General features: G+C 59.2%; 101 protein-coding genes and 1 pseudogene (1 of these 102 cut by a window edge). 45 read left to right on the forward strand and 57 right to left on the reverse strand.

Annotated elements, in window-relative coordinates; genetic code table 11:
• Nucleotides 1-362 (reverse strand): hypothetical protein (locus GSQ82_RS24690; protein ID WP_216847021.1); only part of this gene is annotated, 362 nt, incomplete at its 3' end.
• A 193-nt stretch (nt 363-555) separates the two neighbouring features.
• Here GSQ82_RS24690 and GSQ82_RS05335 point away from each other — a divergent pair.
• Nucleotides 556-2,265, forward strand: a complete 1,710-nt coding sequence (locus GSQ82_RS05335; protein WP_158790960.1) for a hypothetical protein — start codon at nt 556-558, stop codon at nt 2,263-2,265.
• Between the two features lie 71 nt (nt 2,266-2,336).
• Here GSQ82_RS05335 and GSQ82_RS05340 read toward each other — a convergent pair whose 3' ends face one another.
• On the reverse strand, nt 2,337-2,948 hold the full coding sequence (locus tag GSQ82_RS05340; RefSeq protein WP_158790961.1) for a superoxide dismutase: 612 nt from the start codon (nt 2,946-2,948) through the stop codon (nt 2,337-2,339).
• Between the two features lie 199 nt (nt 2,949-3,147).
• Here GSQ82_RS05340 and GSQ82_RS05345 point away from each other — a divergent pair, with 199 nt between their 5' ends.
• From GSQ82_RS05345 to GSQ82_RS05410, 14 genes are all read left to right on the forward strand, one after another.
• The gene (locus tag GSQ82_RS05345; RefSeq protein ID WP_158790962.1) at nt 3,148-5,604 is read left to right on the forward strand and encodes a glycoside hydrolase family 15 protein; all 2,457 of its coding nucleotides are present in this window, start codon (nt 3,148-3,150) and stop codon (nt 5,602-5,604) included.
• A gap of 117 nt (nt 5,605-5,721) precedes the next feature.
• Entirely contained in the window at nt 5,722-7,719 is a 1,998-nt protein-coding gene (tkt, locus tag GSQ82_RS05350; protein WP_158790963.1) for a transketolase, read from the forward strand.
• Nucleotides 7,720-7,833: 114 nt separating this feature from the next.
• A complete protein-coding gene (locus GSQ82_RS05355; RefSeq protein WP_158790964.1) occupies nt 7,834-8,316 on the forward strand; it encodes an RpiB/LacA/LacB family sugar-phosphate isomerase in 483 nt (160 codons plus the stop codon).
• Between the two features lie 45 nt (nt 8,317-8,361).
• Nucleotides 8,362-9,213, forward strand: a complete 852-nt coding sequence (locus GSQ82_RS05360) for an oxidoreductase (RefSeq protein ID WP_158790965.1) — start codon at nt 8,362-8,364, stop codon at nt 9,211-9,213.
• Nucleotides 9,210-9,836: an HAD family phosphatase gene (locus GSQ82_RS05365; RefSeq protein WP_254061439.1), complete on the forward strand. Its 627-nt coding sequence runs from the start codon at nt 9,210-9,212 to the stop codon at nt 9,834-9,836. Before GSQ82_RS05360 ends, GSQ82_RS05365 begins: the two co-directional genes overlap by 4 nt.
• A gap of 12 nt (nt 9,837-9,848) precedes the next feature.
• Complete coding sequence (gnd, locus tag GSQ82_RS05370; protein WP_158790966.1) at nt 9,849-10,754, forward strand: phosphogluconate dehydrogenase (NAD(+)-dependent, decarboxylating); 906 nt, start codon at nt 9,849-9,851, stop codon at nt 10,752-10,754.
• A gap of 114 nt (nt 10,755-10,868) precedes the next feature.
• Complete coding sequence (zwf, locus tag GSQ82_RS05375) at nt 10,869-12,410, forward strand: glucose-6-phosphate dehydrogenase (protein ID WP_158790967.1); 1,542 nt, start codon at nt 10,869-10,871, stop codon at nt 12,408-12,410.
• A 160-nt stretch (nt 12,411-12,570) separates the two neighbouring features.
• Nucleotides 12,571-13,368, forward strand: coding sequence for a 6-phosphogluconolactonase (pgl, locus tag GSQ82_RS05380; protein ID WP_158790968.1), 798 nt, complete (start codon nt 12,571-12,573; stop codon nt 13,366-13,368).
• Nucleotides 13,369-14,406, forward strand: a complete 1,038-nt coding sequence (gene glk / locus GSQ82_RS05385; RefSeq protein ID WP_158790969.1) for a glucokinase — start codon at nt 13,369-13,371, stop codon at nt 14,404-14,406.
• A 192-nt stretch (nt 14,407-14,598) separates the two neighbouring features.
• Nucleotides 14,599-15,273, forward strand: a complete 675-nt coding sequence (locus GSQ82_RS05390; protein ID WP_254061461.1) for a methyltransferase domain-containing protein — start codon at nt 14,599-14,601, stop codon at nt 15,271-15,273.
• A gap of 58 nt (nt 15,274-15,331) precedes the next feature.
• The gene (locus GSQ82_RS05395; protein ID WP_158790970.1) at nt 15,332-18,007 is read left to right on the forward strand and encodes a M1 family metallopeptidase; all 2,676 of its coding nucleotides are present in this window, start codon (nt 15,332-15,334) and stop codon (nt 18,005-18,007) included.
• Nucleotides 18,008-18,225: 218 nt separating this feature from the next.
• Nucleotides 18,226-18,420 carry a PExPT-CTERM protein gene (locus tag GSQ82_RS05400; protein WP_158790971.1) on the forward strand — a complete coding sequence of 65 codons (195 nt, stop codon included), beginning with the start codon at nt 18,226-18,228 and terminating at the stop codon, nt 18,418-18,420.
• A gap of 41 nt (nt 18,421-18,461) precedes the next feature.
• Nucleotides 18,462-20,120, forward strand: coding sequence for an exosortase J (gene xrtJ, locus GSQ82_RS05405; protein WP_254061440.1), 1,659 nt, complete (start codon nt 18,462-18,464; stop codon nt 20,118-20,120).
• A gap of 142 nt (nt 20,121-20,262) precedes the next feature.
• Complete coding sequence (locus GSQ82_RS05410) at nt 20,263-22,050, forward strand: NHL repeat-containing protein (RefSeq protein WP_158790972.1); 1,788 nt, start codon at nt 20,263-20,265, stop codon at nt 22,048-22,050.
• 25 nt (nt 22,051-22,075) lie between these two features.
• Here GSQ82_RS05410 and GSQ82_RS05415 read toward each other — a convergent pair whose 3' ends face one another.
• The 12 genes from GSQ82_RS05415 to GSQ82_RS05470 form a co-directional block, all read right to left on the reverse strand.
• A complete protein-coding gene (locus GSQ82_RS05415; RefSeq protein WP_158790973.1) occupies nt 22,076-23,266 on the reverse strand; it encodes a glycoside hydrolase family 27 protein in 1,191 nt (396 codons plus the stop codon).
• A gap of 111 nt (nt 23,267-23,377) precedes the next feature.
• Nucleotides 23,378-23,887, reverse strand: coding sequence for a GNAT family N-acetyltransferase (locus GSQ82_RS05420; protein ID WP_158790974.1), 510 nt, complete (start codon nt 23,885-23,887; stop codon nt 23,378-23,380).
• A gap of 75 nt (nt 23,888-23,962) precedes the next feature.
• Nucleotides 23,963-24,238, reverse strand: coding sequence for a hypothetical protein (locus GSQ82_RS05425; protein WP_158790975.1), 276 nt, complete (start codon nt 24,236-24,238; stop codon nt 23,963-23,965).
• Between the two features lie 26 nt (nt 24,239-24,264).
• Nucleotides 24,265-27,024 (reverse strand): ComEC/Rec2 family competence protein, encoded by a 2,760-nt coding sequence (locus tag GSQ82_RS05430; protein WP_158790976.1) that lies wholly within the window; start codon nt 27,022-27,024, stop codon nt 24,265-24,267.
• Between the two features lie 104 nt (nt 27,025-27,128).
• A complete protein-coding gene (gene rlmD, locus GSQ82_RS05435) occupies nt 27,129-28,433 on the reverse strand; it encodes a 23S rRNA (uracil(1939)-C(5))-methyltransferase RlmD (RefSeq protein ID WP_158790977.1) in 1,305 nt (434 codons plus the stop codon).
• Nucleotides 28,430-29,146: a hypothetical protein gene (locus GSQ82_RS05440; protein ID WP_158790978.1), complete on the reverse strand. Its 717-nt coding sequence runs from the start codon at nt 29,144-29,146 to the stop codon at nt 28,430-28,432. The genes rlmD and GSQ82_RS05440 overlap by 4 nt, the downstream gene beginning before the upstream one ends.
• 39 nt (nt 29,147-29,185) lie before the next feature.
• Nucleotides 29,186-30,001: a type III pantothenate kinase gene (locus GSQ82_RS05445; protein WP_158790979.1), complete on the reverse strand. Its 816-nt coding sequence runs from the start codon at nt 29,999-30,001 to the stop codon at nt 29,186-29,188.
• A 24-nt stretch (nt 30,002-30,025) separates the two neighbouring features.
• The gene (locus GSQ82_RS05450) at nt 30,026-30,844 is read right to left on the reverse strand and encodes a biotin--[acetyl-CoA-carboxylase] ligase (RefSeq protein WP_158790980.1); all 819 of its coding nucleotides are present in this window, start codon (nt 30,842-30,844) and stop codon (nt 30,026-30,028) included.
• Nucleotides 30,845-30,853: 9 nt separating this feature from the next.
• Nucleotides 30,854-31,738, reverse strand: a complete 885-nt coding sequence (nadC, locus tag GSQ82_RS05455; RefSeq protein ID WP_158790981.1) for a carboxylating nicotinate-nucleotide diphosphorylase — start codon at nt 31,736-31,738, stop codon at nt 30,854-30,856.
• Nucleotides 31,739-32,122: 384 nt separating this feature from the next.
• On the reverse strand, nt 32,123-33,337 hold the full coding sequence (locus GSQ82_RS05460; protein WP_158790982.1) for a DUF2252 family protein: 1,215 nt from the start codon (nt 33,335-33,337) through the stop codon (nt 32,123-32,125).
• Nucleotides 33,338-33,397: 60 nt separating this feature from the next.
• Nucleotides 33,398-34,024, reverse strand: coding sequence for a DUF998 domain-containing protein (locus GSQ82_RS05465; RefSeq protein ID WP_158790983.1), 627 nt, complete (start codon nt 34,022-34,024; stop codon nt 33,398-33,400).
• A gap of 172 nt (nt 34,025-34,196) precedes the next feature.
• A complete protein-coding gene (locus GSQ82_RS05470) occupies nt 34,197-34,709 on the reverse strand; it encodes a cupin domain-containing protein (RefSeq protein ID WP_158790984.1) in 513 nt (170 codons plus the stop codon).
• Nucleotides 34,710-34,822: 113 nt separating this feature from the next.
• Between GSQ82_RS05470 and GSQ82_RS05475 the strand changes: the two genes are divergently transcribed.
• Nucleotides 34,823-35,536, forward strand: coding sequence for a rhodanese-related sulfurtransferase (locus GSQ82_RS05475; RefSeq protein ID WP_158790985.1), 714 nt, complete (start codon nt 34,823-34,825; stop codon nt 35,534-35,536).
• A 54-nt stretch (nt 35,537-35,590) separates the two neighbouring features.
• Here the strand turns inward: GSQ82_RS05475 and GSQ82_RS05480 are convergent, their stop codons facing one another.
• Nucleotides 35,591-38,410 carry a valine--tRNA ligase gene (locus tag GSQ82_RS05480; protein ID WP_158790986.1) on the reverse strand — a complete coding sequence of 940 codons (2,820 nt, stop codon included), beginning with the start codon at nt 38,408-38,410 and terminating at the stop codon, nt 35,591-35,593.
• Between the two features lie 152 nt (nt 38,411-38,562).
• On the opposite strand from GSQ82_RS05480, the gene GSQ82_RS05485 reads away from it, so the two are divergent.
• The 3 genes from GSQ82_RS05485 to GSQ82_RS05495 all read left to right on the forward strand — a co-directional run bounded on the left by GSQ82_RS05485 (nt 38,563) and on the right by GSQ82_RS05495 (nt 40,215).
• Nucleotides 38,563-39,003: an energy transducer TonB gene (locus GSQ82_RS05485; protein WP_254061441.1), complete on the forward strand. Its 441-nt coding sequence runs from the start codon at nt 38,563-38,565 to the stop codon at nt 39,001-39,003.
• 16 nt (nt 39,004-39,019) lie between these two features.
• A complete protein-coding gene (locus GSQ82_RS05490; protein ID WP_158790988.1) occupies nt 39,020-39,514 on the forward strand; it encodes a hypothetical protein in 495 nt (164 codons plus the stop codon).
• A 203-nt stretch (nt 39,515-39,717) separates the two neighbouring features.
• Nucleotides 39,718-40,215, forward strand: a complete 498-nt coding sequence (locus tag GSQ82_RS05495; RefSeq protein ID WP_158790989.1) for a hypothetical protein — start codon at nt 39,718-39,720, stop codon at nt 40,213-40,215.
• 101 nt (nt 40,216-40,316) lie between these two features.
• Here GSQ82_RS05495 and GSQ82_RS05500 read toward each other — a convergent pair whose 3' ends face one another.
• The 8 genes from GSQ82_RS05500 to GSQ82_RS05535 form a co-directional block, all read right to left on the reverse strand.
• Nucleotides 40,317-42,137, reverse strand: a complete 1,821-nt coding sequence (locus GSQ82_RS05500) for an outer membrane protein assembly factor BamD (RefSeq protein WP_158790990.1) — start codon at nt 42,135-42,137, stop codon at nt 40,317-40,319.
• A 70-nt stretch (nt 42,138-42,207) separates the two neighbouring features.
• Nucleotides 42,208-42,882 carry a ribulose-phosphate 3-epimerase gene (gene rpe / locus GSQ82_RS05505; protein ID WP_158790991.1) on the reverse strand — a complete coding sequence of 225 codons (675 nt, stop codon included), beginning with the start codon at nt 42,880-42,882 and terminating at the stop codon, nt 42,208-42,210.
• 101 nt (nt 42,883-42,983) lie between these two features.
• Nucleotides 42,984-44,381: an excinuclease ABC subunit C gene (locus GSQ82_RS05510; RefSeq protein ID WP_158790992.1), complete on the reverse strand. Its 1,398-nt coding sequence runs from the start codon at nt 44,379-44,381 to the stop codon at nt 42,984-42,986.
• A 391-nt stretch (nt 44,382-44,772) separates the two neighbouring features.
• Nucleotides 44,773-46,203 (reverse strand): TldD/PmbA family protein, encoded by a 1,431-nt coding sequence (locus GSQ82_RS05515; protein WP_158790993.1) that lies wholly within the window; start codon nt 46,201-46,203, stop codon nt 44,773-44,775.
• Between the two features lie 30 nt (nt 46,204-46,233).
• The gene (locus GSQ82_RS05520) at nt 46,234-46,542 is read right to left on the reverse strand and encodes a hypothetical protein (RefSeq protein ID WP_158790994.1); all 309 of its coding nucleotides are present in this window, start codon (nt 46,540-46,542) and stop codon (nt 46,234-46,236) included.
• A 99-nt stretch (nt 46,543-46,641) separates the two neighbouring features.
• Nucleotides 46,642-46,950, reverse strand: a complete 309-nt coding sequence (locus GSQ82_RS05525) for a hypothetical protein (protein WP_158790995.1) — start codon at nt 46,948-46,950, stop codon at nt 46,642-46,644.
• A complete protein-coding gene (gene tldD, locus GSQ82_RS05530; protein WP_158790996.1) occupies nt 46,950-48,416 on the reverse strand; it encodes a metalloprotease TldD in 1,467 nt (488 codons plus the stop codon). Before tldD ends, GSQ82_RS05525 begins: the two co-directional genes overlap by 1 nt.
• 112 nt (nt 48,417-48,528) lie before the next feature.
• Nucleotides 48,529-49,404, reverse strand: coding sequence for a glycoside hydrolase domain-containing protein (locus GSQ82_RS05535; protein WP_254061442.1), 876 nt, complete (start codon nt 49,402-49,404; stop codon nt 48,529-48,531).
• A 65-nt stretch (nt 49,405-49,469) separates the two neighbouring features.
• Between GSQ82_RS05535 and GSQ82_RS05540 the strand changes: the two genes are divergently transcribed.
• The 4 genes from GSQ82_RS05540 (at nt 49,470) to GSQ82_RS05555 (ending at nt 52,898) form a co-directional block, all read left to right on the forward strand.
• Nucleotides 49,470-50,003 carry a YfiT family bacillithiol transferase gene (locus tag GSQ82_RS05540; RefSeq protein WP_158790997.1) on the forward strand — a complete coding sequence of 178 codons (534 nt, stop codon included), beginning with the start codon at nt 49,470-49,472 and terminating at the stop codon, nt 50,001-50,003.
• A gap of 11 nt (nt 50,004-50,014) precedes the next feature.
• Nucleotides 50,015-50,437, forward strand: coding sequence for a GNAT family N-acetyltransferase (locus GSQ82_RS05545; RefSeq protein WP_158790999.1), 423 nt, complete (start codon nt 50,015-50,017; stop codon nt 50,435-50,437).
• A gap of 66 nt (nt 50,438-50,503) precedes the next feature.
• The gene (locus GSQ82_RS05550; RefSeq protein ID WP_158791001.1) at nt 50,504-52,096 is read left to right on the forward strand and encodes a hypothetical protein; all 1,593 of its coding nucleotides are present in this window, start codon (nt 50,504-50,506) and stop codon (nt 52,094-52,096) included.
• Between the two features lie 22 nt (nt 52,097-52,118).
• Complete coding sequence (locus GSQ82_RS05555) at nt 52,119-52,898, forward strand: copper resistance protein NlpE (protein ID WP_158791003.1); 780 nt, start codon at nt 52,119-52,121, stop codon at nt 52,896-52,898.
• Nucleotides 52,899-53,043: 145 nt separating this feature from the next.
• On the opposite strand, the gene GSQ82_RS05560 is transcribed toward GSQ82_RS05555, so the two are convergent.
• Together GSQ82_RS05560 and rpmE are read right to left on the reverse strand one after the other, a co-directional pair.
• Nucleotides 53,044-54,390 carry a tRNA-dihydrouridine synthase gene (locus GSQ82_RS05560; protein ID WP_158791005.1) on the reverse strand — a complete coding sequence of 449 codons (1,347 nt, stop codon included), beginning with the start codon at nt 54,388-54,390 and terminating at the stop codon, nt 53,044-53,046.
• 69 nt (nt 54,391-54,459) lie between these two features.
• Nucleotides 54,460-54,699, reverse strand: a complete 240-nt coding sequence (gene rpmE, locus GSQ82_RS05565; RefSeq protein WP_158791007.1) for a 50S ribosomal protein L31 — start codon at nt 54,697-54,699, stop codon at nt 54,460-54,462.
• 281 nt (nt 54,700-54,980) lie between these two features.
• On the opposite strand from rpmE, the gene GSQ82_RS05570 reads away from it, so the two are divergent.
• Complete coding sequence (locus tag GSQ82_RS05570; protein ID WP_158791009.1) at nt 54,981-55,736, forward strand: ATP-binding protein; 756 nt, start codon at nt 54,981-54,983, stop codon at nt 55,734-55,736.
• A gap of 31 nt (nt 55,737-55,767) precedes the next feature.
• On the opposite strand, the gene GSQ82_RS05575 is transcribed toward GSQ82_RS05570, so the two are convergent.
• Complete coding sequence (locus tag GSQ82_RS05575) at nt 55,768-55,956, reverse strand: hypothetical protein (RefSeq protein ID WP_158791011.1); 189 nt, start codon at nt 55,954-55,956, stop codon at nt 55,768-55,770.
• A gap of 214 nt (nt 55,957-56,170) precedes the next feature.
• On the opposite strand from GSQ82_RS05575, the gene GSQ82_RS05580 reads away from it, so the two are divergent.
• Both GSQ82_RS05580 and GSQ82_RS05585 read left to right on the forward strand, forming a co-directional pair.
• A complete protein-coding gene (locus tag GSQ82_RS05580) occupies nt 56,171-56,731 on the forward strand; it encodes a DUF2393 family protein (protein WP_158791013.1) in 561 nt (186 codons plus the stop codon).
• Between the two features lie 242 nt (nt 56,732-56,973).
• Complete coding sequence (locus GSQ82_RS05585) at nt 56,974-57,888, forward strand: OmpA family protein (RefSeq protein WP_158791015.1); 915 nt, start codon at nt 56,974-56,976, stop codon at nt 57,886-57,888.
• Nucleotides 57,889-58,268: 380 nt separating this feature from the next.
• Here GSQ82_RS05585 and kdsA read toward each other — a convergent pair whose 3' ends face one another.
• The 5 genes from kdsA to GSQ82_RS05610 form a co-directional block, all read right to left on the reverse strand.
• The gene (gene kdsA, locus GSQ82_RS05590; RefSeq protein WP_158791017.1) at nt 58,269-59,108 is read right to left on the reverse strand and encodes a 3-deoxy-8-phosphooctulonate synthase; all 840 of its coding nucleotides are present in this window, start codon (nt 59,106-59,108) and stop codon (nt 58,269-58,271) included.
• Nucleotides 59,109-59,178: 70 nt separating this feature from the next.
• Nucleotides 59,179-59,637, reverse strand: a complete 459-nt coding sequence (locus tag GSQ82_RS05595) for a DUF1641 domain-containing protein (protein ID WP_158791019.1) — start codon at nt 59,635-59,637, stop codon at nt 59,179-59,181.
• Between the two features lie 24 nt (nt 59,638-59,661).
• On the reverse strand, nt 59,662-62,688 hold the full coding sequence (fdhF, locus tag GSQ82_RS05600; RefSeq protein WP_158791021.1) for a formate dehydrogenase subunit alpha: 3,027 nt from the start codon (nt 62,686-62,688) through the stop codon (nt 59,662-59,664).
• 210 nt (nt 62,689-62,898) lie between these two features.
• A complete protein-coding gene (locus tag GSQ82_RS05605; protein ID WP_158791023.1) occupies nt 62,899-63,231 on the reverse strand; it encodes an FAD-dependent oxidoreductase in 333 nt (110 codons plus the stop codon).
• Nucleotides 63,195-64,202 carry an NAD(P)/FAD-dependent oxidoreductase gene (locus tag GSQ82_RS05610; RefSeq protein WP_158791025.1) on the reverse strand — a complete coding sequence of 336 codons (1,008 nt, stop codon included), beginning with the start codon at nt 64,200-64,202 and terminating at the stop codon, nt 63,195-63,197. Before GSQ82_RS05610 ends, GSQ82_RS05605 begins: the two co-directional genes overlap by 37 nt.
• A 43-nt stretch (nt 64,203-64,245) precedes the next feature.
• On the opposite strand from GSQ82_RS05610, the gene GSQ82_RS05615 reads away from it, so the two are divergent.
• Nucleotides 64,246-65,196: a DUF4397 domain-containing protein gene (locus GSQ82_RS05615; protein ID WP_254061443.1), complete on the forward strand. Its 951-nt coding sequence runs from the start codon at nt 64,246-64,248 to the stop codon at nt 65,194-65,196.
• Between the two features lie 110 nt (nt 65,197-65,306).
• On the opposite strand, the gene ahcY is transcribed toward GSQ82_RS05615, so the two are convergent.
• The 4 genes from ahcY to GSQ82_RS25435 form a co-directional block, all read right to left on the reverse strand.
• Entirely contained in the window at nt 65,307-66,755 is a 1,449-nt protein-coding gene (gene ahcY / locus GSQ82_RS05620; protein WP_158791027.1) for an adenosylhomocysteinase, read from the reverse strand.
• Between the two features lie 160 nt (nt 66,756-66,915).
• Complete coding sequence (locus tag GSQ82_RS05625; protein ID WP_158791029.1) at nt 66,916-68,229, reverse strand: MFS transporter; 1,314 nt, start codon at nt 68,227-68,229, stop codon at nt 66,916-66,918.
• 31 nt (nt 68,230-68,260) lie between these two features.
• The gene (locus GSQ82_RS05630) at nt 68,261-68,563 is read right to left on the reverse strand and encodes a hypothetical protein (RefSeq protein WP_158791031.1); all 303 of its coding nucleotides are present in this window, start codon (nt 68,561-68,563) and stop codon (nt 68,261-68,263) included.
• Between the two features lie 16 nt (nt 68,564-68,579).
• Complete coding sequence (locus tag GSQ82_RS25435; protein ID WP_158791032.1) at nt 68,580-69,719, reverse strand: bifunctional transcriptional activator/DNA repair enzyme AdaA; 1,140 nt, start codon at nt 69,717-69,719, stop codon at nt 68,580-68,582.
• 88 nt (nt 69,720-69,807) lie between these two features.
• On the opposite strand from GSQ82_RS25435, the gene GSQ82_RS05640 reads away from it, so the two are divergent.
• Nucleotides 69,808-70,317 (forward strand): DUF3455 domain-containing protein, encoded by a 510-nt coding sequence (locus tag GSQ82_RS05640; RefSeq protein ID WP_158791034.1) that lies wholly within the window; start codon nt 69,808-69,810, stop codon nt 70,315-70,317.
• On the opposite strand, the gene GSQ82_RS05645 is transcribed toward GSQ82_RS05640, so the two are convergent.
• The 4 genes from GSQ82_RS05645 to GSQ82_RS05660 form a co-directional block, all read right to left on the reverse strand.
• Nucleotides 70,299-71,231, reverse strand: a complete 933-nt coding sequence (locus tag GSQ82_RS05645) for a transglutaminase family protein (protein ID WP_174243036.1) — start codon at nt 71,229-71,231, stop codon at nt 70,299-70,301. The two genes, GSQ82_RS05640 and GSQ82_RS05645, sit on opposite strands and share 19 nt — an antisense overlap.
• 149 nt (nt 71,232-71,380) lie before the next feature.
• On the reverse strand, nt 71,381-72,553 hold the full coding sequence (gene metK / locus GSQ82_RS05650; protein ID WP_158791036.1) for a methionine adenosyltransferase: 1,173 nt from the start codon (nt 72,551-72,553) through the stop codon (nt 71,381-71,383).
• A 204-nt stretch (nt 72,554-72,757) separates the two neighbouring features.
• Complete coding sequence (locus tag GSQ82_RS05655) at nt 72,758-73,183, reverse strand: RodZ family helix-turn-helix domain-containing protein (RefSeq protein WP_158791038.1); 426 nt, start codon at nt 73,181-73,183, stop codon at nt 72,758-72,760.
• A 412-nt stretch (nt 73,184-73,595) separates the two neighbouring features.
• A complete protein-coding gene (locus GSQ82_RS05660; RefSeq protein WP_158791040.1) occupies nt 73,596-74,630 on the reverse strand; it encodes an acyltransferase in 1,035 nt (344 codons plus the stop codon).
• 311 nt (nt 74,631-74,941) lie between these two features.
• On the opposite strand from GSQ82_RS05660, the gene GSQ82_RS05665 reads away from it, so the two are divergent.
• From GSQ82_RS05665 to GSQ82_RS05680, 4 genes are all read left to right on the forward strand, one after another.
• The gene (locus tag GSQ82_RS05665) at nt 74,942-76,450 is read left to right on the forward strand and encodes a hypothetical protein (RefSeq protein ID WP_158791042.1); all 1,509 of its coding nucleotides are present in this window, start codon (nt 74,942-74,944) and stop codon (nt 76,448-76,450) included.
• A 51-nt stretch (nt 76,451-76,501) separates the two neighbouring features.
• Nucleotides 76,502-77,593 carry an ABC transporter permease gene (locus GSQ82_RS05670; RefSeq protein ID WP_174243037.1) on the forward strand — a complete coding sequence of 364 codons (1,092 nt, stop codon included), beginning with the start codon at nt 76,502-76,504 and terminating at the stop codon, nt 77,591-77,593.
• A gap of 44 nt (nt 77,594-77,637) precedes the next feature.
• Nucleotides 77,638-79,179, forward strand: coding sequence for a hypothetical protein (locus GSQ82_RS05675; protein ID WP_158791044.1), 1,542 nt, complete (start codon nt 77,638-77,640; stop codon nt 79,177-79,179).
• A 114-nt stretch (nt 79,180-79,293) separates the two neighbouring features.
• Nucleotides 79,294-80,964, forward strand: coding sequence for a hypothetical protein (locus GSQ82_RS05680; protein WP_158791046.1), 1,671 nt, complete (start codon nt 79,294-79,296; stop codon nt 80,962-80,964).
• A gap of 36 nt (nt 80,965-81,000) precedes the next feature.
• Here GSQ82_RS05680 and GSQ82_RS05685 read toward each other — a convergent pair whose 3' ends face one another.
• Nucleotides 81,001-82,572 (reverse strand): hypothetical protein, encoded by a 1,572-nt coding sequence (locus GSQ82_RS05685; protein WP_158791048.1) that lies wholly within the window; start codon nt 82,570-82,572, stop codon nt 81,001-81,003.
• 431 nt (nt 82,573-83,003) lie between these two features.
• Here GSQ82_RS05685 and rplM point away from each other — a divergent pair.
• The 6 genes and pseudogenes from rplM to GSQ82_RS05715 form a co-directional block, all read left to right on the forward strand.
• Nucleotides 83,004-83,414 (forward strand): annotated as a pseudogene (gene rplM, locus GSQ82_RS05690) (50S ribosomal protein L13); the annotation flags it as partial.
• A 180-nt stretch (nt 83,415-83,594) separates the two neighbouring features.
• Complete coding sequence (gene rpsI, locus GSQ82_RS05695) at nt 83,595-83,990, forward strand: 30S ribosomal protein S9 (protein ID WP_020712730.1); 396 nt, start codon at nt 83,595-83,597, stop codon at nt 83,988-83,990.
• Between the two features lie 237 nt (nt 83,991-84,227).
• A complete protein-coding gene (rpsB, locus tag GSQ82_RS05700) occupies nt 84,228-85,166 on the forward strand; it encodes a 30S ribosomal protein S2 (protein ID WP_158791052.1) in 939 nt (312 codons plus the stop codon).
• A gap of 132 nt (nt 85,167-85,298) precedes the next feature.
• A complete protein-coding gene (locus GSQ82_RS05705) occupies nt 85,299-85,958 on the forward strand; it encodes a translation elongation factor Ts (RefSeq protein WP_158791054.1) in 660 nt (219 codons plus the stop codon).
• Nucleotides 85,959-86,337: 379 nt separating this feature from the next.
• Nucleotides 86,338-87,042, forward strand: coding sequence for a UMP kinase (gene pyrH, locus GSQ82_RS05710; protein ID WP_158791056.1), 705 nt, complete (start codon nt 86,338-86,340; stop codon nt 87,040-87,042).
• 158 nt (nt 87,043-87,200) lie between these two features.
• Nucleotides 87,201-88,382: an acyltransferase gene (locus GSQ82_RS05715; RefSeq protein ID WP_158791058.1), complete on the forward strand. Its 1,182-nt coding sequence runs from the start codon at nt 87,201-87,203 to the stop codon at nt 88,380-88,382.
• 320 nt (nt 88,383-88,702) lie between these two features.
• Here GSQ82_RS05715 and GSQ82_RS05720 read toward each other — a convergent pair whose 3' ends face one another.
• From GSQ82_RS05720 to acpS, 4 genes are all read right to left on the reverse strand, one after another.
• On the reverse strand, nt 88,703-90,013 hold the full coding sequence (locus GSQ82_RS05720; RefSeq protein WP_158791060.1) for a beta-propeller fold lactonase family protein: 1,311 nt from the start codon (nt 90,011-90,013) through the stop codon (nt 88,703-88,705).
• 106 nt (nt 90,014-90,119) lie between these two features.
• Complete coding sequence (locus GSQ82_RS05725) at nt 90,120-91,361, reverse strand: beta-propeller fold lactonase family protein (protein WP_158791062.1); 1,242 nt, start codon at nt 91,359-91,361, stop codon at nt 90,120-90,122.
• Nucleotides 91,362-91,818: 457 nt separating this feature from the next.
• The gene (locus GSQ82_RS05730; protein WP_158791064.1) at nt 91,819-92,904 is read right to left on the reverse strand and encodes an MlaD family protein; all 1,086 of its coding nucleotides are present in this window, start codon (nt 92,902-92,904) and stop codon (nt 91,819-91,821) included.
• Between the two features lie 229 nt (nt 92,905-93,133).
• Nucleotides 93,134-93,514, reverse strand: a complete 381-nt coding sequence (acpS, locus tag GSQ82_RS05735) for a holo-ACP synthase (protein ID WP_158791335.1) — start codon at nt 93,512-93,514, stop codon at nt 93,134-93,136.
• A 217-nt stretch (nt 93,515-93,731) separates the two neighbouring features.
• On the opposite strand from acpS, the gene GSQ82_RS05740 reads away from it, so the two are divergent.
• A complete protein-coding gene (locus GSQ82_RS05740) occupies nt 93,732-94,097 on the forward strand; it encodes a hypothetical protein (protein WP_158791066.1) in 366 nt (121 codons plus the stop codon).
• Nucleotides 94,098-94,122: 25 nt separating this feature from the next.
• Here the strand turns inward: GSQ82_RS05740 and GSQ82_RS05745 are convergent, their stop codons facing one another.
• Nucleotides 94,123-94,716, reverse strand: coding sequence for a hypothetical protein (locus tag GSQ82_RS05745; RefSeq protein ID WP_158791068.1), 594 nt, complete (start codon nt 94,714-94,716; stop codon nt 94,123-94,125).
• Between the two features lie 35 nt (nt 94,717-94,751).
• Between GSQ82_RS05745 and GSQ82_RS05750 the strand changes: the two genes are divergently transcribed.
• Nucleotides 94,752-95,507, forward strand: a complete 756-nt coding sequence (locus tag GSQ82_RS05750; RefSeq protein ID WP_158791070.1) for an ABC transporter ATP-binding protein — start codon at nt 94,752-94,754, stop codon at nt 95,505-95,507.
• A 300-nt stretch (nt 95,508-95,807) separates the two neighbouring features.
• On the opposite strand, the gene GSQ82_RS05755 is transcribed toward GSQ82_RS05750, so the two are convergent.
• The 5 genes from GSQ82_RS05755 to GSQ82_RS05775 all read right to left on the reverse strand — a co-directional run bounded on the left by GSQ82_RS05755 (nt 95,808) and on the right by GSQ82_RS05775 (nt 100,696).
• The gene (locus GSQ82_RS05755; protein WP_158791072.1) at nt 95,808-96,233 is read right to left on the reverse strand and encodes an energy transducer TonB; all 426 of its coding nucleotides are present in this window, start codon (nt 96,231-96,233) and stop codon (nt 95,808-95,810) included.
• Between the two features lie 392 nt (nt 96,234-96,625).
• Complete coding sequence (locus GSQ82_RS05760; protein WP_158791073.1) at nt 96,626-97,522, reverse strand: alpha/beta fold hydrolase; 897 nt, start codon at nt 97,520-97,522, stop codon at nt 96,626-96,628.
• Nucleotides 97,523-97,748: 226 nt separating this feature from the next.
• Nucleotides 97,749-98,108, reverse strand: coding sequence for a hypothetical protein (locus tag GSQ82_RS05765; RefSeq protein WP_158791075.1), 360 nt, complete (start codon nt 98,106-98,108; stop codon nt 97,749-97,751).
• Nucleotides 98,105-98,458, reverse strand: a complete 354-nt coding sequence (locus tag GSQ82_RS05770) for a PadR family transcriptional regulator (RefSeq protein ID WP_158791077.1) — start codon at nt 98,456-98,458, stop codon at nt 98,105-98,107. The genes GSQ82_RS05765 and GSQ82_RS05770 overlap by 4 nt, the downstream gene beginning before the upstream one ends.
• Before the next feature lie 240 nt (nt 98,459-98,698).
• Nucleotides 98,699-100,696, reverse strand: a complete 1,998-nt coding sequence (locus GSQ82_RS05775; protein WP_158791079.1) for a M1 family metallopeptidase — start codon at nt 100,694-100,696, stop codon at nt 98,699-98,701.
• A gap of 119 nt (nt 100,697-100,815) precedes the next feature.
• Here GSQ82_RS05775 and GSQ82_RS05780 point away from each other — a divergent pair, with 119 nt between their 5' ends.
• From GSQ82_RS05780 to GSQ82_RS05790, 3 genes are all read left to right on the forward strand, one after another.
• Nucleotides 100,816-101,700 (forward strand): magnesium transporter CorA family protein, encoded by an 885-nt coding sequence (locus tag GSQ82_RS05780; protein ID WP_158791081.1) that lies wholly within the window; start codon nt 100,816-100,818, stop codon nt 101,698-101,700.
• Between the two features lie 82 nt (nt 101,701-101,782).
• On the forward strand, nt 101,783-102,127 hold the full coding sequence (locus tag GSQ82_RS05785; RefSeq protein ID WP_158791337.1) for a PadR family transcriptional regulator: 345 nt from the start codon (nt 101,783-101,785) through the stop codon (nt 102,125-102,127).
• The gene (locus GSQ82_RS05790) at nt 102,124-104,781 is read left to right on the forward strand and encodes an ABC transporter permease (RefSeq protein ID WP_158791083.1); all 2,658 of its coding nucleotides are present in this window, start codon (nt 102,124-102,126) and stop codon (nt 104,779-104,781) included. Before GSQ82_RS05785 ends, GSQ82_RS05790 begins: the two co-directional genes overlap by 4 nt.
• A 214-nt stretch (nt 104,782-104,995) precedes the next feature.
• On the opposite strand, the gene GSQ82_RS05795 is transcribed toward GSQ82_RS05790, so the two are convergent.
• The 4 genes from GSQ82_RS05795 to GSQ82_RS05810 all read right to left on the reverse strand — a co-directional run bounded on the left by GSQ82_RS05795 (nt 104,996) and on the right by GSQ82_RS05810 (nt 109,322).
• A complete protein-coding gene (locus GSQ82_RS05795) occupies nt 104,996-107,278 on the reverse strand; it encodes a TonB-dependent receptor (RefSeq protein WP_158791085.1) in 2,283 nt (760 codons plus the stop codon).
• Between the two features lie 123 nt (nt 107,279-107,401).
• A complete protein-coding gene (locus GSQ82_RS05800; RefSeq protein ID WP_158791087.1) occupies nt 107,402-107,782 on the reverse strand; it encodes a hypothetical protein in 381 nt (126 codons plus the stop codon).
• A gap of 145 nt (nt 107,783-107,927) precedes the next feature.
• A complete protein-coding gene (locus GSQ82_RS05805) occupies nt 107,928-108,608 on the reverse strand; it encodes a BON domain-containing protein (protein ID WP_158791089.1) in 681 nt (226 codons plus the stop codon).
• Between the two features lie 120 nt (nt 108,609-108,728).
• Nucleotides 108,729-109,322, reverse strand: coding sequence for a hypothetical protein (locus tag GSQ82_RS05810; protein WP_158791091.1), 594 nt, complete (start codon nt 109,320-109,322; stop codon nt 108,729-108,731).
• Nucleotides 109,323-109,765: 443 nt separating this feature from the next.
• Between GSQ82_RS05810 and GSQ82_RS05815 the strand changes: the two genes are divergently transcribed.
• Nucleotides 109,766-110,038 (forward strand): hypothetical protein, encoded by a 273-nt coding sequence (locus GSQ82_RS05815; protein ID WP_158791093.1) that lies wholly within the window; start codon nt 109,766-109,768, stop codon nt 110,036-110,038.
• An 18-nt stretch (nt 110,039-110,056) separates the two neighbouring features.
• Here the strand turns inward: GSQ82_RS05815 and GSQ82_RS05820 are convergent, their stop codons facing one another.
• Nucleotides 110,057-110,548: a hypothetical protein gene (locus GSQ82_RS05820; protein WP_158791095.1), complete on the reverse strand. Its 492-nt coding sequence runs from the start codon at nt 110,546-110,548 to the stop codon at nt 110,057-110,059.
• A 483-nt stretch (nt 110,549-111,031) separates the two neighbouring features.
• Between GSQ82_RS05820 and GSQ82_RS05825 the strand changes: the two genes are divergently transcribed.
• On the forward strand, nt 111,032-111,628 hold the full coding sequence (locus tag GSQ82_RS05825) for a PEP-CTERM sorting domain-containing protein (protein ID WP_158791097.1): 597 nt from the start codon (nt 111,032-111,034) through the stop codon (nt 111,626-111,628).
• A 148-nt stretch (nt 111,629-111,776) separates the two neighbouring features.
• Here the strand turns inward: GSQ82_RS05825 and GSQ82_RS05830 are convergent, their stop codons facing one another.
• Nucleotides 111,777-113,432 (reverse strand): M28 family peptidase, encoded by a 1,656-nt coding sequence (locus GSQ82_RS05830; RefSeq protein WP_254061444.1) that lies wholly within the window; start codon nt 113,430-113,432, stop codon nt 111,777-111,779.
• A 2-nt stretch (nt 113,433-113,434) separates the two neighbouring features.
• On the reverse strand, nt 113,435-115,343 hold the 3' portion of the coding sequence (locus tag GSQ82_RS05835; RefSeq protein WP_158791099.1) for a TonB-dependent receptor. Its footprint extends 1,340 nt past the window's final position; only the last 1,909 of its 3,249 coding nucleotides appear in the window; the start codon falls outside the window, past its right edge; the stop codon is at nt 113,435-113,437.

A 115,343-nucleotide genomic window follows, 5' to 3' on the forward strand; every position in this document is an offset into this window, starting at 1 on the left:
CTTCGGCAGAGTGGAGGCCGCTTCGCGGCGTGGTTTAGACGCGAGGCTGAAGCCTCGCTGTACCTAGCTGCAACGGCAAAGGCAAAGGCAACCGCAGATCGCTGTGGGTTGACAAACAAAGGGCGAGCAAGAGCAAGAGCAAGAGCAACGGCAACAGCAAAGGTAAAGGCAAAAGCAGATCCCTGCGGGATGACAAACAAAAGGACAATCAACTGCAACTGCAACTGCAACTGCAACTGCAACTGCAACTGCAACCGCAACCGCAACCGCAACCGCAACGACAACAGCAACGGCAACGGCAACGGCAATAGCAACGGCAATAGCAACGGCAATAGCAACGGCAATAGCAACAGTAATCGCAACTACGACGGTAACGGCACGACAACCGCATTGTCTGTGCGGGTTGGTAGATAAAGGTGGTGAGGGGGGCGACGGTGATTGCGATGTTAGATACTGTGGTGGTTACTAACTGGTAGCTGCGACTGCGGTTGCAACGGCGGCTCCGGGTTACCATAGCAGCATCGAGCGGTGCTGTTTTGAGGGTGCTACGCATATATGGAGATCTTTTCGTCGGCAGTTGTACGCAGAGCCTTGTTTGCAATGATGGCTGTCTGCGTGGTGATGGAGGGGATCTTTACTGGATACGAGATGACGGCGGATGGGATCTCGTATCTTGATCTGTCGGATTTGATTGCGCGGCATCAGTGGCATTGGGTGGTGAATGCTTACTGGCATCCGGGGTATCCGGCGCTGCTTCTGCTGGGACGTACGGTGCTGCGGTCGTCGCTGTGGAACGAGTTGACGGCGGTGCGTTGCGTGAACGTTGCGATCGCGGGAGGGCTGTTCCTGGCGGTGCGGTTTGCGTTGCGTGCGGCGGTGGAGTTGAGGGAGTCGTTTGGGTTCGATCGCGTGGAGGGTGCGCTGGTGCCTCTGCGGAGGGAGACGGTGGGCGTCTTCGCGGCGGGGATTACGCTGCTGAGCGTGACGCGCGAGTTGGGCGTTGGGGCGGTGCGGCCTGATGTTCTGCTGGCGATGCTGCTGGTCTTCGGTGCAGGATTTCTGATGCGCGTTGGGGCGAGGAAGAATCTGCTGTCCTATGCGGGGCTGGGGTTTTGTTTTGGGCTGGCTTTTCTGGTGAAGAGCGTGGCGTTTCCGACGTTCGCGATTGTGCTGCTTCTGCTGCCGTTTGTAGCGGGTTCGATGAAGAAGGCGGCGAAGGGATTTGCGGTTGCAGTGCTGATCTTCGCGGCGCTGGCGGGACCTTATATTGGGGCGCTCTCGAAACAGAAGGGACGGTTTTCGGCGGGTGATTCGGGTGGGTTGAACTATGCGTGGTATGTGGATGGGGCGGACAGGTTTGAGCAGCAGAAGAATGAGCCTTCGCGCTATGGGCTGGCGAAGGGCGAGCTGAAGCATACTTCGGTGCAGGTTCTGCAGGACCCGGCGATCTACTACTACGGTACGGTGATGCCGGGGAGCGAGGCGCAGTGGCTGGATCCGTCGTACTGGAATGACGGGTTGAAGCCTCGTTTCAATGTGAAGGCAGAGGCCAGGACGATGAGGTACGGGCTGACGATTGTGGTGCAGTACTTCGTGCTTCGTCTGCAGTATGTGCTGCTGGTGCTGGTGCTGCTGATGATGGGAGGGCGCTGGCGACGGGAGGAGTTTGGATGGCGCGGTGCGGGGCCGGTGCTGCTTCTGCTGGCGGCCGGGGTTGGCATGTACGTGGTGGTGTATACGGAGGCTCGTTACATTGCGAGTGCGGCGGTTCTTGCGCTGATTGTGCTGGTGGCGTTTGTCCGGATACCGAAGGGGTGGCAGGGAGCGGCGGCGATGGGCGCTTTTGTGTTTGCGGGGATGGTGGTGTGCAGCTCGTTTACGGAGTCGATGAGGGATATTAAACAGAATAAGAATGCGGAGGGACGGGCGGTGGGGGCTTATAACCGTGCGATCTTTACTGCGGGAGAGGGTTTGGGGAGCGCGGCGGGGATTCAGCCGGGCGATACGGTTGCTTGCCTGGGAGAGGCGGCTTGCAGGGATGATTTTTACTGGGCGCGGCTGGCGCAGGTGCATGTTCGGACGGAGATGTATGTGGAGTCGGAGCCGATCTCGGAGGTGTGGGAGAGGGCGGATAAGGAGAGGGTGATGGCAGCGCTGCGTTCGACCGGGGCGAAGGCGCTGGTGGCGAAGTTTGGGGCGAATGTTACTCCGCCGAGCGGATGGACGCGGCTGGGGGCGGGGGATTTTTTTGTGATTTACCTGTGATTGTGAGTTTGGTGGGTTCATGAAGATGGGGACTGCTTTTGAGCAGTCCCCATCTTTTTTGCTGGTACAGGTTATTTTTTGGCGGTGGCGAAGCGCTTGTTGATCTCGCTCCAGTTGACGGTGTTCCACCAGGCGGCGAGGTAGTCGGGGCGCTTGTTCTGATATTTGAGGTAGTAGGCGTGCTCCCAGACGTCGTTGCCGAGGATGGGGTAGTGACCCTGCGAGAGGGGGTTGTCCTGGTTGGCGGTGGTGACGATCTTGAGCTTGCCGCCCTCGAAGATGAGCCAGCCCCAGCCTGCGCCGAACTGCTTGGCGGTGGTCTCGTTGAAGGTCTTCTTGAAGGACTCGAAGTCGCCGAAGTCTGCCTTGATCTGGGCTGCGATCTCGCCGGTGGGTTCGCCGCCGCCCTTGGGCTGCATGATCTGCCAGAACATGGTGTGGTTGACGTGTCCGCCGCCGTTGTTCTGGACGACCTTGCGGACGTCCTCGGGAATGCTGGCGAGGTCCTTGATGAGCTCTTCGGGGGTCTTCTTGCCGAGGTCGGGGTGCTTCTCCACGGCGCCGTTGAGGTTGGTGACGTAGGTCTGGTGGTGCTTGTCGTGGTGCAGCTTCATGGTCGCTTCGTCGATGTGGGGCTCAAGCGCTGCGTAGTCGTAGGGCAAGGGGGGAAGTTCGTAGGCCACGGGTTATTCTCCTGTCGTACTTTGGTTGTGCCAGCCAGGAGTATCCTGACCGCCTGACTGGGTTCGATGCTTTGCCGGCGTTGCGCGATGCACCCGAAACGGGTTGCGCGGACTCCAAGATGATATCGCAATGCAGGATTCATGATTCTTTCGCAAAGCGATGTAACGGACACAGGCTTTTACGATCTAATAGACGACAATGAGCGATCTGACTGCGACGTACCGCTGGCTTGACGATGATGGACCGGCGTTTGGCGGCCCTGGAGTGGAACCACGCTGGACTTCGAGTGAGAAAGACGCGGTTTCGACGGCGTATGCGGCCTCCAGCCAGGTGTGGTTTACGGTCTCGCATGGGACGCTGAACGAGATTTATTATCCGACGATCGATCGTCCGCAGACTCGCGATATGGAGCTGCTGTTCAGCGACGGCGAGACTTTTTTTCATGAAGAGAAGCGGGACTTTCAGTATGACTTCCACTACATCGACAACCATGCGCCGGCGGTGCGGGTGGTGGGGAGCGATCTGGGTGGGCGATATACGGTGACCAAGGAGTTCATCAGCGATCCGCACCATCCGGTGGTGCTGATGAATGTGAAGATCAGCGGGGAAGAGGAGCTGCTGTCGCGGCTGAAGTGCTATGTGTTGCTGGCGCCGCACTTGAACGGCGGCGGGGCGGGGAACTCGGCGCGTTCGATCGACGTGGCGGGGCAGCGATGCCTGCTGGCGTGGAAGGGTGAGACTTCGCTGGCGCTGGGGACGAGCTGCGGATTTATCCGGTCTTCGTGCGGCTATGTGGGGACGAGCGACGGTTTTCAGAATTTGAGCAAGGACATGCGCATGAGCTGGCAGTTCGGGCAGGCGCTGGACGGCAATATTGCGTTGATGGGCGAGGTCGATATTACGACGCACCGCGAGTTTACGGTGGCGATCTCGTTTGGCGGTGGGCATCACGCGGCGATTGCGCACATGATGCAGACGCTGGCTTCTCCGTATGAGGATCTGGCGAAGCGGTTTCTGGTGCAGTGGGGACGATCTGCGACGCCGGAGCGGCTGGCCGGGCCGTCGAACGATGACGGACGGTTGATGCGGATCAGCCATAATGTGCTGCTGACGCATGAGGACAAGACGTACTCGGGCGCGTTTATCGCTTCGGCTTCGGTTCCGTGGGGGGCGTCGAAGGGGGATTCGGATCTGGGTGGATACCACCTGGTGTGGACGCGGGACATGGTGCAGACGGCGACGGCGCTACTGGCATGTAATCGAACGGACACGGCGCTGCGGGCGCTGGTGTACCTGGCGTGTACGCAGCGGTCGGATGGAAGCTTTGCGCAAAACTTCTGGATCGATGGGACGCCGTACTGGACGGGGATTCAGCTGGATGAGGTTGCGTTTCCGATCATGCTGGCGTGGCGGCTGTGGAAGCAGGATGGGCTGGGGAACTTCGACGTGTTTCCGTTTGTGGAGCGGGCGGCGGCGTTCCTGGTGAAGTACGCTCCGGTGACGCAGCAGGAGCGGTGGGAGGAGACGCCGGGGTACTCGCCCTCGACGCTTGCGGCGGTGATCTCGGGGCTGCTGTGTGCGGCGGATATTGCGCGGGACCGTGAGTCGATGGAGCTGGCGGGATATCTGGAGTCGTATGCGGACTGGATTGAAGCCCATCTGGATGAGTGGACGACGACGAGGGACGGGGTGCTGCATCCGGAGGTCAAGTATCACTACATGCGGATCAGTCCTCCTGCCAAGGGCGAGCCGTTCTACAACGACCAGCTTGCGCCGGGGATGATTCACATCAACAACCGGGAGCCGGGTGAGAAGACCGAGTTTGAAGCGCGGCAGGTGATCGACGCTGGGTTTCTGGAGCTGGTGCGGTACGGGATTCGGCGTGCGGACGATCCGCTGATTGTGGATTCGCTGAAGGTGGTGGATCATTGCCTGAAGATTGATACGCCGTTTGGCGACTGCTGGCGCCGCTACAACCACGATGGATATGGACAGAAGAAAGATGGCAGGGCGTACGACGGGTCGGGCCAGGGCAGGGCGTGGCCGATACTGACGGGCGAACGGGGCCACTACGAACTGGCGGCGGGGAACGACTACAAGCCGCATATTCAGGCCATTGAAAAGTTCAGTTCGGTGGGAGGGATGCTTCCGGAGCAGATATGGGACTACACCGATATGCCGGCGGAGGGAATGTTTCTGGGGCGGTCGGCGGGTTCGGCGCAGCCGCTGGTGTGGGCGCATGCGGAGTATCTGAAGCTGCTGCGTTCGGCGGCGGATGGGAGGGTGTTCGACCGGATCTCGATTGTCGAGGAGCGTTATGCGGTTGCAAAGGGTAAGCGAACCTTTACCAATCACCGGGAGATCTTCGAGCTTGGACGTCCGTTGTCGGCGATCTTTTCCGGGCATACGCTGCGCATCGTCGATCACGACTTCTTCCGGGTGGTCTATACGTTTGATAACTGGGTGACGACTCAGACGGCGGAGTCGCGTTCGGTGGGCTATTCCGGGTTTTTTGCGGATATTGTGACGGCCCAGGGGCAGACGGCGACGATCGTGTTCACGCTGGTGTGGCCGGGCGATGGAGAGCAAACGCAGTTGGACCGGTGGCTGGGCCGAAATATTGATGTGTCTGTCATACCGGAGACGGCATCCTAGCAGTGTGCGAGATGCGACAACCGGCGCTCCGCTTGTACACTGTTTGAGATAGACCAATTTATTCAGATTCGGCGTCGCCAAGTGCGGCGCGTCTCTTAAAAAGAGCAAAGGAAAAGAATGAGCGAACAGCAGGATTTGAAGCAGCAGGAACTAGACCAGCTCTCCATCAACGCCCTCCGCTTTCTGGCCGTCGACCAGGTTGAAAAGGCGAAGTCCGGCCATCCCGGGGCACCGCTGGGATGCTCTCCGATTGCCTATCTGCTGTATCACAAGATTATGAAGCACGATCCTTCGGACCCGAAGTGGATCGACCGCGACCGCTTCATCCTTTCGAACGGACATGCTTCGGCGCTGCTGTATGGTGCGCTGCATCTGTCCGGCTATGACCTGCCGATGTCGCAGCTTGAGCAGTTCCGGCAGTGGGGATCGCATACGCCCGGGCATCCGGAGTACGGCGAGGCGCCGGGTGTTGAGGTGACGACCGGGCCGCTGGGTCAGGGGCTGGGAATGGCGGTAGGTATCGCGACGGCGGAGAGGCATCTGGCTGCGGTTTATAACCGCGATACGTACAACATCGTCGACCACCATACGTACGTTCTGTGCGGCGATGGCGACCTGATGGAAGGCATCTCGCATGAGGTTAGTTCGCTGGCGGGTACGCTGGCGCTGGGCAAGTTGATCGTGCTGTATGACGACAACCTGATCTCGCTGGATGGGCCGACGGAGCTTTCGTTTACCGAAGATGTGACGAAGCGGTTCGAGGCGTACCACTGGCACGTGCAGCATGTGGCCGACGGCAACGATCTGGTTGCGATTGAAGACGCAATTATGAAGGCGAAGGCGGAGACGACGAAGCCCTCGCTGATTCGGGTGCGGACGGTGATCGGCTACGGCAGCCCGAAGGCCGGCACGAACAAGGTGCACGGCGAGGCTCTGGGGCCGGAAGCGACAAAAGAGACGAAGAAGAACCTGGGCTGGCCGGAGGATAAGAGCTTCTACGTTCCGGACGAGGCGCGCAAGAACTGGGATAAGGCGAAGCTGCGCGGCAAGGATGCGCATGCCGAGTGGGATGCGGAGTTTGCTGAGTACGCGAAGGCGTATCCGGAGCCTTCGGCTGAGTTTGTGCGTACGATCTCGGCGAAGCTGGCCGACGGGTGGGAGAAGAAGATTCCGACCTTCCCGACGGACAAGCCGATGGCCACGCGCAATGCAGGACAGGCTGTGATGCAGGCGATTGAGAAGGTTGTGCCGGAGTTGTTCGGCGGCGCTGCCGACCTGACGGCTTCGACGAAGACGATCTTCAAGGACTCGCCGAGCTTTCATGTAGATCCGGCTGGACGCAATGTGTTCTTCGGCGTGCGCGAGTTCGGCATGTGCGCGATGGTGAATGGCATGGCGGCGCACGGCGGGTTGATTCCGTTCGGCTCGACGTTCTTTACGTTCTCGGACTACTGCCGTTCGGCGTTGCGTATGGCTGCGCTGATGAGCGTTCACTCGCTGTTTATCTTCACGCATGATTCGGTTGGCCTGGGCGAAGATGGGCCGACGCACCAGCCGATCGAACATCTGATGAGCCTTCGTGCAATCCCGCAGCTTACGGACTTCAGGCCTGCGGATGCGAACGAGACGGCATCGTGCTGGCAGCTTGCGCTGGAGCGGAAGAGTCCGAGCTTTATGGCGTTGTCAAGGCAGGATCTGCCGACGATCGACGCCGGAGTTGCGCAGGCTGGAGCGCGCAAGGGTGCGTACGAGGTTTCGTCGAACGGCAAGGACATCATCCTGATCGCGACGGGATCTGAGGTGTCGTTGATTGTGAAGGCTGCGGAGGAGTTGAAGGCTGCGGGCATCAACGCGACCGTGGTTTCGATGCCGAGCTTCAAGATCTACGACGAGCAGGACGATGCGTATAAGGCGAAGCTGATGCCTGAGGGAACGCCGAAGCTGGCGGTTGAGGCGGGTGCGACGCTGGGCTGGTACAAGTATGTCGGCCATAACGGCGGCGTGATTGGGCTGGACCGTTTCGGCGCATCTGCTCCGGGGCCGATTGCGCTGGATAAGCTGGGCATCAACGTGGCGAACGTTGTGGCACATGCGAAGAAGCTGGTGAAGAAGTAAGACTACGGGCGGGGCATACATGCTCCGCCCGTAGTCTTCGGACTTATAGTCCGGTGTTGCGGGACGGGTCTGCGCCCAATCACACTCCGCGAGCATCCAACTCTGAGGTCTGCTATGAAGATTGCTATCGCCTCCGATCACGCCGGTTTTCCGCTGAAGGAAGAGGTGCGGGTGCATGTTGCGAAGCTCGGCCACGAGGTTGCGGATCTGGGCGCGTTCGACACGGAGCCGTCGGACTATGCTGACTTCGCCTTGCTGGTAGGGAAGGCGCTGATGACGGGCGAGGCGGAGCGGGGCATCCTGATCTGCGGGTCGGGCGTAGGTGTGTGCGTGGCAGCGAACAAGATGCCGGGAGTGCGCGCGGGAATGTGCCACGATACGTACTCTTCGCACCAGGGTGTGGAACACGATGAGATGAATGTGCTAGTGCTGGGCGCGCGGATCATTGGCGCGGCGGCTGCGTTCGAGTGCGTAGAGGCTTATCTGAAGGCGAGATTTATTGCGAGTGAACCGCGCTTTGTGCGGCGGTTGAATAAGGTGAAGGCAATTGAAAGGCAGTATATGCCGGCAGCGGTCGGAGCGGCCCTCAACTCGTAGCTGCGGACGGATGCGCAGAGACGACTTTACGGAGCATTGGAGATTATGACGCAATCTGCGCAGCGTGCCTGGTTTATTACGGGAGCATCGACGGGCTTTGGACGTCTGTTGGCCGAAGAAGTTCTGAAGACGGGTGGAAGGGTGATTGTCACGGCGCGGAAGCTGGATAAGGTTGCCGATCTGGAGAAGCAGTATCCGAAGACGGCGAAGGCGTTGGCGCTGGATGTGACGGATGCGGGCCAGGTGGACTCGGCGGTGACGCAGGCGTTTGCTACGTTTGGGCAGGTGGATGTGCTGGTGAATAACGCGGGGTATGGCGTGGCCGGTGCAATTGAAGAGGTGTCCTCGGCAGAGTTTATGCCGATGTTCGAGACGAATGTGTTTGGGTTGCTGAAGGTTACGCGGGCGTTTCTGCCGCATCTTCGTAAGCAGCGTAGCGGGCATATTCTGAATCTCTCGTCTATCGGCGGGCTGATTGGCGGACAGGGAATCGGGTTTTATAACGCGAGCAAATTTGCGGTGGAGGGGCTTTCAGAGGCTCTGGCTGCGGAGCTTGCCCCTTTGGGGATTCATGTGACGGTCATTGAGCCGGGGCCGTTCCGCACGGATTTTCTTGGACGCTCGGGTGTGATTGCGAAGACGCGCATCGCGGACTATGACAATACTGCGGGCAATATGCGGAAGTACTTCGCGGAGAACGACGGGAAGCAGAAGGGCGATCCGCTGCGTGCGGTGCAGGCGATGATGCAGGTGGTGGAGTCGCCAAATCCGCCGCTCCATTTGCTGCTGGGAGCGGCCGCGCTGCAACGGATGCGCGGCAAGCTGGATGGATGGCAGAAGGAGATCGCTGCGTGGGAGCAGGTTACGGTCGGCGCAGATTTTCCGGAGGGTGAGTGAGCTCTTCGCCGCATATCAGGACGATCTTCTGGGATATCGGAGGAGTTCTGCTTACGAATGGCTGGGATAAGAACCAGCGCAGCGAGGTGTTGACTCGGCTTGGCGTGGATCTTGCGGACTATGAGAGCCGCCACGAGGAAGCGAATTTCTTTTGGGAGCGCGGGCTTTCGACTGCGGAGCATTTTTTCAATGTAACGGTGCTGAACCAGAATCCTGCGATTACTTTCAGCGAGCTTTGGCCGCAGGTGTGCGCAGAGAGCAGGATTCTGTATCCGGAGAGTGTGGATATTCTGGGCGAGCTTGCGACCTCTGGACGGTACCGGCAGGCGACGTTGAATAATGAGAGTAGAGAGTTGAACGCGCACCGGCTGGATGGTTTTCGGCTGCGGCCGTTCTTTGATTTTTTTATCTGTTCGGGGTATGTACACGAGATGAAGCCGCATCCGGATATCTACCGGGCTGCGATTGAGATCTCGGGTCATCTGGCCGAGACTTCGCTGTTTATCGACGATAAGGTTGAGAACTGCGAGGCTGCGGCTGTCCTGGGCATGCAGACGATATGTTTTGAATCACCCGCACAGCTTAGAGATGAGCTTGCACAACTTGGCGTAAAGGCCGTTTAGAAAAGGAAACGAATGGAACTGGGAATTATCGGACTTGGCAAGATGGGCTTCAACATGGCGGAGCGGCTGCGCCTGGCTGGACACAAGGTTGTGGGATTTGATTTCAATAAAGACGCGACCGCGAAGCTGACGGCGAATGGTTCGGTTGGAGTGAACACGCTGGAAGATCTGGTGAAGAATCTTGCTGCGCCGCGCGCGGTGTGGATCATGGTGCCTGCGGGCGATCCGGTGGACCAGACGATCGCAAGGCTGCAGCCGCTGATGCAAAAGGGCGATACGTTTATCGATGGCGGCAACTCGAACTACAAGGACACGCAGAGACGACATGCGGAGCAGGCGAACAAGGGCTTCCACTATGTCGATTGCGGGACTTCGGGCGGCGTCTGGGGTCTGAAAGAGGGCTACAGCATGATGATCGGCGGAGACAAGGAGCCGGTTGAGCGACTGACGCCCATCTTCGAGGCGCTGGCTCCGGCGAAGAACGAGGGATGGGGGCACGTTGGGCCTTCGGGCGCGGGGCACTTCGTGAAGATGGTGCATAACGGGATCGAGTACGGCATGATGCAGGCGTATGCGGAGGGTTTTTCGATTATGAAGGCGAAGACTCCGCTGAATCTTGATCTGCCGCAGATTGCGAAGATCTGGCAGAAGGGTTCGGTGGTGCGTTCGTGGCTGCTGGATCTGACCTCGGATGCGCTGTCGAAGAATCCGACGCTGGAGGGACTGGAGGCGTTTGTTCCGGACTCGGGCGAAGGTCGCTGGACGGTGACCGAGGCGATTGATTTGAATGTCTCCGCTCCGGTGATTACCGAGTCGTTGATTCGGCGGATACGGTCGCGCGAAGAGAATAACTTTACCGATCGCATGATCTCGATCATGCGTGGGGCCTTTGGCGGCCACGACGTCAAGAAGTCTTAGTCTTATGTGAGGTGCGCGGCCGCTTGTTTGGCTCGCGCACGATTTTCGGATCTTCTAACCCGGACGGCTTCACAGGTTCGGCGCATTACGAATGGTTTTGTAAGGGAGCGGATTATGAGCACAGTACCAGTCGGCGTATCGGCAGCCGCGGTGGATGCCACCAAGAAGGGTGAGCGGATCCCGGAGCCTTGTATCGTTGTTATCTTCGGCGCGTCGGGCGATCTTACCAAGCGCAAGCTTCTGCCCGCGCTCTATCATCTTGAGCAATCGGGTCTGTTGCCGAAGGACTTTGCGGTCGTCGGTGTTGCGCGCCGGGACCTCAGCAAGACCTTTGTACCGGATATGCAGGATGGCATCTTGAAGGGCGGCGGTGTTGAGGAGAACGATCCCAAACTGAAGCCATTCATGGATCGCGTCTCCTACTTTGCAACGGAGTTCGACGACGATGAAGGATTTGAAAAGCTGAAGGCTCAGTTGGCAGAGCTGGATGGAAAGTTTAATACCAAGGGAAATCGCCTGTTCTATCTCGCGGTGGCGCCGGAGTTCTTTGCGGACATTACGCGCCGACTGGGCAAGCATGGCATGGCGAAGCCCGAGGCTGGGGACAAGCATTGGGTGCGGGTGATTATCGAGAAGCCGTTCGGTACGGATCTCGAGTCTGCGCGCAAGCTGAACGATGAGATTAATGACGTGCTGGCGGAGGATCAGATCTTCCGTATCGACCACTATTTGGGCAAGGAGACGGTGCAGAACATCCTGGTGTTTCGGTTTGGCAACGGCATCTTCGAGCCGGTGTGGAATCGGAACTACATCGATCACGTCGAGATTACGGCGGCTGAGTCGATCGGCATCGAAGGACGCGGGCCGTTCTACGAGAAGGCCGGCGCTGTGCGCGACGTGCTGCAGAACCATGTGATGGAGGTTCTTTCGTTCGTTGCGATGGAGCCACCGGATTCGTTCGAGGCTGAGGCCGTTCGCACCGAGAAGCTGAAGGTGTGGCGCGCGATTGAGGGAATCCCGGTGAAGAACGCGGTTCGCGGACAGTATGGGCCGGGTAAGGTCGATGGCAAAGATGTGGTCGGCTATCGGCAGGAGGAGCGGGTTTCGCCGACGTCGAGCACCGAGACCTTTGCTGCCATTCGGGTTGAGATTGAAAACTGGCGATGGGCTGGGGTTCCTTTTTATCTGCGGGCAGGAAAGCGGCTGGCTAAGCGCGTGACCGAGGTGACGATTGTGTTCAAGCAGCCGCCGCTTCACCTGTTCAAGTCCAACAGCAGCGGAGATAACATCGAGCCGAACGTGATTACGATGCGCATTCAGCCGGATGAGGGGATCTCGCTGCAGTTTGGCGCGAAGGTTCCTGGGCCGACGACGAATCTCGCACAGGTGAACATGGCGTTCAGCTACGCGGATGCGTTCGGCAAGTCTTCGGCGAATGGCTACGAGCGGTTGCTGCTGGATGCGATGCTGGGAGATGCGACGTTGTTCGCTCACCGCGATGGCGTTGAGGCGACCTGGGCGCTGTTCACGCCGATCATCGAAGAGTGGGCGAAGGTGAATGGTTCGAAGTTCCCCAACTATGCAGCTGGCTCCGAGGGGCCGGACTGCGCGGATGAGCTTTTGGGCAAAGAGGGCAGAAAGTGGCGCTCGCTTTAATGATGGAGTAACACGCCACGCTGTGAGATGAATGTGCTCACAGCGTGGCGGTTTCAATTCGCATCCAATGTTCTGTGGGCTCCGAGGTAGGTGCAAGTGCTTCGGAGTTCAGCTTTTGAGTGGTCTGAGTACGTCAATTTATTTTTGCGAGATCTAATCTATGCCGCGTCCCGTTACTGTTTCATATCGCATCTTGCCAACACCGGCGGCTACAGCTGAGGCCGCCGCGCAGCTTTTTACGGACACTGCGGTGAAGGCCGTGGAGGCGCGGGGGGCTGCGCGGATTGCGATCTCCGGAGGCACGACACCGAAGGCGATGTTCGGCTTGCTGGCTGATCCTGCGAGGCCGTTTCTGAAGCGGGTGCCGTGGGACAAGCTCGACCTGTACTGGGTGGATGAGCGCTGCGTGCCGCCTGACAATGCAGAGTCGAACTACAAGATGACGAAAGAGGCGATGTTGTCGAAGGTTCCTCTGGCGGCGGAGCGGGTACACCGGATGGAGGGCGAGCTGGAGCCGGAGGTGGCCGCTGCACGCTATGAGTCGACCATACGGAACTCGTTCAAGCTGGAGGGAGCGGAGACGCCGACCTTCGACTTGGTGCTGCTGGGGATGGGGGACGACGGGCATACGGCTTCGCTGTTTCCGCATACCGAGGCGCTGAACGAGATGAGTCATATTGTGGTGCCGAACCATGTTCCGCAGAAGGATACGTGGCGGATTACGCTGACCTGGCCAGTGATCAACCAGGGGCGGGAGGTCGCTTTTCTGATCGAAGGTGCGGCGAAGGCGCAGGTGCTGCACGACGTTTTTCTTGGCCCTTACCAGCCGGAGACGTATCCGTCCCAGATTATTCGTCCGGCGAGCGGAAAGCTTACCCTCTTGCTGGATACGGCTGCAGCGGCTAAGCTGCCACCACCGGGTGATTCTAATTCCACCGGCGTACTGGAGCTGAAATAGATGATTCTCGCTGGAGATGTTGGCGGAACTAAGGTTCATCTTGCGCTGTATCGTTTTGACGAGGGGCATCTGCAACAGATGTGCGACGAGAAGTTTCCGGCGCATCAGTTTGGCAGCCTCGATGATGTCGTGCATAAGTTTCTTGCCGACAATAAGTGTCAGAAGGAAGAGATTGTCGCGGCGTGTTTTGGCTGTCCGGGGCCGGTTCGCGATGGACGGTTGAAGCTGACGAACCTGCCGTGGGTGCTGGACGAGCGCGATCTGGTGAAGTCGCTTGGGATCCCACAGATCTATCTGATCAATGATCTGGAGGCGAACGGCTATGGCATTCCAGAGCTGACGCCGGACAAGATATTTACCTTGCATGCAGGGAATCCTGAGACGGGCGGGCACGCTGGGTTGATGGCGGCGGGTACTGGCCTGGGCGAGGCGCTGCTGATCTGGGAGGGGACGAAGCATCGGCCGATTCCTTCTGAAGGAGGTCATTGCGACTTCGCCGCGCGCAGTAACCGAGAGATTGCACTGCTCGAGTACCTGCGCCATACCCTGAAGGGCCGGGTGAGCTGGGAGCGCGTGGTGTCGGGTCTGGGGATCAAGAATATTTATTCGTTCCTAAAGGACGTGGAAAAGATTAATGAGCCGGGATGGCTTCATGATCGGATGCAGGCGGAGGATCCGAACGCGGTGATTGGGCAGTGCGCCGAAGATGGATCCAGCTCGCTGTGCTTCGAGACGATGAAGATCTTCGCCGGGGCGTATGGGGCCGAGGCCGGCAATATTGCGTTGAAGGTGCTGGCGACGGGGGGGATGTATCTTGGGGGCGGAATCGCTCCGAAGATCCTGAAGACGCTGCAGAATGGTGCTTTCGTTCAGGCGTTTCTGGACAAGGGCAGGTTGTCGCCGCTGTTAGAGTCGATTCCAGTTCGGATTATTTTGGATGACACCTGCGCGTTGCTGGGAGCTGCAGCCTATGCGGAGGCCCGTGCGTCGGAGACGTCTGGGCACTCAGAGCGCGCAGCTTCGATTCATGCCACGTAGTGATACGAACGGCGTGCTGTGATCGGGTATCCTATAACTATTGAATCGAGTTTGCCTCTGACTTCCATTCCGTCGCCTCCGCTTCCGCAATCCGATCTTCTCGAGACATATTCCGCCAATGGTGCAGCAGAAGCGTGTCTCTCTTCGGCCTCTCTTCCACTGGATTTTTCGAGACGTGCCCAGTTGGAAGAGATGATGGATCAGCCGTGCAGCTATGAAGAGCTGCGTGCTTGCCTGCATGATATCGCCCGGGTGAACCGGCTTACGTTTGCTCATCGGCCGACGCTCTCGTGGCTCCGCGAGGTGGTTGCGGCCAGGCCCGCGGGGGCTGCACCGCTGCGCGTGGTGGATGTTGGATGTGGCTACGGCGACACGTTGCGGATGGTGGACGCTTGGGCAGCGAAACAGGGAGTAACGGTCGAGCTGACCGGGATCGACCTGAATGAAGATGCGATTCGGGCTGCGCGAGAGGCGACACCGGCTACGCAGAGGATTGAGTGGGTGGTGGGCGATGCGCTGTCGCAGGATGGAATGGGCGACGCCGATGTGATTATGTGCACACTGCTTACACATCATCTCGACGATGCGCAGGTGGTGCGCTTTGTTCGCTGGATGGAAGAGACAGCGCAGTGCGGATGGTTTATCAACGATCTCCATCGCCAGGCGGTGCCGTATCACCTCTTCCGTCTGTTGGCGCGGTTTACGCGCTGGCACCGATTCGTGAAGCACGATGGGCCGGTCTCGATCCGGAGGAGCTTTGTTGCCGAGGAGTGGAAGAGCTTTTGTGCCTCTGCTGGGGTGGGTTCTGGCGCAGTCTCGATCAGGGAGTATCGTCCGGCTCGGCTTTGTGTCTGCCGCACAAAATAACACGATGCCTTTGGCCTTTTGTTGCGCAAGAGATCGTAGATCTTAGCTGAGGTTTTTTATGTACGTTCGCCGTACCGTCTCTGCCTTTGTTGTCCTTGTCCTTATGCTTGCCTTTACAGTACAGGCGCAGAGGCTGCCCACAGGAGTTCGTCCTGAGCACTACGCGCTCACGTTGACCCCCGATCTTCAGACGGCGACGTTTCGTGGGGAAGAGACGATCGACGTGATGCTCGATGCACCGAGCAAGAGCATTACGCTGAACGCTGCGGAGATCCGGTTCGACGAGGTGAAGGCGTATGTTCTGCCGGTGGCTGCCTATACGTATGGCAAGCTGGGCTCGCAGCCGGTTCCGCTTAGCGCGATGCAGTCCGACAAGCACCCACAGATTGCGAAGATCACTCTGGATGCGGCGAAGGAACAGGCTACATTTCGGTTTCCCGAGGAGCTGCCTGCGGGAAAGGTGACGCTCGAGATCCGTTATACGGGAGCGCTGAACGATAAACTGCGTGGTTTTTATCTTTCGAAGACGAAGACTCGCAACTATGCGGTCACACAGTTCGAGCCTACGGATGCACGTCGCGCGTATCCGAGCTTCGACGAGCCTGCGCTGAAGGCAACCTATGACATTACGCTGATCGTCGATAGCGGCGACACGGCGATCTCGAATGCGAACATCGTTTCAGATAAGGCTGGGCCGGTTGCAGGGAAGCATACGCTGCGTTTTGCGACGACGCCAAAGATGTCGACCTATCTTGTCGCGTTTCTGGTGGGGGACTTCAAGTGCAGCGAGGGGAAGTCGGATGGTGTGCCGATCCGCGTGTGTTCGACGCCGGACAAGGTGGAGCTGACGAAGTTTGCGCTGGAGTCGGCGAAGTATGTTCTGCACTACTACGACGCTTACTTCGGGATTAAGTATCCGATGCCCAAGCTCGATATGGTTGCACTGCCTGACTTCGAGGCGGGGGCGATGGAGAACTTCGGTTGCATTACATATCGTGAGACCGACTTGCTGGTGGATGCGAAGGCCGGGGATGTTCCGGAGAAGAAGCGTGTGGCCGAGGTGGTTGCGCATGAGATGGCGCACCAGTGGTTCGGCGATATGGTGACGATGCAGTGGTGGGATAACCTGTGGCTCAATGAGGGGTTCGCCACGTGGATGGAGACCAAGCCTGTGGCGGAGTGGCATCCGGAGTGGAAATTTCCGCAGGATGATGCGCAGAGCCTGGATGAGACGTTGAATCTGGATGCGCAGAAGACGACGCGCACGATCCGCGCTACGGCAGATACGCCGGATGAGATCAACGAGATGTTCGACGGCATCGCGTATGGCAAGGCCGGAGCAGTGATCGGCATGGTGGAGAGCTACCTCGGCAAGGAGGTCTTTCGGCAGGGTGTGCACAACTATCTGCAGGCTCATCTTTATGCGAATGCGACGGCTGAGGATTTTTGGAACGCGCAGACGGTCAACTCGCATCTGCCGGTGGACAAGATCATGTCGAGCTTTGTGACGCAGCCGGGCGTGCCTCTGCTGACGTTTTCGGAGAGACAGACGGGCAACGTGCCGGTGATGCAGAGCCGGTTTTTTCTGTCCTCTGCTGTAGGGAATAAAAAAGGGCAGGGATGGACGGTGCCGGTGTGCCTCAAGACGAACGGACAGCCGATCTGCCGTGTGCTGACACCGGAGGACGCATCGCTACCGCTGCCGATGGATGTGGGTGCGCCGGTCTTCTATGCCAATGCGGCTGGCAAGGGCTACTATCGGACGGCTTATACGCGGCTTCAGTTCAGCGCGATTTTGGCGAAGGCGGAGACAGCACTGACACCGCCGGAGCGGATTGGTCTGCTAGGTGATAGCTGGGCGCTGGCTGCGTCTGGACGGAGCAGCATAGGCGACTACCTGGATCTTGTGATGGAGTTGAAGCAAGACCCCAACGCCGCAGTTCTTGATACGGTCCAGAAGAAGATTGAGGTGATCGATTCGGACATTGCGACGAAGCAGGATCGTGCGGAACTCGCAGCGGTGTTGCGCCGGCAGTTTGAGCCTGTGTATGCGGCGCTTGGAACGCCAGCCAAGAAAGAATCGTTCGATCGTCAGCAGCTTCGGGGTATCTTGTTTCAATTGCTTGGCGATGCTGAAGACCCGGCAGTCCTGAGCCAGGCGCAGCAACTGACGGCGCGGGTCTTTGACGTGAACAACAAGAAAGATAAGACACTCGATGCGACACTCGCGGACGCGGCTGTGCTGGTGAGCGCGAACAACGGCGATCATGCCCTTTATGAGAAGGTGCTTGCCGTGAGCAAGAACTCAAGTGATCCGGGAGAGCAGACGGACGCGCTTCGTACGCTGGCGCGGTTTCGCGATCCTGCGCTGGTAAAACAGACACTCGATTATGTGGCTTCGGGTGCGGTGCGCAACCAAGACAGTTGGACGGTGCTGGTTGCACTGCTGAGGGACCGTGAGACGCGCGATCAAACGTGGACTTATATTCAGAAGAACTGGGACAAGGTCCATGCACAGTTAACCGTGTCTTCGGGGGCAGAGGTGGTCGGTGCGATGGGATCCTTCTGCACGGTGAGGCAGCGCGACGAGGTGGCAGGGTTCTTCGCAGACCACAAAGTGGATGCGGCAGAGCGGACTTTGGCGAAGGCGATCGACAGTATTAACGATTGCGTCCAGCTTCGCGATTCGCAGGAACTCAACCTCCATCAATGGTTAGCGTCTCAGCGAAGATAACGACCGCAAACAAATGCAGATTGGGATGCAAGGGAATCATTCTCGCGGCGTTTGATGGCGCTAGAAGTGCCTCGAAGCAGCTCGCTATCGACGGTAGGCGACGGACTCTCGCGCAGGCAAGCGATGATTATTTTCCCAACACAAAAGTGGTATGACGTAAAGGTTATTCGCGTTGACATTCACCTTTTGTGACGTTACCTTCCCAATTGAGGACACAAATGAAGAAAACTATTCTTTCCCTGGCCGCTGTCGCGCTATTTTTGTTCGTTGCCCTCCCTCTACACGCACAGGTTGATGGATGTACCGACTCTCCAGAGAATCCAACGGCAATCCTTGCCGTGGTCGGCTCCGCAGGTGCGTTTTTCGTATCAGCTCGTGCACGTATCAAGGCCCGTAGCAACTCTTCCAAGTAGTTCAACACCGACAATCTAACCGCTTTTGAATTGAAAATGGTATGACAACGATCTCGTCCGCCACTGAAGTCATACAGCCTCGTTCTTTTGTGGCAGGCAAGCTAAGCGCCCCCCAGGCCGCGGGAATTGCAGCTATTCTCGCGGTGCTGGGGCTCTCTACTGTCTGGTCCACAGTGAATGCGCTCTGGTTTCTGTGGATGACCGATGCGCTGAAGTCGATTGGGATGTTCGTCCCGCTGGTCAGCTTTGTACTGGTTCTTCGTGCGTGGCGTTCGCTTGGCTGGGAGATGGACGGGACTTGGTGGGGACTGGCGATCGTCGCAGTAACAGCTGCGGTGGTGCATGTGCGGGACCAGGCAATTATGGTCTTCGTCTTCTCGCCGCAGTGGTCGATTTATATTCCCCCGCATTCGCTGGTCGCTTTCGCGTACGGCTCCGGTGTCGTTTTGTTATTCGGCGGCAGGCGTTTGTTTCGTGCATCGCTGTTTCCTCTTGTGCTGCTCTGGTTCGTCAATCCGGTGCCGCACATCTTTAATGTGTTCGTCGATCTTCCACTGCAGCGCGCCTCCGCGCATGTGGCCCGCACATTTGCGATTGCGCTTGGCCAGCCGTTGAGTTCGGATCAACTTCGTTTGATGTTCACACCTAGCTTTGGCATGTTCATCGCTCCGGGTTGTAACGGTATTCGCGGCGCGGTGACGATGGGATTTATCGCATTGATCGCCGGGTACATCTATCGCTTTCGGTGGTATGTCCAGGCTGCGGTGGTTGTGGCTGCTGTGTTGCTGGGGTATGTGTTCAACTTTGCGCGCCTCTGTTTTCTGGTGCTGTACTATCTCGTGGCGCTGAAGCTTCCCTGGCTCCAGTCGAGGGCGGAGATGGGTGACTATGTGATCGGCGCATGCCTCTTTCTCTTCGCGACTTTTTTGCTCTTCTATGTGGTTCGCCGGTTGAGCGAATCTCCGGGACAACTTCAATCTCCGACAAATGACCTTGCTCCGATAGACCACGCTGTACGGTCTTCTTTCTACCCTAGGTTTGCAGGGATGCTAGTGGTAGTTCTGTTCAGCGGTTACGGCGTGGCTCGCGGTTTGATTCGCACGCACAGCGCCAGCTTTCTTGCACAGAGGAAGGCTGATGAGAGCGCGTTGGGACAATTTCCTGCACGCATGGGAGACTACAGCCTCGTCCGTTCGTGGAATGAGAATCTCTTCACGGGCCCGCTTATCTTCCACTGGGCCGAGTATGCTCCGGATCACGAGGGACCGCATATTTCGTTGGGGATTTCGCCGCTTCTCGGTTCACACGATACGTTGATCTGTCATTCTGCCCGCGGAGAGGATCCTATCTGGCGCGACCAGATCACGCTGCCGACGGCGGGAGGCGTGCCGGTTCGATTTTCGGGATCCTTCTTCAATAGCGGCGCTACGCAGTATCTTGAGGCAACGACGATCTGCAGCGGCGATTCGTGCGGGGAATATTCGAGTGACCGCAAACACTTCGGCCTGGTCTACAGCAAGCCGACTGCGGACGCGCTGTTGTCGCAGGATCCGCAGCGCCCCATTCCCATCCTGCTTAAGGCCGAGACGATCGACACCACTCTTTCGCCGGAGATAGCACGCCGTCAAATGGTGGGCGCCGTTGGCAACTTTCTCTCTTCGGTGAATCTGAGTGGTCTCACTCGGCCGTATCGTCGCTAAACGTCCACTGCATCCGGCTTCTGTTTTCTTTGGTCTCCTAGTGAAATTGATCTCGCGCAGCTTTCCTATACTTGCTCTCGTCATGATTGGCTGTGTCCTTTGCTGCTCTCTTTTCGGGTGCGGGGGAGACCAGTCCAAATTGGTGCCTCCGCCTATAACTCCACCGCCTCCACCGCCTCCGCCTCCACCCGGAAGCTACGCGGGTGTGAGCTTTGGAGGTAAGGTGATGGCTGGCAGTCTTCCGATCGTGGGAGCTTCTATTCAGTTATATGCGGCGGGCAGCGCGGGTAACGGCTCTGCCGCGACTTCGTTGCTTATGAATGTGCTTACGACCGATGCGACCGGAGCTTATACCGTGCCAGCAGGTTATTTTTGCCCGATGCCTTCTTCGCAACTGTATGTTATTGCCAGTGGAGGACAGGTTGGCGGTGCGGCCAGTAATGCGGCTATTATGCTGACGACGACGCTGGGGATGTGCAACCAGATTGCGGTGTCATCGCAGTTTGTCGTCAATGAGGTTACGACAGTCGCCAGTGTATGGGCGCTTGCTCAGTTTTTGAGCATTGGCGGGAATGTTGGAGCTGCCTCGACGAATGCACAGGGTCTTGCCAATGCGGTTGCTACTGTTGCGGGCCTCGTAAACCTGACGACTGGGACGGCTCCGGTCGCAGGTTTTTCTGCTGCTGGTAAGTCTCCGGCACCGAGGATCAACAGTCTTGCAAATCTGTTGCATGCCTGCACGATTTCGTCGACAGCATGTGGAACGCTTTTTCCCGCGACGACGACGAACGGTGGCACGGTGCCAAGCAACACACTGGATGCTGCGTTGGATTTAGCGTTGAATGCGGGAGACAACGTTACAGAGCTGTACACGCAGTCGACCGCGAATGCATTCTTTACGCCTGCGCTCACGTCTGCTCCGGCGGACTGGACGCTGTTTATCAACTACACGGGAGCGGGTATGAGTTCGCCCGACTCGGTTGCAATCGATGGAGTTGGGAACGTATGGGTATCGAGTTACTCGAGCGCCGTTTCGGAGTTTTCACCAACGGGAGTTCCTCTCTATCCAAATGGGCTCACGTCTGGCGGGTTGTTAGACTCGCGTGCGGTTGCGGTGGATGCTCAGAACAATGCGTGGATTGCGAACGAAGACAGCGTTGGCGTTAACAATAATTTGGGTAGCATAACGGTCCTCAACTCCTCGGGTCAGTTGATCTCTGGTGCTACGGGCTATGTCACCGGAGGTTTGTACTATCCGATCGCTATTGCAATCGACAGCAATGCGACTTCGTGGGTACTCAACTTTGGGAACTCCAGCCTTACGTTGCTCTCCAGTTCGGGACAGGCACTCTCGGGCGCTGCTGGATACACTTCACCTAAACTGGTCTTTCCGGTTGCCATCGCTCTCGACGCGAACCACAATGGCTGGGTGGCGAACAACAGCGGGGGCACGGTAACGAAGGTGGCGCCGGATGGAAGTCAGTTCACCGACTACGCGTGCTGCAACGGAGCTGCGGGGATCGCTATTGATCAGCGTGGGTATGTGTGGGTTGCTAACTATTATGGCGATAGCGTAAGCCAGCTTGCGAATGATGGCACAGTTGTATCAAGCGGCTATAACGACAATGGCGCGAGTATCCAGAATCCGCAGGGGATTGCGATCGATGGATCCGGCCATGTGTGGGTCGCCAACTTTCGCGGACCATCGTTGACCGAGCTGGCTGGTTCGGCCTCTACCTCGCCAGGCCAGATTTTGTCTCCCGCTGTTGGATACGCTTCAGACGCGGCGATGCTGGAGGCGTCTGCTGTCGCCATCGACGCCAGTGGAAACATCTGGGTTCCGGACTTCGGCAATGACACGCTGACGGAGATCATTGGATTGGCAACACCGGTGAAGACCCCGCAGCTCGGGCCTGTGCAGGTTCCCTAATTTTTTTGCTCGTCGTACATCGATGCTACGGCTTGATTGTTAACATGACGACGCCGTGGCTGGGGACCTCGGAAGAGTAGTGGCCCTGCTGTCTTCCAAGATCTTTTGCGGTCCACAGGTTTCGAACCGAAGCGGACAAGGTGTCGGGATAGCCGATGTCGGTCCACGATACCGAGATGGTGTCTGCAGACTGTCCGCGATTGAGCAGGGCAACGGCGCGGCTTCCGTCCTGAAGCTGCTTCGACCAGATCTCAAGGTCGCCCATCTTCTTCACTCTGCGCCCCTGCTGCCCGAGCGCATCTTGATCGATAGCGATGACCTCTTTATTCAGGAGGATTGCCTTGGTATCCGGCGTCATGTTGGAGATGTCGTTGCCCGCCAGGAGCGGTGCCGAAAACATGGCCCACATGCTGAAGTGTGCCCGGTACTCAGTAGTGGTCATGCCACCGTTGCCGACCTCGAGCATGTCGGGATCGTTCCAGTGCCCCGGGCCTGCGTAGCTTTCCAATCCGTTCATCAGGTCAAGAATCTGCGTTACGCCGCCGCCGCCCCAGCTTTTTTTGCAGTCCCAGCAGTCTTGAATATCGGGCGTGGCGCGCCAGAGATTTCCTATCGAGCCAGCCCATAGCCACGGTTTGGTCGATCCCCACTCGCAGATGCTGAAGACGATGGGCCGTCCCGAAGCGGCGAGCGCGTCACGCATTAGGGTGTAGGATGATTCGCTGTTCTGACCCGGAAGAGTGTTGCACCAATCCTCTTTCAGATAGTCCACGCCCCAGTTCGCATACTGCTTCGCGTCCTGATACTCGTGTCCGATGCTGCCAGGACGTTTGGCGCAGGTCATTGTTCCTACGTCTGTGTAGATGCCGAATTTCAGGCCCTTTGAGTGGATGTAGTCGGCTAGCGCTTTGATGCCGGAGGGGAAACGTCCTGTGTCTGCGACGATGTTGCCTGAGGCGTCGCGTCCCGTCTGCCAACAGTCGTCGAGGATGACGAATTGATATCCCGCGTCCTTCATGCCGTTGCTGACCATTGCATCTGCGGTCTCGCGAACGACCTTTTCGTTGAGCCCCTCGCATGCGAACTTGTTCCAGCTGTTCCAGCCCATTGGGGGTGTTTTGGCCAGTCCGTTGTCCAGAGCGTGGCTGAGAGTTGGGGTCGCGAGTGATAAGGCAATTGTTAGCAGTGTTCGGATGGAGAGAAAGCCTGAGCGCATCACATTCCTTTTTTGTAATCTGCAAGGTGCTTCATCGTTGGTCCCAACGAATTCTAACCTATGCGTTGAGCAAGCTATTGAGGAATAGATCCCTGACAAATGTGAGCGGGGTTAGTGCGGGGGTAGTCGTTTCTCGTAGCAGAGAAAACGCTGACCTGGCCTGATCGCCAAGCTGATCTCTCCAGCCAAACGATAGCCCAGCTTAGGGAAGAGCCTTTGCGTCGCCTCATTTTCGGTGTTGGTATCGACACGCAGGACGAATACTTTGCGCTCTTTCGCAACCTCCTCGGCCTGCTGCATCAGAGCGCGTCCAACACCGGATTGACGAAGTGCGGGATCGACGGCGAGCCGGTGAATGATCACAGCGTGCTCATCGATGTCTATGTCCGCCTGCGCGTACTCGGGCTCCTGATCCAGGGTGATTGCGGCAACACCGGCGACCTGACCGTCGATCTCAGCCACCCAAAGTTGTTGAAGATCGATATCGCGTTGAAAGACGCTCTCGTTCGGATAGTCTGAATTCCATTGCATATTTCCGGCGGCTCGCATTAGCGGGACTACGCGGCCTACGAGCGCCATCAGCGCCGGGAGATCTTCCCTGGTTGCGAGACGTATAAGCATGGTGCTTCCAGCCTATCAGGATCACCGCTGCAGAGTCCCATGTCACACGGCGGTAGACATAAGGAACTATTTTCGTTACATAATGCGAAAACGTTCTCGCATCAGGCGTTGAAAGCGAGGGCGCCAAATGAGGTCGTAGGCGAGCTCTTTGCCAGGGAACATGGCGAGGGCCGCCTTTCTGCTGTCGGCGATCATCTGCGCGGCATCGTCGACGGAGAGTGAGCTATCCTGCGCGATGCACTGCATGACCATGTTCATCATCATCTGCAGCCGGCGGATCAGCTTCTGCTCTTCGGCCCGCTCCTCCGGGGTAAGTTTAACGGCATCGACATTTGTCTGGTTCAACTCCATGCAGACCCTCCCGATTGAAAGACACACTATGGATTGGATGTTCCAACCACTTCGCGGATTCGCCCGTCCCTTCCCAACAGAAATGTCGTCAGGCCAAGCTCGTCCGTTCGATACAGCTTAGTTCGAGCCTGTGCGATTCGCTCTATAACTTCGAATCGGGGGTGCCCAAATGTATTCCCCTTGCCAACTGACATTACGGCGTCCTTTGGAGCTGCTGCGTCGAGAAACTCCTGTGTGGTCGAGGTGCGGCTGCCGTGGTGCCCGACCTTGAGAAGCGTGACGGCAGTTACCCTTCCATGGGCGAGCATCGCACGCTCGCTGGGGGCCTCCGCATCGCCTTCGAGTAGGACCGATGCATTGTCATATTGGATTCGCATGACGAGCGAGTCGTTGTTCACTGGTTCGCGAGGGTTGATGTAGCCGGTCTCCGGCGCGAGCATCGTCACCTGCACGCCTCCCCATGGGAGATGGGTTCCCGCATAAAAATGACGCACGACCACGCCAAGTTCCTTCGCCTCTGCCAGCAGAGCACGGTAGGCGGTGGAGTTGGGATCGATGCTAACCCATAACTCTCGTGGCCGGAAGTTTCGCATGATGGCGGGCATGCCGCCCATGTGGTCGCTGTGAGCATGGCTTAGGACTATTACGTCGAGGCGGCGGAACCTGCGTGACCAGAGATAGGGAGATACGATCTCTTCGCCTATGTCGAACCGGCTTGTGGCTTCTGCGGCTTCGGTGATTCCGCCTACGGGACCGCCGGCATCGATCAGCATGGTCGAACCGTCTGGTCCTGCGACAAAGATTGAATCGCCCTGCCCGACATCGATAGCCGTGATCTCCAGCATGCCTGGTGATACCGTGGCAGGCTCAGGCCATAGCACGAGCAGGGCGACGAGAGGCAAGGTGAAGGTCGCGATCCACGCCCAGCCGCGCGATCTTCGTACTGCCCAACAGCAGAAGGCCCATGCAGCGACTGCCAGTGCAGCGACCCACCATGCGGGAGCGGGAACGCGCTGGTCTGCCGCATGCAGCGAGCTTACGCGACCGATGACACTGGCGATGCCGTGTAGTAGAAGCGCGGTTGCCGCACCCGGCAGCATGGCTAACCAAGGGCTTACAAGGGAGGCGCAAAATGTTACGACAGCCGTCGGAGCCAGGACAGCAACCAGTGGCACGCTTAGCATGTTTGTGGGAACGGCAAACATGGTTGCGCGATGAAAGTAGACGGCCATCGGCAATACCATCACCAGCTCTGCCACTGCGCCGATCAGCGTAAGTTCGAGAGCCCAGAGAGTCCATCGCGCAAGGAGCGACGGGAGTGCGCGAATCCAACCTCCCAGCGCATCGGCGAGAGCCTCGCTGAACATGCGGAGCATCAGGCGGAACTGCGCGACCGGAGGCGGGAGACCTATATCGATCCACTTATCCCAGAGAGTTTCTGCGGCGCGTGCGTAGGGAAGGAAGCTGCGCTCGCCCAAAGGGATCGCGATGCCACCGATGGCGATGATTGCCAGGAAAGTCATCTGGAAGCTGGCTTCGAAGAGGGCTTGAGGAGATAGGACCAGCACAGCCAGAGCGGCCGCGCCGAGCGCGTTCAGTACGTTGCGGTCACGCGACAGCAGACGCGCGATGAGGAAGACGGCGGTCATAAAAAGAGCGCGTTGAACGGGGGCGGCGAAGCCGGTCAGGACGGCGTAGGCGAAGGTAAGAGCTAGGGTGAGCAGTGTGGCCAGCCAGTCGCGCAGCTTCATCCTTCGCGCTAGCCAGAAGACGAGGCCAGCCAACAGGCCTACGTGCATTCCCGAGACGACGAAGAGATGAAATGAGCCTGTCCGCTCGAAGCCGACACGCTGCGCTTTATTCAGTCCTGCACGATCTCCGAATAGCATCGCGTTCAGCATGCCGCCATCGTCGTCGTTCAAGCGGAGCAGTTTTGGCAGATCTCGGTTTGCTTTGGAGTGAACGTAGCCGAGAACACGACTCGACGCCCAGCTTTGTGCGGCAAAGACTTTGCACTGTAACAGCGCGGTGCGATCGGCAGGACCTACAAGCGTGGCTTCGAGCCCATGCGGCGAAGTAATCTGCGAGGCGCGTACGCTGGAGTGAGCGCCGATGCCTTGGGCGAGAAGATAGTCTGCGTACTGCCACGCTCCGGGGTCGCGGTAACGTTCGGCAAGCCTCAGTCGCATCGGAGCTTCGACGAGATCGCCGCATTGAAAGGTGGGAAGCGAAGCGGATGCGTCGGACGGAACGCTGCTATGGGATGGCGAACCGGCGATTACGTTCATGCGAACGCCGCCAGTAATCGGGACCATCTGCGAGATATCGGGAGTTACCTCTTCGATTGCGTCCACCTGAAGATCTACGGAGAGAGCGCCTACGGTTGCGGCTTCTTCGTCAGCCTCCTTTTCGGCCCACCAGCCGATCTCTTGATCGTGATCTGCATCTTGCTGTTGAGGAGGAAGTTCGCGGATACGCATGACACGACCGCGGACCTGGCGGCTCAGGCCGTCGGCGTAACCAGCAAGAATGTGTTGCGTTGGCGGCTGTGGCTGCACCTCGGCAGACCAGAGACCTGCCGCCATCCAGAGCGCTGCAAGTGGAACGACGGCGATGCGCAACGAGCGGCGTACGGCGATAAAGACGAGGAGGAAGAGAAGGAGAGTTGCTATGAGGAGAACGACTGCCGGCGCCTGATTGCGCGCCATCACTTCGCCCAGGGCAAACCAGCACACCGCAGCCAGTAGAGGAGATCTGCGAAGCTGGAGTGCAGGCACGCGTGCCATTGCCTTCGGCCAAAGATTAGGGTTTGGCCCGTTCGCACTCTCGGTCTTCCTAGCTCTACGCGCTGACCGCACCTGCAGTCCATTTCATCACAACACGGCCGGAATTACTTCCGCAAAACCACGACCGTCTCAAGATGAAACGTCTGAGGAAACATATCCACCATGTGCAGCTCTTCGAATGTGTAACCAACGTCGATCAGCATCTTGAGGTCGCGCGCCAGGGTGACCGGGTCGCAGGAGACGTAGACGATTCTTGGCGCCGCGATCCTGCCCAGCAGAACACATACCTCTGCTCCGATGCCTGCACGCGGGGGATCCATGACGATCAGATCCGGCCGTTCTCGCTGAATGACTGCGCTACGGAGAAAGTCGAGAGTTGTGGCCTCAACAGCGTGTCGGCCTGGACCCTTGAACGACCTTGCGAGATCTTCTCCAGCTACTTCGACCGCTACGACCAGCTTGAATCCACGCGTGAGTACTCGCGAAAACAAGCCGACGCCTGCGTATAGATCCCAGGCGAGCGTTCCCTGACGTTCTGAACTGACGATGTGGATGAGTTCATCCATCAGTGAGCGATTGACCTGGAAGAAGCCTCCTCGACTTATCCAATAACTCTCGTCAGCGGCGCGATAGCTCAAACCTTCGGCGCCCCAGGTCGAGAGACTTCGAGGCTTCTGGGCTCGTCGCTGCGTTCCTGATGATGGGAGCAGAAAGACGCCGGCTCCAATCAACTCCGGGATCAGATCTTTCATTCGGTCGCAAAATTCCTTGAACCCAGCCTGATCTTTTTTTAGGAACAGAGATGCCTGAAGTTTTTTTTCATCTTCGTTGATGAAGAACTCTACTTCGGTTACGCGTTGTGTCCAACGGCCTGCTAGTGAATCCTCCGAAGCGATCTGGGGGATGGCTGCTGCAGCGCGCCATAAGAGTGGAGCGGAGATTGGACACTCCTGGATTGGAAGAAACTCGTTCGAACTGCGCCGGTTATAGCCTACCCGGAAGACGCTATCAACAATGGCAACCCGCATGCGGACCCTGTTCCGATACTCCCATGGTTGTCCTGTGTGAATCTGGATCTCTGGAAGCTCGCTCAGGCCAGCACGCTCCAAGGTCTCCTGCAGGATGGCTGTCTTCATCTTTATCTGCGCTGAATAGTTCGCATGTTGATATTGGCAGCCGCCACACTCGCCGAAGTGGGTGCAGCGGGCCTGCACTCGGTCTTCGGAGGCGGTAAGAACCTGTTGCAAGGAGGCTTCTGCGAAACCGCTCTTCTCTCCCATCAGGTGGGCCTGGACGATCTCTCCTGGGAGCGTGAATGGAACAAACACAGCTTTGCCCGCTTCTGCGTCCTCGGACTGATGAGCAAGGCAAGAGCCGCCGTATACTGCTTTTTCAATTTGTAACTTCATCCGTGGCTCATATAAAAGAGGCTGAGGCGAGGTAGTTTACAAGCTTCAAGAATTCGCTTCTGAAGAAACTGCTGCTGTACTTGCTTGATCTGGACGGCCTGCATCTTGCCACGGTAGGGAGCAAGTTCTCGGGCTGCCTGTTCGCGCAATGCGACCAACTCTTCTTCCTGTGTGGAGGTTAGCAGTGCTGCGAACATCTTTTCTTCTAATACAGTGAGCGTGCGATCGAGCTCTTCAAGAGAGCCTGCGGGTTCAACGTGCAGGCTGAGAGCGAGGGATCGCAGACGGGATGCAACTTCGGCAGCCGTCGCATCCGCTGGAGGGTTGAGCTGGGCTGCTTCCATGGCAGAGGCATTTTCCTCGAGGTACTTTTCGATTCGTATGCTATCGAAGCCGCTGTCGGTTGCATCGTTTCCTGTAGCGGGCGCAGCTCCGATGGCCGCGTCCATGGCCTGCTCAACGGCCTCAAGGACACTCTGAGCACACCATGCAAGACCATTTACTTTGCGGGTCTTTCGGGATGCGCGCAAGGTCTTTGCGTCGTGCTTATCGAAGGCGTTGTCTATGCCGCGCAGGACGGCTTCAAGCGGCACTCCTGCCTCGCGCCAGGTCTCGATCAGCGCCCAGTCCAGCGTAGACAGCATCAGCAGGGAACCGCGTCTTTGCTGAAATCTTTCTTCGATCTCCGTGAAGTAATTAAAGTAGTTTTGCATGCTTTCTAAAAGAGCCTGGCTCGGAGTGCGCTAGGCAGGTCATGCCTCGCGCTTCTTGCTGCAGTCCAGATTGCGCTCATAGATGAGACGCAGTCCTGTCAGCGTCAGCATCTCGTCCACTGCCCGGATGTATTTGGAGCCGCCCGCAATGAGTGCGGCCAATCCGCCGGTAGCAACTGTCTTCGTCTCTGTACCCATCTCGGCGAGCATGCGCTCGAGGATGCCGTCGACGAGGCCGATATAGCCGTAGTAGAGACCGATCTGCATATTATCGATGGTTCCGGTCCCGATCACTTTTTCCGGTTTCTTTATCTCGATCCGTGGGAGTCGCGCGGCACGCAGGAACAGCGCTTCTGCCGATATGCCGAGGCCTGGGGCGATGGCGCCGCCGAGGAACTCTCCCTTCTTCGAGACCACGTCGAAGGTGGTTGCGGTGCCCATGTCAACGACGATGCACGGTCCCCCGAAACGCTCGAAGGCTGCTATGCAGTTGACGAGCCTGTCCGCGCCCAGGTCTGCGGGATTGTCGATGAGAATAGGCATACCAGTCTTTATGCCGGGTTCGACGAACAGCGGTTTTACATTGAAGTGGAGTTCGCATACGTGGCGCAGCATGGAATCGAGCGAAGGCACGACCGATGAGATCGCGATCCCATCGACGAGTCCGACCTGTAAACCTCTGAGAGCGAATAGATTGTGCAGCAGGACGCCGAACTCGTCGCTGGTCTGTTTGGTGGAGGGCGTGGTGATTCGCCAGTTTGCTGCCATCTCTGACGTCGCGGCACCCGTTTGGTTCGTCAGTTCGTAGAGTCCGAGGACTGTATTTGTGTTGCCTACGTCAATTGCCAGCAGCATGGCCGTCTCCCACCGTCATTGTTGTCATTGTGCGCGTACTCCGCCGGAGAGGACGGTGTGTGTTGTGCCATCGTCGCCGGTGACGAGGAGAAAACCGCGCTCATCAAGGCCATTCGTCACGCCAGTATAGCCGCCGGATTCGTCGACGCTGACGCGTCTGCCGCACACCCAGCTGGATGCGGCAGAGAAGCGTTCGAGTAGGGAAGAGCTGCTACGGATTCCGGTTAGTTCTTCTTCGAGGAGGGCAATTTGCTGATTTAGCAACCGAAGAAAAGCGGTTAGGATGGGCTCGCGCGGCCATATTTTGCCTGTCTCCTGGCGCAGGGAGGTGGCGAGAGAGGTGAGTTCGGGTGGAAAACTCTGGTGGTTCAGGTTTAGACCTACGCCGATGACGGCGTGGCGCAGCATGGCCGGAGTGGTCGATTGGGCGGGTGTGGTTGAGGTTTCGACGAGGATTCCGCCGACTTTTCTGTTGCCGATCAGAAGATCGTTGGGCCAGCGTATGTCTGGCCGGATGTTCGCCACCGTGGAGATGGCCTCCTGGGCGGCTAGGCCGGTGGCCAGGGAGAGCCAGAGGGCGTTGGCGATGGTCATCTGGGGGCGCAGCAGGACGCTGACGTAGAGACCGTCGCCGGGGGTGGAGAGCCAGGTGTGGCCGCCTCGGCCTCGTCCGGCGGTTTGCTCGTCGGCGATCCATACGGAGCCGTGGGGTGCACCGGCTTGTGCGGCTTCTAGGGCGAGCGCGTTGGTGGAGTCTACGGAGGCGAGGTGGTGCAGGTTGCCGGCGAACGGAGTGTTCGCGAGCGCGCCGGCAACCTCGGCCAAGTTGAACGATTCAGGCACGTTGCATCCTCAGTAGATGTCTGCGGTGATGCGCATGCTGAGGTCGGCGGCGGTGGCGGAGTGGGTGAGTGCGCCGACCGAGATGAAGTCCACGCCGGTCAGAGCGTACTTGCGGACGGTCTTCAAGTTCATGTTTCCAGAGGCTTCTATGGAGATCTTGGGGGCTGCTGCGCGGATCTGTTTGACCGCTTTCTTCACCTGGGATGGGGTCATGTTGTCGAGGAGGATGGACTCTGCGCCGCCGGCGATGGCTTGTTCGAGCTCGTTCTGGGTGCGGACTTCAACCTGGACGATCTGGCCGGTTTTGCGGCCTTTGAGGGCGTGTTCGAGTGCGGCGGGCAGGCCTCCGCCGAGGGATATGTGGTTATTTTTGATGAGGATACCGTCCTGCAGGTCGAGGCGGTGGTTGACGCCGCCGCCGCAGCTTACCGCGTATTTATCGAGGGCGCGGAGGCCGGGGATGGTCTTGCGGGTGTCTAACACCTTGGTTTTTGTGCCAGATACGGCTTTAACGAAGTCGTTGGTGAGGGTGGCGATGCCGCTCATGCGCTGCATGAGATTGAGGATGACGCGTTCGCAAGAGAGGATGGCGGCGGCGTTGTGGCGGATGACGGCGATGGTCTGGCCTTTTTTGACCTTGACGCCGTCGAAGATCTCGGGGTGGCTGATGACTTCGAAGCGACCGACGGGAGAGGTGGACATCTTGCCGAAGATGTCTAGAAACACGGGGATACAGCCGAGGCCGGAGATGATGCAGGGCTGCTTGGCGACGATGGTTCCGGAGGCGCGGAGGCCGGGATCGATGGTGAGGGCGGTGGTGACGTCGTGTGCGGCTTTGTCCTCGGCCAGGGCGGCTTCGAGGATGGTTCGGATGCGTTTGCTCTTCCAGTCCATCCTGTAATCCTAAACCTGTTATTTGGCAGAAAAAGTTACAGCGGTGGTGAGGGGGTAATTTTATTGGTTTTGTTGGGTTTTTGGAGGGGATGGGTGATTTTTGGTGTGGTTTTTTGCTGGTGAGTTTGTGGTGGATGGTGGTGAGTTGGTGGGGTTTCGCTGCAGGTTGGGTGGAGGGGGTTTGATACGACAGGTTTTTGGGGTTTATTTTGGCCTGACGGCCGGTCCCCCTGCGCGGGCGGCGATCACTTCGTGATTTGTATACCCCTTCGGGTGAGGCTCCCGTTGGTCGCTTTGATCTTTGTGCCGACCAACGGGAGGACCGGGCGACGCGGTATACACCCCACGAAGTGGGCGCTCGCCGCGTAGGCGCTTTGTACTTCCTTATGCCATCGCGTAGCGGCGGCAGTGTTCGAGGTAGGCGGTCTCGTGGCTGGCTACGAGTTCGACCACGCTGCGCCACATCCAGCCGGGTGCGTCGAGGCCCTTGGAGCGGTTTCGGTTTAGCTCGGCGACCCAACTCTTTCTGGTGGAGGCGTCCATCTGACGGGCGTGGGCTTTGCCTACGATGGCTGCGAGGTAGCTGGCGGCGGCGACGGCCTCTTCGCGGGTGAGGCGATCCATCTCCAGCTTGAGGTCCTGCGGCATGAGCTCGCGCAAGACCACGGGACGGCCCAGGAACTTTGCAGCGAGCATGCGTTCGCCGAGGTAGGGCGAGAGGTTGCAGGCACCGGTGACGACACGCTGGGCGAAGTCCTTCGGCATGTCGGCGTGCTTTGCTGCGGGTGCGGCGGCCTGCACGGCCTGCTTGATGTCGACGAGGCAGTACTCCTTATCCTTCTTTGCGCCGACGCCGAGGAGGACGGCGTAGCGGAGACGGCCGAGGGAGCTGCAGCCCTTCATCCAGTAGGCGGAGTCGAGCACGCGGATCTTTGCGCCGTCGTCGCGGTGTTTGAAGGAGGTGATGAGTTTGCGGGCGGCTTCGCTTTCGAAGAGTTTTTCGATCGCCTGTTTTTCTTCGTCGGAGAGAGCCCAGAAACGTTCTCCGAGTGGGATGGTCGGTTTGACGTTCTCGATTCGTTCGTGTGCGAGGTGACGCCACTCGCGGTTGACGGACTGATGGAGGATGGTCTGGATGGGGCGCAGGGCTGCGGCATCTTTCGCGACTTTGGTGATTTTTTTGGCGCGGTGGGGGCTGAGCGCGGACTGGTAGCCGAGGACCATCTGTTCGATCATGAGGGCGGTGGTGACGCCGGGGAGGTCGGAGCCGCGGGCGGCGGTGGCGAGGGAGAGGGCGAGGCGGATGAGGTCGTGGGCGGGGTTGCCGATGACGGTCTGGTCGAGGTCGCGGATCTCGATCTCGACGAGGCCGTCGGCGCTGGCGACGGGGCCGAGGTTGCCGACGTGGCAGTCGCCACAGATCCAGATGGGTGGGCCCTGGGGGAGTTTTTTGCCGGAGTGGGCGTTGAGCCACTCGTAGAACTGGAGGGTGTTGCCGCGGACGTAGGCGTGGGCGGAACGGGCCATCTTGAGGCGACGCCGGTCTTCCAGCGCGGCCTGACGGTCCGCAGGCTTGATAGAGATTACTTTTTTAGGCATCGAGTAGTTTGATGCAGAAAATTAATCTTGTGGCAATGTTTGTGTGAGATAGAGCACTGGTTACGAGAGGCGCGGTTGGGTGGAGAGGCTGTGTGCGGTGCCGGGCTCTGTGGCTGAGGCGGCGTTGGTGGAGTGGAGCAGGGCGTAGCTGGCGAAGGAGTACCAGCCGAACCAGAAGAAGATGGATATGCGCTGGGTAAGGCCGTGGAAGCCCATGGGATCGAGGCGCGTGATCATGAGCCAGATGTAGAGCAGGTTGTAGACGGCGATGGCCATGGATATGGTTCGCACCGTGGTGGAGTGCGCGGTGGGTGTGAACTCCGCAGCGAAGAACGCGGGGACGAGCACGACGAAGAAGCCGATGCCGTAGAGGCCGTGAAGCGGGCTGCCCATGACGAAGATGCCGTTGCTGACCATGCTCGCTCCGAAGATGAGGGCGGAGAACGAGGTGAAGAGGTACTGCCGAAGGCCGCGCTGCATGAGGGCGAGGCTGAAGAGGATGATGGAGGCGCCGCAGACGATGGCTGCGATTCGGGTGGCCTGGGCGGCGGGATGATGGAGGAGTTCGAGTTCGCTGAGCTGCTGGGAGAGGGAGGAGTAGCCGGAAATGGTGAAGCCCATCAACATGGGGACGAGCATGGCTCCGAGGGGGAGGATGAGCGACTGTTTCAGTAAGAAACGGTTCAATACGGTCTCCTAATTCTTTCCCTTACGGTGTTGAGCGAGGCGCTTCGAGCAAAATATGGGGGTTCTTCCCCTTCGACAGGCTCAGAGTCAGAATGACAACAGTTTTTTGCACTTGGTGTTGTACGGTGCGGGCTTAGGTTTGGTTCCGAGGGTGTGGCGTGTGTGGGCTTTGTTATGTTGCGGGGGTGAGGCCGTGGCGGAGCATGACGGCGGCGATGGCTGCGGGGTCGGGCGGTCCGCCGGTGGCGGCGTTGACGATGGCGGCGAGTTCGCGGAAGTAGGTGGAGCCGAGGATGCCGGGGGTGATGACGGCGAGTGCGCGGGCGGTGGCGGATGAGGGGTTGTCGAAGCGGTGGACGTCTCCGCGAGGGATGTAGAGGACGTCTCCGGGGGTGACTTCGACGACGCGACCGCTGAGGGTCATGGTGAGGATGCCTTCGAGGCCGTAGATGGTCTCGTCGAAGGCATTGTGGCTGTGGGAGGCGGGGACTTCGGCACAGGGAGGGACGGTTAGTTCGAGGATGGTCACGGAGGCGTTGGCGGCGGGGCCGTCGATGAGGAAACGGATGGTGAGTTGTCCGATGTGGATGTCGGAGGGATGCTCGTCTTTTCCGGCGACTTGTTTTGTAACTTTTTTGGTGGCTATTTCTGTGACGTCTTCAGTGGCGGTTGGAGTGTCTGGCATGAGTTGGCTCCCGTTGCTTTGCTTGCGGTGCATGAGGTTTTCGTGTGCTCAGGGGATGGTACAGCACGGGGCAGAGGTGGCACGTGTTTGCGCGACATTCTATGATCTAAAGAGTGAGTTATACGATTGCAGCCTTTTATCGGTTCGTCGCGTTGCCTGCACCTGATGCGCTGGCTGAGGAGATGCGCGCGTTGTTCGAGGGTAGCGATCTTCGCGGGACGATGCTGATTGCCGGCGAGGGCGTGAACGGTACGATGGCGGCGTCGGCTGAGACGATGGAACGGCTGTTGACGGTTCTGGAAGAGAAGGTGGGGATCGACAGGGCGGAGGTAAAGTTCTCCTTCGCGGATGAGCCGCCGTTTGGACGGCTGAAGTTTCGGATGAAGGCGGAGATTATTGCGTTTCGCGAGGCGAAGGTTGATCCGACGCAGGCTGGGCAGTATGTGCTGCCGCAGGATTGGGATGCGCTGACGGCTGATCCTGAGGTGCTGGTGCTGGATACGCGGAATAGTTATGAGACGGAGATTGGAAGTTTTGCGGGGGCGACGGCTCCGGAGATTGGGAAGTTTTCGGAGTTTGTGACGTATGTGCGGGAGAATCTCGATCCGGCGAAGCATCGGAAGGTGGCGATGTTTTGCACGGGTGGGATACGGTGCGAGAAGGCTTCGGCGTTCATGCTGCAGGAGGGTTTTGCAGACGTGTACCACCTGAAGGGCGGGATTCTGAAGTATCTGGAAGAGGTGCCGGAGGAGGCGAGTACGTGGCGGGGGGAGTGCTACGTGTTTGATCGAAGGACCTCGGTGGGGCATGAGGACTTTGAAGACTGAGATGGATGGACTCGCCGCGATGGTTTAGCGCGGCGAGTTTTCTTTGCGAAGGACTTAGTTCAGGGCGTCGAGGGCGGTTTTGGTTTTGTCGTAGAGGGTTTTGGTCTCGGCGTATTGCTTGCGGAGACCGTCTACGATGTGGGCCGGGGCTTTGGCCATGAAGGCTTCGTTGGTGAGCTGGCGGTCGGCGGCGGTGATGCCTTTTTCGTACTTGGCTAGGTCTTTGGTGAGGCGTTCGCGTTCGGCGGGGATGTCGATCTGGCGCTCGTAGGTGACGGCTACGTCGAAGCTGGTGGTGCCGCGAACGTTGGGGCCGCTGAGGGGTTCGTCGGCGAGCTCGATGGAGGCGACGCGGGCGAGTCTGGCGATGGCGTCGAACTCGGTTTCGAGGAGCCAGCGGTGGGGTTCGGCGAGATGGATCTGGATGGGGACGGTCTCTTTTTCGGGGACGCCGAGGTCTTTGCGGACGCTGCGGACGGCGACGATGATCTCCTGGAGGATGTCCATGTCGGCGATGTCTTTTTCGGAGGCGCGGGCGTCGTCGGCGGTGGGGTAGGCGGCGAGTGCGATGGATTTGAGTGGGGGATTGCCAGCGTAGAAGGCGTGCCAGATCTCTTCGGTGAGGAAGGGCATGATGGGCGAGAGGAGACGCAGGGAGGCTTCGAAGACGGCGAGGAGGGTGGCGAGCGCGGCGGTGCGGGAGGGGATGTCGGGCTTGTCGACGAAGTCGAGACGGAGCTTGACCATCTCGAGGTACCAGTCGCAGAAGTCTCCCCAGAAGAACTGGTAGAGGTGGTTGGCGGCTTCGTCGAAGCGGTAGTCGACGAGGGCGGCGTTGACGAGGGCGGAGGTCTTGCTGAGGCGGCTGCGAATCCAGCGGGACTCGATGTAGTTGTCTTGGGTGGTGGTGAGGGCTTGGGGCAGGGTGGTGAGGTCGATGGTGACGCCGGCTTCGCGTGCGCGTTCGACGTTCATGAAGATGAAGCGGGCGGCGTTCCAGATCTTGTTAGCGAAGGCGCGGTAGCCCTCGGTGCGGGCCTCGGAGAAGGCGATGTCGGTGCCGGGCGAGGCCATGGAGGCGAGGGTGAAGCGGACGGCGTCGGTGCCGAAGCGCTCGATGATGTCGATGGGGTTGATGACGTTGCCCTTGGTCTTGGACATCTTCTCGCGGTTGGCGTCGCGGACGAGGCCGTGGATGTAGACCTCGCGGAAGGGGATGGCGTCGGCGAGGGTGCGCTTGCTGCCGTCGGGCATAGGGACGTCGAGCATGAAGTGGCAGCCGAGCATGATCATGCGGGCGACCCAGAAGAAGAGGATGTCGAAGCCGGTGACGAGGAGCTGGGTGGGGTAGAAGGCGGCGAGGTCAGGGGTGAGGTCCGGCATGCCGGTGTCGGGGTTGGTGTTGGGCCAGCCGAAGACGGTGAAGGGAAGGAGGCCGGAGGAGAACCAGGTGTCGAGAACGTCGGTCTCCTGCGTTATGTCGGCTGAGGTGCAGGTGCCGCAGTGGGTTGGGGTTTCTCGGGCGACGGTGATGGCGTTGCAGGATTTGCAGTGCCAGGCGGGGATGCGGTGGCCCCACCAGAGTTGTCGGGAGATGCACCAGTCGTGGATGTTGCCCATCCACTCGTCGTAGGTCTTGCGGTACTGGTCGGGGGTGAATTTGATATGGCCGTTGTCGACGGCGGCGATGGCGTTGGCGGCGATGCTGTTGCCGCCGGTGTTAGGTGTCTTGTTGACGGCGAGGAACCACTGCTGGGAGAGGCGCGGCTCGATGATGACGCCGGTGCGCTGGGAGAGGCCGATGGCGAGGGTGTGGTCTTTGACGGCTTCGAGGAGGCCGAGGTCGTCGAGGTCGGCGACGATGCGCTCGCGTGCGGCGAAGCGGTCGAGGCCGTGGTAGGGCGAGCCGGGAAGGGCGATGCGTGCGGTCTCGTCGAGGATGCTGGGGCTGGCGAGGTGGTGGCGCTGGCCGATGGCGAAGTCGTTGGGGTCGTGGGCGGGCGTGACCTTGACGGCACCGGTGCCGAACTCGGGCTTGGCCCAGTCGTCGGCGAGGATGGGGATCTCGCGATCGGGTGCGCCGTTGATGCCGCTGAGGGGCAGGTCGACGAGTTTGCCGTGGAGGGCGAGGTAGCGCTCGTCGGCGGGGTTGACGACGACGGCGGTGTCGCCGAGCATGGTCTCGGGACGGGTGGTGGCGATGGTGATGTGGCCTGATCCGTCGGCGAGTGGGTAGCGGATGTAGTAGAGCTTGCCGAGGCGCTCTTCGTGTTCGACTTCGAGGTCGGAGACGGCGGTCTGGGCGGCGGGGTCCCAGTTGACGATGTAGGCTCCGCGATAGATGAGGCCCTGCTCGTAGAGGCGGACGAAGGCCTCTTTGACGGCGGGTGAGAGCTTCTCGTCCATGGTGAAGTACTCGCGGGACCAGTCGACGGAGGCGCCGAGGCGCTTCATCTGATCGAGGATGGCGGAGCCGTAGATCTCGCGCCAGGCCCAGACTTTTTCTACGAAGGCGGAGCGGCCGAGCTCTTTACGCGAGGTGCCCTGTTCTTTGAGCTGGCGCTCGACCATCATCTGGGTGGCGATGCCGGCGTGGTCGGTGCCGGGGACCCAGAGGGCGGTGTGGCCGCGCATGCGATGCCAGCGGGTAAGGATGTCCATCTCCGCCTGGTTGAGCATGTGGCCCATGTGGAGGCGCCCGGTGACGTTGGGGGGCGGAAGGAGGATGGTGAACTTTTCGGATTTGTCCGACGTACTTTCCGAGGTTGGAACGTCAAAGAGATGTTCTTTGACCCAGTACTCGGCCCAGCGTTGTTCTATGACAGAGGGATCGTATGCCTTCGGCAGTTCCTGACTACTGTTTTGTTCGCTCATCGGTGCTTTAAGGGTAGCATTTGCGGGCGGTTGCGTGTCGCGGACAGAGGAGCGCGTTTATGGCTGCTGCGGGCGACTCTGAGAGTTCAAATATTAAAATCAGGTTTCACCCGGGACATCGGTCGCCGTACACTAACCCCGCGAGGCATTTCATGGTTGGACGGTATCTCTCGGCGCTTCTGAGTTTGGCGGCGCTGTTGAGTATTGCGAGCAGTTCTTCTTTCGTTCTGACTTCTCCGGCGGTTGCGCAGGAGCGCGATGGTTCCGCACCGGCACAGGCGAGTGGAGGGGATGCTACGCATGGCGTTTATAAGGTCGGAGGTGACGTCTCTGCTCCGGTACTGATCCGTTCGGTTGAGCCGGAGTATCCGGAGAAGGCACGGCAGACCGGAGCTAGTGGGACGGTATTGGTGAACCTCTACGTCGACGTGCATGGAATTCCGAGTCACGTTCGTGTGGTTCGCGGATTGGGCATGGAGTTGGATGAGAGCGCGAGTAAGGCGGTAAGGCAGTATAGGTTTCGGCCCGCGATGAAGGACGGCAAGCCGGTGATGGTTGAGTTCAACGTTGAAGTTTCATTCCAGCAACCCTAAGCTCACGAGGTTTTTTATGGTTCGATTGCTCCTCGCTGTTTCGATTTTCTTTGCGGGTGCGCTGCCCGCGTTTGCTCACTCCAGCCATGATCGCGTGGCCATAGGAAGCACGATTACGGTGGCTGATGGAGATACGGCGGGTGACATCGCGTGCTTGTTCTGCACGGTGCGCGTGCATGGGGACGTGAAGGGCGATATCGCGGTGATGTTTGGGTCGATTACCGTGGACAGCGGACGGAATGTCTCGGGCGATGTGGCTGGGCTGGGTGCGAATCTGGCTCTGGGCGAGGGCGCGGAGATTGCCGGAGATGTGGCGATCGCGGGTGCGGATGCGACGCTAGCGCCGGGAGCGATGATTCATGGGGACAGGGCGATTGCGCCGAATCGCCTGTGGATGCTGCTGCCGTTTGCTCCGCTGCTGATTCTTGCGGGCGTTGTGTGGCTGATTATCTATATCGTCAGGCGCAATCGGTATCAGTTTCCGGCGTATCCAAATGGGCGGCGGTACTGAGGGTTCGGGGTGCAGGGAAGATCGTGTCCGAGGATGAGGGCGCCATCGGTACTCTTGTTCGATGATTTATTTCTTGATGGAGAGTGCGGCGGGATGGAACATCGAGGCCTGCTGGCGCGTATCAGCAGAGGCAGGTACATGTTGGGGGAAGATTGCTGAAGCCGTCGCTGCCTAGATTCGTTGTGTCTCTTATGATGCTGGTGATGTCGATGACGCTCGCGCAGGCGGCGTTTGCGCAGGCAGCTCCGGGGAGCCGTACCTACGTGGGGCAGGATGTCTTTGTGGCCTCGGGGCAGCAGATCCATAATGCGATGTGCCTGTTCTGTTCGGTGCAGGTGGAGGGCGACCTGACGGGGAACGTGCTGGTGCTCTTCGGCAGCTTGAATGTGAGTGGGCGGGTGCGGGGGCATGCAACCGTGGTTGGCGGGAATGCGGTGGTGGACTCGCAGGCGCGGATTGGCGGAGATGCGGTGGTGCTGGGCGGGAATGCGGTGTATGAGACGGACGATTCGCTCTCCGGCAGTGCGTATGTGCTGGGCGGGCATCTGTCGCGGGTGTCGAGGCCGGAGGGAAGCAGGCAGAGGAGGGTGTCGCTGAGCCCGGTTTTTTTCGGGCTGCTTGCGGTGCTGGCGCTGATTCTGCTCTCGGCGGCGATTGTGCCGCGGGTGCGGCGGCGGCCTGCTGTGAATCAGTCGTTGTAATGGATGCGGGTGGGAGTGACGAATCGGAGACGTAAAAGAGGGATGAGCCTTTCGGCTGATCCCTCTTTTTGTTTGTTGATTTGTAGTGAAGCGAATTCAGCTTAGAAGGGGTTGAGCTTGGAGAGGCCCTTCTTCTTCTTGTGCTTGCTGGAGGACTCGTCGCCCTTGTCGAAGCCCGGCTTTCCGTTCTTGCCGTTGGCGTTGGATGCCTGTGCGGCGGCCTGGGTTCCGGGGGCGATGTCGTTGGTGGTCTCAGGGGCTCCAGCGGCCTTTTCTACTGCGGGTAGAGGGGTTGAGTTCTCCGGGCCAACGGCCTTGAGTCCGCCGTTGTCTGCGGGTACTCCGGCAGCGCGCGCGGCAGGTTCAGCACCGGCGGGTGCAGCGCCAGCGGGTGGAGCGGCGGGCGAGGCGGTTGCGCCGGGGCTGAGGATCTCGACTCCCATGCCGTTGCCGGTGGAGGAGGCTGGTGCGGCGTAGCTGCTGGCGGGGGGAGCCGGGTGGTTGCCCTCGACGTTGGTGACAGCTGCCGTGCCTATTGCACCGGACTCAGCTGTAGGAACGTCCTGGAGCTGAAGGGGAGCCGCCGGAGTTGCGGGCGCTGCATCCGCGGTTGCGGGGTTGGTGCTTGCATCGCCGGATCCGCTGGCAGGTGAGGCGGTGCCTGTCTCAGGCTTGGCGGCGAGGGTGCCGGTCGCCGCGGGGGCGCCTGGCTTGAGGGCAGTGTTGAAGTCGGCCATGATCTGCGTGGTGATGTGGGGCGCGAGGGTGGGGGATGGGTCGGTGATGGTGGGCTCGCCGTCGCGCGCTGCCATGACGACGTCGGGCTGATGGAGGACGAGGAGCTTGGCGCGATCCTGCAGGCGGTACTGGCGGCGGCTGTTTTCAAGCGCGACGCTGGCTGCGACCTGCTCGGGCGTTGGGACCGGGATGGGGAGATTCATGGCGTCGAGGCGCTCGCGGGCGTCTTCGACGTGGGGTGAGGCGGAGTGCTCGAGGACGACTTTGGTGTAGGCGGCTGCGGCCTGATCGTCGTAGATCTTTTCGAGTCTTGCCTTGCCTGCTTCGGGGAGCTTCATGTTGCGGACGAAGCGTGCCTCGGTCTCGTAGGCGTCGCCGAGGCCGACGAGGACGTCGTCCATGTGGCTGTACTGCGGATAGGTATCGACGACGGTCTGGTAGCGCGCGATGGTGGCGGGCCAGTTGCTATGCGTGGAGTAGAAGGAGCCGATGGAAGCTTCGCGTGTGGCGAGGACCTCCTGCACCTCGCGCAGACGCTGCTTGGCCTGCGGGACGAGGGTGGACTCGGGAAACTGCTGGAGCATGAGGCGGTACTCTTCTTCGGCGTGGACGGCCTTGGCGTAGTCACGGTCGGGCTTGTCCATCTGGCGGAAGTAGATGTCGCCGACGCGCATCTGGGCCTCGGCAGCCTCGGGTGCATTGGGGAAGAAGGTGATGAAGTCTTTGTACTCCTGCTCGGCCTGGGTGAGGGCAGCGGTGCCGCCTTCCTTGTACCAGCTATCGCCGATGGCGAGCTTGGCTTTCATCTGGTACTGCGAGTCGGGATAGGTGTTGAGGAGGGTCTGGAGGTCGAGGCGGGCGACGTCGAAGTGGCCGCGCTTGGTGGCGTCGACGGCTTTGTCGTAGAGGACCTTGTCGGGAAGGCTGGCGTCGGGGGCGACGAGGCCTTTTTCCTTGCGGAGCTCTTTCTTCGTGTCTTTGGACTGGACGACTTTATCGTCCTTCTTGCCGACGGGAGAGGAGAGAGTCACGCTCTCGTGCTGCTGGCCGTTGGCGTCGGTGGTGCCCTGCGAGTTACCGGTGACCTGTGCGATGGCACTGAAGGAAGAGATCAGAAGCCCGGCAATGGCAAGTCCTGCCAGCGAGCTGGCCCTGACACTGGGAAAAAAAGAACGCTTGTTCATCCGCTGTAAACCCAATCTGCCTGGCGTCCAAGTTCGCCCAGGCTGCTGCCATCTATTCTAAACGCTCCGGTCAGAGTTGTGCCGGAGTTGCTGCGCGAGCGAGTTTGAGGAAATCCTTGGCGTTCTGTTCGGTCTTGCCGGGGGCGAAGATGGCGGAGCCGGCGACGAGCATGTCCGCTCCTGCTTCGACGACCTGGGCGACGGTATCGTGAGCGACGCCGCCGTCGACTTCGATGCGAAAGTTGAGGCCCATCTCTTCGCGGAGCTCTGCGAGGTGGGCGATCTTGTCGAGGGCGAGGGGAAGAAACTTCTGGCCGCCGAAGCCGGGGTTGACGCTCATGACGAGGACATAGTGAAGCATGGGAAGGACTTCGATGAGGGTGTCGACCGGGGTGGCGGGGTTGAGGACGACGCCGGGAAGCATGCCGTGGTGGACGATCTGCTGAAGGGTACGGTGCAGGTGGCGGCAGACCTCTTGGTGGACGCTCATGAGGTCGGCACCGGCTTCGGCGAAGTCGGCGATGAAGGCGTCGGGATTCTCAACCATCATGTGGCAGTCGAGGGGGAGTTTGGTGACGGGGCGCAGGGCCTTGACCATGGGCGGGCCGAAGGTGATGTTGGGGACGAAGTGGCCGTCCATGATGTCGACGTGGAGGATGGTGGCTCCGCCGCGTTCGGCTGCGGCTACGTCGTCGGCGAGGTGGGCGAAGTCGGAGGCCAGGATGGATGCTGCCAGTTCAATCACGAGGGTTCGCTCCTGAGTGCAAGTCTATCAGCGGGAGCGGGGGTGGGATAGGTTTGGGGATGGAAGGATGAGGCTGGGAGTGTGGGAGTTTGTGAGAACGATTATTCGGCTTCGCTGGTGGGCTTGTCTGAGTGGGGTGCGAGATTTTTGGGGACGATGGGGACTTCGCGCTCGACGTCGGGACGGCCTTCGTGGAGGATCTTTGTGCGCGCGGCTTTGGCTGCATCGCGGCTGGTCTCGGCCATGGGCTTGGGGTCGCCGATGACCATGCGGGCGGCGCCGCGAAGGATGCTGCGGATGCGCCAGCTGCCGTCGTCGCCGGAGAGGAAGATCTCGCCGGTGCGCTGCTTCTCGGGACGGTAGTACCAGCGGCGCACGAGGGAGAGGTGATCGCTGAGGAGGGCGAGATCGTTGGTGGCGCCGACTTTGGCTTCGAGTGCGGCGATGGCTTGCGCGGCGCGGGTTTCGGGTGAGCTTTGGACGCCGTCTGCGGATGCGCCTTCCAGCGGGACGGCTTGGAGCATGAGGGGTTGGGCGAAGAGAGAGCTGCCGACGGAGGTCTGCTCGCGGACGGCGCGGACGCCGAGGGTGGAGAGATGTTCGGGGCCGACGATGCAGCCGCCGTCGAGGAGGAAGAGCGCGGCCTGCTCGGTGGAGTCGTCTTGTTGCGCTGCGGTTTGGACGATGACGGCGCGGAGCTTCGGGATGGGACGCACGATCCAGTCGGCGAGGGTTTGCGTTGCTTTGACCTTCTGCCACTGCGCATGGAGTGCGGCGGCTTTTTCGAACTTCATGGCGGAGGAGGCTTCTTCGCGTTCGAGTCCGATGTCGATGATCATGCTCTCGCCGAGGGTGTCGAAGAAGCGTTTGACGGCTTTGGCCTCCGCTGCGTACTCGTCGGGCGTGCAGGCGAGGTTGCAGGGCGCGAGACACTTCTTCATCTCCTGGTAGACGCAGCCGGGGTGCTCGGGATAGGGCTGGAGATCTTCGTAGCAGCGGCGGAGTTTGAAGAGATCGAGGACGGCGTCGCAGTATCGTTCGGCGGAGAGGCGCGAGGGGAAGGGGCCGTACATCTGGTCGAGCCCGGCGCGGTTGAGTTTGTTGGTGGGATAGACGCGGGGGTGCGCGTTCTCCATAGTGAGGCGGAGGAAGTAGGGCGTGTGCAGCTTGAGACGGCGGCGGGCCTCAGCGTATCCGAAGAGTGCGGCGGTGGCTTGATAGAGGACGAGAGAGGACTCGAAGGTGGAGCCGGTGATGCAGTACTCGATGCGTGCGACTTTTTCGCGGAGATTGAGGCGTTTGGACTGCGACTCGGGCGGGTCGAGGAGACGACGCATGCGCCGTCGAATATCCGTGGTCTGGGTCAGGTAGGGCGAGTCTTCCGGGCGTGCGCCGTAGAGCGCGAAGATGCCGGGTTGTGCAGGGATAGCGCGCAGAATCTCTTCGGCGTGGTCTGGGGTGAAGAGGACGACGTGCTCGAAATGGAAGATCGCTGCCACAGGCTGAATTGTAGTCGCAAAAATTTGCAGAGGCTAAGATGAATTACTTGATTTCGGAAGAGGCCCAAAGTGTTTAACGTCGAACCGCAAGAGCAGTGGAATGCGAATGAAGCCGCCGAGTTCGAAGAGTATGTTCAAGCGCGGCACAGAAAGATGAGGAGGGCAGCTATTTGGGCAGGTGCGGCACTTCTTCTGAATCTTCTCTGCATCGACCCATTTTTATATGGGCACTCCTTGCATCGTTACTGGGACACTACAGGGAAGTATCTCCTTTTGCTAGCGATGGCTGTGTTTCTCTGGTTTGTATTGAGAGTGGCTTTCGTCTGGACATCATGGCAGAGTGCTCGCGACACACGACGCGAGTTTGGCGACCCATTGTAGGAACTAATTGCTACGCACCTGCGATCGTCATACCTTCGATGCGAATTGTAGGCGCTGCGCTTGCTCCGCGGAAGACGAGATCATTGCCGATGCCGACGATGTTGCGGTACATGTCTTTGAGATTTCCTGCGATGGTGATCTCTTCGACGGGGTAGGCGATCTCGCCGTTCTCGATCCACATGCCGCTTGCGCCCTGGGAGTAGTCGCCGGTTACGAGGTTGACGCCGAAGCCCATGGTCTCGGTGACGTAGAGGCCGGATTTGATGTCGCCGATGATCTCGTCTGGTGTGAGCGTGCCGGCTTCGAGGAAGAAGTTGCCTGCGCCGATGCCGGGGTTTCCGGCGAGACCGCGAGAGGCGTTGCCGGTGGAGTGCATGTTGAGCTTGCGCGCGGTGTAGGTGTTCATGACGTAGTTCTTGAGGATGCCGCGTTCGACGAGGACGGTGCGGCGGGTGGGCAGGCCTTCGCCGTCGAAGGGACGGGTGCCGAAGCCGCCGGTCTTGATGTCGCTGCTGTCTTTTCCGCTGTCTTTGCCGCCGAAGACGATGGTGCCGTCGTCGATGACGGTGATGTTTTCTCCGGCGACCTGTTCGCCGAGGAGGCCGCTGAAGAAGGAGGCGTTGCGGTAGATGGCGTCGCCGTTGGCCGCGTCGAAGATGTTGCCGATGATGCTGCGGGCGATCTCGGGTGAGAAGACGACGGGGGCTTTTTGCGTTTTGACCTGGCGGGCGCCGAGGCGCTTAAGGGTGCGGCGGGCGGCTTCGTGACCTATTGCTTCGGGGTTCTCGAGCTTCCTGGTGGTGCGGGCGCTGGAGTACCAGTAGTTGCGCTGCATGTTGCCGTTTTCGTCGTGGGCGATGGGCGCGGCGGAGAAGCCGCAGTAGCTGCGACGGTATTCGCCGATGAAGCCGCGGGAGTTCATCAGGATCTTGTGCGAGGTGGAGGTGTCGAAGTCGCCGCCGCCGGAGTTCTGGATGCGGGCGTCGTAGGCCATGGCCGCTGCTTCGGTGCGTCGTGCGATCTCGATGCGCTCGGCGGGCGGCATCTGGTTAACGTCTTCGAAGTAGAGGTGCTGATCTTCGTCGATCTGGCCGAACTCGTGCGCTTCGGGGAGACCGGCGAAGGGGTCTTCGCTGGTGATCCTGGCGAGGGTGACTGCGCCTTCGACGAGGCGAGCGATGCTCTCGGCGGAGAAGTCGGACGAGGAGGTGCTGGCGGTGCGCTGGGCGTTGCCGGATGCGATGAAGACGCGCAGGCCGACGGCACGGGAGCCGGATTCTTTGAGGGTTTCGACCTGGCCCAGACGCACGAGGGCGGAGAACTCATCGCCCTCGTAGACGACAGCTTCGGCGTCGGTGGCTCCGGCTTTGAGGGCCTTTGCGAGGACTTCGGAGGCGAGCTGCTTCAGGTCGGACGAGACAACGGGCGCGGACTGTGACACGTATTACTTACCTCGACGGGCGATGTGACTTCAGCGAACTGGCGTTTGGGACATGCGGGACTGGCGACCGTCGGTGGCTTTGAGGAAGTGCATGCCGGCGAGGCAGTACTCGGAGTCGCTCTTGAGCTTGTGCTCAATGTGAGAGGCAGCTCCGTCTTCGGTGCGACGCTTGTAGAGCTTGACGGGGCCTCCGCAGTCCTTGCAGCGGAACTCGGTGTCGTTGTCTTCGAGGGCGACGGCGATGGGTTTGATCTTCCAGAATGGCTCGTAGCCACCGGTTGCTTTGACGCGGCGACGTTTTACTTCGCACTCGTAGAATTTTTCGCGGTCGATTGCCATGATGCACCTCGTTTGCAGGGAAGCTGTTGAGTCTTACTGTTACGTTTTACTTTCTGTTGTCGTGCAAAAGAGAGTGTGCGAAGAGTGTGCCGTTAGCGGCTATTCGACGGGATGGTCCGATTGCTTTGGCTGACGGCCGTCGGTGGCTTTTTTGAATAACATACCGCCGAGGCAGTACTCGGAGTCGGCGGGAGATTTGTGTTCGACGTAGGGCACGGCGCCGGCTTTGCCGTTGCGGCCGAGGAGCTTGACCACGCCGAAGCAGTCCTTGCAGCGGAACTCGGTGTCGCTGTCGGCGAGTGCGTCGACTACAGGCTTGACCTTCCAGAAGGGCTCGTAACCACCGCCTGCCTTGACACGACGGCGCTTCACTTCGCACTCATACATCTTTTCGCGTTCGACTGCCATTATTGTCCTGTTCCCCCGACCGTCATGCGGTCGAGCTTTACTGTGGGCATGCCTACGCCGACGGGCACGCTCTGCCCGGCCTTGCCGCAGGTGCCGATGCCTTCATCGAGTGCAAGATCGTTTCCAACCATCGAGACGTACTTGAGAGCTTCGGGGCCGTTGCCGATGAGGGTCGCGCCTTTGACCGGGCGGGTGACCTTGCCGTCTTCGATGAGGTAGGCTTCGCTGGCCGAGAAGACGAACTTGCCGTTGGTGATGTCGACCTGGCCGCCGCCGAAGTTGACGGCGTAGAGGCCGCGTTTGACGGACTTGATGATGTCTTCGGGCATGTCGTCGCCGTTGAGCATGTAGGTGTTGGTCATGCGCGGCATGGGGATGTGGTGGTAGCTCTCGCGGCGTCCGCTGCCGGTGTTGGGCATGCCCATGAGGCGCGAGTTGAGCTTGTCGGAGAGGAAGCCTTTGAGGATGCCGTTCTCGATGAGGACGGTCTCCTGGGTGGGGTTGCCTTCGTCATCCATGTTGATGGAGCCGCGGCGACCGGGCATGAGGCCGTTGTCGACGACGGTAACTTTTTCGCTGGCTACCTTCTGGCCGATGAGTCCGGCGAAGGCTGAGGTCTTCTTGCGGTTGAAGTCGGCTTCGAGGCCGTGGCCTACGGCTTCGTGAAGGAGAACGCCGGGCCAGCCGGGGCCGAGGACGACGGGCATCTCGCCGGCGGGAGCTTCGATGGCTCCGAGCTGGAGGATGGCGGTGCGGGCGGCCTCGCGGGCGTAGTGTTCGGGGGACTTGTCTCCGTCGCCCTGGCTGCGGGTGTCTTCGAAGAAATCCATGGTGACGCGTCCGCCGCCTCCGCTGCTGCCGCGTGCGGTGTTGACGCCGTCTTTCGCGATGACGAAGACGTTGAGGCGGGCGAGGGGCTGAGTGTCGGAGGCGAAGGTGCCGTCGGAGGCAGCGACGAGGATGCGGCGGAGCTCGTCGTTGAAGCCGGCGCGGACCTGGGTGATGCGGGAGTCGTAGGCGCGGGCGGCCTTGTCGGCGCGTTGGATGAGGGCGAGCTTGGCGGCGATCTCGGCGTCGCTGGTGGCTCCGGCGACGGGGTAGAGCGAGGGGGCGTCGCTGGTCTGGCGGAAGCCGCTCATGAGCTCTTTGGCCGGGCCGCTGGCGATGAGGGCTGCGGTACGTGCGGCGCGGAGGAGGCGGTCGCTGGAGAGGTCGTCGGTGTAGGCGTAGCCGGTGCGTTCGCCGGAGAGGACGCGGATGCCGCAGCCTACGCTGATGCCCTGACTGGCGGATTTGACCAGGGACTCGTCGATGCCGAGGGAGGTGGAGGTGACCGATTCGAAGTAGAGGTCGGCGTAGTCGCCACCGGCCGAAAGTGCTTCCCCGAGGCAGCGCTCCATCAGACGTTCAGAGATTCCCAACTTTTCGATGAAATATCGCTTGTGATCAGGAGGGATTATGGTCATTACTCTTGATTCTAGGCTTCTAAGGGGGCCGGGGCAACTGGAATCGGCGTAAGGGACGCTTCGGAGTAGACGCTACGCGATTGAAATGAGCAGATTAGATGGGGGAGCGGGTTCAGCGTCCGTGGGAGGGGTCGGATGAGGCGGCTACGTTGAGATCGAGGATCTGGCCGGGAAGGCCGGGGGCGTAGCAGTTGCCGTTGGGGGCGTAGGTCTTGCTGCAGGAGGCGGTGATGTCGCGGCGGCGCGGGGATTGGGCGTACTGCCAGGCGGTGACGTCTGGGGTTCCGCTGGCGTTCGGCGGCGGAGGCTGCATGGTGCATCCGCTGGCCGGGGGGCAGGCGTCCTGATAGACCCAGATGGCGACGGGGTGAAGGTGCTGGGCGGCGACGTGGTCGCGGATGTCCTGCACGGTGGTGATGGTCTTGCCGGGGCCGTCGGGGACGGGCTGTCCGCTGACGTAGGCTCCGGGGAGGTAGCCGGAGTGGGCGACTGCTTCGGTCCAGCCGAAGAGGTATCCGGACTGGGAGGAGGTGAGGCGGCCGCCTTCTTCCTGGTCGAGGAAGAGGATGGCGCCGGTGGGGAAGTGCTCGCGCTGGGCTGCGGCTACTGCGGCGGCGGCGTCCTTCGCACCGAGGGCGGCGGGAGTGGTGGCGGTGGACCTGCTGGTATGGGTGATCTCGGCGTCGAGGCGGCCGTTTGCGAGGACAAGGAAACCGAAGCCGTTATGGAGGAGTGCGTCGCGTTTGCCCTGCCAGGTGTTGTGGGTTGCGCCGGGGGGATTGTTGAGCCAGTATCCGGCGAAGGCGAAGTAGCGGTGCAGGGTGGGGAGTGCGGCGTCTCCGGGGTACTGGTTTTTGTCGAAGCCTGCGTAGGCGCTCTGCTGCGCGTGTGCGGTCTGTGCCGGCGTGAGAGCCAGCGTTAGGGACAGCATCACGGTGAGGGTAGATATCAGATACGAGCGCATGGTGGCGAAGGGATGCAAGGTCAACTCTTCATAGAGGTTACACAATGTCGTGTGCTAACTTGCAAAGATAAAGTTCTGGAGGAGGGTGTATGTCGCTGAGCGAACTTGACCCGCGATATCCGATTGGCGGCTTTGCGGCGCCTGAGACTATTTCACCGGACGAACGGACCTCCGCGATCGGTACGCTGGCGGAGCTGCCGGAGCGCCTGCGCAATGCGGTGGATGGGTTGAGCTTTGCACAGCTGGGCGCGCCGTATCGCGAGGGTGGATGGAGCCTTCGCCAGGTGGTGCATCATATCGCCGACAGCCACATGAATGCGTTTATCCGGGTACGGCTCGCGCTGACTGAGGACTGGCCGACGATCAAGCCATACGACGAGGTGGCTTGGGCGAAGCTGCATGATTCGGCTGCGCCGGTGGAGTGGTCGCTGGAGCTGGTTGAGGCGCTGCATGCACGATGGGTGATGCTGCTGCAGTCGCTGAACGATCAGCAGTGGCAGCGGGGATTTAATCATCCGGAGAGTGGTCCGGTGACGGTGGAGCTGACGACGCTGACCTATGCGTGGCACTCGCGGCATCATGTGGCGCACATCACGCATCTGCGCAACCGAGAGGGCTGGTAGCGTACCTGCGCATGAGAACGATACAGATTGCTACGACCGCGGATGAGATCGATCGCTGTTTTCCGGTGATGCGTCAGCTTCGTCCGATGCTGGTTGCGGAGGAGTTTGTGGGCCGCATCCAGACGCAGCAGGCGGAGGGGTATCAGCTGGCGGTTCTCGAGGACAAGGGCGCGGTTGCGGCGGTTGCGGGCTTTCGTCTGCAGACGCTGCTGTGGAGCGGACGGACGCTCTACGTGGACGATCTGGTGACCGATGAGGCGATGCGGTCGCAGGGCCATGGCGAGGCAATGCTGAAGTGGCTGATCGCACTGGCACGCGAGGCCGGGTGCACGACGTTCATGCTGGACTCGGGAACGCATCGGCATGAGGCGCATGCGTTTTACTTTCGCAATGGGCTGCGGATCTCGGACTTTCACTTCAAGCTTGCTCTGTAGGTTCCGTCGATCATCTTGAGCGTCATTGATGCATCTGCGTGCATGCAGGTGTGATAGCGTTCGGCTATGTCGCCAAGAGCCACCTCCGCGGAGCCTGCGCAGACGGTGGAACAGATCTCCGCCGCAGTGGAAACATTTTTAGCTGAGTCGCCGCGTGCCGTGGTGCTGGAAGACGGCAAGGTGGTCTTCGATTTGCGCGATGCGAAGTACAAGCTGGCGGCTGAACATGGACGCTGCACACTGCATCTGTGGAGTGAGGATCGCAATTTGGTCCGGCGAGTGAGTGCGACGGAGATGCGCAACGGGGTGTTGCGGCTGAGTACGCATCGCTTCGGGCAGACGAAGCCTCAGACGCTGGAGCTGGTGACTGATCCTGATCGACGCACGCCGTCTACGCGAGAGGCGACGCGGGTGAAGTATCTGCGTGTGCTGGAGCGTGTGCTGGTGCGGAGTTTTCCGGAGTTCAAGCCGGAGGCGTTTCGGACGGCGATGGATCTGGAGAAGAGCTTTGGGCCGGCGTATGCGCGGGGATCGCTGGTGCAGGGACAGAAGGCGTGGGCTGTGATCGCGGTGAATGAGGAGGAGACGCAGGCTACGGTCGACGGCGTTTTGACGCTGGGGATTCTGTGGCTGCACCATTGTCGCGAGTCGGGGGATGGGCGCAGGCTGTATCAGGGATTGAAGCTGGTGGTGCCGCGGGGTATGGCGACGCTGACGCTGTCGCGGATGGCGTGGCTGAATGTGTCTGCGGCGCAGTGGGAGCTTTGGGAGCTGGATGAGAAGAGCGAAGAACTGGAGCAGCGCGATGCTGCGGACCATGGAAATCTGACGACGCGGCTGATGCATGCGCCGAATGAACAGGCGGCACGGGAGCGGTTTGCCGAGTCCAGAGCGCGGGTGATGGCGCTGGTTCCGGAGACGATGCGCGAGGTGGTGGAGGAGCGGATCCGCAGCGGAACGGAGCTTGCGTTTTTGCTGCATGGGTTGGAGTTTGCGCGGGTGCGGATGGGGTACGCGGGAAACTCGTTTAATAGCGCGCAGGAGATTACGTTTGGCGCGGGCGCGAATGAGACCCCGCTGACGGATGAGAACGAGAGTGAGTTACGGGAGTTGGTGTCACGGCTGTTTGCGCGTCGCGTTGCCGGCGGGGATAAACGCGATCCGCTGTATCGCATGCAGCCTGAGCGGTGGCTGGAGAGTGTGTTGCGGCGCGATGTTTCGCCGATCGATGAGCACTTGAAGACGGACCATGTTTATACGCAGGTGCCTGCGTTTGCGGCGGCGGATCGTGGGATGCTGGACCTGCTTGGCGTGGGTGGTGATGGGCGTTTGGCTGTGATGGAGTTGAAGGCGGAGGAGGATCTGCATCTTGCTTTGCAGGGGCTTGATTACTGGGTGCGGGTGCGGTGGCATCATCTGCAGCATCTCGATCAGGCGACGGGGCTGGGTGAGTTTCAGCGGCATGGATACTTTGGTGGACTGCGGTTGTCGACAGAGGCTCCGCGGCTGTATCTGGTTGCTCCTGCACTGCGGATACATCCTGCGACGGAGATGGTGTTGCGCTATCTGTCGCCTCGGGTGGAGTGGACTCTGGTGGCGTTGGATGAGCGATGGCGGGTGAAGGTAAAAGCTGTTTGGCGGAAGCGTGGAAGGGAATAAGATCGCTGGCGAGAGGTTCGCAATGATCTTTGGAAGATTTGCTGTGGGGTTGGCTGGTCTGCTGATGGTGATGGGTGTAGGTGTTGGGCAGGCGAAGACGGTGACGCTGGGGGCGTCGGATAACCGGACGGATGTCTCGCTGATTTTGGGGGACACGCTTGTGGTGGAGCTCTCGGCGGGCGATGTGAACGGCTTTCAGTGGGTGTCGCATCTGCCGAAGGGTTCTGGGCTGGCGGCTCTGAATGAGGATGTGGTGCCTGCCAGCAAGGCTGCTGGGCCGGTGCAGATCAAGCAGTTTCGGTTCAATGCGGCGGCGGTTGGCGAGGTGACGTTGGTGTTTGGTTTCGAGACTGAGGTGAAGGTTCCGGGTGGGGCTCCACAGGATACGTCTGCGTATTCGGTGCGGGTGCATATCGGGTCGGGTGCTCCGCAGGCGGGAACGGCTGTTCTCTTCGGGACTTATAAGGGGACGATGCCTTGTGCGGATTGCAGTGGGTTGGATATGGTGCTTCGGCTGTATGCGAAGGGGAAGTACGACACGACGTATGCGTTTTATGTTCGGACGCAGACGTATCGCGGGGCTCCGCATGGGGACGTGACGTTTTCGGATCGGGGCGAATGGTTCTTGTCGCGCGGCGATGCTACGGACCCAGATGCGACGGTGTATCAGCTCAACCCAGATGATGCGCAGCGGGCGGATTCATTTTTGGTGGAGGAGAAGGGTGCGGCGCTGGTTCAGTTGGATCGGGAGCAAAAGCCGATCGATACTACGATGAACATGACTCTGAGGAAAGTGCCTTAAGCGCCTGCGCGGCGGGCGGTCACTTCGTGACTTTCATACCGCTTTGCGTGGGCCTCCCGTTGGTCGGCAGGAAAGATCTTTCAGGCGACCATCGGGAGCAGCGACCGAAGGGGTATGGAAGTCACGAAGTGACCGCAGGTCGTCATCAGTCGCAGTAGGCGGCGGAGGCGAAGAGCGATTCGTCTTGATCCACGGGTAGTGGTTCTGCGGTGATTTTGCTTTCGGCGCGCGTGGCGAAGAAGTGGTCTACGGCGTCCAGGACGGAATCGCCGTTTTTCGATTCGAAGATCTGTTTGCGCAGTCCGCTGCCGCCGGGGACACCGTGGGTGAACCAGCTTGCGAACTGCTTCATCTTGCCGACGCAGTCGCGGTGACGCTGGTCGCGGGCGATCTGACCGGCAGCGGTGATGGCGGCTGCGCGGGCCGCTTCGGCTGCCTCTTCGAGTGCAATCTCATCGACCAACATGCCGAAGTAGGTGCGGATCATGCGGTAGCGATCCTGGTCGGTGGGGTGGTCGTAGGTGCCGACGCCGGTGGCCTCTTTGGAGGCGGTGTACTGCGCGATCTGGCGGAAGATCCATGGGTTTGCCGGGGCGGCGCGGCCGATCATGACGGCGTCGCAGTGGGTGACGTCCACCATGGCGGCGGCGTCTTCGGGAGTGCGGATGTCGCCGTTGCCGATGACTGGGATGTTTACGGCGTCTTTGACTGCGGCGATGTACTCCCAGCGCGCCTGGCCGGTGTAGCCATCTTCGCGGGTGCGGGCGTGGAGGGCGATGGCGTTGAGGCCGCAGTCTTCGGCGAGCTTCGCAAGCTCGACGCAGACGATGTTTTTGTCGTTCCAGCCCATGCGGATCTTGACGGTGAAGGGGATGGTGACGGCGGCGCGGATGTTTTTGAAGAGGGTCGCAATGAGTGGCAGGTCGCGCAGCAGGCCGGAGCCGCCGTTGCAGGCGACGACGCGCTTGGCGGGGCAGCCGAGGTTGAGATCGACGAGGTCGAAGCCGGCGTCCTGCACGATGCGCGCGGAGTCGGCGAGGGTGGTGGGGTTGGAGCCGAAGAGCTGCGCGGAGATGGGGTGTTCGTCGTCGTAGTAGGTGAGGTAGCGCTTGCGCTTGACCTCGCGCATACGGGAGAGGCCATCGGCGGAGGTGAACTCCGTCATGATGAGGCCGCAGCCGGACTGCTGGTTGGAGGTGACGCTGTCTACATTTGCGGCGTTTGCAGCTCCGCCGTTCGCGGTATCTCCGGCGTTCGCGGTATCTCCGGCGTGATCGGCGGTGCTCTCAGCGGCGCTGGAAAACTGGCTGGCGTTCTTGATGAAGCGGCGGAAGACGGTGTCGGTGACGCCGGCCATGGGGGCGAGGACTGTGGCCGGGGCGATCTGGACGTTGCCGATGGTGAAGCTGGCGGGGACGCGGGTGTGCTCGGGCATGGTGTGCTCGTTGGGCGAGTCCCAGCGTTTCTGCTCGAGGGTGTAGCGCTTTTTCATAACGTTTCGTGATGGGACAGACAAAGGCCCCCGCGGATGGCGGAGGCCCCTGGGTGGTTTTGGCTCCGCTTACTTGGTGGCAGCGGTCTCGGCCTTGCCTGCGTCGGACTTGGCGAACTTGCGGCGGAAGCGCTCGACACGGCCTGCGGTGTCGATCAGCTTCTGCTTGCCGGTGAAGAACGGGTGGCAGGCGGAGCAGATTTCGACGACGATGTCGCCCTTGTGCGTGGAGCGGGTCTCAAAGGTGCTGCCGCAGGCGCATTTGACGTTGATGGCGTTGTAGCTTGGGTGAATACCTTCTTTTGGCATGGTAATAGTCCTTTTCTTTAATCTTTGTATGCCTGCCGGCTCGCGGTTCGCTTGCAACGGTAGAGTTCACGTCACATCGAAGTGCCTGTCGCGCCGCCGCTTACGCCTCGGTCAGGAGGCGTTCAAGCAGTTGGTTTCAGTTTATCTGTTTTAGTTGGATTCGCACAGGGGAATTTGGATTCAGGTGCTGCGATACTGGAGGAACGCTCGATACTCCAATGGCCAGGTTCTGGCAGTGAACTGCGGCAGTGAGTATCGGTAGCGGCCAGATAGAGCAAAAGATGAGTGAAGTGTGTTCGATATGCGGTGGGTCGGGCCTGCGGGTCTTGCAGCAGGATGGCAGGCAGTTTGCCCAGGACTGTGTCTGCCGGGTGCAGCGGCGCGCGGAGCGGATGTTGGGGCGGGCGCACATTCCCAAGCGGTACGAACATTGTTCGCTGGAGAGTTACGAGACGAACTTTCCTTCGTCGAACCGCAGCCTGGGATCGGCACACCTGCGCGCGAGGAAGTTTGTCGAGGGGTATCCGGTGGAGACTGTCGGCACGGGGCTTCTTCTGACCGGATCGATTGGGGTAGGGAAGACGCATCTTGCGGTGGGCATCCTGCAGGCTTTGGTTGCGGAACGTGGTGCGACCGGGCTATTCGTCGACTATCGTGACCTGTTGAAGCAGGTGCAGCACAGCTATAACCGTCAGGTGGCGGCGACGGAGCTGGAGATTTTGGCGCCGGTTTTTGACGCCGAGGTGCTGGTGCTGGATGAGCTTGGCGCATCGAAGCCGACCGACTGGGTGTGGGACACCGTCGCGCACATTCTGAACACACGATACAACGACCGCCGGACCACGATTATCACGACGAACTACTCGAACGCGGGTCCGCTGGGGACTGAGACCGGCCCACGGGGCTCGATGCGCGAGGAGACGCTGGGCGATCGGATCGGCGAACGCATGCGATCGAGATTGCAGGAGATGTGCGTGGTTGTGGAGATGCAGGGAGAAGACTTCAGGCAGAAGGTCAAGCGCGCCAGCTTTGCTTAGAGCGATGGACGCTGAAGTACGGCAGGTGCTGCTAGAGCAGGGTGAAGAGGAGAAACAGTCCGGCGGTGAGGGCTGCGATCTGATAGAGGCGATCTGCGGCGGTTGGGAGAACGGTTGCATCAGATGAGGCCGGTGCGAGTTGCTGCAGGCCCGGTGGATGGTCGATGAGGGGATTGAGAGGGATCTGAGGGTTCGACGGCGTATGGCTCTGCGGGTTCATCGTTGGCCTCTCCTCGATTTGGATTTGGCGTTGTCTGCTGACAGAGGGTTGTCTGGCAACAGACGTTTGATGTTGGTTAACGCGATAATGCACCAACAAGTTCTGGTTCGCGATGAAAATCGAGCAAAGTTTTTAGGGGTGCGATTCTTCTCTGGTTCGCCCTCGTCGCGGCTGAGGCAGTCGCGTCGCGTGGGCGGGTATAGAATTTTTGCTTATGAGTGAACCAAATCAGCCAGATAAACCCTTTGCTGCCGCCCCTGTGCGGTCAGAGATGTTTGCAAGCAAGCCACCTGAGGACGGGGGAATGCCCGTGATGGCGTGGGGCGTGGCCGGGCTGGTGGTGCTGGTCCTCTTCGGGGCGGTGCTGTTTGCGACTCGGAGTAAGAAGGCGGCGCCGTCCAATACGGTCCAGCCGCTTGCCGCCTACGCGTCCAGCCTGCCGCTCACCCAGCTTGCGATGAGCGAGTCTACGAGTCTCTCCGGGGGGAAGTCGACCTTCATCGATGGCCACATCAAGAACACGGGAAGCCAGACCATTACTGGCATTACTGTTCAGGTGCTGTTTCGGAACGACGAGAATATGCCTCCACAACTGGAGACTCTTCCCTTGGCGCTGATACGTACGCGCGAACCGTACATTGACACGCAGCCGGTGGGCGCGGCGCCGCTGAAGCCGGGCGATGAGCAGGATTTCAGGCTCATCTTTGAGGTCATTCCGCCTAACTGGAACACGCAGATGCCTGAGGTTCACGTCATCGAAGTGGCTTCGAGGTAACTGCAAAATAATGGGTTAGCGCGTCTGGACGAACGCGGTAACCGGGTAATAGTTACCCGCTCATCGGAAGATTTTGCGTAAGTAGGTCCTAATGGCGCACCTGTGGAGAATGTTTACTTTCGATTAACCGTAATTATATCAATGAGATAGGTGGTAATACCAGTTTGGCATGAGACATGCTCTAGTGTTATGCGTGTTGACGTCTGATCACAGACGCATCGCAGTACAGGAGAGTAAAAATCATGATGAAATCCGGAACGACTTTCGGCCTCCCAGCACTGTTACTTGGAAGCGCACTCGGTATCTCGGCATTCGCCCAGACCAGCACGCCCGCAGCACAGACTACACAGGGAACGGACCCTGCGGCAGCCAGCTCGACCAACAGCTCCATGAACCCGGACGATAAGGCGACCTACGCCACCGGCAAACCATTGGAGCAGCAGTCAAAGGAAGGCTTTTGGGGCCATATGAACCCCTTTGCCCGCAAGAAGTGGGTAAACCGCCAGGTTGCACCGATCAAGGGACAGGTAAACGAACTTGATCAGCTCCAGGCGAAGAATGCAGGCGATATTCGCGATGTTGACTCCCGTTCGCAGGCTGGCATCAAGAATGCGATGAATGCGGCCAACACCGCCGATCAGCATGCTCAGGACGCTGGCAACCGTGCGAACTCTGCGCAGACACTGGCAGGGAATGCAAGCAACCGTACCGATGCACTTGGCAATACGGTAGGCAGTTTGGATCAGTATCAGACGGTATCGCAAACTGCGGTTCCGTTCGTTGCGGGACACACTGTTCTCGGACCCAAGGCTAAAGGCGATCTGGATGCTTTCGCTTCCTCGCTCGCAGGCGAGAAGGGTTACGTCATCGAGGTTCAGGGTTACAGCCGTTCAGGCGTCCAGACCTCACAGGCGATGGCTGACTCGGTCGTCCGCTATCTGGTCACCGAGCATCAAGTTCCGGTCTTCCGGATCTACAAGACAGGCCTTGGCAAGAATACTGCCAAGCCAGCAGATGGAGAGCAGGCGGTCGTGAACGGTGTTCGCGTAACGCTGCTGCATAACAGTCTGGCGACGATGGGTTCTAACTCCGCGTCGAACTCGGCTGCTCCTAGCACCTCCCGTACGGGAGTAAGTTCACCGCAGGTGAATCAGTAGCCCTCCCCCTAGGGCGGTGTAGCAGGTATCCTTCTGCACCGCCCGCAAGTTTGCCGAGATAGCGACTAAGAGCGCACTCGCAAAAACCTCTCCTAACCAGAGAGAACCAAGGCAGATTGGCCCCTCGCTTGAGGGGCCGTTTTTTTTAACTTGAAGATATGGCCTGCCGGCCGGACCCACTGCTCGTGGGGAGGAGGTCACTTCGTGACTTTTATACCTTGTTGTGGGGATGCCATATTCGTGGGCCTCGCGTTGCTCGGCAGGATGATTACGACCAGCGGGAGGACCTAAAGGATGATCCTGCCACGACAAGGTATGCGCGTCACGAAGTGACCTCCCGCTGAGTAAGCGGCCCGTCCGGCAGGACATCATCTTTACGTCTACTTTGTGACAGCCTCGTGTACAGCCAGCAGTTGCTCCAGCACGGCCTGCAGATTGTTCAGATGGAGCGCGTTGGCTCCGTCGGACTTTGCCTCCGCCGGGTTGTCGTGGACCTCGAGGAAGATGCCGTCAACGCCCGCTGCGACTGCGGCGCGTGTGAGCACAGGGATGAACTCCGGTTGGCCGCCGCTGACGCCGTTTCCCGCAGAGGGAGTCTGCACGGAGTGGGTTCCATCGAAGACCACCGGTGCAAAGGAGCGCATGATCGGCAGTGCGCGCATATCGACGACGAGGTTGTTGTATCCGAAGCTCGCACCGCGTTCGGTTAGCGAGACGCGCTCGTTGCCGCTCTCGCGAATCTTTTCGACCGCATGCTTCATATCCCATGGGGCGACGAACTGGCCTTTCTTTACGTTGATCGCTCCGCCGGTGCTCTTGGTGGCTTCGGCGGCGGCGATCAGGAGGTCGGTCTGGCGGCAGAGAAACGCGGGAATTTGGAGCACATCGACCGATTCAGCGACGATGGCGCAGTCGACAGCGGTGTGGACGTCTGTGAGAACGGGAAGGCCTGTGCTCTCTCGAATGCCGCGCAGGATGCGGCAGCCTTCGACTAGTCCTGGGCCGCGAAAGCTTTTGATGGAGGTGCGGTTGGCCTTGTCATAGCTGGCCTTGAAGATGTATGGCACGTTGAGGTCGGAGGTGATGCGTTGGATGGCGTCTGCGAGCATGCGCGCGTGGCCTTCCGATTCGAGCACGCAGGGGCCTGCAATGAGAAAGAGTCGTCCGCGGCCTACGGGAACTTTATGGGGAGCATTGCCGATGTCGAAGGAATGAGTCACATCTAATATTTGACCATAGCCGAAGCGGTTCAGGTTATACGCTTGCGATGCGTGGTCTAACTCAAACCGCTTACTCCTTCAATGAGCGTCCGAGGCCGGAGAGAACGAGGGTCATGAACGATAGTCCGCGGCGGCTATCCTCGCTTGTGGCGCGCTTGGCAAGCTGCCAGAGGCTGGGTGCCTTCTTCTCCTGCTGATGTTCTTTCGTCGCGCCGGACATCACCTTCGAGAGCTGGTCGAGCACCTCGGGATCTAGCTCTGTCAGGATCTTCGCGGCGGTGAGTAGGTTGCGTATACCGGCGATTCCTTCTGGTGTCGCGGCATACTTCGAGAGGGTGTTGAAGATCGTGTCCTTTGCTCCGATGGCTCCGTGCAGGATATCGAGCAGGCCTTTTTCGTGGGCGGCTTCGAGCACATCGTAGAGCAGGAGCAGGGCCTCTGCGTGCTCTTCGGGGGCTCTTTCAAGTTTGCGCTGAAAATCTGCCTTGAAGTCGACGGTGACGGGTTTGAACGCGATTGGTTTTGCCATGACAGCTCCTGACGACGGTAAACGCTAGACGGTGGTGGAGGTGATCTGAACGAGCTTATCTGCGGGAGCGGTGCCGGGAAGGTGGTAGTCGGCGCGTGCCCACTTGCGTTCGATCTCCAGGCCGCTCTGCGGGGTGCGTTTGCCGTAGCGGAAGTTTCTGCGGGGCAAGGGATTGTCGCCTTGTTCGGGCAGCAATGTCATGTTCACCGCGGTCTCCTTGAATGCAGGCGTGTGGGTGTCGCGGTCGGTGAAGCTGCTCGTCAGCCTGTTGACCGGTTCATGAACCGAGTTCAGCGTCATGTAGAGCTGTTTGCCTTGCACGCGGTCCGATACCAAGACCTGCACTCTGGCTTTGCCATGCGGCGAGGTGACCTGAACGTATCGTCCCGTGGTGACTCCGCGCTCGGTTGCAAGCTCCGGCGAGACCTCGATCCAGCTATTCGGCGTGATCTCCTTGATGCCTGCGGTGCGGAGGGTCATGCTGCCCTGCTCGAAGTGTTCCAGCAGGCGGCCGTTGTTGAGGTGCAGATCGTAGATGGAGCTGGTCTCCTCCGATGGTGGGATATAGTCTACCGGATGGAACTTCGCCTTACCGTCGGGGAAGGGAAATTTTTCTGTGAAGAGAAGCGGGGAGTCGGTGCCGTCGGCGTGAACGGGCCATTGCAGGGTGTTAAAGCCCTCGAGCCGGTGGTAGCTGACGCCGGCAAACAACGGTGTCAGACGCGCTACTTCATCCATGATCTCGGACGGATGCGTATACGTCCAGTTGCCGCCCATGCGATTTGCGATGAGTTGAATGATCTCCCAGTCGGCTTTGGCTTCGCCGAGAGGCTCCATCGCCTTGTAGATGCGCTGAATGCGCCGCTCCGTGCTGGTGAAGGTCCCATCTTTTTCGAGCGAAGCAGCGGCCGGCAGTACGAGGTCCGCATAACGTGCCGTCTCGGAGAAGTTGATGTCCTGCACGATGAGAAACTCAACCTTTTCCAGAGCGCTGCCGACGAAGTTCGCATTGGAGTCGGAGGTGATGGTGTCCTCGCCTTTGATGTAAAGAGCCTTAAGCGTACCCGCCAGAATGGCATCGATCATCTGGTGGTTGTCCTTGCCCGTGGAGGTGGGCAAGCTGACGCCCCAGTCGGCCTCGAACTTCGCGCGTACGTCGGGATCATCCACCTTTTGGTAGCCCGAGAAGACATTCGGCATCGAGCCGTAGTCGCTGGCGCCTTGCACATTATTGTGGCCGCGAAGTGGATAGGCTCCTGCGCCGGGACGCATGTAGTTTCCGGTTACGAGCAGGAGATTGGAGAGAGACGTCGCCGTGTCGGAGCCGCCGCAGTGCTGGGTGACGCCCATCGCAAACAGGATACAGACTCCGTCCGCGGCGGCGATCTCGTGTGCCACCATAGTCAGAGTATTCGCGGGAACGCCGGTGATCTTCTCCGCGTACTCGATGGTGTAAGGCTCAAGCGACTTCTTGTACGCGTCAAAGTTGTTGACCCACTTGTTGACGAAGTCCATCTTTGCGAGACCACTGTCGATGATGTACTTCGCCATGGCGCACATCCATACGGCGTCGGTGGAGGGGTTGGGGCGGAAGAAGATGTCGGCGCGTTCGGCCATCTCATGCTTGCGCAAGTCTGCGACAATCAACCGCTGTCCGCGATGCTTGTGCGAACGCTTCACTCGCGTCGCCAGCACAGGATGATTCTCCGCCGGATTTGCGCCTACGATCAATACGAGTCCAGCCTTCTCGATATCGGAGATGGAGCCGGAGTCGCCGCCGTAGCCGACGGTGCGTTGCAGGCCCATCGTAGCTGGGTTCTGGCAGTAGCGCGCACAGTTGTCCACGTTGTTGGTACCGATGACGGCGCGTGCGAGCTTCTGCATCACATAGCTCTCTTCGTTGGTGCACTTCGAAGAGGCGATGAAGGCCAAGGCGTCGGGGCCGTGTTCGTTCTTGATGCGTTTGAAGGTGTGTTCGATGATGTCCAGCGCTTCGTCCCACTCGATCTCGCGGAAGCTTTCACCGTCGCGCAGCAAAGGTTTGGTGAGCCGGTCGTCCGAGTTGATGTGTCCCCAGGCGAACTTGCCCTTCACGCAGGTCGAGATTCCGTTGGCCGGACCGTGCGTCGGTTCGATCTTCAGAATGTGGCGCTCTTTGGTCCAGACCTCGAAGCTGCATCCGACCGCACAGTAGGTGCAGACGGTTTTGGTGCGCTTGGTGCGTTCGCTGCGCATCTCGGCTTCCATCTCCGAGAGGGAAAGAATCGGCCCATACCCGATGGGCGGCTCAACGCCCTTGACTACATCGATCATGTTATTGAGCGTTGCGGTAGGCAGGTCGGTCATGTAACCGGCCTCGCCCAGCATCGACTTTTCCATCAGCGCGTTGCACGGACAGACCGTCACGCAGTGGCCGCAGGAGACGCAGCTCGAGCCTTCGATCTGCATGCCTCCATCCCACAGCACGCGGGGATGGTCGCTCTCCCAGTCGATCGAAAGCGTCTCGTTCACCTGTACGTTCTGGCAGGACTCCACGCATCGCCCGCAGAGAATGCACTGATCGGGATCGTAGCGGTAGAACGGGTTCGACATGTCCTTCTCGTACGGCTTCCGCTTATACTCGCGCGACTGGTGCTTCACATCCAGGACGGCGGTGGTGTTGTGGATCGTGCAGTTCTGGTTGTTGTTATCGCACACGGTGCAGTAGAGCATGTGGTTCTGCAGGATACGGTCGAAGGCTTCGCGCTGTGCGATGTCCACCGTCTCGCCCGCAGTCTCTACGTTCATCCCTGCGACAATCTTTGTCGCACATGCGCGAACCAGCTCCCCGTTGACCTTCACCATGCAGGTATCGCAGCTTTGGATGGGTCCCATCTGCTCCAGATAGCAGACCTGAGGCACGGGCTTTTGCACGTGGGCTGCGGTGCGCTGGTTTAGCAGATCGATCAATAGTCCACCCGCGTGTGCCGGGACCTTTAGTCCATCGATCGTCAGCTCTGTGTTTGGGGTGTGATCGACGGGGGTATTGAGAAGTTTCTTCATGTTCGCCATAGTGTCCTGACCATTGGATGCAGCAAAAAGATTACGAGCGCCCAGCGTTTCCGCACTCTCCTTTCACATTACACCTATTTTGCAGTGACGAAATCTCGACAAAAGTATACGTCCGACTGTGCTCTGGAAGCATCGAAGGAATCCGTTTGATCTTTGGGATAGGTTTGGTCCTCAGTCTAATGAACTGGTTAAGATGAACTTAGAAGCGCGTCACTCGCCTGATGGGCTGGTGACTGACTGGTTGAGGATCTGATCCGCGGCCCGCAACCCGGAGCGCATCGCTGCATGCACTGTGCCCCAATGCCCGGTGGTGTCGGTGTGCTCCCCGGCGAAGAATAGCGTTCCAGCGACCGGCTCCGACATCTTCTTCGACGCGTCCAATCCGCCGGTAGCCACGTAGCTGTAGGCGCCCTGGAAGAGAGGATCGTGCTGCCAGTCATGGGTGTGACAGCCTAGCAATAGTCCACGAAGTTGTTGCTCGTCCAAGGCGAATATCTTTGCCAGCGTTACGCATGCGTGGAGGCCGAGTTTTTCTTCGTCCATGTCGGCGAGTGCGGCTGAACGCGGCCCGCCGACCAGCCCGTGATCGTATGACTCACCTCTGGATGGGGTGTCCACCACACTGGCGGCATCTCTGAGAAGGCAAAGAGGAAGCTCAGATCGTTGAGCTCAGGTTGCGGCTCCAGTCTCTTCCAGAACAGGTCGCGGAACAGCAGGGTGAAGCGGCGAACCTGCCCCATGCGCAGACGTCCCGCAGCTTCGAGTATGGAGTCGGGTCGCGGCGAGATTTCAACAGCACCGGTCTGCAGTACGCCCAGCGGCAGGGTCACCACGACATGCTTCGCGCTATAGCTGCCTGTACCTGTAACTACTTGGGCTTGCCCAGGTTTCCACCGAATTGAGGACACGGGGGTGCCGGTCAAAAGCCTGCCACCCAAAGCGTCGATCTTTTTAGCGAGATACGCGGGGAGCTGGTCGTAGCCACCACGCAGCCTGTAGAGGCGGTCGCCCTCACTTGCGTCCTCGGCTTTCTGCTGCGCTCCGAGAGCGGCCGCGCTCGCCTTGCGATGATCGGCTGCGTTGAATCCTTCGACGTAGCCGATGGCTCTGCCGCGCTCTTCCGCCGATATCTCAAGCTGGTCAAGGTACTCCGCGAAGCTAACGTCCGGGCCTTCGAAGCTCTTCAGCTTCTCCAGCGGTTCGAACATCTTGTCCCGCTCGTCGCCGCATTTGTCGAGCTTTCCGTCCTCGAAGCACATCTGCGCTCCGCCGCGCTCGTAGGTCTCAAGTCCAGCCTCATCGACGAGTGCCCACAGCTCTGGTGGTCGCCCGTGAATGAACTCCGCGCCAAGCTCAATTGCCTCATCGCCGACGTGCCTCGTCAGGATGCGGCCGCCGATCCGCTCCTGCGCCTCCACGACAAGGACTTTCATTCCTGCTTCGGCCAGCGCGCGTGCCGCCGTCAGTCCGGCCATTCCCGCACCGATTATCAGAACCTCGTTTTCTGCCTTCATAAGTAAAGTTTAGATGCGTAGCCGGGGCGCTGCGTCTTTTGGTATGGAAGACGTAAAAGCATCCGGGACTTCGCTCGTCTTTTATATGCGCATCCCGATGCATCCCCTTGCGCTCGATCCATCCCTCGAAAGCGGCATCTTTGTCGGCGTCGGGATATCATTCCGTCATCGCCTGCGGGCTGCGGATCGGTTAGAGTGGTTTGTGTCGATGTTCCAATCCAACATGCTCCATGCGAGCCGGCGGTTTATGTTTTTCAAGCCCCTTCAACTCGTCCATCCCGTAGTTCGCCTTGCTGTCGTCGCAGGAGCCCTCACGCTGCTCTCCGGCTGCCAGGCTGTTGTGAGCACCGCGCCAGCTGCTCAGGTCCGCATTATCAATGCCTCTCCGGATGCTCCGGGTCTGGACATGTATGAAGGCAGCACCGCGCTCGCTTTCAACCTGGGCTTCGGCACCATCACGTCGTATATCCCCATTGCTCCCGGCAGCTTCACTATCAATGCGGACGCCTCGGGAAGCAAGCAGGCACTAGCTACAAACAGGAGCATCTTCGCCGGTTCGACCCAGTACACCATCCTGGTCGGCAACACGCTCGCGAACCTGCAGCAACAGACGCTCACCGATCAGAGTCAGCCGGCGCCATCGGGCCAGGTCTCGCTGCGTTTCATCGATCAAACTACACGCAGCGGCGCCGTGGATATCTATCTCGTTCCCTCCGGCCAGAAGCTCCCCGCCGTCACTCCGCTGGTTACTGGCGTAGTCTTCAGTACCAACACCGGGTACCTCAATGTTCCGTCGGGTGCTTACACCATCGTCATGGTGCCATCGGGAACCGCCATCACGACCACCACGATCCCTTCCTACACGGGGCCGCAAGTCGCCTACGCCGCTGGTGCTGTAAGGACTATCGTTCTCATCGATCAGCAGTTGATCACCGCGCCGGGTCTTCAGGTCATCACCGCCGAGGACTTCAACTCAGCCGTGGCCACCAGCTAAGTTCAAAGCTAGCTGTCGCACGAGCTAAGTGAATCTTTTCATGTGGAGCACAAAGGAAAACGGCCACCAGATGAATTCTCTGGTGGCCGTTCTCTTGTGACCGTTAAAGACTAGTAGCGGTAGTGCTCAGCCTTGTATGGCCCTTCCACCGGCACGCTCAGGTAGTCAGCCTGCTTCTTCGAAAGTGTGGTCAGCTTCACGCCGATCTTCTCCAGGTGCAGACGTGCAACCTCTTCGTCCAGCTTCTTCGGCAGAATGTAGATCCCGACCTTGTACGTGTCCTTGTTCTTCCACAGGTCAAGCTGTGCCAGCGTCTGGTTGGCAAAGCTGTTCGACATCACAAAGCTCGGATGCCCAGTAGCGCAGCCCAGGTTCACCAGCCGACCCTCAGCCAGAACGAAGATGCTGTTGCCGGTCGCGAACGTGTACTTGTCTACCTGCGGCTTGATATTCAGCTTCTTCACGCCGGAGAGAGCATTCAGCTTCTCCATCTGGATCTCATTGTCGAAGTGGCCGATGTTGCACACGATCGCCTGGTCTTTCATCAGCTTCATGTGCTCGACGGTGATGATGTCGACGTTGCCCGTGCAGGTGACGTAGATGTCGCCGCGGCCCAGCGTCTCCTCAAGCGTAGTGACTTCATAGCCTTCCATGGCAGCCTGCAGCGCATTGATCGGATCGATCTCCGTCACCACAACTCGAGCACCAAGCCCACGCAGCGAAGCCGCCGAACCCTTGCCCACATCGCCGTAGCCGCAGACCACCGCAACCTTGCCTGCGATCATGACGTCGGTGGCACGCTTGATGCCATCGACCAGCGACTCGCGGCAGCCGTACAGGTTGTCGAACTTCGACTTCGTCACCGAGTCGTTGACGTTGATCGCAGGCACAAGCAGCGTGCCCTTCTCGAACATCTTGTACAGACGGTGAACGCCGGTCGTCGTCTCTTCGGAGACGCCGCGCCACTCCTTGGCTACATCCTGCCAGCGCGTCGGATACTGCGCGTGAACCTTTTTCAGCAGCGTCTTGATCACATCTTCTTCTGTTGAGTCGGACGGCGAATCAATCCATTTGTCGCCCTTCTCCATCTCGACGCCTTTGTGAATCAGCAACGTGACATCGCCGCCGTCGTCGATGACAAGCTGCGGTCCAAGGAGTCCGCCCTTGCCGTCTGGGAAGCTCAGCGACTCGTTCGTGCACCACCAGAACTCTTCGAGCGTCTCGCCCTTCCAAGCAAACACCGGTACGCCAGCGGCGGCAATTGCGGCGGCGGCGTGGTCCTGGGTGGAGAAGATGTTGCAGCTTGCCCAGCGCACCTTCGCGCCCAACGCTACCATGGTCTCGATCAGCACGGCGGTCTGGATGGTCATGTGCAGCGAGCCGGTCACGCGGACGCCTGCAAGGGGCTTGCCCGCGGCGTACTTGTTGCGGATCGACATCAGCCCCGGCATCTCCTGCTCGGCGATATCAATCTCTTTGCGGCCAAACTCCGCCAATGAAATATCCGCTACCTTGTAGTCCGCCGCCTTCGTCGCGTGATCGATCGTCGCTGTTGCCATTGTGAAAACCTCAGAATGCTAAATTTTTACCTACTCCAGAATACCATTGGAGGCCTTAGATTTCGGCTTAAACGGCGGGGATGGCGTTGGTGGGATGGAACTCTTCAGGCAACTTTTTATCATTGGTCCGGATATGCTCTAATGGCCTGTCTGCAGCGGGCTAACCCTTGCTCTCGATGGGTAACTGCTTCTGTATGTTCTTTGCCAGCAGTGCGAGCGTGGCCGCGCCAAGCGCCAGCACACTCATGGTATACAGACCGCCGGTGAAGCTCTGAGTCGCATCGCGAAGCCGTCCTGTCATATACGGCCCGGCAAATCCACCAATGCCACCGACCATCTGCAAAATTGCCACGGCTCCAGCGGCAGCGGTTCCGCTCAACATGCTCGTCGTCAGCGTCCAGAACGGACCCATCATGCTCCACAGCCCCACCGCAGCCAACGTCATTGCGCACAGCGCCGCAGCAAGCGAGTGCGCCCACGCGGCCCAGGCAAACCCTGCCGCCGAGAGTGTCAGACAAGCCGCGATGTGCCCGCGCCGCTCCTTGCGCTTGTCTGAACTCCAACCGACTACAACCGTCATTGCCGCCGCGGCTAGGTATGGAAACGTCGCATATCGTGCAATCAAGCTCGTATCGCTCGCGCCCCCGTGCGAGAAGCTGGTGAGAATCAGCGGCATCCACAGGTTCACGATGTACACGCCCACCTGGCTCACAAAGTACACACCAGCCAGCACCCACAACGCTGGAATACGGAAAGCGTCCATCAGCCTGTGATGTCCAGACGCGCCTGATAGCTCCCTATCTCGCTGCAACTCACCCTCCAGCCAGGCTCGTTCCTCCGGGCTTAGCCAGCTAGCCTTTGATGGCTCATCCTTCAATACGAAGAGCACGGAGATGCCGAGCAGTATGGTCGGGACTCCCTCCGACAGAAACAGCCATTGCCACCCCCGCAGTCCCGCCAGCCCATCCAGCTTCAGCAGGTAGCTCGACAGCGGGCCGCCCACCACTCCGGCAAGCGAGGTCGCCGTCATGAACTTTGCTACCGCGCGTGCGCGCTCCTGCGTTGGGAACCAGTAGGTGAGGTAGATGATCATGCCAGGGAAAAATCCTGCTTCGCTTACTCCCAGAAGAAATCGCAGTATGTAGAACGACTCCGTCGAATGCATAAACATCATGCAGGTCGAGATAACTCCCCAGGAGATCATGATGCGTGCGATCCAGATGCGCGCGCCAACCTTCGTCAACATCAGGTTGCTTGGCAGATCGAACAAAACCGATCCCAAAAAGAATATTCCTGCGCCGGTCCCATACACAGTGTTGCTGAAGTGCAGATCGCGCTGTAGATCGGCAGCTGCGAATCCCACATTTACCCGGTCCAGGTAAGCCACGATATACAGCAGGAAGATGTATGGAATCAGGCGCCACGAGATCTTCGAGTACAGCGCACGTCCATCCACAGCTTCGGTCAATTCCATCGCCCCATCTTATCCGCTTACCTGCATCTGCTTAACTTTGAGAACTGACGTCATGTGCCGGTGGAATAATCTGCACGCGCCTCGACTCCCGGTAAGACTGCCAGCCTGCGATCGCCATCAGCAGAAATAGTCCACCAAACCCCAGCGCCACGCCGAGCGCTCCCGCTACCCCTAGCAGAGTTACCCACAGCGGGTTCGTCTTATCCGAAAAGTAGACGAACGCAGCAACGATATCTCCGAGCACGAGCAGCAGGGAGAACAGCAACAGGCTCACGCTCACAACAATCCAAGTCTTGAAGCCATCCGGAAGTGGCTTACTCTTTGCGATACTCACTCTCTCCTCAGTCCTCTCACAAGGGTCCACCCTTCTCCGCCTCGAGCAGCCTGCGCTTTCTGTCTACGCCCCAGCGATATCCCGTCAACGCGCCGCCCTTTCCGACGACACGATGACACGGCACCGCCACGGCGATCGGATTTGCGCCGCATGCCCCGGCCACAGCACGCGAGGCCGTTGGCGAGCCCAGCTCCAGAGCAAGCTCTGAGTAGCTGCGTGTCTCGCCCCGAGGAATTCTCTGCAACGCCCTCCACACCCGCTGCTGAAATGCCGTCGCCCGCACATCCAGCGGGAAGGTCGCCGCCAGCGGATGTTCTCCCAACTGGCTCGACACGAACGCTACGGCCTCCGCCAGCCAACCGGTATTCCCCTTGGCCGATACCAGTTGCGCCTTGGAGAACAGCTCGCGCAAGCCCTCGACCAGCTCCTTATCGTCCCTTCCAAAGGCGATCGAGCAGATCCCTACATCGGTCGTCGCCACCAGCATCCGTCCCAACGGACTTGCCGCCGTGCAGTACCGGATCAGCAATCCCGCTCCGCCTTCGCGCATGGTGCGTGGGGTCATTCCCAGCGTCGCAGAGCTCTTCTCGTACAGCCTGCTGCTCGACCCGAATCCCGCATCATAGATCGCATCGGTGATCGGAGCCTTTGCCTTCTTCGGTTCCCGCACCTTGCTCTTGAACCTCTCCAGCCGAGCTTCTTTTGCATACTGTCCCGGACTCACACCCAGTACACGTTTGAAGCCTCGCAGAATCGTCAGCCGTCCTACGCCTGTGGCCTTAGCTACATCTGCAAGGCGTGTACGCTCTTCGGCGTGATCCTTCAGATACTCCGTCACAGCGGCGATCGCTCCCGCCTGCGGATCAGGCCTGGCCTCGGCGCGCTCCGGTTCACATCGCTTGCATGCGCGATAGCCCGCAGCCTCGGCCAACGCCGGGGTAGGGAAGAACGTCACATTCTTCTTCGCCGGGCGCCTGCTCGCACAGCTCGGCTTGCAGTAAACCTTCGTTGATCTCACGGCATAGACAAACTGCCCATCCGCGCTGGCATCACGTCCCAGCACCTGCTGCCACTGCTTGCCGGGGAAGTAGCTTGGAACCGCTGCCACGTCAGCATCCGTCCCGCCTGAACTCTTTACTGCACCTGTCATCGTCATTCCAGTATCCTCCCATCGGCGGCCTCGCGGCACACTCCGTTTCGTTCCTTCAAACTCGTAAGCCTGTTCTCGGCGTAAACTGGCATCGATGACGCTACCTATCCGCCTCTGCCTGACTATCGCCGCCACCATTCTTCCTTTTGTTACTACACACGCACAAACACCCACCGACCCGCCGCCATCGCAGCACGCCATTCTCACCGCCACCGGCAAAGGCGTGCAGATTTACACCTGTCAACAGACCACCGGTTCGCCGCAATGGGTCTTTCAGGCGCCCGAGGCTAATCTCATCAACGCCCGAGGCAAATCCATCGGCTCCCATGGCGCCGGCCCCATCTGGCGCTCGAAAGACGGTAGTACCGTCACCGGCAAGTTGCTTCAAAAGAGCTCCTCCGACGAGCCCGGTGCGATCCCCTGGCTTCTCCTCCAGGCTGCCTCCACCGAAGGCACCGGAGTAATGTCCAGGGTGGAGTACATCCGCCGCTCCGCCACCCACGGCGGCGACGTTCCTACCGCCCCCTGCGACGCCCAGCACCTCAACATCACCACCCGCGTGCCCTACAGCGCTACCTACACCTTCTACTCCGCGAAACCCTGAACAGCGCCGGTCGAGCCGCGGTTCATCGCGGTCACGACCTGCTCCTGGGAAACGGCCGGACCTGGCAGACTCGGCACCGTCGAACCATCCGCCAGAACTTCGTAGCTGTCGACGTAGAAGTTCGTAAGAAACGCATTCCCAAACGAAGTCGTAATCGCCACATCTGCGGCGTCCCGCCCTGTCGCCATCAGGATGCGCCCCCTTCGCGGCTCATTATGACGCGCATCCATGGTCATCCACCTGCCGTCCAGAAAGACTTCGTACCATGCGCTGAAGTCTCCCGGCCCGCTGTAGGGCCATCGAATGTCCCCCAGATATCCGGTCACATACCGCGCCGGAATGTTCTGGCAGCGTGACAGCGTGATCGCCAGGTGCTGATAGTCGCGGCACACGCCGATCCTCTCCGTGAACACATCCATCGCCGTCTTGGTGGGCCTCGCGGTCTTGTAGTTGAACGTGACCTTCTCATGCACCCAGTCGCGAATCGCTGCAGCCCGTGCCCATCCGGGCGCCGTCCATCCAAACATATCCTGCGAGATTGGAACGAACCTATCTACCTCGCAGTAGCGGCTCGGGAGCAGAAACTGAAGCACTTCAGACGGTAGATCTTCGATCTGCGCCTGCTGTGCATAGGCATTGATAGGGTCTTCCTCCCCTTCGATGTCGACCACGCTCTGTCCGCTCAGGCGTATCGCTCCTGCAGGCGTCACAAACCGCGTACAGCGATTGCCAAACACATCGTGATACTCCGTCGTCTTCACATCGGTCTTCGTGTCGCGGTCGATGTGCTCTACTTTCAAGTGGTTGCCGCCCTTTACGTGGCGCTCCAACGAGGGATGCAGATGCAGCATCGCCACCATAGGCGTAGGCACAGGGAGATGGAATTGAATATCGTATTCAGACTTAATAAGCATCGAAACCCTCATCTCTACAGGGGTTAGTGTTAAATGAGATGCAATTAAGCGGTAAGCCAGCAGTCTATTCTGAATCTCGGGAAACATCAGCAAAAAAAGAAATGGCAGGCCCGAAGGCCCGCCATTTCTCGTTAAATCTGTCCTAAAGCCTACTTTGCAGCTGTCTCTTTCACGCCGGACTGCTCTTTCAAAGCGGTAGCCTTGTCGGTCTTCTCCCACGTGAAGCTGTCGCCCTTGCGGCCAAAGTGGCCGTAAGCAGCGGTTGCTTTGAAGATCGGCTTGCGCAGGTCCAGGCTTTCGATGATGCCCTTCGGCGTCAGTGAGAAGTTCTTGCGAACCAGATCTTCGAGTTTCGACTCATCGACCTTACCCGTGCCGAAGGTGTCCACCAGAACGCTCACCGGCTCAGCCACACCGATCGCGTAGGCAAGCTGCACCTCGCAACGGTCTGCGAGCCCGGCCGCGACGATGTTCTTTGCCACATACCGTGCCATATACGCTGCCGAACGGTCGACCTTGGTAGCGTCCTTACCGCTGAACGCTCCGCCGCCGTGCCGTCCCATGCCGCCGTACGTGTCCACGATGATCTTGCGACCCGTCAAACCGGTATCGCCCATCGGTCCGCCGACCACGAACCGGCCCGTCGGGTTGATGTGGTACTTCGTATCCTGGTCCAGCAGCTCTGCGGGAATCACAGCCTGGATGACGTGCTTCAGAATGTCCGCGCGCAACTCGTCATTTCCGACGTTCTCGGCATGCTGGGTCGAGATCACGACCGCATCCACACGCTTCGGCTTGTGGTTCTGGTCATATTCAACGGTTACCTGGCTCTTGCCGTCGGGTCGCAGGTAGGACATCAGACCGGACTTGCGAACCTCGCTCAGCTTATGCGCCAGCTTGTGCGCCAGCGAGATCGGCGTCGGCATCAGCTCCGGGGTCTCGTTGGTGGCGTAGCCGAACATCATGCCCTGGTCGCCCGCGCCGCCGGTATCGACGCCCATGGCAATATCGCCGGACTGCTTGTTGATCGTCGAGATCACCGCGCAGGTGTTCGAATCGAAGCCATACAGCGCATTGTCGTACCCGATCGCCGCAACCGTTCCGCGCACCAGGCTCTGAAAGTCTACATAGGCCTTCGTCGTGATTTCGCCGGCGATGACCACCAGACCTGTGCAGGTCAGCGTCTCGCACGCCACGCGGCTATAGGGATCCTGCGCCAGGCAGGCGTCCAGAATCGCATCGGAGATCTGATCCGCAATCTTGTCCGGATGCCCCTCGGTTACTGACTCACTGGTAAATAGAAAACGGTCGCGTGTCGCCAAAACTAATCCTCCACAGAGTGCCTGCCGGACACTTAGCCCGGGCAGCGTATAACCTTTCCATTTTACCTATGCCTGGCCGATGGGGGCAAAGCCCAGCACCCATTGGCGAACCTGCGCCGCTCAGTGGCGATATACGGCATTCAACGGGACTGGTCGAGCTTGTAAGCTGCTCGATCTTCTATTTAGAAGACAGATCGAAGGAATCTAAAACAGGCGTCCATGCAGTGCGAGATGCCATACGCCCCAGCCCAGCGCAGCGAGCGACGCCAGCATCATGGCCACGCCGGCCCAGCGTAGTCCGGTGCCGGACTCCGATGCTGCCCTGTTTCTGCGTACGTTCTCGGCGAACTCGGCCCAGTCTTCGCCGCTTGTAGCTGCGCTGCCGTGCTCGCGCAGGCTCGCTTCAAAGCGTTCGATCCACGTGGCCTCATCCAAGTCGAGAGCGGCTAAGTAGCTGCGAACAATGCCTTTGCGGAAGACGCCGCCGGGTAGCGCGTCGTACTCTCCTGCCTCCAGGGCCAGCAGATGGCGAGACGATACCTTGGTCTCCTCGCAGATCGTGTCGATCGAGACCTGTCGCCGTTCGCGCTCCCATCGCAGTTCGTCGCAGAATCGTTCCATGCGCTCCATTCGTTCCGGTTGCTCGAAGAATAGATGAGTAATTTTTCCAAGTCAAAGCACTTTTGCGCTTCCGCAGCCGTTTTGCGAGTGGGAACCAGACTTGCTAAGTCCAATCGAATCTGTGCGGAAGGCTGTTTTTCGGGAACGCGACTCTGCATCTGAGCGAGCAGACTTGCACTTTGAAAAGGGTTGAAGGTGGATTTTCGGTGTGCTTTTTTCTGAGCGTGGTGGATAGGCGTTTTTGCAGGGGTTTTTTGGCAAAAAGCGGATGCAAGACGTGGTTTCTTGCTGGTGAGTTGTGGTGGTTAGCGTGGTGGAACGTGGTTCGCTAGCGGCAGCTTTTTTGGGTGCGGAAAGTACGACAGGTTTTCGATTTTTTTTTACCTTCCCAATGTGGGCATCGCCTCGACCTAGGACTGCTCTATCTTCTCTCTCGCATATGGGTTCCGATACGTCTGCCAAGGCGCTGCGAAGGTTCTTCCAGAAAGACGCAGAACAGGTGCGAGATGACCAGCGTTGCTGCTCCGTAGATAACAGCCAGCCATGCTAATGGGATCTTGCCGTACAAGAGGCTTAGCAGAGTGAACAGAACGGTTCCGTGAACCAGGTAGGAGCTGTAAGAGATGCGTCCCAGGTATTCGGCGGCACGACTCTGTAACCCCAGGTGCATTCTGGGATCCTGGATAAGGATAATCAGGCAACAGACCGCGACCATCTCGTAGTTCCCCGCATTGTTCGAAAAACTTGCGATGTAGAAGTATGTGATCACGGTCAGGGTGAGGGTTATCCAGAGGGGTGGCTGGCTCATCCGGCTGACCAGTCTTTTCAGCGGTTCCTGCGCGCGTGCGATCGTTGCGCCAGCTATAAAGAACTCGCTGTAGCTTAGGGTCAGCATCCAGTGGCTCTGGCCGAAGCGGCTGCCTAGCAGAACATGGGACACTGCTTTGATAGCCAATATCAGGAATATTCCGGAGTAGCGCCCTGTTCGGAGCATCAGCATACACACGAACGGAAAGATGAGGGACATCTCCATCTCGTATCGGAGCGACCAGAACGCAGTGTTGAGTTGTGGCCCCGGATCCATCAGTATCTGCCGGAAGATCAGTTGAGGGCTTAGGGGAGTGTGCCAGGTCTCATAAAACCAGGGCGTCAGCGGCAGAAGAGAGTTTCCAAAGAAGTAGCACCCGACGATAGCCAGAGCTAAAGCTGCCAGATAGGGCAAGTAGATCCTGCAAACTCGCCTCACAAGGTACTCGGGATAGGGTGGCTGTCGCTCTCGCCAGACTGGCAGAGAGAGCACATAGCCGCTTAGGACGAAGAAGAGGATGACCGCCTCATAGCCAGAGACCAGCGGGATGAGAGGCCAGGACGGACGATTAGCCCAGAGCGCACGGTCCCAGTGGTGGCATACAACTGTGACCGCTGCCAGTCCGCGCAGGGAGTCCAGTTGATGCACTCGTCCTCGCATCGAGGATGCGGGCAGAGAGCCTTTCGTCTCTAAAGCCACCATTGCTCAAACATACCTTAGCGGAAGGCGCTTTCTTGTTTGAGTAGCTCTCTTGATTCCGGCCTGCTCTGCAGAGCCAGCAGACGGGCGTAATCGAGTCTCCATCAGCTTTGACTAGACAGCTACCCGACGATATGATCGGCAGAAGCCTGCGTCGAATGCCAACAGGGGTCTTTGTGACTCAGATATGACTCTCATGGGCACTGGTGGCGACTGGCCTCCAACGTCGAAGTAGCCCCACCCCGGAGCAAGGATAACGAGTGCGCCTCCCTTTTCCTGAACGCATTTCTTTCGTCTATACCTTTTACTTCGCGTCGGCGCTGTGCATCGCCCAGCTGATTGAAAAGACTGACCCTACGTTTTCGCTCCTCAGTTTTCTCTTTATCTTAGTTGCGGCCCTGGCTTTCAATGTTTGCGGCGGGTTTACACGTCCTTCAGGATCGTACGTCTTCTTCTTCGCCACCCTGTGCTTCATCATCGGGGTTACGTGGAAGGCGATTCTCGGCGAACCGGCAGAGTCGAACCTGCAGGCTCCGCTGCTGACGATGTCTATCTATCTAGGCTGCATGACTTCGATGCTGGCGGCAGCGGTCATCAGCCGAAAGCTGACGCGAACGCGTCCGATTCTCGGAAACCTGATTAATGAACAGAACGTACAGAGGGCGACGGTCGGATGCCTGGTCGTCGGACTGGGGCTGACTATCTGCCTGATGGTTCTCCCCACCGGCAGCGGCTCGGTCCTGAGTGCGCTTAATCAGATGAATCAGTTCCTGCCGCTGGCCATGATTCTTGGCACGATTCATGCGATTCGACGCTCCGGAGGAACAAAGGCCTTTAGCTTTCCCGTCCTGGTGGCGGGATCGTTCATGTTTCTTCAGGGGATCTTTGGCTTTTCCAAGCAAGGTATCTTCACGCCGTTTGTATGCTGGATGCTCGCCGCATCCTCACAGCGTTACAGAATCACGGTCAAGCAGATCATTCTGGGCGCTGTAGCGGTCTTTTTAAGCTTTCACTATCTTGTTCCATACTCCCAATACGGAAGGACGTTCCGCGAGGAATCGATATCGACGAACCTTAAGGTTGCCTTCGGTTTGATGTCGCACCTGGGAGATGTTCGCGAACTTTACCTGCAGACCGTCGAAGATAACGCCTCCGAGTATCAATACTCCTGGTACAACACGCCGCAGGGGTTCTTCGAACGACTTCAGTCTGTAACTATTGACGATGCCCTGATCGCTAATAAGTCCAAGAGCTCATTCGCAGGCTACGGTCCGCTCGAAGAGGACTTCCTCAATCTCATTCCTCACTTCATCTGGAAGAGTAAGCCTATATCGAACCAGGGAAATGGATATGCCCATGATATCGGGATCCTCGCGGATGACGATACGACGACCGGCGTTTCTTTTTCGCCCGCCGCGGAGGCATACGTCCTGATGGGATGGACGAGCATTATTCTGGTTGCTCCCGCTCTTTGGATCGCTCTCTTTACAGTCTTCGATTCTCTCTGTGGCGATACTCGCCAAGCGCCGTGGGGGCTGCTTGTCGCCCTCCTCTATGCCCACAATGCCCCGGAGGGTGGTCTCGGGGGCATTGTCTATATGCTTGGCTATACCGTGATCGGCATCGTCTTCGCCGCGTTGACAGCCGCCTATCTCATGCCCGTCATCGGAACCTTCCTGATCGGTCCGGAGGGCATCTTCATCAAACGTGCCGCGCCCATTCGCGCTATTCCGAACCGGCTGGCTACTGCGCCCACGCCGGAGAGCTAAGCCTCAGGCGTTGGCTGGGCCGGCAGTGCTCTCCCATACACTGTTAGAGGTATGAATAAACTGGTTGTCGGCAATCTCGTCCATCGTCCTCTGCGGTCGCTCATCAGCTGCCTCGCAATTGCCATTGAGGTGATCATGATTCTGTCGATCACCGCCATCCTGATGGGCAAGCTCAATGGGTTCAAGGACCGCACCAACGGCATCGGCATGGACATGTTCGTCCGACCCAGCACAACCAATAACTTTATCGGCATGAGCCCGGCCGGGGCGTCGATCAAGGTCGCCGAGGTTCTCTCGCAGATTCCACACATCAAGGTCGTCGCGCCGGTGAACATTCAGATCACCACGTCGCTCGACAACATCTACGGCATCGACTTCAAGACTTACGACGGTCTTCTGCCGTTTGTCTTTCTCTCCGGCGGGCCGTTCCAGGGGCCTAACGACGTGATCGTGGACGACTACATCGGCGCGGGGAAGAAGGTGGGCGACACGCTGCAGATTCTCAACCATCCGTTCCGTATCTCCGGCATCGTGCAGCATGGCAAGGGTGGGCGCAAGTTCATCCCTATCGACACCATGGGCACGCTGACCGGCACGGAGGGCAAGGCTACTGCGTTCTATCTGAAGACTGAAGCTCCACCGAAGTATGAGGAGGAGGTTCGCAAGTCCATTCTCGCGACCTCCGGCATGAGCCAGTACAACGTCATTACGACGGATGAGTATCTCTCTTCGATGACGCCAAGCGCGTTGCCTGGCTTCAACATCGGCTTGCGCGTGGTGATCGGGATCGCTGTGGTCATCGGCTTCCTGGTCATCTTCCAGTCCATGTATACGGCTGTGATGGAGCGCACACGCGAGATCGGCATCCTGAAGTCCATGGGGGCGTCGCGGTCGTACATCGTCGGCATCGTGCTTCGTGAGACTGGGGTGCTGGCGACTGTCGGCATCCTCGTCGGCATCCTGGCCAGCTTCGCGCTGAGTGCGGCGCTTGAGGCTCGCTTTCCCACGCTGGACTTCGTCATCAACGTGCCCTATGTCTGGAAGTCCGTGCTTATTGCGTTCGTGGGGGCGATCCTTGGGGCGCTCTATCCGGCGCTCAAGGCAGCAAGCAAAGATCCTATCGATGCTCTCTCTTACGAGTAGGGAGATTGTCTCGTCTTAGTTCTTTCGATCTTGGAAGAGGGATTATGTTGACCAATAAAACCTTCGGTTTGGCGACTGCGTTTCTGATGCTGTGGCTGGTCGCGTGGATATTTCTCTCGTGGGCGGGTGTTCAGGACGACGCTTTCATCCACCTGCGATACGCAAGCAATCTGCTCCAGACTCATCTGATCAGCTACGACGGGGTGCATGCGAACTATGGAGCGTCGAGTCTTCTCTATGTCTACCTGCTGTCTCTGCTGAGGATCTTCTCCCACTCTCCGAATCTTCCGCGTTTTGTCTCGAGTTTTGTTCACTTGCTGCTGATAGTGGGCATTGCGATCTTTTTTCTGCGTTCGGTCCCGCGAGAGTCCACACAGGTGCGTGCTCTTGGCTTGATTCTGATGCTCGTGCTCGTTGCGCCTTCGTCGGTTCGGTGGCTGGATGACGGCATGGAGACTGGCCTTGTCCTCTGTTTTGTGGCGTCGATCTGTTGGATCACGTCGCGTCAATCGTCTCTTGACGAGATCGCTTTGCCGCAATATATGGCTTGCGTTGTGCTCGGATTCTTCGCGGTTCTGCTGCGTCTCGAACTTATTCTGCTGTGCGGTGTTGCCTTAGCGATTCTTGCCTGGAAGGGACTCTTTGCTCCAGCGGGAAGTGGCAAGATGGGTCGGCGCTTCTGGCGCGTCTTGAGCGGAAGCCATCTTTTTCTGGGGGGGCTTCTGGCTCTGCTGTATATCCAGATCAAGATGCACTTCATCGTTCCTGACACTGCGTTGGCAAAGTCAACCGGTGTCGCGAGCTGGCACTACGCTTTCTATGCGACCAGCGAGATTCTTGCAGGATCGTTGTCTTTTGGATCGGGGATGTTCCTTCTCTGGTTTTTGACGATCTTCCTGTTAGCGCGTGCAGGCCGTTTTTCTATGACGAGCCTCTTCGCCAACCTCGTCTTTCCGGTCTTGTTTGCGCTCGCCGCCGTGCGTGGGCAGCAGATCCAGGGTGCACGTTACTTCGTCTGGGCGATCTTCTTCTCGACTCTTTGGAACATCCTCGAGATGACGAAGAGCCTACCCACGCTCTCTGCAAATCGTTGGGATTCAAGACTCGTCTACTGCTTCCTCGCACTTCTTCTTATCGCGATGCCCTTTGAATCTAGGGCGATGTATCCGATGCTCAGAGATCGTTCCACTCTTTTGACGAGCTTCGAGGGTGATCACCTCAAACACTTCGAGGGCAAACGCGGAGTTGCTTACGATATCGGCTATCTTGGCTACTTTACCGGGGCCAATATCTGTGATGTAGCCGGGTTGGTGAACGGAAGAGATAAGGCCCGCATGACATCCGATGCGCGCACGGCGGCTTGCTTTGCGGATCACCCGGACTTTATGTTTCTCGATCAGGCCTGGATCACCACGGCGGGCAACTACATCCCGCTCAAAGACTGGCAGATCTGCTCCCGCTATGACTTTAGAAATGTGAACTCAACCGATCGCCACTTCCTGCTTGTGCCGCGATCGACCGCCGATGAGGTCTGCAGAGAGGTTGCGAACTCCGTTCCTATGGATGTACAGCAGTCATCCCAGTAGAAAATGACCGGATGAGGCTGGTGCCCTCGTTGCAACTCCTTTCACGCCATCATCGTCATACTTCTGTAATACTCTGAACTCTCACGACAAAACTGCGTTTAAGTATTTGCAACTATGAATCACCCAGGCCCCAGCTCGCTTCGTCTGCTCAAAATCCTCGAGGTCTCTCTCCTCCTCGTCGCGGCGATCTTCCTTTCTTTTCATGCTCTCCATCTCAGCGCCGACTTTCCGAACCACTCCCCGTGGATGGACTGGGCCAAGTACACCGACGAGGGCTGGTACGGCGATGGCGCCATTCGCCACTTCCAGCGCGGCCACTGGTACGTTCCCGGAGACTTCAACCCCGCTGCCGCACTCCCTGTCTGGCCTGTGTTGGAGGGTGCGCTCTTTCACTTCACCGGAGTTAGTCTCGATGCGGCGCGTGCTCTCACCGTCGGCATCTTTGCTCTTATCCTGCTCTCGTCTTACTTGCTTCTGCGCCGCTGGGCTGCCTCTTCCGCCAGCAAGCCGAGAATCTCCCTGGCTCCATCGGTAGCCGTTCTCCTGCTCGCCGTCAGCCCCTTCTGTTATGTCTTCACCCGGCTGGCCATTCTGGAGCCTCTGCTGATTCTCCTCACGCTTCTCGCACTTCTGGCTGCCTCGTACGCAACGCCGCCGGTGCAGGGAACTGACACGGCTCCCCCTCCGACCCTGTTACGCCAGGCTCTTCCTCTGGTTGCGCTTGGCCTGCTGCTTCCGCTGATGGTCCTCACCAAGACCACCGCGATCTTTCTTCTCCCCTCCATCGCCTGGATCTTATGGGCTCGCGCGGGGTACCGTCTACGCCCGTTTCTGCGAATGGGTGCTCCCGCTGGTGTCCTCGCCTGCGTCACGTGGCTCAGCTACTACGTCTTCATCGTTCGGCCTCACTTTCTCGAGGACTACCACTATCTCTTTAGTGCCAACGCGTACACCGGCATCACCCCGGCCACTGCGCTCTCCGTGCTTGCGGACACGATCACCGACGGACTTTGGATGGGCAGTATCCTCTACCCGCTGGCCATCCTTGCTGCGGTTACCGCACTGATCCTTCGTCCGCGTCTGCTGCGCAACCCGCTCATTCCTGCGCTTCTGCTGTGGGCTGCCGGGTATGCGGCATTCCTTGCGTATCACAATAACCTGCAGCCACGGTACTACCTGGTGATCGCTGTTCCGCTCACGCTTCTCGTCTCCGTCGTCTTCGAGAGTGTGTGGACAGGTCTGCGCAGTCACCTCATCAACCCCCTTGGCCGCCTGGGCATGGGAGCGATCGCGGCTGCCCTCGTCGTGGCCGCCATCAGCGACGGCCGCCAGACCATTCAGTTCGTCCGCCACCCGGACTACACCTTTACCAATGCTGCCGAAAAGATCCACCAGATCATCTCCTCCGACCCGGCGCACAGTCCGCTGATTCTCTCCATCAGCGGCTCCAATCTGTCACTCATGACCGGGCTGCCTTCCATCTGTGACGACTTTGGCACCATGGACCTCGCCGTCCGCGTCCGCGCTTATCGTCCGGGCTGGTACGTCGCCTGGAACGACGTCGAGGACGACAAGATGGAGGCGCTCGCCCCCATGTATCATCTCCAGCGCGTCGCGGCTTTTCCTGCCATGGACGACCCGGACCGCAACCTGCTCATCCTCTACCGCCTGGACCCGGTTGCTCCCGGCGCGCCACCACATCGCCGCCATCCCAAGCAGCCTATCCCGCGTCTTTTGCAGGTCAACTTTGGCCAGCAGCCTAGTCAGATCCAGCTCGAACACTAGCCGAGCGCTGCGGTTGGTGGATGTTTGAGAGTCGCGCTATCGCTCTCCGGCCGGAGTGATTCTCCAAACCGTCATCCAGTTTTTCTGAGTCCAGACAACCTGATCCGGATTGAGCTGAAGCGTGCCTGCCGGAGCGCTGGGAACCCGAGAGTAGATGTCGGCGCTTGTAGCCTGCCACCAGCCTGCGCCAGCCGGGGTGCAGTGCAGCTCCACCGCAGAGAGAAAGAGCTGTTCGCAAAAGTCGTTTCGATCGGATTCGTTATAGGGGACAGGCGGCCCAATGAATCCGTCGATATGGTCTTCTGCGGCTATGGCGTTGATGCCCTTCGCTCCAAGGTCGTGTTGGAAGTTCACATCGCCCATCAGCCCATCCAGAGGGACGATCTCCAGATCCGTGTAGTAACCGAGCAGTCCCGGCTGATCGTAGGAGAACGCTCTGTGGATGCCGGCCTTCTTGAACACCGTCTCGTTGAACGAGGCTGGCGGTCCTCCGGCTGGCGCGCGATAGCATCGAATGTAGCTGAATCGCACCCAGCCAAATGCCAGGAGCACAACGATCACGCCCGCCACAGGCATGACAAGCCATTGCCTTTGGCTCATCACCACCGACCCTGCCCGTGCGAGCAGAACTGCAGCCAGAAGGATCCAGCTGGTGTAGTACCAGCTCCAGCGCGTCTCACTGGACATGCGCAGCACGATGTAGGCGGCATGGCAGAGTATGCCGAGAAAGAACGGCACCTCCACCACGCGAAAGAACGTGTCCCGCTTCCGCAGCGCCACTACAAGAAGGCAGATGAAGATCACCGTCAGCGCAAACAAGGCAGTATGCGGCAGATTTTGAGCCAGCGAGTGGGCTCTTGCGCTCTTACTCTTCAGCAGGCCGCTAATCGGCTGCAGTGTATGAAAGTTGATCCAGTTGGACGCAAGATATCCGCCCCAGAACAGCGCATAGATGGGCAGCATCATCAGCTGCAACCGGCGCCCGATGCGCCCGGCATCTCCCTTTAGCGCTATCCACACAGCCAGCCAGACGAATCCGACGATAAATATATTGTCCAGCCGGCTCAGTACGGCGATCGTCGCGACGAGATTGAAGCGCAGCGCCGATCCTGTCGTCGGAGCCGGGATCATCTCGAACGCCGTCAGCATCAGGAGCGCCAGAAGAAACGCGCTCAGCGCCCCCTCCGTGCCAAGCTGCGACAGGAAGCTGAATGGAATCAACAGCACAAACGCCAAGATCCACAGATCTCCGGCGACTCGCTTCGTCACCCGCCGGACTGTCCAGAGCATTAGCACATCCAGCAGCGTCACCACCACTGCAATGGCGTGCATCCCCGCCATCTTTGCGGGCACAACCTTATAGACAGCCGTGCAGATCAGCATCCACAGGGGGTGGTAACCGTTGGTGGGCATGATCGTGTTGAACGTGCTCCCCATCCCCCGGGCGAAGTTCCAAGCCACCTGGAGATAGAAGTAGGTATCGTCCGCGAAGAGTTGGTCAGGCCTTAGGATGAAGACGCCGGCGTAGAGGACTACAAATCCCGAAAAAATGACTGCAAGCCAGAGATTGCTTCGTCTCCCCAGGAAACCCGGCGAACTATCCTTCATCAAACCCACCTTCCACCCTGTTTAGATCACAGATCGTATATGTCACAGATCGATGGGCAAATCGTATCAGATCGTCGTTGACTTCCCCTCGAACTGCCATTATCCTTAAATCTCGCGCAGTCTCGCGTCTGTACGCCTGTGTCTTTATTGTTCCCAGGAGAGGTACGGTCCCGAGGCATCCGTGGTGGATCCACTGGGGAGCAGCTTTCCATACAGCCGCCCCTGAAGCACCCATCCCATAGGTTTTGTGCGTAGTCCAGGTCATGCGGTCGTCTCCGCGCGTTTGGAAGGGGGAAGTCTCCTTTTCATCGCCAATCCGCTTTGTCTGGAGCAATAGAAATTCAGATCGTTCACGAACTATCAACCGGCACCATCTTCTTCATGCACCACGCCGAACACTGAAGACGGCAGAATCAGGGAGTATCTCAACGATGTCCACTACTATTCCGAGCGGCAAAGATATTAAGCGTAAGTGGTTTGTGCTCGACGCCAGCGGCAAGACCCTCGGCCGTCTCGCCACGCAGGCCGCCTCCGTCCTTGCAGGCAAGCTCAACCCCCTCTACACCCCCTACATCGACATGGGCGATCACGTTGTGATCATCAACGCCGAAAAGATCGTGCTGACCGGCCTCAAGTCTGACCAGAAGCTCTATCGCCGCTACACCGGCTTTCCCGGTGGTCTCCGCGAAGAGTCCTTCATCAAGCTTCTCGCCCGTCGCCCCGAAGCCATCGTCGAGCAGGCCGTCAAGGGCATGCTTCCCAAGAACAAGATGGGCCGCCAGATGGCCACCAAGCTCAAGGTCTACAAGGGCGCACAGCATCCGCACATCGCGCAGCAGCCTGTAGCCATGGACTTCCATGCCTCCAACGCACCCAAGATCAGCGAGACCAGCAAGTCCAAGGTGATGATGCCGACCCACCAGGCACACGCACTCGAAGGCTAAGCGTCCCCCTCCTGCTCTGCGGGAGATAACGAAGAATGGGGCGTCAGCCCCCGGGTTTTATCAAGTTCAAGGAGCACCATGGCAGATCTGATTCAGTACTACGGAACCGGCCGTCGCAAGTCCTCCATCGCACGCGTCTTCCTGCGTCCGGGCAGCGGCAAATTCACCGTCAACAAAAAAGAGTGTGACGTCTACTTCGTCACCGCACAGCAGCGCGCCGCCGCCAAGCGGTCGCTCGGCATCGCCGACATCGGCGAGACCTTCGACGTCATCACCACCGTAAAGGGTGGAGGCGTTATGGGCCAGGCCGACGCAGTCAAGCTCGGCATCGCACGCGCGCTCATGGTATTCAACCCCGAGCTCCGCAAGGCGCTCAAGGCAGAAGGCCTCGTTACCCGCGACTCGCGTGGTAAAGAGCGTAAGAAGTACGGCCAGAAGGGCGCTCGCGCTCGCTTCCAGTTCTCCAAGCGATAGAAAGCTCTTCAGCAGATTTCTCTGCTGTTGCTTTTCTCTCCTTCGAGACAAGGCCCGCACAGTTTGAATGGGTGTCGGATGATGATTCCGGCACCCATCGCATCACCCTCATGGGTATCCGCCAACGCGGCTGTTGCATGAGGCTAGGAGTCAAATCTCCCGAGCCTGTCTCGTCAGGCGGAGGATCAATCCAGGCACCGGCACCACGGTTCCGGCTGTCTTCACTAAGGAGCTACATTGGCAAATATCACAATGAAAGAACTGCTCGAAGCTGGCGTTCACTTTGGGCATCAGACCAAGCGCTGGAACCCCAAGATGAAGGAGTACATCTTCGGCGAGCGTAACGGCATTTACATCATCGACCTTCAGAAGACCCTCAAGATGTTCAAAGAGGCTTCCAAGTTCGTCACCGATCTCACCTCCACCGGTAAGCTCGTCCTCTTTGTCGGCACCAAGCGCCAGGCACAGGACGCCATTGCCGAAGAGGCCACCCGCGCCGGCATGCCTTACATCAACAGCCGCTGGCTCGGCGGTCTCCTGACCAACTGGGTCACCGTGCAGAAGTCCGTCAAGCGCCTCGCCGAACTGGACGACATGTCCACCGACGGCCGCTACGAGCTGCTCACCAAGAAGGAAGTCATCAAGCTCGAGCGCGAGCGGAAGCACCTCTCGACCAATCTCTCGGGTATCAAAGCCATGAAGCGTCTTCCCGACGCCATCTTCGTCGTTGACTCCAACAACGAAGCCATCGCCGTCGCAGAAGCCCGCAAGCTCGGCATCCCGGTCGTCGCGGTCGTCGATACCAACTGCGACCCGACTGTGGTTGACTATGTGATCCCCGGCAACGACGACGCCCTCCGCGCCATCCGCCTCTTCACCACGAAGATCGCTGATTCGGCCTACGAAGGCGTCCAGATGGTCTCCGAGAAGGCGTTCGCGACCGAGTCTTCTGACGTTCAGCCTCTCGAAGTCTCCCCCGAGCACATCGGCGAAGACGGCGAGACTGTCGCCTCCGACCTCGAAGTCCACGAGTCCGCCGGCATCGCCGAAGCCTCCACCGAAGACGACGAGACGGTCGACCTCGAAGCGGTCCTCGGCGGCAACATCCGCAAGGCTCCGGCTGCAAGCGAGCCCGACACCGAGACCGAAGCTATCTCCGCCCAGGCCGCCGTCTAGCTCAGGCCACGAACACCCACTCTGAGGGAGCGTGGCTGCCCGCGAAAGCGAATTCGGCGCCACGCTCTTTCTGCGTCAACGACCCAGTAACACTCACGCTGCATCATCAGCAAAAGGATTGCGAACACACCCATGAGCGAAACCCAGGTAAAGATCGACGCAAAACTCGTCAAGGAACTCCGCGAAAAGTCCGGCGCCCCCATGGGCGACTGCCTCAAGGCCCTCCAGGAAGCCAAGGGCGATATGGAAGACGCCTTCGTCGTCCTGCGCAAGCGCGGCATGGCGTCGGCTGCCAAGAAGGCCAGCCGCACCACCAATGAAGGCGCTGTTGGCACCTACATCCACGCAGGCGGCAAGATCGGCGTTCTGCTCGAGCTCAACTGCGAGTCCGACTTCGTCGCTCGCACCGAAGACTTCCAGGAGCTGCTCCGCGATGTGGCTATGCACATCGCCGCAGTAGATCCTCGCTTCGTCAGCCGCGAGGATGTCACCGAAGCCGACCTCGAGCGCGAGAAGGACGTCTACCGCGCCCAGGCTGCAGCCTCCGGCAAGCCCGCGAACATCGTAGAGAAGATGCTCGAAGGTAAGCTCGCCAAGTTCTACGAAGAGTTCTGCCTCCTCGACCAGCCCTTCATCAAGGAGTCCACGCAGACCATCGCGCAGCTCATCGCCACCAAGGTCGCCAAGCTCGGCGAAAACATCAGCGTTCGCCGCTTCGCCCGTTTCAAGGTCGGCGCTCCCGACTGGACCGTAGCCCAGACCAAGGCAGCGACAGAAGAAGCCTCCGCCTAACCGGTAATTACTCCAAAAACACGAAAGCCCGAGCCACCGGCCCGGGCTTTCGTGCGCATGAAGCCCACTTTCATTCGACCAACGGGAGGACCCTCACCCCCCGTTCCGGCAAAAGAAAAAAAGCCAGGGAATGGCCGCCCTCCGCGCAGGAGGCCCGTCTGGCAGGACCGCGTCGGTTATAAGTTCGCGTCAGTTGACAAAACCAGCTCTCCGGCGCATCCCGCATAAATGCGCCTGCTATCCGCTCCTAACACAAGTCCAAAGCTAAGTCTCGTTTCCTGAAGACTTTGCACCATATCGACGGGGTGGGGAGTACCGCGCGACAGCTCCTCGTGCCCCTCCGTCGTTTGCCCTGCTCCGTGCGATACTAAAAACTGACATGTACAAAAGAGTCCTCCTCAAGCTCTCCGGAGAAGCCCTGGCTGCAGGCCGCGGCTTCGGTATCGACGCCATCTTCATTCACAAAGTAGCCGCAGAGATCGCCGCCGTTCATGCCCTGGGCTGCGAGATCGGCATCGTCGTCGGCGGAGGTAACTTCTTCCGCGGCGTGGCCCAGCAGGCCATCGACATGGACCGCGTCGCCGCCGATCACATGGGCATGCTGTCTACGGTCATCAACGCGATCGCTCTCCAGGACGCCATCGAAAAGCTCGGCCTCTTCTGCCGCGTCATGTCCGCCATCGAGATGCACCAGGTCGCCGAGCCGTATATTCGCCGCCGCGCCATGCGCCACCTCGAGAAGGGCCGTATCGTCATCTTCGCCGCCGGTACCGGCAACCCGTTCTTCTCCACCGACACCGCTGCCAGCCTCCGCGCCATGGAGATCAAGGCCGATATCCTCCTCAAGGCGACCTCCGTTGATGGCATCTACACCGCCGACCCCAAACTCGATCCCGAGGCCACCAAGCTGCCCCAGATCACTTATAACGACATCATGCGCCTCAACCTGCGCGTGATGGACCAGACGGCCGTCTCCCTCTGCCGCGATAACAATATGCCCATGATGGTCTTCAGTATGCGCGAGCAGGGAAACATCGTTCGCGTCGTCAGCGGCGAAAAGATAGGCTCGCTCGTCACCGCCTGATGCGTTTGCTCTCCCTTTGCAAGGCGTCTTCGGTTCGCGCCCGTCAGAAACTGCGCATAAAAAGCCATCTATCTCAGGTTAAGACACGTCAAATCTTCTGAAACAGCGTTAGAACAGTTGCACACTCTTTTGCATCCCGCACAGGCAGGAAGAACCTTGTGAACATCGGCACTCTCGAACCGGAGATCGCGCAGCATCCAGCCCCGGCTGCAAAGCCCGCGGAGATCTCCACTCGTAAGCCGCCGTTGCCCGCGCTTACCGGGATACGAACCCTGCTGGCACTTGCGATCATCCTGTTTCACTTCACCCCGCCACACCTCGGGATACTCTATCCCTTCATCGATAACGGGTACGTCTTTGTCGGCGCCTTCTTTATCATCTCGGGCTACGTGCTCACCTATAACTACGCCGACCGCGCCAAAACTCTGGTCAAACGCGAGTTCTGGCTCGCTCGGTTTTCCCGGCTCTATCCCGTCTATCTTCTCGTCCTGGTGCTCTCCTTTCGCATGGTGCAGGAGGAGTGGCACGCTCGATCCCACTTCGAGTTTTGGCAGGGAATGATCCTCACGCCATTGGTTCTCCAAGGCTGGAGCCCATCCGTTGCGACCTTCTGGAACACCGTGGCCTGGACGCTATCGAGCGAGATCGTCCTTTACGCGGCTTTTCCCTGGGTCATTCGAGCGCCGTGGCCAAAGAAGCCGTTGAACCTGATACTTCTTCTCTTCATCTTCTGGGCCATCGGTCTTATTCCTCACTCGCTCTACCTTTGGATCAACCCAGACCACATCGTCGGGCCTGTGGATCGCTATAGCTCCACGCAACTTATCCGTTTCCTGAAGTACACGCCGCTCCCCTACGTGTGCACCTTCCTGGCCGGCGTGACCCTGGGTAAACTTCAACTTGCCATCACCCTCACACCGCGTCAGCGAGCTGTTCTCTGTGCCATTAGCCTTGTTGCCGTCGGTATCTTCTTCTACACCCAAGTCAACCGTACGCCATACCTTCTCATGCATGGTGGGCTTCTGACGCCTATCTTCGCCGCGCTTGTGCTTGGTCTCAGCGGACCGCACCCGATCTCCGCACTGTTTTCCTGGCGTCCTCTTCTTCTGGTGGGAGAGAGTAGCTACTGCCTATATCTTCTTCACTTTAACGTCTTCCAGCTCATCCACATCTACCATGTGCCGGAGCGCCTTCATCTTCTGGCCTTTGACCCCTGGCTCTCCTACGCGATTTTGATCGTGCTGTCGCTTGCTGTCTTTCATTTCGTGGAGACGCCCGCCCGCAAGGCCATCCTTCGCCGTTTCTCGAACAAGCACCGCACGCTCCTTCCCACCTCCTAAGCAAGAGAAGTGTTCCTCGTTTCTGTGTCTCTTTCTCTGAGGCATCTCCAACGCTTGTCTGGTGTTTGTGGCTTACTCTCTCAACTGGCCTGGTTCAACCTTCATCCTACCGGGCGAATAGCTGAAGATGAAGGTGTGATGATCTTCGTTTGTAGAAGGCGCAGAGATAGGCTGAGTAGCTGCGAAGCTGATCGTGTATGGCTTCGTACACCGCCTTGCTCAGCAAAAGCATTGATCGATCAGCGGGTAAAACTTTGTTCCGCAGGCAGCAAAAAGTCCCGCGAAAGCGGGACTTTTTGCTGCAATCAGAGTGACTAGTTTTAGGGATTGATGATCTGTGTCGGGTGCGATCCATTCGCAACGGCCACAGCACAGGTTGGCAATGGAGAAGAGGGGAACGGAGTGTTTTGGATCGACCCTAATCCACCATTGTTCGGGTTGAGTTTCATCGCCGAAACATCGCTTGCCAGGTTGTTTGGGGCGTATGCGTAGATACCTAGTGCCGGCTCGATCGTAATGCACATCGGTCCCGTACCTACTGCCGTCGAAGTCGATCCAATCGATCCAACCGCTGTGCCGGTAGCGGTGTCAATCGTGTAAGCGCCTACAGTCCCGGAAGAGTAGTTTGCAACATAGAGGAATTTACCACGAGGATCGACCGTCACTGCCACCGGAAACTGCCCTGTGGCAAAGGGTGAATTCAACATAGGCGACAGGGAACCATTGTTCGCGACGGTGTTGCCATAGAGTTGATTCGTTGCCTGATCGGTGATGTACACAAACCGTGCCGACGGATCTTCTGCGATGGCGCTTGGAGTTGTTCCGGCGTTATAACCCATTGCTAGCGTCTTGCCGGAAGCATCGGTTGTAATCGTTGTGCCCGGTGTAGGTGTCAGGGTGCCATTCGCTTCGTTTTGGGAGAATCCGAGCACTATGCCATTCGGGATATCCTGATCCAGCACGTAGACGAAGGAGGTCAGATTGCCAGTACCGCCGTTATTGGCGAACGTGCAGGTCGGATTCGCACTGTTGATGGGGCTCGGCGCTCCGCATTGTGGACGGCTTACTACAACGCCCACCGGATTGTTTCCGACATTCTGTGTAAGAGGAGTGCCCAGGGTTCCGTCAGAGTTGACTGGAAAGATGGTCACGCCGCCAGGTCCGGGGGCAGCGGGGGAGTACAACTGCTGCCCACCCGGGCCAACCTGATACTGGAAGGGCACGTATAGGAACGCGCCCGCAGCATCGATCGCAATCGATGTCGGAAAGCTGCCGGTCACGTTATACGTGTTCTGCAGATAGATCTTCCCATCCGTTCCGATGGAGTACTCGCCGATGGTCGAGTCGTCGTGATTGACGACATACAGGTTCAACCCGTTAGGCGAAGCTACCAGGGTGACCGGCTTTCGGCCCGCCTGAATCGGTGAGTCCGCTAACGGTGTCAGCGAACCAATCTGGAAGTCCACCGCATACGCGCTCACACCGCCGTTCGGCGAGGAGGTGGTGAGCGGCTGCGACGTGGTGACATACACATACGCCAGTACATAGTCGCGGCTGCACGCCGTTACGCTGACTAACGCCAAAGACAACATCGAGGCCAATGTTCCGCGGCCCATCTTATTCCACTTCATGCTTACCTGACTCCGGGGCAAATCGTTTCCGCCCGCTACTACTGTCCCGATACTCAGAATTCATACAGACATTCTGCCCTGGTTCTCCAGCTGCTTTGCAAGCCAGCTAGTCTATGTTTCCGCTTACTGCAAGACATGTCGCCTGTCCTACCGCTGTAAAGGTGGATCCTCGCGTCAGATCTGAAAGCTTACCCGTATTCCGATCAAGAACCTTACCCGTTACCGTGCCGTCTCCATTGGACGTATACAGGTATTGGTTTGAAGGGTCTTCCACCATGCATACTGGTGCTGCTCCGACAGGGTAAGGATTCAGTGGAGGATCCGGAATGGCCTGTAGAACGCTGGTCGTCGGCGTCAAGGTGAAGGCCGTGATGGAGCTGTTCGGATTCGTTGTGTTTGTTGTCGACTGGTTAGCAACGTAGAAGTACTTGCTTGAGCTGTCCAACAAGGAATACACCGGATTGGAAGCCGGCGAAATGTTTGCTGTCGGTCCGCCCGTGAGAGTGTTCAGAGAGCACGCCGTCGCGCCAACAGTAAAGGGCAGAATTTGTCCTGGGCTGTTGGTGTTCGGAGCTCCTGAGTCTGTGATGTAAACGGAACTCCCACCTGTGATGATCGAGGTCGCATGGGTCGCTCCCGTATTGATCGTCGAGTTGGTCGTCAGCGTCAGTTGTCCCGTTGCGCCAGAGGCGTAAGGGGATACAGTCTGATCCGAATTCAGCGTAAACAGGCAAGAACTCGCGAGGGTAAGCATCGTCGGCGTATTTCCAACAGGGAAGTAGGTCAACTGAAGCTGCGTCACCGGGTCCTTGATCTGCTGATTGAGCACGAGCGTCAGGCGGCCTGTGTTCGGATCCACTGAAAATACCGTGATGTCGCCGAAGCAGGAGCCTGGCGTAGCGGCAGTGCCGCATACGGCAGTCGGTGCCACCTGGTCCAGCACATAGAGGAAGTTGCCCGTGCTGTCGTGCGCCGCCCAGACCGGGGTGGAACCCTGGCTCTGGAAGCACTGCTGGAAGGTCAATACACCCTGTCCGCCCACGCTGAACTCCGTGATGCCGCCCGTGGTCCCGCAAGGCAGATCTCCGGATGCGCTGGTGGTTGCACCGCCGCCCTTGTTGACGACATAGACGAAGCGACCGCCTGGCTTTACCACGATGGCGACCGGGTTCGACCCGCCAGAGGTAAACGGCGAGTGCGGAACCTGGGTCAGGTTTCCTGAAAAGTCGTCGATCTTGAAAGCTGCAATCTGGTTGTACTGCGTTCCCAGAACCCACATGAACCCGATCGTGCCGCCACCGCACGCCGTCATGCCCAGACCCATCGCTACGGAGACTACCAAGGCCATTGAAACACGGCCAATCCTGCTCAACTTCATGCGCTTCCTTAATCCTCGCCAGTGAACGGGTCTCGTTCACCTTCTGCCGCGAGCAAATCTGTAGGGTTACGATTCCTCCGCTTATTGTAGAAGCTGTCGCGACTTTGTGCCACTTGTCGTCAGGATTCTGCCAATCTGCGCGCTGTTTTCTGAAGTTACTGCCTAGGGGTTACCTCCGCTTGACATGCTTGAATATACGGAAAAGGCGATGAGCGGACCATGTCTCAAGTCACGCCTTTACGTTTGTCGATAATCGGGGAATATCGTGGGCTGCTTTGAATAGTTGAGTTCCATCATCGCACTAACGCGACATGATGGAACAGCAGACGTCACCTCATGTATAGCCAAAGCAAAGAAAAGCGGGCCAGGCTAAGCCTGACCCGCCGTGATTCTGTTGCTGATGTGTTGCAGTGCGTGAAGGCGATCCTTAGAAGATCTTCAGGTGGATCGTCAGGTACTTCTTCGGGTCGCTGCGAATCGTCGTCACCAGATCGGTGCTGGCGGTGAGCAGCTTGTTGACATTGGTGTAGGCTGCATCGTCGGTGGCCAGCTTGCCCAGGGTTCCTCGACCGTCGTTCACACCTGAGATCAGCTCATTCACCTGTGCCAGCGTGTGGCTCAGATCCTGCCGGAACTTCGGATCCTTCAACATCAGTCCCAGACCGCCTTTGCCCTCATCCGCCTGCGCAAGAATGGAGTTCGCATGGACGAGCGTTGAGTTCAGGTTCTTGTACATCGAATCGTCTTTGAGCAACATGCCTGCGGTACCCTTGCCGCTGTCCAATGCGTTAGCGATGTCCTCAAGCTTCGCGGCGGTGCCATTCAGGCGGTTATACAGGGCGTCGTCCGTAACCAGCTTGCCGATCGACCCGCGACCCGCGTTGATGTTCTTCTCCAGCGTAAGCAGCTCGTTTACCGTGGCGTTGGCCTTGTTGTACAGATCGGGGTTGTTGATCAACTGCCCGATGGAACCCTTGCCTGACTGCAGGTTATCCACAATCACGTTCATCTTCGCCAGAATCACGTTCAGGCTCTCGATGGTTCCCTGGCTGGCTTTCACCACATCAGTCAGGCTTGGCGTCTCTGTCGTCTTCAGGACATCACCGTCCTGCAATGGAGGCCCTACGGCGAACTGGCTGTTGATATCCACCACCGTGTCGCCCAGCACCCCTACGGTCGATAACGACGCCTTCGAGTCCTTCTTCAGGTTGACTGCAAACTTGTCATTCAGCTTCATCGTGACCTTCACCGGCGTCAGCTTATGCTCCGGTGAGTTATCGATCGTCACAGTCTTTACCGTGCCGATGGTTACGCCCTCAAGGTTCACTGCCGCGCCTGTCTTCAGGCCTGCGGAGTTCTCAAAATACGTCGCAACCGTCAGCTTATGTGAGAGGATCCCGAGTCCTGAAGAACTGGTCATCAGGAACAGCAGCGTGACCAGGACCACCGTAGAGATCAATACGATTACGCCCACCTTCAACTGCGACCATCGAACTTCCTGCTGGCTGGGCATAGATCTCCTGATTCTCCTTTAGGCTTCTTTTATCACGTTGCAACAACAGGACATTTCCGTTCTCTTCTGCGCTTCGACACAACAGAGCTTCCGGTAATTGAGAGGATACATGACCCACCTCCGATACTCGCTGAGAAAACGCGATCGATCAATCAAGCTAAAAGGGCTTTGTCTTCAATGGATGCCAAAATCTTGCTGATGGTTTCAATCTTCCCTCAATTCGCGTATTTCAATCCTCCACCACCACTACGGCCATGGCCATCTCCCGGCTGTGGGTGAGGCTCAGTTGGATTCTGCGCACCCCCATCACGCTGGCGAGCTCGGCAGCCCTTCCGCTGAGGTGTAGCGTCGGCCGTCCGCTGGGCTCGCGCCTTACCTCAAACTCCTTCCAGCTCACCCCATGGCTGATTCCGGTTCCCAGAGCCTTGGCTCCAGCCTCTTTTGCTGCGAATCGAGCGGCAAAGCTCTCAGCTGCGTTTTTTTTCTTCCGCATGCAGTAGGAGATCTCCCCTTCCGTGAAGATTCGGTCCAGAAACCGCTGCCCAAACCGGTCGATCGTCTCTTGGAGACGCCTGGTCTCGATCAGATCCGTCCCTAACCCCAGCACCATACTGCAACCTCGCACACTTATCCTCCTACACTCCCGCCGTTCTGTCGCCTGATTGCCAGGATGTTTGGGAGGGAATCACAATCCTCCTGTTATGAGCGTGGTAACCGCTTAGAGGTCACGTGACCACCGTACCTGTCTCCGGGTTCACGCTTCGCCGGGTGTGTCCGATGAAGGTCCTAGCGGCGAATACGCTCTTTCCGTTGCGGAGACTACTACCATGCAATCGCTCGACATCCAGGGCTTCAGCTACGAAGAGCGCCACGGCCTGTTGCCCACGCTCACCTCGGCGTTCGCGGAGTGTGGCGGCTGGGTCCTCGACCGCAGGACACTCTCGCCGAACTCCATGGAGTTCCGCCTCGAGATTCAGCTTCGGGCCATCCTCGATCTCTATGCATCTATTGTCTCTTCGGGGCTTGAGCTTACACGCGATGGACATCTGGGTCTCACCCATCTATGCACCTGCCGCAGAAACCTCATGAGTTCTGCGGATCTTGGCCAGATCGTGGCCATTCGGCTCCAGATCAGCTTTCTTGAGGATGTGACGCTGCACTCGCTGTTTCTTGCCGGCAGGGTGCCTGCTTGAGCAGGACCCTGGGGAATTCGCAGCGCTAGCGGGCTAGATCTACCGCGGTGTGACGGTGCAGGAGGCTGTCCGAGTCGCCGATGACCATGACTCCGGGCTGCTTCCAGCCGTGCGTGAAGACCAGCTTTAGTCCTGTTGCGTCGCCGGACACTTTGAATACGGGTTCGCTCACCACGGAGGCTCCGGGCGCTACGGTTGCGGTTAGCCGTACTCCGCTAATTCCTGTGGACTGCTCCCATCGCCGGCCTTGCGCGTCGAGCATGTAGGCGTGGATGAGGTTGTCGCTTTTGGTGCTTGTTCCGCGGTTTGTGATTTGGATGGGTACGCGGATCAGTCGTCTGCCGTCGCGGATGAGATAGCCCGGGACCTCCTCTGTTCCGGTGACGATGAAGCACATCTTACCGAAGCATTGCTGCTGTCCGATGGCTATGATCCTTTGTTTCTGCAAAAGGGAAAACCCAATCAATGTAAGGAGATAGAGGATCCAAACGGCGGCCAGCCAGGCTACTCCGCGCCTTACGCGATTCCTCTCGCCGCGCCGGTGCGAGACGATGATTCCCAGCAGACCTATCGCCGTCCACGCTGCTATACCTGCCAGCAAAAGCTCTGTTGCCTTCATCCCACCCTCGTTCACGATAGACTTCAAAGAACTACATGTCTGTTTATTCTTCCACGTTGCAGCCCGACCCATCCCTTAGCTCCGCTGCAACTCCTATCATTCTGGCTCGAAACGTTGGCAAGACGTACCGCTCCGGGAAGCTTGAGGTTCCGGCTCTACGCGATGTTAATTTTGCGATTACACCGGGGGAGTTCGTTGCGATTGTTGGGCCTTCGGGTTCGGGTAAGTCGACGCTGTTCTATATTCTTGGCGGACTTACGGGCGCGACGACGGGGTCGGTTCTGATTGATGGCATTGACTTTGCCACGTTGACCGACGCGGAGCGGACGAAGACGCGGCGGGCGAAGATCGGGTTTATCTTTCAGCGGTTCAACCTTTTGCCTACGCTCTCGGCGATGGGGAATATTGAGATCGCCCACGATATCGCGAACCTTGGGTCTGCGGCGAAGCGTGAGCTGGATCGTCCTTTGCTTGAGCATCTTACGGAGATGTTGGGGATTCAGGGGCGGCTGGAGCATAGGCCGAATGAGCTGTCGGGCGGCGAGCAGCAGAGGGTGGCGATTGCGCGGGCTTTGATCAATCGACCGGCGATTGTGCTGGCGGATGAGCCTACGGGAAATCTGGATACGAAGAACTCGGATGCGGTGTTGAAGATGCTGCGACAGTCGAGCCGGGATTTGAAGCAGACGGTGCTGATGATTACGCACAACCCGGAGGCTGCCCAGATCGCCGACCGGATTCTGCACATGCGCGATGGAGAGATTACGCACATCGAGACGGTCCAGAGATAGAGTTTCTGGTGCGTTTTTTCTAGGCGTGGTGGATAGGCGTTTTTGCAGGGGTTTTTGGCAAAAAGTGGGTGCAAGACGTGGTTTTTTGCTGGTGAGTTCTGGTACTTAGCGTGGTGAACGTGGTGGGTTCGCGGTCACTTTTTGGGGTGGGAAAAGTACGTCAGGTTTTTCAACTTTATTTTTCGACTCTTTCTACGTGGGCGAGTACACCGGCGATTGGGTCAGGCGAAATACAGGGGTCCTTCACTTCGTTCAGGATGACGACGTAAACGGACAACCAAGCGGACACGGGCTTGGTCGCTACTTTGGTGGGGTGAAGCTGACGATGACGATGGTCTGGACGTATCTGGCCTTGCCGTTGAGTTGGTAGGGCTTGTAGGTCCATTGGCGGACGGCGGCGAGGGCGGGTTCGCGCAGGAGATCCGGGCCGGAGAGTGCGGTGAGTTGGGATACGTTGCCGTCGGGGTCGATGACGGCGACGAGGGATATTGCGCCGCTAATGCCGTTGGCGTTGGGTGGGTAGGTGGGTTCCACGCGGTGCTGGAGGAGTGCGGCCATGACGCCGCTGGAGACCCGCATGGGGTGGTCTTTGGTTCCCGCGCCTGCGGCGGGCAGGTTTGACGGTGGGCCTGAGCTGTCTGAAGCGCTATCGGACTGTGCGTGTGCAGTGCAGGCGCCGAGGGTTGCGGCCAGGGTCAGGACTACGATTCGAATTGCCGCTCGCATGCTTTTTCCTCTCCTCTGTCTCTCATTTGCCAACTGTCTTCCTTGTCTTCTGCTTGTTCGTTCGTTGCGTCTGATGTGAGTTGACGCATGAGCCTGAATTTGGACCGCCTGCTGTCTCTGGACTTACGGGAGGTCGATCTCACATGGCTGAAATGGAACGCCCCATAAGACTAGGCCCTCATAGAGGATTTGCGCATAGGGCTTAATCTCTTCAGCTACCCGCTCGACGAGTGACTCGGCGATAATGCGCTCGTTGACGACCCGCGCGGAAGGACTATCTGTTTAGCATTTAGCAGGACTATGGTTTTGATCCAAGGCGCAAAGTCCTCGCGGCAGATTAGGCCGCCATGTTAAATCGGATCATTGAAAGCCATCTGACTTCGCGAGACACGCTATTGCGGCAAGGTGTTGATGAATCCATCGAGCGCCTTTCTCGTCTCAGTCCCGTTTGATTCGAAGATAAAGTGATCTGCGTTTGGGATCCGGACTACTACGGCCTGCGGATTGCCCCGGCTGAAGGCATCGGCCTGTGCTGAAGTCTCGGATTGATCTTTATCCTGAGCTGCTTTCAGAGCCTCCGGATGATCTTTGAACTGAACCCCAAATGAGTGTGGGTCGGCATACAGTGCCAAGATGGGGCATTTGACCCCGCCGAACTTCTGTTCACCGCGGAAAATGGCGACATCCACTCTGTTCGCTGCCGTGTCCTCGGGTGCAGGGGCACTGTCTGGTGCGGCGGCGAAGCGTGCCTGATAAGGGGCGAGGTCTTTCTGGAAACGTGGCAGCGTTGCCACAATGTCCGCCAAGAGTTCCTTACGTTCCTTCATAGGCACGAGTGCCGTAAAGCGATCGAGTTGTTGACGCAGTGTGTTGTAGTCGATGGTCAGGTCTCCCGTCCCAGCGTCATAGAACGAATAAGCGTAACCCGCGTCTAGATAAACCAGCCCGGCAACTCTGTCGGGCGCCCGTATACCGATTGAACTCAACTCCTCGCCCGCTATTGAGTGGCCAACCAACACTGGCCGTACCAGCTTTAGCTGCTCCACTACCGCAAGAACATCATCCCCAAGCCGGTCTGCTGAGTAATTTGCGTCCGTGGTCGGCGGAACACTTGAATTACCATATCCGCGGCGAGTAATCGCATAAACGTGATACTTCGTAATTAACGTAGGCGCAAACTGGTCGAACACGTGAGCGGTAAAACCTTTCCCCGCTAACAGAACGAGCGGCCGGCCGGTCCCTCCCCAGTCAAGAACCTCCAGCGCGACATCGTTTTCAACATTAATCATTCGCACCGCATGCGGTGAAGTGTCCTGTACGGTGTGTGACGCGGCATCCTGCGCGCGAAGCATGCAGATGAAGCAAAAAAAGATTACAACGTGAAAAGCGTGTGATCTGTGTAGTCTCATTGGCCAACTCCGGTACAGCTTTCTTGATTGAAGGACTTTCTGGGCGCGACGCGAGGACAAAGGACAACAAAGTGGAGGGAAGAACTCTCGCTGATAGAAACGTTCGCTAGAAACTCGACATCACCATCTCCAGACAAAGAACAATGCTAAAGATGCTGAACAGGCAAGAGAAAACGAGGAAGCCTCCTTGTGCGATCTGAGTCAAAAGAGCAGAGGGACTCATCTGCTCGATCGGTGGTCCAAGCGTTTCTGGCTGCTGCTGGTCGCGCAATATGCGTTGAATGAAAGCTGAATGGGCGGCATCCAGTAACAGTTGCGCGCAAAGAACAACGCGAGCTACGCCGCCTTCGCCGCAACGCATCTGTTCATCAAAGATCCAAAGCATTTCCTCACCGAATTCGGCCCGGAACTCGTGAGGTTGCAGATGCAAAATGAAACCGTAGGCGATGCGAGCGAAAGTTCTCATGCGTTTCTCGGCCTCCTCAGACGCGAGTGCGCAGCGACAAGGTTCTCCAGCCGCGCGATCTCAGTAGCAAGAATCTTGCGGCCATTCGGTGTAATTCTGTAGAAGCGCCGGTCGTCTTCCTTGTCGTTGCTCTCCGCGCGCGGCGCATCAACAACAAGTCCTGCGTTCATCAATTTCTTCAGATTGTCGTAGAGCGTTCCTGGTCCTACACCATAGTTACCCCCGCTTAGCTGAAGAACCTCCTGAACGATTCCGTAACCATGCAGGTCTTTGCCGGCCAGAGCAAGAAGGATGTATTGAGCGGCGGTGGAAAGTGGCGCGGTTGATGGCTCAGACTTTATCGGCTTCATAGTCGTAAAGCGACTATATCGAAATCCGACTATCGTGACAACTAATTTTGAGGCAAATATTCTGCCGGCCATTTCGGCGGTTCGGCGTGGCGTGTGCACTCTGTGAGTGATCTCTTTTGCTTGAGCGCTAACCGACGAAGCGTTGGCTTGAATTCGTTTCGGAGGTTAAAGAGTTCGGCCCTTCGCACTTGGGTTCGAAGGGCCGATGTTGAGTTCAGGCTTGCTTTACTTCATTTATTTTTACTGCGCTTTCTTGGTGTTGTTGCTGCGGTCGTCGTCGGGGAGTACGTGGTCGGGATCGACGACGACCTGGGTGATGGGTGACTTGTTCTGGAGCGCCCAGGTGTAGGTGCCTTTGGAGAGCCAGGTTTCGACGGGCAGGGTGACGCGGGTTTTGGTGCCGTCCTGGAAGGTGAGCTCGACGGGGGTGGGAAGGACGAGCTGGCCGCGGTTGACGATGGTGACGGTTGAGCCTTCGATCTTGTTTTCGATCTTGTCTACGGAGACGTCGTACTTCCAGTTGTTGAGGTACCAGCCGCGCCAGAACCAGGTGAGGTCTTCGCCGCCTTCGTTCTCCATGGCGCGGAAGAAGTCGGAGGGCGATGGGTGTTTGAAGGCCCAGTCGTGGATGTACTTGCGGAAGGCCCAGTCGAAGCGCTGGGGGCCGAGGATCTGTTCGCGGAGCAGGACCATGCCGTAGGCTCCCTTGAAGTAGCTGATGGGATGGCCGAGCTGTCCGGGGTAGGTGTCTGCGGGCATGAGGAGGGTGCCTGCGTCGGGGTTGTCGAGCACCTTGAGGATGGTGTCGGGCGGTTCGCCGTTGGCGGAGTACTCGGAGTCGCGCTTGGGTCCGTACTTGCCGCCCATGTACTCGGCGGACTCTTCGATGTCGATGAAGGTGTTGAAGCCCTCGTCCATGAAGGCGTGGCGGCGCTCGTTGGAGCCGACGATCATGGGGAACCAGGTGTGGCCGAACTCGTGCGCGGTGAGCCAGAAGAAGAAGGGGCCTTTGTCGGTGACGCCGTCGAAGACGACGCCGGGATACTCCATGCCGCTGGAGAAGCCGGCGATGCTGACGGCGGCGGGCCAGGGGTAGGGGTACCAGTGTTTGGAGAAGCGCTCGATGGTGTCCTTGGTGTATTCGGTGGATTTATCCCAGGCGTCGGGGCCGGCGCTCTCGGGTGGATAGACGCTCATGGCGAGAGATTTTTTGCCGTCGGGGAGGTTGATGCGGGCGGCGTCCCAGAGGAAGGTGGGCGAGGCGCTCCAGACGACGTCGCGGGTGTGGTCCATGTGGAAGTGCCAGGTGAGGGTGCCGTCCTGTTTGGGTCTGCTGGCGGGATCGGAGACCTCGGCGAGGGTGCGGATGTAGACGGTCTTGTCGCTGTTGCGCGCCTGGTCGAGGCGTTCGACCTGGGTCTTGGTGAGGACTTCTTTGGGGTTCACGAGTTCGCCGGAGCCGGCGACGATCATGTTGGATGGGACGGTGACGTAGTAGTCGAAGTGTCCGTACTCGAGATAGAACTCGCTGCCGATGTAGGGGAGGGTGTCCCAGCCGCGGATGTCATCGTAGACACACATGCGGGGATACCACTGGGCCATGTCGTAGATCTCGCCGTGAGCGGTGGCGCCCCAGGAGGTGCGGCCGCCCCAGACGCCGGGGATCTGGTAGTGGTACTTGATGTGGATCTTGAGTTGGCCGCCGTGGCCTGCGAGCGGTGTAGCGAGGCGGATCTGCATGCGGGTGTCGGTGACGAGGTAGTCGGCCTTGGTGGTCTGTTTGCCCTGCTCGATCTCGATGTCGTCGAAGAGATAGCCTTCGGTGGAGGGCGTGGGGCCGGAGTCGTCGCCACCGCGTCTGCGCCGGGCTCCGCCGTTGGCGATTCTTGAGCGCGAGTCCTGGCGGTAGGTGTTCTGTTCGACCTGAATCCAGAGGCTGGGAAGGGTGTCGGGACTGTTGTTAGTGTAGGTGATGGTCTCAGTGGTGTTGAGCTGCTTGGCTGCGGTGTCGAGCACGGGGCGGAGGTCGTAGTCGGCTTCGTTTTGCCAGTAGCTGGGGCCGGGTGCGCCGTTGCTGGAGCGGTAGGCGTTGACGGGGTTGGGCAGGGTGAGGGGCGCGAATGTGAGGCGCGGGTCGTATGCAGAGGCGGCGGAGGATTGCGACTGGGATGCGGGGGAGTGGAGACAGAAGGCAGACAGCAGAAACAGAAGTACACTTGCGCGGAACCGGCTCTGCATAGGGCTAGGTCTCTCTTTCAAAGGTGAATCTTGGTGGGTTGTTATAGATGATAGACGCAGCGGGCGGTAGGATGGACGCAGCTTCCTGGCCCTTGACGATGTTGTGAGTGGAGAGACGTATGCCCTGGTATCAGCTGGAAGACGTGAACGACCCGAAGCTGGATGAGCTTGCGCGTCAGTACAAGCTTCACCCTCTGCATATCGAAGACGCGCGCAGCTCCGATGAGAGCGTGAAGGTGGATAGCGGGCCGAACTATACCTTCGCGGTGTTCAAGCCGGTGCATCTGGAGCCGGACCCGGATAGTCCCGGCGAGGAGAGGCCTGCGTTCTCTCCGATCGATATCTTTGCGGGTAAGGATTTTCTGATTACGATCTCCGACCCGAAGTGTTCGGCGACGCAGGAGGCGCTGGCGCGGGCGCGACGCGATGGCAACGACGAACAGCCGGCGCGGCTGGTGTATCTGATTCTCGATACCATCGTGGATCTTTACTTTCCGGCCATCGATCACTTCGATGACCGCATCGATGCGCTGGAGGATGCGGTCATCGATTCGCCGACGCCGCAGGTACTGCAGCGGGTGTTTGCGCTGAAGCGGGAGCTGATCGATCTGCGGAGGGTGCTGGTGAATACGCGGGATGCGAGCCTGCATCTGCAGCGCGATCCGGACACGATTGTGGACGCGGAGTATCAGCCGTATGTGCGGGACATCTACGACCATGTGGCGAGGCTGCTGGATTCCGTGGAGACGCAGAGGGACTTGCTGAACAATGTGCTGGATATCTATCTGTCGTCGGTGGCGAACCGCACGAACGAGGTGATGAAGGTGCTGACGGTGCTGGGCACGATTGTGCTGCCCTCGCTGGCGATCAGCGGGATCTATGGGATGAACCTGAAGGGGCTGCCATTTGAGGACTCGCCGCATGGGGCGGAGTGGGTGGGCGGGATCATGGTGGTGGTGACAGCGCTGCTGCTGTTTGTTTTGCGCAAGCTGGACTGGCTGTGAGGCGGGTGGATCGTTTCTGATTGCTATTGCTTTCCCATAGAGGTTGTGGGATACTCCTGTTTGGAACCAATAGGAGTGGATGATGGGTGAGAAGGCGGACGTCTGGCAGGGAACACTGGCGCTGATGGTGCTGAAGACGATTGAAGCGCTGGGGCCGATGCATGGGTATGGGATTGCGCGGCGGATTGAACAGACGAGCGGGAATGTGCTTTCGCTGAACTATGGGACGCTGTATCCGGCGCTGTTGAAGCTGGAGCAGGAAGGTGCGATTGCGTCGGAGTGGGGGACGTCGGAGAACAATCGGCGAGCGAAGTTTTATAAGCTGACGCGGGCGGGGCTGAAGCAGATTGCGAAGGAGACTAGCAACTGGGAGCAGACGACGGCGATATTGGCTCGGTTTCTCGGGCCATCGGAGGACCTGGCATGAGCGCTCTACGGGCGTGGATGAGGCGGTTGGGCGGGGTGTTCTCCGCGGGCAGGCGGGAGCAGGAGTTTGCACGTGAGCTGGAAGGCCACCTGCAGATGCATATCGACGACAATGTGCGCGCGGGGATGACGGCAGAGGAGGCTCGGCGAGATGCGATGTTGAAGCTGGGCGGGCTGGAGATGACGCGGCAGGCGTATCGGGAGCGCGGGACGGTGCCGTGGCTGGAGGCGCTGATGCAGGATGTGCGGTTCGGCGGGCGGCAGTTGCGTCGGAGTCCGGGGTTTACTGCGACCGCGGTGATGATGCTGACGCTGGGGATTGCAGCGAGTGTGGCGATCTTTGCGTTTGTGGATGCGGCGCTACTGAAGCCATTGCCGTATCCGAGTCCGGCGTCGCTGGTGGATGTGACGGAGACTATCGCGGTGTTTCCGCATGCGAATCTTTCTTATCTTGATTATCTGGACTGGAAGCGGATGAATCGTTCGTTTCGGTCGCTGGATGTTTATGCAGGCGCGGGTTATCTGCTGGAGAACGCTTCGGGCACGGAGCCGGTGCGGGGAGCGCGGGTGAGCGATGGGTTCTTTCGCACGCTGGGCGTTGCGCCTCTGCTGGGGCGCGATTTTTTCACAGGAGAAGATCTGCCGAGCGGGCCGAGCACGGTGATTCTTAGCTATGCGACGTGGCAGAGGCGGTACGCGGGGCGGAAGGACGTGATCGGGCAGGTGGTTTCGTTGAGCGGCATTCCGTACACCATCGTGGGCGTGATGCCGCAAAGCTTCGTGTTTGCGCCGCACAACGATGCGGAGTTCTGGGCACCGTTCCATGCGATGGGCGAGTGTGATTTCAGACGGAGTTGTCATGGGCTGCTGGGTGTTGCGCGGTTGAAGGATGGCGTGACGGTGCAGGCTGCGCTGGCGGATACGAGCGCGATTGCAAAGCAGTTGGAGGTGCAGTATCCGGCGACAAATCGGGGACAGGGTGCGAGCGTGCTTCCGCTGGCGAAGGTGATTGTGGGGGATGTGCGGCCGGTTCTGCTGATTTTGCTGGGTGGTGCGGGGCTGCTTTTGTTGATCGCGTGCGTGAATGTTTCGAGTTTGCTTCTGGTGCGGTCGGAGAGCAGGAAGCGGGAGATTGCAGTTCGTTCGGCACTGGGCGCGTCGCCTTCGCGGTTGAATCGCCAGTTCATGACGGAGGGCGTGCTGCTGGTGGGGATCAGCGTGGTGCTGGGCGTGGCGGCGGCGTATGGCGCGTCGCAGGTGCTGCTTCGTCTGCTCTCGAAGGACATGCTGATCCAGATGCCGTATCTAAATGGCGTGGGACTTAATCTGCGGGTGCTCTCGTTTGCTGCTGCCATCGCTGTGCTGGCGACGCTGGTGTTTTCGCTGACGCCGATTTTGCGGCTGTCGTTTATGGAGATGCGGGAGGGACTGAGCGAGGGAGGGCGCGGTGCGGCGGGAGTTTTGTGGAGACGCATTGGAGCGAACCTTGTGGTCTTCGAGCTGGCGATTGCGATGGTTCTGCTGGTGGGTGCGGGGCTGCTGGGCAAGAGCTTTTATCATCTGCTGCATGTGAATCTGAACTTCGATCCGGAGCACCTGGCGACGATGCAGGTGGAGTTGCCGGAGACGGTGTATATGAAGCCGGACAGGATCGTCGCGGTGCGCAGGCAGATCAGCGAACGAGTGGCGGCGCTGCCGGGTGTGGTTGCTGTGAGCGCGACGAGTCTTCCGCCTACGTCGGGAAACGGGAACACGGCATGGATACGGTTTGTGGGGCGCACGTACAACGGTGTACACAACGAGGTAAACGAGCGGGATGTGACGGGGAATTACTTCTCGACGTTGAAGACGAGGCTGCTGCACGGGCGTTTTTTCAATGAGGATGACGATGCATCGAAGCCGTTGGTGGCGGTGATTAATCAGTCGCTGGCGAACCAGTACTTTCCGGGTGAGGATCCGATTGGGAAGAGGATTGGAGATTCGGATCTCTCTCCGAAGTCGATCCGGACGGTCGTGGGTGTGGTGGAGGATCTGAGGGAGTCGTCGCTCGATACCGATACGCTGCCAGCGATCTACTATAACGCTGAGACGCCGCAGGATTCGGATGGGACGTACTTCCACCTGATGGTGCGCACGTCGGGGTCAGAGGCGGTGTTGCTGCCTTCAATGGTGGCGGCGGTGCGTGGGGTGTATCGGGGGATTGGAGTGTCGGACGAGTCGGCGATGGTGCAGGTGATCAACGAGTCGCAGACGGCGTATCTGCATCGTTCGTCGGCGTGGCTGGTGGGCGGGTTTGCTGTGCTGGCGCTGCTGCTGGGTGCGGTGGGGCTGTATGGGGTGATCGCTTATTCGGTGGGTCAGAGGACGCGGGAGATTGGGGTGCGGATGGCGCTGGGAGCGCAGCGGGGATCGGTGCTGCAGTTGATTTTGCGTGAGGGTGGGCGGCTGGCGGCGTGGGGGATTGCGTGCGGCCTGGTGTGCTCGCTGGTGATGACGACGCTGCTGCGGAGCATGTTGTTTGGGGTGCGGTCGTGGGATGTGGCTACGTTTGCGGGCGTGGCTGTGGTGTTAGCTACGGCTGCGCTGCTGGCTAGTTATATTCCGGCGCATCGGGCGGCTTCGATTAATCCGGTAGAGGCTCTGCGGGCTGAGTGATGGTTAGGTGCTTGTCCTGCCGGACGGGCCCACTGCTCGTGGGGAGGTCACTTCGTGACTTTTGTATCCCTTTGGGTGGGCCTCCCGTCGGTCGGCGCGATGATGATTGCCGGCCAGCGGGAGGCCCTTTGCTTGTGATCCTGGCAAGACAAGGCATACGCGTCACGAAGTGACCTCCCGCGGAGTAAGCGGCCCGTCCGGCAGGACAGTATCTTTAGAATTTAAATCGGTAACGGAGTTGAGCGAAGATCTCGCGTGGGTCGTTGTAGTGGAAGCCGCCAAAGGTGAGGCTGTTGTCGAGCAGCACGCGGCGGTTGGCTACGTTGGTGGCGGTGATGGAAGCGTTGATGTTTTCGCCGAAGGTTTTGCCGATGGCAACGTCGAAGGTGGTGTGCTCGGGCAGGTAGGCATTGGGGTACGGAGTGTTGGGATCGGGGTCTCCGTTGGTGAAGCCGGAGCCGTAGTAGACGTTGGTAGACGCGGTGGTATGGAAGGGAAGCGAGGCGTTGAAGCCTACGTTGAGGGTGTTGCGCTGGTCGTGGTCGACGGGCGTGTAGCCGGGGGCGACGTCGCACTCGGGTGAGGTGACGGGGAAGCAGATGAGGCCGCCGGTGATGGCTCCGCGCTGCTCGGCGATCTGGTTGGAGTAGGCGAGGTGGAACTGGCCGACGTGGGCGAGGCGCGGGCTGCGGAGGGTGAGCTCCCAGGCGCGGATGAGGGCGCCGTCGACGGTGACGGGGAAGTAGATGCTGGAGTCGCCGATGTTGGAGTGGTCGAGGAAGTTGTTGACGCGGGTCTTGAAGGTGTCGGCATCGAGGAGCCAGCCGCGATAGGGGATCTGGACGCCGAACTGGTGCTCTTCGTCGCGTTCGCCGTGGAGTGGGGTGAAGCTGGTGTCGTTGGCCTGCGCGAATTGCACAATGGGGCCAGCGGCGGTGAGCAACGGTGGAGGTTGGTAGAAGCGGCCGTAGAAGCCACGGAAGACCCAGTTGAGTTTGGGGATGCGGATGGCTGCGCCGACGCGCGGGTCGGTCTCGTTCTCGGTGAACGCGCCTTGAAAGTGGGTCTGGCGCAGGCCGGCGATGAGGGTGAGCCATGAGGTGGGTTTGTAGTTATCGGAGACGTACTCTTCGATGACGCCGCCGTTGGCTGAGTCGGGGATGGAGAAGGGTGCGGTGCCGGAGCCGTCGTTGAAGATGGCGCCGAAGAGGTAGTTGTCGTGCTGGCCGAAGGAGTAGAAGCCGGCTTCGAGGGTGTTGTGTGCGATCTCCGTGGTGATGGAGGCTTGCGCGCCGCCGTAGGTTGAGCTGCGGTGCGAGGTGGTGGCTACGGGAGTGTCGTTGGGGTTGGCGTCGTAGTCGGCGCGGTTGTAGTGGAAGAAGGGCGAGACCTGAAGAACGGTGGAGGGGTTGAAGGTATGGAGCCAGGAGAGAGCGGCGATGCCGTCGGTCTCGTGCTGAACGTCGCGGAGGCCGCTGGAGTCGAACTGCTGGTTTTCGAAGTCGTTGGAGTTGGGGTCGTAGGGGATCTGGAAGAAGTCGTTGCGCGCCTGAGAGACGAGGCGGAACTGATCTTTGGGGGTGCGGTTGTAGATGAGGGAGGCGAAGCCGCCGTAGCCGTTGGTGGCGTCGTGGAAGGTCTGACCGATGGGTGGGGAGAGGCCGTAGTCGCTGCGGTTGCCGTTGAGGCTGGCGTAGTAGGCGAACTTTTCGGTGTGGTCGCCGAGGTTGATCTGGTCGTTGGTCTGGAGGAAGCTTCCGGCGGAGAGGACGAGTTCGGCCTGACGGGTGCGCTCGAAGCCGGTGCGGGGAACGACGTTGAAGACGCCGTAGGTGCGGTCGCCGGTATCGGCGGTGTAGCTGCCGCGCTGGACTTCGATGTAGTCGATGTCCTTGGGGTCGATCTGGGCGCCGAGGTTGGAGGCGATGTTGGTGTTGGGGATCTGGACGCCGTCGATGAGCCAGGAGACTTGGTGGCCGCCGCGCATGTGGAGCATGTCGTGGGTCATGTAGGCGCCGGGGACGTAGTCGGTGATCATGGCCATGCTGTTGGTGCGGTCGGCGCCAGGGGTCTGGGCGATGTCTTCGCGGCTGATGAGGGCGGTGGGGGTGACGGTGTTGACGTTGGCGCTGTTGGTCTCGGTGGTGACGGTGGTGGACTGCTGGACGGTGTTGAGTTGGAGTTCGAAGTGGAGGATGGGTGCGGTGTCGGAGGCGAGGGTGAGGGTTTGAACGATGGAGGAGAAGCCGGGTTGGGAGACGGTGACGGTGTAGTCGCCGAGGGGGATGGAGGAGAGGGTGAAGGAGCCATCGGGGTTGGTGAGGGTGGATTTGGTGAAGGCGGAGTTGGCGGCGTGGAGTTCGACGCGGACGCCGGCGATGGGGCGGTGCTGCGGGTCGTGGACGACTCCGCGGAGCTGGCTGAAGATGCTGCTGGCGTGGGCAATGGAGATGCCGATGAGGAGCGACAGGGTACAGAAGAGGGCGAGCTTGCGCATGAGACTCCCTTGTCAGTGAGCTGACAGAGCTGGAACTTCAGATAGGAATGCACGGGTGCCGCGACCATGGGCTCGCTGGAGTGAGACGAAAGCGAAGACAGAGGGGCGGTGCCGGGCGTTGCGCTAGAGGAGTTCGGAGGCGGGAGGGCCGCGCTTTTGGCGGGAGCGATCGAGAGCCACGCGGGCGCGGGCTTCGGTCTGAGTTTTGCTGGTGGGATGGCTTACGATCTCTGCAACGATGAGCGAAGCGGCGTGAAGGAAGAGGTCACCGTGTTGAACCGGGGTGACCGCAGCCGGGTAGGCAGGGCATCGTGGCGGGATCTCCGAGAGGGAGATTCCGGGGCCGGATGACTCTGCCTGTAGCTTCATCGTGCAGCGATGCGCGCCATTGCGTCTGCAGCAGGCCGGGAGATTGACGTCGGAGATGGCCGCGAGGGCCAGCACCGGCGAGATCAGCGGCAGGCTGAAGAGAAGGAGCAGGGTAATGCCAATGAGGCGTCGCACAGGCTGATTGTAGCGGAACGCTGGGGAGGAGTTGTCGTGGAAAGGTAAAGATTTTGCAGGAAAAGCGCCGGTGGTTTGAGTACCGGCGCCTTGGTTTTTTACTTCTTCAATTTTTACTTCCCTGATTTGCAGCTTCCGCGTTTTATTACTTCGATGCGGGCTTGGAGGAGGAGTTCTGAACGATGATGTCGTTGTCTACGCTGAAGGCTCCGGGTGCGGAGTTAGCCTGCATCCCGGCGATGGACGAGTCGCTCTGATTGAGAACGACGCCGTAGAGGATGACGTGACCGTTGTTCACGATGATGTGGATGGCGTGGTAGCCCATGGGTGGGCTGTTGGTGACGCCGCCCGCAGCCAGCGCGATGCCTGCTCCGGGTCCGATGGCGCGTCCGAGGGAGCCCTGGTTGGCGTTGTACTTGCGCAGCGAGGGCTGAGTGTAGATGCGGTTATAGACGGCAGCGCGGATGCGGTCGTCGTTAGGCGAGTAGGGCAGGACTTCGATCTGGTTGATGACGGACTCGACGCCGGGGATTCCTTTGACGACGCGGGCTGCGTCGTCCTTAAGGACGGGGCGTGAGGCGTATCCCTTGAGCACGATGCTCTTGCCCTGAATGCCGAAGGTGATCCAGTCGAAGACGCCGTAGTTGGTAAGGCCGCCGAGTTTCTTCTGGACTTCGTTGACGATGCGGAGACCGTCCTCCTGCGACCAGGTGGGGCCGGGAGCGGTGGGGCTTGGAGCGGTGGCGTTCTGCGCAAGTATGGCAGGAGCTGAGAGAGTGAAGGCGAGGAAAGACGCGGCGAGAACTGGCAGGAAGCGGCGATTCATGACATCACTCCATCGAGTAGGATGATCTTCGATCAAAACAATATCCTACAAAGGAGGCCGAGTCCAGAGGGCCTACCGCCCTGCCGGTTCAGAGCGAACTTTTGACCAGGCGCGGGAAGATCAGTGACGATAGCCGCGCGGATTGAAGTTGAAGGTGTAGTTCAGACCAAGGGTGACGACGGTGGGGTGAATGACACCTGAGGCCACGACGGGACTGTCCCAGTGCTGGAACTGTGCGTCACCCTTGAGGGCGAAGCCGTAGAAGAGGTCGTAGTCGACGCCTGCGCCTGGGGAGTAGACGGTGGTGTTCGAGCTGATGTACTCCACCGGGCCGACGATGAAGAGGCCTTCGTTATAGTCGATCTCGCCGCGGCCGATGAGGAAGTCTGCGTAGGGATGGATGCGGCGTCCGAGGGGGAACTCGACCTTGGGACCGGCGAGGATGTACTTCAGGGAGTCGATATGTCCGTCGTACACGGGATAGCTGCCGCGAACCTCGATGGCCGGTTTGAAGAGGCGGAAGTTGAGGTAAGCGAGATCGGCGCCCGCGGTGAAGCTAAGATTTTTGCCGCCATCCAGATCCGTTAGGACTCCGGAGCCGCCCGCAAAGACGGAGAGCTGTAGCTTCTGCGTTGCGGTGGGCATACTCTGCGCGGATGCAGAGAGCGCCGCTACGAGCAGGGTCAAGCTTACAACGTAGTGTTTAAACTTCATTCGGCCCTCTGAATGTACTTCTTCTTCAACTTATTTTACGACCACTGCGCTTGGACACGATGTTCCTGCGTGTCGAACGGGATCTGTTGGCTGTCCGGTGGATGGGGAGGTGCAATGAAGCGTAAAATCAATCGATTCAAGCAGAATGTTATTCCATAAGATGCCGCATGGGAATCCATAAGATGTAGCACTCTGGAGGTATTTTCATATGAAAAAAGTTAACCGCCTATTGGCGGCTGAGGTTACTCGGTGAGTGTGAACCTCGTGTTTCGAGGCGATGGGGGAGGGCTGCGAGGTGGCCGAGGACGAGCCTCTATTCATGATTCTGCCCCGCTTCATGCGACGATGCAAGCCTGTATACGCTGTCTTCTGGCCGTGATGGAAAGTTATGATGGACGTCTAACGAGGTGGGTTGTGGGGTCTATCGGCTGATGAGTCTTTGGTTGGAACGGTTGATGAGGGTTGTGGTGGGGCTGGCAGCGTTGAGTGCGTTGATCTATCTCGGCGACTGGTTGGCGATTAAGGTACGTGTCTCGCATGGTACGGCCTACGGAAGCGTGATGGTGAATCAGTTTCTGGCGACGCCTCTGAAGGGAAACAAGGTCGAGTACGATCTGATGGGGACGGCGCAGCAGACGTGCAGCCGCTCCATCTTTCCGCAGCAGGGGTATGAGGCCTGCTGGTGGCTGGAGCGGCACAAGTCGCAGTGGGAGTAGACGCTTCGACCTAGACGTTTAGACGTGGAACAGAAGCTGGACGATGCGCCGGGAGAGGTCTTCCGGCTGGGCGAACTGGCGTGGGTTGTCTCCGAAGGACTCTTGTACGGAGAGAGTGTCGTCGTCGGCGACGTGGAAGGTGAAGAGGCAGGTCTTGCGGTCGAGTGTGGGATTACCTGCCACACCGAGCCCCTTGGCGTAGTCGAGGGTGATGGTGGCGTCGTTGTGGACGATCTGGGCGTCGAACCATGGGAAGCGGCCGCGGTAGAGCTTCACGGTAGTGGGGTTTACGTTCTGAATGGTGGTCTCGGAGGCGGTGACGTCGCCCTGAAGCTGGCGTCGAACGTCGTTGATGTCCTCCTCGAGGCAGAGCACGAAGGCGGTGAAGAAGGGTTTGCCTTGCGCGGTGACGATGCCTGATTTGTGCTGCTCTCTGCCGAAGTTTTCAGCAGCTTCGCGGTTCTTCTGCTTGATGTCCTGCGCCAGGTTCGCGATCCACTCTTTGCCCATGCTTGCGTAAGCTCCTGCATCCGGCCGCCGGCGAATTCTGGCGGGGCGGATGTTATTGGTTGGACGACAGATGGGCGGGAAAAGCCGCTTGTGGGATTTAGTTTTGCGTGGCGCGCTGCTTCTTTAGCTGCGATTGTCCTGCCGGACGGGCCCACTGCTCGTGGGGAGATCACTTCGTGACTTCTATACCTTGTCTCGGTAGGGTGATGGGCTGGGGGCCTCCCGTTAGTCGCCGGAGACGGCGGCTTGCGGCGCTATCTATAGTTGCCCCGAAGTTCCCCAAGAATTCAGGGTGAAGTGGAAAATATTTTCCCATGAGATGCTTCGATGTTGCATACGTGGCTTCTTGTATTTCAGCGAGTTAGATCGCCGTAGTGATATGGGCATTGGATTGCAGCATTGCAAGCGAACGCCTGCTCTCAGCCTCCGGAAATCTGTCAGGACCGACTGGATTGCAGATCTACTTATAGATAAGGATTCGTTATGACTCTCTCGAAGTTTTGGTCCTTCGCCACACTCTCTGCCCTGGCTGTTATGTTGCTCGCACTGCCTTCCTCGGCGTCCGCGGATACCTACGAGATCATCAATCTGGGCAACGCGAACAGCAACAGCGTCTTCGGCATCGACGCGGCGGGGGACGTCGTGATCCGTGGCCAGACCGGGTGTGGAGGAAGCTTCGGCTCCTGCTATAAGACCTACGACGATGGCGTGCTCACCTCCGTGTCATCCAAGATGCCGACTCTGGACTTCGATGACGGCACGCCCTGCAAGCCCACGGCCCAGGCGACGAACGGAGCATGCAACGCCGGACGTGAGGCTTTCGGAGGCGATCTGGGTTCGACCTTTGGATTGTTTACCGGTACCGATCCTCTGACGGACAATATCTTTGGCGGTTCGGTGGATTCGATCGTGCTGAACAGTAGCGGCGACATTGCGTGGACGGACGGCATGAACGAGTGCAACTACGAGGCGATCGATCTTTCGGGCAGCCCGGTGCCGGAGCCGAATACACTGCTTCTGCTGGCGACGGGTGTGGCTGGCGCGGCGGGTATGTTGCGTCGGCGGTTCGTGCGCGGCTAGGCATATTCCAAGTCTGCTGACGAAGGCGTTCTCCGAGTTGCGGATGAGAGACACGTGATGGATGAGCAATAGAGATCAGGGCAAAATAAACCGCTCTTCCACCTGAACAACGGCTGGAAGAGCGGTTTTATTTTGTTAGAGGTATTGGTTAGTTTCCGGTAGACGACGCGGGTGCGGCGGTCGGCGTATCGAGGCGAGGCAGCATGGAGGGGCGGGTTGCTGCGTTGTAGACGAACCATGCCTCGATCGCGGCACCCTGCATGACGTCGCCGACCTGAACGCGGTCGTAGAGGTCCATGTTGGAGTGGTGGGTGCGGGCTGCGTACTCGAGCGGGTCCTGCATGAAGCCGAAGCCGTCGAGACCGATCCAGGAGAAGCTGGTGGAGTCGGTGCCGCCGGGCTCGCGTGTGGGAGCGGCGGTGGCTCCAGTGACGGCTTGGAATTCCAAGTCGCGGATGGGAGCTGCCCACTGTTTGAAGATGGCGGCGATCTCGTCGTTGCCGTCGGAGGAGATGCCGCGAAAGCGTCCGCTGCCGCTGTCGTCGTTGAAGTAGGCGTCGAGCTTCGCGTACTCGGGCGTGAGCTTCATGGTGTCGCGCGGGGCGAAGTGATGCTGGACGTAAAACTTCGATCCGAGCAGACCTTCTTCTTCGCCGCCCCAGAGAGCGATGCGGACGGTGCGGGCCATGGGGCGATGGAGCTGCGTGAGGATGCGGACGGCTTCGATGGCGACAGAGGATCCGGTGCCGTTGTCGGTGGCGCCGGTTCCGCCTTGCCAGGAGTCGAGGTGTCCGCCGAGCATGACGACCTCATCTTTTTTGGTGGTGCCGGGGATCTCGCCGACGACGTTGAATCCCATCTGATCCGTCTTGTAGGTCTCGGCCTGAATGTCGAAGGTGACCTTGGGGCTCATGTGGTGTTCGATGAGACGAGCGATGCGGTTGTAGTGTTCGGGAGTGATGGCGACCATGGGGGGCGGGACGGGATCGTTGGGATCCTGCGAGCCGCCGAAGGATGCGAAGACGGTGCCGCCGTCGCCGTTGGTGCCGTAGTTGACGGCGACGAGCACGCCCTCGTCGCTGAGGAACTTGCTGGTGTCGTTGCGCAGACGCAGGGCCGCGGTGCGATCCACGACGGGAGGTGCAGGTGCTGCTGCTGCTCCACGTCCGCGTGCTGCGCCTCCGCCGCCGGGACCGAGGCGAGAGGGATCGGAGACGATGGTACGGGCTTCGATCTCTTCATCGGTGAGGCGGTGGGCTTCGGGTTCCGTGTGCATCAGAATGACTTTGGGATCTGCGATGAGGACGATCTTGCCTTTGAGTTTGCCTCTGTACTTTTCGAAGTCAGCTTGAGTGTGGATGGGAGCGAGTACGGCTTCGGCGGTGACGGGGCCGTCGGTACCGGGCGTCCATGCGAGCGGAAAACCGATGAGCGGTGCGTAGTTCGGTTCAACGAGTGCGCCGTAGAACTTTTTATACTGCCAGGAGTTTCCGAAGGGTCCCCAGGGTTCGAGGTGGACGTTCTGCAGACCGTATGACTGAAGGCGCTTGACGATCCACTCGGCAGCGGCGCGGTGGTTGGGTGAACTGGTGATGCGCGGGCCGTAGACCTCGGAGATGTAGAAGAGATGGTCCATGACCTGCGAGTGCTGAAAGGCCTGGGTCTTGATGTCGTGCAGGACGGTGAGGTCGATCTTCTCGGGTGCTGCCTCCTGCGCCGCGAGAGGAGACGCGGGCAGGAGGCAGGTTGTAGCGATGAGTGCTGCGGCGATAGCTTTTACAGGCCGGTATGCGATGTTGATCATGCTTAGAAGCTCACTTTCAGTGCAAGCTGCACGTTGCGTGGTTCGCCGAATCCGAGACCGGGCGCAAGAGATCCGTTGTAGGTGTTGGTGACGAGGCCGAAGGTGCTGCTGGTGATGCTGGTCACGCTGGGGTTGGCGAGGTTGGCCTGGTTGGCGATGTTGAAGCACTCGACGCGGAACTCGGTGTTGACCCTTTCGGTGATGGGCGTGTGCTTGAAGAGGGAGAAGTCTACGTCGCCAAGACCGGGACCGTAGTAGGCATCTCTCTGCTCGTTGCCGTAGACGCCGAAGGTGGGCGTGGTGGCGGGTGAGGCGAATGCGGCGGGGTTGAGGTACTGATATTGGCGTGCGCTCGAGACCGTCTTGAGCGTGCGCCCGGAGTATGCCTTGACGTTGGCTACAACGTTCGGACGGTCATTGTTCTGGTCGGTAAGGCTGACGTCTTTTCCAATCAGCGGGCTGAGCGGAGAGCCTCCCGTAAAGGTGTACAAGGCGTTGACCTGCCATCCTTTGGTGAGGCGCGGAGCGAAGTGTCCCAGCTGCGGAACGTCGTACGAGGCGAAGCCTGTGAGTACGTTTCGCCGATCGAAAGTGCTGGCGCCGTAGTCCTGCTTGAGGTTGTAGCTATTCATCGGGTTGACCTCCGAGGAGGCGTAGTCCATGGAGTGGCTCCACGTGTAGTTCATGGTCGCGGTGATGCCGTGCCACATGCTCTGGCGGAGCGTGACCTGCAGCGAGTTGTAGTTTGAGCTCGCGCCCGAGTTGACCTGGTTGATACCAGCCAGGGTGTTGGTGTTCGTGATGGTCTGGCCTGGATAGCTCGTCGCGGAGAAGGGACGAATGTAACTGCCATTCGCGTAGCCGATGGGTTGGTTGAGATCGTAGAGAATGGCGAGGCGGCGTCCCTGCGTCCCGACATATCCAACCGTGAAGAGTGTCGTATTCGAGAGCTGCTGTTCGATGTTCAGGCTGAAGTTCATGCTGTAAGGAATTCTGAAGTTGGGATTGACTCCCATCGCGCCAAGTTGCGGCGGCGCGGCTCCTGTGAAGGCGTTTACGTTGTAGGCGAACTGTACGTTGCTCGCAGAGTAGATCACGGCTGGGTCAGGTCCTGCGGGATTGTTCTGCGTGTACTGCGCGCCTCCGTTCTTGGTGGTTCCGCTCACCATGTTGCTCATGGGAGGAACGTCGTAGAAGAGGCCGAAGGATCCGCGAATTGCGGTGCGGCTGTCTGCCAGCGGCGAATAGGAGAAGCCGGCGCGTGGAGCAAAGGCGGTGTAGTACTGGTTGTAAAGAGGCCTGACGAAACCTTTGCCCGGCACGAAGCTGTACAGATCGTCTTTCGCGTCGCTGACGACTCCGGGGAAGCTGTAGCGGATTCCATAGTTGACGGTGAGGTGCGGGGAGACCTGGTAGTCATCCTGCGCCCAGGCATCGGCCGTGTTGAGCAGATAGACGCGTTGTGCATCTCCCTGAAGCAGCTTGGCGCCGGAGGCATTGCTTGGTGTTCCATTCAGGAAGTCGGCGAGAGAGAGAATGGAAGAGCTACAGGCGCCTGTGCTGGTGACTTGACCGATCGCCAGGCAGTTTGCGTTGTCGGTTGCGGTGCCTTTATTCCATGGACCGCGCGTGCCGTCGAAGGCGAAGGTGCCGCGTGAGTTTGAGAAGTAGAGAAGGTTGATGTTGGCGTGGCGATACTCGCCGCCGAACTTGAGCGAGTGAGCCCCGATGGTCCAGTGGAGCGAGTCGGTAACGTGGCCGGTGACGTCGGTGCGGCCGGAGGGCTGCGTGGCGCCGATCTCATCGAAGCCGGTGATCGTGACGGTGGGAGATCCTGCGGCGATGATGCCGGTGAGGCCGAGGTTCAGGCCGCAGCAGGTCGCGGGATTGAAGTTCTGATCAGCATCGTTG

It is taken from the genome of Granulicella sp. L60 (genome assembly GCF_009765825.1).
Classification (GTDB): domain Bacteria; phylum Acidobacteriota; class Terriglobia; order Terriglobales; family Acidobacteriaceae; genus Edaphobacter.

Excerpts from the sequence above, each read along its gene's own strand:
- GSQ82_RS05335 (WP_158790960.1), top strand. The coding sequence starts at position 556 with ATGGAGATCTTTTCGTCGGCAGTTGTACGCAGAGCCTTGTTTGCAATG.
- GSQ82_RS05345 (WP_158790962.1), top strand. The coding sequence starts at position 3,148 with ATGAGCGATCTGACTGCGACGTACCGCTGGCTTGACGATGATGGACCG.
- tkt (WP_158790963.1), top strand. The coding sequence starts at position 5,722 with ATGAGCGAACAGCAGGATTTGAAGCAGCAGGAACTAGACCAGCTCTCC.
- GSQ82_RS05355 (WP_158790964.1), top strand. The coding sequence starts at position 7,834 with ATGAAGATTGCTATCGCCTCCGATCACGCCGGTTTTCCGCTGAAGGAA.
- GSQ82_RS05360 (WP_158790965.1), top strand. The coding sequence starts at position 8,362 with ATGACGCAATCTGCGCAGCGTGCCTGGTTTATTACGGGAGCATCGACG.
- gnd (WP_158790966.1), top strand. The coding sequence starts at position 9,849 with ATGGAACTGGGAATTATCGGACTTGGCAAGATGGGCTTCAACATGGCG.
- zwf (WP_158790967.1), top strand. The coding sequence starts at position 10,869 with ATGAGCACAGTACCAGTCGGCGTATCGGCAGCCGCGGTGGATGCCACC.
- pgl (WP_158790968.1), top strand. The coding sequence starts at position 12,571 with ATGCCGCGTCCCGTTACTGTTTCATATCGCATCTTGCCAACACCGGCG.
- glk (WP_158790969.1), top strand. The coding sequence starts at position 13,369 with ATGATTCTCGCTGGAGATGTTGGCGGAACTAAGGTTCATCTTGCGCTG.
- GSQ82_RS05390 (WP_254061461.1), top strand. The coding sequence starts at position 14,599 with ATGATGGATCAGCCGTGCAGCTATGAAGAGCTGCGTGCTTGCCTGCAT.
- GSQ82_RS05395 (WP_158790970.1), top strand. The coding sequence starts at position 15,332 with ATGTACGTTCGCCGTACCGTCTCTGCCTTTGTTGTCCTTGTCCTTATG.
- GSQ82_RS05400 (WP_158790971.1), top strand. The coding sequence starts at position 18,226 with ATGAAGAAAACTATTCTTTCCCTGGCCGCTGTCGCGCTATTTTTGTTC.
- xrtJ (WP_254061440.1), top strand. The coding sequence starts at position 18,462 with ATGACAACGATCTCGTCCGCCACTGAAGTCATACAGCCTCGTTCTTTT.
- GSQ82_RS05415 (WP_158790973.1), bottom strand. The coding sequence starts at position 23,266 with ATGCGCTCAGGCTTTCTCTCCATCCGAACACTGCTAACAATTGCCTTA.
- GSQ82_RS05420 (WP_158790974.1), bottom strand. The coding sequence starts at position 23,887 with ATGCTTATACGTCTCGCAACCAGGGAAGATCTCCCGGCGCTGATGGCG.
- GSQ82_RS05425 (WP_158790975.1), bottom strand. The coding sequence starts at position 24,238 with ATGGAGTTGAACCAGACAAATGTCGATGCCGTTAAACTTACCCCGGAG.
- GSQ82_RS05430 (WP_158790976.1), bottom strand. The coding sequence starts at position 27,024 with ATGGCACGCGTGCCTGCACTCCAGCTTCGCAGATCTCCTCTACTGGCT.
- rlmD (WP_158790977.1), bottom strand. The coding sequence starts at position 28,433 with ATGAAGTTACAAATTGAAAAAGCAGTATACGGCGGCTCTTGCCTTGCT.
- GSQ82_RS05440 (WP_158790978.1), bottom strand. The coding sequence starts at position 29,146 with ATGCAAAACTACTTTAATTACTTCACGGAGATCGAAGAAAGATTTCAG.
- GSQ82_RS05445 (WP_158790979.1), bottom strand. The coding sequence starts at position 30,001 with ATGCTGCTGGCAATTGACGTAGGCAACACAAATACAGTCCTCGGACTC.
- nadC (WP_158790981.1), bottom strand. The coding sequence starts at position 31,738 with ATGGACTGGAAGAGCAAACGCATCCGAACCATCCTCGAAGCCGCCCTG.
- GSQ82_RS05460 (WP_158790982.1), bottom strand. The coding sequence starts at position 33,337 with ATGCCTAAAAAAGTAATCTCTATCAAGCCTGCGGACCGTCAGGCCGCG.
- GSQ82_RS05470 (WP_158790984.1), bottom strand. The coding sequence starts at position 34,709 with ATGCCAGACACTCCAACCGCCACTGAAGACGTCACAGAAATAGCCACC.
- GSQ82_RS05480 (WP_158790986.1), bottom strand. The coding sequence starts at position 38,410 with ATGAGCGAACAAAACAGTAGTCAGGAACTGCCGAAGGCATACGATCCC.
- GSQ82_RS05485 (WP_254061441.1), top strand. The coding sequence starts at position 38,563 with ATGGTTGGACGGTATCTCTCGGCGCTTCTGAGTTTGGCGGCGCTGTTG.
- GSQ82_RS05490 (WP_158790988.1), top strand. The coding sequence starts at position 39,020 with ATGGTTCGATTGCTCCTCGCTGTTTCGATTTTCTTTGCGGGTGCGCTG.
- GSQ82_RS05495 (WP_158790989.1), top strand. The coding sequence starts at position 39,718 with ATGTCGATGACGCTCGCGCAGGCGGCGTTTGCGCAGGCAGCTCCGGGG.
- GSQ82_RS05500 (WP_158790990.1), bottom strand. The coding sequence starts at position 42,137 with ATGAACAAGCGTTCTTTTTTTCCCAGTGTCAGGGCCAGCTCGCTGGCA.
- GSQ82_RS05520 (WP_158790994.1), bottom strand. The coding sequence starts at position 46,542 with ATGGCAATCGACCGCGAAAAATTCTACGAGTGCGAAGTAAAACGTCGC.
- GSQ82_RS05525 (WP_158790995.1), bottom strand. The coding sequence starts at position 46,950 with ATGGCAGTCGAACGCGAAAAGATGTATGAGTGCGAAGTGAAGCGCCGT.
- tldD (WP_158790996.1), bottom strand. The coding sequence starts at position 48,416 with ATGACCATAATCCCTCCTGATCACAAGCGATATTTCATCGAAAAGTTG.
- GSQ82_RS05540 (WP_158790997.1), top strand. The coding sequence starts at position 49,470 with ATGTCGCTGAGCGAACTTGACCCGCGATATCCGATTGGCGGCTTTGCG.
- GSQ82_RS05545 (WP_158790999.1), top strand. The coding sequence starts at position 50,015 with ATGAGAACGATACAGATTGCTACGACCGCGGATGAGATCGATCGCTGT.
- GSQ82_RS05550 (WP_158791001.1), top strand. The coding sequence starts at position 50,504 with ATGTCGCCAAGAGCCACCTCCGCGGAGCCTGCGCAGACGGTGGAACAG.
- GSQ82_RS05555 (WP_158791003.1), top strand. The coding sequence starts at position 52,119 with ATGATCTTTGGAAGATTTGCTGTGGGGTTGGCTGGTCTGCTGATGGTG.
- GSQ82_RS05560 (WP_158791005.1), bottom strand. The coding sequence starts at position 54,390 with ATGAAAAAGCGCTACACCCTCGAGCAGAAACGCTGGGACTCGCCCAAC.
- rpmE (WP_158791007.1), bottom strand. The coding sequence starts at position 54,699 with ATGCCAAAAGAAGGTATTCACCCAAGCTACAACGCCATCAACGTCAAA.
- GSQ82_RS05570 (WP_158791009.1), top strand. The coding sequence starts at position 54,981 with ATGAGTGAAGTGTGTTCGATATGCGGTGGGTCGGGCCTGCGGGTCTTG.
- GSQ82_RS05575 (WP_158791011.1), bottom strand. The coding sequence starts at position 55,956 with ATGAACCCGCAGAGCCATACGCCGTCGAACCCTCAGATCCCTCTCAAT.
- GSQ82_RS05580 (WP_158791013.1), top strand. The coding sequence starts at position 56,171 with ATGAGTGAACCAAATCAGCCAGATAAACCCTTTGCTGCCGCCCCTGTG.
- GSQ82_RS05585 (WP_158791015.1), top strand. The coding sequence starts at position 56,974 with ATGATGAAATCCGGAACGACTTTCGGCCTCCCAGCACTGTTACTTGGA.
- GSQ82_RS05595 (WP_158791019.1), bottom strand. The coding sequence starts at position 59,637 with ATGGCAAAACCAATCGCGTTCAAACCCGTCACCGTCGACTTCAAGGCA.
- fdhF (WP_158791021.1), bottom strand. The coding sequence starts at position 62,688 with ATGGCGAACATGAAGAAACTTCTCAATACCCCCGTCGATCACACCCCA.
- GSQ82_RS05605 (WP_158791023.1), bottom strand. The coding sequence starts at position 63,231 with ATGGACGAAGAAAAACTCGGCCTCCACGCATGCGTAACGCTGGCAAAG.
- GSQ82_RS05610 (WP_158791025.1), bottom strand. The coding sequence starts at position 64,202 with ATGAAGGCAGAAAACGAGGTTCTGATAATCGGTGCGGGAATGGCCGGA.
- GSQ82_RS05615 (WP_254061443.1), top strand. The coding sequence starts at position 64,246 with ATGGAAGACGTAAAAGCATCCGGGACTTCGCTCGTCTTTTATATGCGC.
- ahcY (WP_158791027.1), bottom strand. The coding sequence starts at position 66,755 with ATGGCAACAGCGACGATCGATCACGCGACGAAGGCGGCGGACTACAAG.
- GSQ82_RS05625 (WP_158791029.1), bottom strand. The coding sequence starts at position 68,229 with ATGGAATTGACCGAAGCTGTGGATGGACGTGCGCTGTACTCGAAGATC.
- GSQ82_RS25435 (WP_158791032.1), bottom strand. The coding sequence starts at position 69,719 with ATGACGATGACAGGTGCAGTAAAGAGTTCAGGCGGGACGGATGCTGAC.
- GSQ82_RS05640 (WP_158791034.1), top strand. The coding sequence starts at position 69,808 with ATGACGCTACCTATCCGCCTCTGCCTGACTATCGCCGCCACCATTCTT.
- GSQ82_RS05645 (WP_174243036.1), bottom strand. The coding sequence starts at position 71,231 with ATGCTTATTAAGTCTGAATACGATATTCAATTCCATCTCCCTGTGCCT.
- GSQ82_RS05655 (WP_158791038.1), bottom strand. The coding sequence starts at position 73,183 with ATGGAGCGCATGGAACGATTCTGCGACGAACTGCGATGGGAGCGCGAA.
- GSQ82_RS05670 (WP_174243037.1), top strand. The coding sequence starts at position 76,502 with ATGAATAAACTGGTTGTCGGCAATCTCGTCCATCGTCCTCTGCGGTCG.
- GSQ82_RS05675 (WP_158791044.1), top strand. The coding sequence starts at position 77,638 with ATGTTGACCAATAAAACCTTCGGTTTGGCGACTGCGTTTCTGATGCTG.
- GSQ82_RS05680 (WP_158791046.1), top strand. The coding sequence starts at position 79,294 with ATGAATCACCCAGGCCCCAGCTCGCTTCGTCTGCTCAAAATCCTCGAG.
- GSQ82_RS05685 (WP_158791048.1), bottom strand. The coding sequence starts at position 82,572 with ATGAAGGATAGTTCGCCGGGTTTCCTGGGGAGACGAAGCAATCTCTGG.
- rpsI (WP_020712730.1), top strand. The coding sequence starts at position 83,595 with ATGGCAGATCTGATTCAGTACTACGGAACCGGCCGTCGCAAGTCCTCC.
- GSQ82_RS05705 (WP_158791054.1), top strand. The coding sequence starts at position 85,299 with ATGAGCGAAACCCAGGTAAAGATCGACGCAAAACTCGTCAAGGAACTC.
- pyrH (WP_158791056.1), top strand. The coding sequence starts at position 86,338 with ATGTACAAAAGAGTCCTCCTCAAGCTCTCCGGAGAAGCCCTGGCTGCA.
- GSQ82_RS05720 (WP_158791060.1), bottom strand. The coding sequence starts at position 90,013 with ATGAAGTGGAATAAGATGGGCCGCGGAACATTGGCCTCGATGTTGTCT.
- GSQ82_RS05725 (WP_158791062.1), bottom strand. The coding sequence starts at position 91,361 with ATGGCCTTGGTAGTCTCCGTAGCGATGGGTCTGGGCATGACGGCGTGC.
- GSQ82_RS05730 (WP_158791064.1), bottom strand. The coding sequence starts at position 92,904 with ATGCCCAGCCAGCAGGAAGTTCGATGGTCGCAGTTGAAGGTGGGCGTA.
- acpS (WP_158791335.1), bottom strand. The coding sequence starts at position 93,514 with ATGGTGCTGGGGTTAGGGACGGATCTGATCGAGACCAGGCGTCTCCAA.
- GSQ82_RS05740 (WP_158791066.1), top strand. The coding sequence starts at position 93,732 with ATGCAATCGCTCGACATCCAGGGCTTCAGCTACGAAGAGCGCCACGGC.
- GSQ82_RS05745 (WP_158791068.1), bottom strand. The coding sequence starts at position 94,716 with ATGAAGGCAACAGAGCTTTTGCTGGCAGGTATAGCAGCGTGGACGGCG.
- GSQ82_RS05750 (WP_158791070.1), top strand. The coding sequence starts at position 94,752 with ATGTCTGTTTATTCTTCCACGTTGCAGCCCGACCCATCCCTTAGCTCC.
- GSQ82_RS05755 (WP_158791072.1), bottom strand. The coding sequence starts at position 96,233 with ATGCGAGCGGCAATTCGAATCGTAGTCCTGACCCTGGCCGCAACCCTC.
- GSQ82_RS05760 (WP_158791073.1), bottom strand. The coding sequence starts at position 97,522 with ATGATTAATGTTGAAAACGATGTCGCGCTGGAGGTTCTTGACTGGGGA.
- GSQ82_RS05765 (WP_158791075.1), bottom strand. The coding sequence starts at position 98,108 with ATGAGAACTTTCGCTCGCATCGCCTACGGTTTCATTTTGCATCTGCAA.
- GSQ82_RS05770 (WP_158791077.1), bottom strand. The coding sequence starts at position 98,458 with ATGAAGCCGATAAAGTCTGAGCCATCAACCGCGCCACTTTCCACCGCC.
- GSQ82_RS05775 (WP_158791079.1), bottom strand. The coding sequence starts at position 100,696 with ATGCAGAGCCGGTTCCGCGCAAGTGTACTTCTGTTTCTGCTGTCTGCC.
- GSQ82_RS05780 (WP_158791081.1), top strand. The coding sequence starts at position 100,816 with ATGCCCTGGTATCAGCTGGAAGACGTGAACGACCCGAAGCTGGATGAG.
- GSQ82_RS05785 (WP_158791337.1), top strand. The coding sequence starts at position 101,783 with ATGGGTGAGAAGGCGGACGTCTGGCAGGGAACACTGGCGCTGATGGTG.
- GSQ82_RS05790 (WP_158791083.1), top strand. The coding sequence starts at position 102,124 with ATGAGCGCTCTACGGGCGTGGATGAGGCGGTTGGGCGGGGTGTTCTCC.
- GSQ82_RS05795 (WP_158791085.1), bottom strand. The coding sequence starts at position 107,278 with ATGCGCAAGCTCGCCCTCTTCTGTACCCTGTCGCTCCTCATCGGCATC.
- GSQ82_RS05805 (WP_158791089.1), bottom strand. The coding sequence starts at position 108,608 with ATGAATCGCCGCTTCCTGCCAGTTCTCGCCGCGTCTTTCCTCGCCTTC.
- GSQ82_RS05810 (WP_158791091.1), bottom strand. The coding sequence starts at position 109,322 with ATGAAGTTTAAACACTACGTTGTAAGCTTGACCCTGCTCGTAGCGGCG.
- GSQ82_RS05820 (WP_158791095.1), bottom strand. The coding sequence starts at position 110,548 with ATGGGCAAAGAGTGGATCGCGAACCTGGCGCAGGACATCAAGCAGAAG.
- GSQ82_RS05825 (WP_158791097.1), top strand. The coding sequence starts at position 111,032 with ATGACTCTCTCGAAGTTTTGGTCCTTCGCCACACTCTCTGCCCTGGCT.
- GSQ82_RS05830 (WP_254061444.1), bottom strand. The coding sequence starts at position 113,432 with ATGATCAACATCGCATACCGGCCTGTAAAAGCTATCGCCGCAGCACTC.